Origin of the sequence: Pontibacter indicus (genome assembly GCF_900156345.1) — a bacterium.
GTDB lineage: Bacteria > Bacteroidota > Bacteroidia > Cytophagales > Hymenobacteraceae > Pontibacter > Pontibacter indicus.
This window is the reverse complement of the sequence record NZ_FTPP01000001.1, coordinates 691,924-807,266: the sequence shown is the minus strand read 5'-3', so window position 1 is coordinate 807,266 and position 115,343 is coordinate 691,924. Positions and strand designations below refer to the sequence as shown.

At 51.5% G+C, this 115,343-nt stretch carries 106 protein-coding genes and 1 tRNA gene (2 of these 107 only partly in view); 67 read left to right on the top strand and 40 right to left on the bottom strand.

Going from position 1 to position 115,343, the window contains the following annotated elements; genetic code table 11:
• On the top strand, positions 1-238 hold the 3' end of the coding sequence (locus tag B0B12_RS03460) for a S8 family serine peptidase (RefSeq protein ID WP_076666082.1). The gene continues 1,289 nt to the left of window position 1, outside the view; only the last 238 of its 1,527 coding nucleotides appear in the window; its start codon lies off the left edge, out of view; the stop codon is at positions 236-238.
• A gap of 82 nt (positions 239-320) precedes the next feature.
• Here the strand turns inward: B0B12_RS03460 and recQ are convergent, their stop codons facing one another.
• Complete coding sequence (recQ, locus tag B0B12_RS03455) at positions 321-2,456, bottom strand: DNA helicase RecQ (RefSeq protein ID WP_076666081.1); 2,136 nt, start codon at positions 2,454-2,456, stop codon at positions 321-323.
• A gap of 168 nt (positions 2,457-2,624) precedes the next feature.
• Between recQ and B0B12_RS03450 the strand changes: the two genes are divergently transcribed.
• The gene (locus B0B12_RS03450; protein WP_076666080.1) at positions 2,625-2,957 is read left to right on the top strand and encodes a four-helix bundle copper-binding protein; all 333 of its coding nucleotides are present in this window, start codon (positions 2,625-2,627) and stop codon (positions 2,955-2,957) included.
• Positions 2,958-3,028: 71 nt separating this feature from the next.
• Here the strand turns inward: B0B12_RS03450 and B0B12_RS03445 are convergent, their stop codons facing one another.
• The 11 genes from B0B12_RS03445 to B0B12_RS03395 all read right to left on the bottom strand — a co-directional run bounded on the left by B0B12_RS03445 (position 3,029) and on the right by B0B12_RS03395 (position 16,564).
• Entirely contained in the window at positions 3,029-3,361 is a 333-nt protein-coding gene (locus B0B12_RS03445) for a phage holin family protein (protein ID WP_076666079.1), read from the bottom strand.
• Between the two features lie 71 nt (positions 3,362-3,432).
• A complete protein-coding gene (locus B0B12_RS03440; RefSeq protein WP_076666078.1) occupies positions 3,433-4,524 on the bottom strand; it encodes an agmatinase family protein in 1,092 nt (363 codons plus the stop codon).
• Positions 4,493-5,824, bottom strand: coding sequence for a polyamine aminopropyltransferase (gene speE, locus B0B12_RS03435; protein ID WP_076666077.1), 1,332 nt, complete (start codon positions 5,822-5,824; stop codon positions 4,493-4,495). The genes B0B12_RS03440 and speE overlap by 32 nt, the downstream gene beginning before the upstream one ends.
• A 229-nt stretch (positions 5,825-6,053) precedes the next feature.
• A complete protein-coding gene (locus tag B0B12_RS03430) occupies positions 6,054-6,671 on the bottom strand; it encodes a chemotaxis protein CheC (RefSeq protein WP_076666076.1) in 618 nt (205 codons plus the stop codon).
• 42 nt (positions 6,672-6,713) lie between these two features.
• Positions 6,714-8,348, bottom strand: a complete 1,635-nt coding sequence (locus B0B12_RS03425) for a chemotaxis protein CheA (RefSeq protein WP_076666075.1) — start codon at positions 8,346-8,348, stop codon at positions 6,714-6,716.
• The gene (locus tag B0B12_RS03420; RefSeq protein ID WP_076666074.1) at positions 8,345-9,466 is read right to left on the bottom strand and encodes a chemotaxis protein CheB; all 1,122 of its coding nucleotides are present in this window, start codon (positions 9,464-9,466) and stop codon (positions 8,345-8,347) included. The genes B0B12_RS03425 and B0B12_RS03420 overlap by 4 nt, the downstream gene beginning before the upstream one ends.
• Before the next feature lie 54 nt (positions 9,467-9,520).
• On the bottom strand, positions 9,521-9,883 hold the full coding sequence (locus B0B12_RS03415; protein ID WP_076666073.1) for a response regulator: 363 nt from the start codon (positions 9,881-9,883) through the stop codon (positions 9,521-9,523).
• A gap of 35 nt (positions 9,884-9,918) precedes the next feature.
• Positions 9,919-10,518, bottom strand: a complete 600-nt coding sequence (locus B0B12_RS03410; protein WP_076666072.1) for a chemotaxis protein CheW — start codon at positions 10,516-10,518, stop codon at positions 9,919-9,921.
• Between the two features lie 14 nt (positions 10,519-10,532).
• Entirely contained in the window at positions 10,533-15,098 is a 4,566-nt protein-coding gene (locus B0B12_RS03405; protein ID WP_076666071.1) for a HAMP domain-containing protein, read from the bottom strand.
• Positions 15,099-15,230: 132 nt separating this feature from the next.
• Positions 15,231-15,977 carry a ParA family protein gene (locus B0B12_RS03400; protein ID WP_076666070.1) on the bottom strand — a complete coding sequence of 249 codons (747 nt, stop codon included), beginning with the start codon at positions 15,975-15,977 and terminating at the stop codon, positions 15,231-15,233.
• A 98-nt stretch (positions 15,978-16,075) separates the two neighbouring features.
• The gene (locus tag B0B12_RS03395) at positions 16,076-16,564 is read right to left on the bottom strand and encodes a SixA phosphatase family protein (RefSeq protein WP_076666069.1); all 489 of its coding nucleotides are present in this window, start codon (positions 16,562-16,564) and stop codon (positions 16,076-16,078) included.
• A gap of 166 nt (positions 16,565-16,730) precedes the next feature.
• Here B0B12_RS03395 and topA point away from each other — a divergent pair, with 166 nt between their 5' ends.
• From topA to B0B12_RS03380, 3 genes are all read left to right on the top strand, one after another.
• Positions 16,731-19,160 (top strand): type I DNA topoisomerase, encoded by a 2,430-nt coding sequence (gene topA, locus B0B12_RS03390; RefSeq protein ID WP_076666068.1) that lies wholly within the window; start codon positions 16,731-16,733, stop codon positions 19,158-19,160.
• Positions 19,161-19,285: 125 nt separating this feature from the next.
• Positions 19,286-19,984 (top strand): SIR2 family NAD-dependent protein deacylase, encoded by a 699-nt coding sequence (locus B0B12_RS03385; RefSeq protein WP_076666067.1) that lies wholly within the window; start codon positions 19,286-19,288, stop codon positions 19,982-19,984.
• A 342-nt stretch (positions 19,985-20,326) separates the two neighbouring features.
• Positions 20,327-23,113: an outer membrane beta-barrel protein gene (locus B0B12_RS03380; protein ID WP_244554578.1), complete on the top strand. Its 2,787-nt coding sequence runs from the start codon at positions 20,327-20,329 to the stop codon at positions 23,111-23,113.
• A 90-nt stretch (positions 23,114-23,203) separates the two neighbouring features.
• Here B0B12_RS03380 and B0B12_RS03375 read toward each other — a convergent pair whose 3' ends face one another.
• The gene (locus B0B12_RS03375; RefSeq protein WP_076666066.1) at positions 23,204-24,277 is read right to left on the bottom strand and encodes an o-succinylbenzoate synthase; all 1,074 of its coding nucleotides are present in this window, start codon (positions 24,275-24,277) and stop codon (positions 23,204-23,206) included.
• A gap of 137 nt (positions 24,278-24,414) precedes the next feature.
• Between B0B12_RS03375 and egtB the strand changes: the two genes are divergently transcribed.
• From egtB to B0B12_RS03355, 4 genes are all read left to right on the top strand, one after another.
• The gene (egtB, locus tag B0B12_RS03370; RefSeq protein ID WP_076666065.1) at positions 24,415-25,680 is read left to right on the top strand and encodes an ergothioneine biosynthesis protein EgtB; all 1,266 of its coding nucleotides are present in this window, start codon (positions 24,415-24,417) and stop codon (positions 25,678-25,680) included.
• A gap of 1 nt (position 25,681) precedes the next feature.
• Positions 25,682-26,689, top strand: coding sequence for an L-histidine N(alpha)-methyltransferase (gene egtD / locus B0B12_RS03365; RefSeq protein WP_076666064.1), 1,008 nt, complete (start codon positions 25,682-25,684; stop codon positions 26,687-26,689).
• A gap of 219 nt (positions 26,690-26,908) precedes the next feature.
• Positions 26,909-28,249 (top strand): MATE family efflux transporter, encoded by a 1,341-nt coding sequence (locus B0B12_RS03360; RefSeq protein WP_076666063.1) that lies wholly within the window; start codon positions 26,909-26,911, stop codon positions 28,247-28,249.
• Between the two features lie 72 nt (positions 28,250-28,321).
• Complete coding sequence (locus B0B12_RS03355) at positions 28,322-28,909, top strand: DUF922 domain-containing protein (protein ID WP_076666062.1); 588 nt, start codon at positions 28,322-28,324, stop codon at positions 28,907-28,909.
• Between the two features lie 67 nt (positions 28,910-28,976).
• Here B0B12_RS03355 and B0B12_RS03350 read toward each other — a convergent pair whose 3' ends face one another.
• Entirely contained in the window at positions 28,977-30,518 is a 1,542-nt protein-coding gene (locus tag B0B12_RS03350) for an FAD-dependent oxidoreductase (RefSeq protein ID WP_076666061.1), read from the bottom strand.
• A 182-nt stretch (positions 30,519-30,700) separates the two neighbouring features.
• Between B0B12_RS03350 and B0B12_RS03345 the strand changes: the two genes are divergently transcribed.
• Positions 30,701-31,057, top strand: a complete 357-nt coding sequence (locus B0B12_RS03345; protein WP_083704068.1) for a tRNA-binding protein — start codon at positions 30,701-30,703, stop codon at positions 31,055-31,057.
• Between the two features lies 1 nt (position 31,058).
• Here B0B12_RS03345 and B0B12_RS03340 read toward each other — a convergent pair whose 3' ends face one another.
• Positions 31,059-31,469 carry a DUF4296 domain-containing protein gene (locus B0B12_RS03340; RefSeq protein WP_244554577.1) on the bottom strand — a complete coding sequence of 137 codons (411 nt, stop codon included), beginning with the start codon at positions 31,467-31,469 and terminating at the stop codon, positions 31,059-31,061.
• 59 nt (positions 31,470-31,528) lie between these two features.
• Here B0B12_RS03340 and B0B12_RS03335 point away from each other — a divergent pair, with 59 nt between their 5' ends.
• From B0B12_RS03335 to B0B12_RS03305, 7 genes are all read left to right on the top strand, one after another.
• On the top strand, positions 31,529-32,410 hold the full coding sequence (locus tag B0B12_RS03335; protein ID WP_076666060.1) for a DUF58 domain-containing protein: 882 nt from the start codon (positions 31,529-31,531) through the stop codon (positions 32,408-32,410).
• Positions 32,403-33,314 (top strand): hypothetical protein, encoded by a 912-nt coding sequence (locus B0B12_RS03330; RefSeq protein ID WP_076666059.1) that lies wholly within the window; start codon positions 32,403-32,405, stop codon positions 33,312-33,314. The genes B0B12_RS03335 and B0B12_RS03330 overlap by 8 nt, the downstream gene beginning before the upstream one ends.
• Positions 33,295-34,347, top strand: a complete 1,053-nt coding sequence (locus tag B0B12_RS03325) for a vWA domain-containing protein (RefSeq protein ID WP_076666058.1) — start codon at positions 33,295-33,297, stop codon at positions 34,345-34,347. The genes B0B12_RS03330 and B0B12_RS03325 overlap by 20 nt, the downstream gene beginning before the upstream one ends.
• 161 nt (positions 34,348-34,508) lie before the next feature.
• The gene (locus B0B12_RS03320) at positions 34,509-35,195 is read left to right on the top strand and encodes a YggS family pyridoxal phosphate-dependent enzyme (protein ID WP_076666057.1); all 687 of its coding nucleotides are present in this window, start codon (positions 34,509-34,511) and stop codon (positions 35,193-35,195) included.
• Between the two features lie 41 nt (positions 35,196-35,236).
• On the top strand, positions 35,237-35,692 hold the full coding sequence (locus tag B0B12_RS03315; protein ID WP_076666056.1) for a DUF2750 domain-containing protein: 456 nt from the start codon (positions 35,237-35,239) through the stop codon (positions 35,690-35,692).
• Between the two features lie 104 nt (positions 35,693-35,796).
• A complete protein-coding gene (locus B0B12_RS03310; protein ID WP_076666055.1) occupies positions 35,797-36,714 on the top strand; it encodes a glycerophosphodiester phosphodiesterase in 918 nt (305 codons plus the stop codon).
• Between the two features lie 109 nt (positions 36,715-36,823).
• Positions 36,824-37,147: a DUF423 domain-containing protein gene (locus B0B12_RS03305; RefSeq protein ID WP_076666054.1), complete on the top strand. Its 324-nt coding sequence runs from the start codon at positions 36,824-36,826 to the stop codon at positions 37,145-37,147.
• 75 nt (positions 37,148-37,222) lie between these two features.
• Here the strand turns inward: B0B12_RS03305 and B0B12_RS03300 are convergent, their stop codons facing one another.
• From B0B12_RS03300 to B0B12_RS03290, 3 genes are all read right to left on the bottom strand, one after another.
• On the bottom strand, positions 37,223-37,669 hold the full coding sequence (locus B0B12_RS03300) for a DUF1573 domain-containing protein (protein WP_076666053.1): 447 nt from the start codon (positions 37,667-37,669) through the stop codon (positions 37,223-37,225).
• Positions 37,670-37,748: 79 nt separating this feature from the next.
• Entirely contained in the window at positions 37,749-39,155 is a 1,407-nt protein-coding gene (locus B0B12_RS03295; protein ID WP_076666052.1) for an ATP-dependent DNA helicase, read from the bottom strand.
• Positions 39,156-39,324: 169 nt separating this feature from the next.
• Positions 39,325-39,789 (bottom strand): PaaI family thioesterase, encoded by a 465-nt coding sequence (locus B0B12_RS03290; RefSeq protein ID WP_076666051.1) that lies wholly within the window; start codon positions 39,787-39,789, stop codon positions 39,325-39,327.
• Between the two features lie 39 nt (positions 39,790-39,828).
• Here B0B12_RS03290 and B0B12_RS03285 point away from each other — a divergent pair, with 39 nt between their 5' ends.
• From B0B12_RS03285 to coaD, 3 genes are all read left to right on the top strand, one after another.
• Positions 39,829-40,317 (top strand): NUDIX domain-containing protein, encoded by a 489-nt coding sequence (locus B0B12_RS03285; RefSeq protein WP_076666050.1) that lies wholly within the window; start codon positions 39,829-39,831, stop codon positions 40,315-40,317.
• A 65-nt stretch (positions 40,318-40,382) separates the two neighbouring features.
• Positions 40,383-41,270 carry a DUF3822 family protein gene (locus B0B12_RS03280; RefSeq protein ID WP_076666049.1) on the top strand — a complete coding sequence of 296 codons (888 nt, stop codon included), beginning with the start codon at positions 40,383-40,385 and terminating at the stop codon, positions 41,268-41,270.
• Positions 41,271-41,472: 202 nt separating this feature from the next.
• Entirely contained in the window at positions 41,473-41,952 is a 480-nt protein-coding gene (coaD, locus tag B0B12_RS03275; protein ID WP_076666048.1) for a pantetheine-phosphate adenylyltransferase, read from the top strand.
• Here coaD and B0B12_RS03270 read toward each other — a convergent pair.
• Complete coding sequence (locus tag B0B12_RS03270; protein WP_076666047.1) at positions 41,906-42,586, bottom strand: NUDIX hydrolase; 681 nt, start codon at positions 42,584-42,586, stop codon at positions 41,906-41,908. The genes coaD and B0B12_RS03270 overlap by 47 nt on opposite strands.
• A gap of 109 nt (positions 42,587-42,695) precedes the next feature.
• On the opposite strand from B0B12_RS03270, the gene pyrE reads away from it, so the two are divergent.
• Both pyrE and B0B12_RS03260 read left to right on the top strand, forming a co-directional pair.
• On the top strand, positions 42,696-43,334 hold the full coding sequence (gene pyrE / locus B0B12_RS03265) for an orotate phosphoribosyltransferase (protein ID WP_076667633.1): 639 nt from the start codon (positions 42,696-42,698) through the stop codon (positions 43,332-43,334).
• A 56-nt stretch (positions 43,335-43,390) separates the two neighbouring features.
• Complete coding sequence (locus B0B12_RS03260) at positions 43,391-43,888, top strand: metallophosphoesterase family protein (protein WP_076666046.1); 498 nt, start codon at positions 43,391-43,393, stop codon at positions 43,886-43,888.
• Positions 43,889-43,995: 107 nt separating this feature from the next.
• Here the strand turns inward: B0B12_RS03260 and B0B12_RS03255 are convergent, their stop codons facing one another.
• A complete protein-coding gene (locus B0B12_RS03255) occupies positions 43,996-44,178 on the bottom strand; it encodes a hypothetical protein (RefSeq protein WP_040574265.1) in 183 nt (60 codons plus the stop codon).
• A 79-nt stretch (positions 44,179-44,257) separates the two neighbouring features.
• Here B0B12_RS03255 and B0B12_RS03250 point away from each other — a divergent pair, with 79 nt between their 5' ends.
• Positions 44,258-45,298, top strand: coding sequence for a threonine aldolase family protein (locus B0B12_RS03250; protein WP_076666045.1), 1,041 nt, complete (start codon positions 44,258-44,260; stop codon positions 45,296-45,298).
• A gap of 76 nt (positions 45,299-45,374) precedes the next feature.
• Complete coding sequence (locus B0B12_RS03245; RefSeq protein ID WP_076666044.1) at positions 45,375-45,998, top strand: DNA-3-methyladenine glycosylase family protein; 624 nt, start codon at positions 45,375-45,377, stop codon at positions 45,996-45,998.
• A gap of 9 nt (positions 45,999-46,007) precedes the next feature.
• Here the strand turns inward: B0B12_RS03245 and B0B12_RS03240 are convergent, their stop codons facing one another.
• Positions 46,008-46,919, bottom strand: coding sequence for a DUF58 domain-containing protein (locus tag B0B12_RS03240; protein ID WP_076666043.1), 912 nt, complete (start codon positions 46,917-46,919; stop codon positions 46,008-46,010).
• Between the two features lie 13 nt (positions 46,920-46,932).
• Positions 46,933-47,343, bottom strand: coding sequence for a septal ring lytic transglycosylase RlpA family protein (locus tag B0B12_RS03235; protein ID WP_076666042.1), 411 nt, complete (start codon positions 47,341-47,343; stop codon positions 46,933-46,935).
• A gap of 148 nt (positions 47,344-47,491) precedes the next feature.
• Here B0B12_RS03235 and B0B12_RS03230 point away from each other — a divergent pair, with 148 nt between their 5' ends.
• Together B0B12_RS03230 and ychF are read left to right on the top strand one after the other, a co-directional pair.
• A complete protein-coding gene (locus B0B12_RS03230; protein ID WP_076666041.1) occupies positions 47,492-47,848 on the top strand; it encodes a DUF3276 family protein in 357 nt (118 codons plus the stop codon).
• A gap of 132 nt (positions 47,849-47,980) precedes the next feature.
• Complete coding sequence (gene ychF, locus B0B12_RS03225; RefSeq protein ID WP_076666040.1) at positions 47,981-49,078, top strand: redox-regulated ATPase YchF; 1,098 nt, start codon at positions 47,981-47,983, stop codon at positions 49,076-49,078.
• Positions 49,079-49,309: 231 nt separating this feature from the next.
• On the opposite strand, the gene B0B12_RS03220 is transcribed toward ychF, so the two are convergent.
• The gene (locus tag B0B12_RS03220) at positions 49,310-50,632 is read right to left on the bottom strand and encodes a type IX secretion system plug protein (protein ID WP_076666039.1); all 1,323 of its coding nucleotides are present in this window, start codon (positions 50,630-50,632) and stop codon (positions 49,310-49,312) included.
• Between the two features lie 180 nt (positions 50,633-50,812).
• Between B0B12_RS03220 and B0B12_RS03215 the strand changes: the two genes are divergently transcribed.
• Positions 50,813-51,676, top strand: coding sequence for an SDR family oxidoreductase (locus B0B12_RS03215; protein ID WP_076666038.1), 864 nt, complete (start codon positions 50,813-50,815; stop codon positions 51,674-51,676).
• A 138-nt stretch (positions 51,677-51,814) separates the two neighbouring features.
• A tRNA-Glu gene (locus tag B0B12_RS03210) sits at positions 51,815-51,886 on the top strand.
• Positions 51,887-52,062: 176 nt separating this feature from the next.
• Here the strand turns inward: B0B12_RS03210 and B0B12_RS03205 are convergent.
• On the bottom strand, positions 52,063-54,546 hold the full coding sequence (locus tag B0B12_RS03205) for a BamA/TamA family outer membrane protein (protein ID WP_212564604.1): 2,484 nt from the start codon (positions 54,544-54,546) through the stop codon (positions 52,063-52,065).
• Positions 54,547-54,943: 397 nt separating this feature from the next.
• Here B0B12_RS03205 and B0B12_RS20780 point away from each other — a divergent pair, with 397 nt between their 5' ends.
• A complete protein-coding gene (locus B0B12_RS20780) occupies positions 54,944-55,243 on the top strand; it encodes an SDR family oxidoreductase (RefSeq protein ID WP_083704135.1) in 300 nt (99 codons plus the stop codon).
• A gap of 57 nt (positions 55,244-55,300) precedes the next feature.
• Here the strand turns inward: B0B12_RS20780 and B0B12_RS20205 are convergent, their stop codons facing one another.
• The gene (locus B0B12_RS20205) at positions 55,301-55,462 is read right to left on the bottom strand and encodes a hypothetical protein (RefSeq protein WP_170871813.1); all 162 of its coding nucleotides are present in this window, start codon (positions 55,460-55,462) and stop codon (positions 55,301-55,303) included.
• Between the two features lie 233 nt (positions 55,463-55,695).
• Between B0B12_RS20205 and B0B12_RS03190 the strand changes: the two genes are divergently transcribed.
• The 8 genes from B0B12_RS03190 (at position 55,696) to B0B12_RS03155 (ending at position 65,258) form a co-directional block, all read left to right on the top strand.
• A complete protein-coding gene (locus B0B12_RS03190) occupies positions 55,696-56,136 on the top strand; it encodes an RrF2 family transcriptional regulator (protein WP_076666035.1) in 441 nt (146 codons plus the stop codon).
• A gap of 84 nt (positions 56,137-56,220) precedes the next feature.
• A complete protein-coding gene (locus tag B0B12_RS03185) occupies positions 56,221-56,511 on the top strand; it encodes a DUF2061 domain-containing protein (protein WP_076666034.1) in 291 nt (96 codons plus the stop codon).
• Positions 56,477-57,199 carry a phosphoadenylyl-sulfate reductase gene (locus tag B0B12_RS03180; RefSeq protein ID WP_076666033.1) on the top strand — a complete coding sequence of 241 codons (723 nt, stop codon included), beginning with the start codon at positions 56,477-56,479 and terminating at the stop codon, positions 57,197-57,199. Before B0B12_RS03185 ends, B0B12_RS03180 begins: the two co-directional genes overlap by 35 nt.
• Position 57,200: 1 nt before the next feature.
• Positions 57,201-58,106, top strand: coding sequence for a sulfate adenylyltransferase subunit CysD (gene cysD / locus B0B12_RS03175; protein ID WP_244554576.1), 906 nt, complete (start codon positions 57,201-57,203; stop codon positions 58,104-58,106).
• A 3-nt stretch (positions 58,107-58,109) separates the two neighbouring features.
• Positions 58,110-59,357, top strand: a complete 1,248-nt coding sequence (locus B0B12_RS03170) for a sulfate adenylyltransferase subunit 1 (protein ID WP_076666031.1) — start codon at positions 58,110-58,112, stop codon at positions 59,355-59,357.
• Positions 59,358-59,660: 303 nt separating this feature from the next.
• Entirely contained in the window at positions 59,661-61,547 is a 1,887-nt protein-coding gene (locus B0B12_RS03165; protein ID WP_076666030.1) for a gamma-glutamyltransferase family protein, read from the top strand.
• A 256-nt stretch (positions 61,548-61,803) separates the two neighbouring features.
• Positions 61,804-63,333: a DUF5723 family protein gene (locus B0B12_RS03160; protein WP_139337759.1), complete on the top strand. Its 1,530-nt coding sequence runs from the start codon at positions 61,804-61,806 to the stop codon at positions 63,331-63,333.
• 641 nt (positions 63,334-63,974) lie between these two features.
• Positions 63,975-65,258: a serine hydrolase domain-containing protein gene (locus tag B0B12_RS03155; RefSeq protein ID WP_170871812.1), complete on the top strand. Its 1,284-nt coding sequence runs from the start codon at positions 63,975-63,977 to the stop codon at positions 65,256-65,258.
• On the opposite strand, the gene B0B12_RS03150 is transcribed toward B0B12_RS03155, so the two are convergent.
• A complete protein-coding gene (locus B0B12_RS03150) occupies positions 65,248-65,973 on the bottom strand; it encodes an endonuclease/exonuclease/phosphatase family protein (RefSeq protein ID WP_170871811.1) in 726 nt (241 codons plus the stop codon). The two genes, B0B12_RS03155 and B0B12_RS03150, sit on opposite strands and share 11 nt — an antisense overlap.
• Here B0B12_RS03150 and B0B12_RS20200 point away from each other — a divergent pair.
• Entirely contained in the window at positions 65,972-66,169 is a 198-nt protein-coding gene (locus B0B12_RS20200; protein ID WP_170871792.1) for a hypothetical protein, read from the top strand. The two genes, B0B12_RS03150 and B0B12_RS20200, sit on opposite strands and share 2 nt — an antisense overlap.
• A 245-nt stretch (positions 66,170-66,414) precedes the next feature.
• On the opposite strand, the gene B0B12_RS03145 is transcribed toward B0B12_RS20200, so the two are convergent.
• From B0B12_RS03145 to B0B12_RS03120, 6 genes are all read right to left on the bottom strand, one after another.
• Complete coding sequence (locus B0B12_RS03145; protein WP_076666026.1) at positions 66,415-67,938, bottom strand: calcineurin-like phosphoesterase C-terminal domain-containing protein; 1,524 nt, start codon at positions 67,936-67,938, stop codon at positions 66,415-66,417.
• 90 nt (positions 67,939-68,028) lie between these two features.
• Positions 68,029-69,471, bottom strand: a complete 1,443-nt coding sequence (locus tag B0B12_RS03140) for a SusD/RagB family nutrient-binding outer membrane lipoprotein (protein WP_076666025.1) — start codon at positions 69,469-69,471, stop codon at positions 68,029-68,031.
• A 64-nt stretch (positions 69,472-69,535) separates the two neighbouring features.
• Positions 69,536-72,727: a SusC/RagA family TonB-linked outer membrane protein gene (locus tag B0B12_RS03135; protein WP_139337758.1), complete on the bottom strand. Its 3,192-nt coding sequence runs from the start codon at positions 72,725-72,727 to the stop codon at positions 69,536-69,538.
• Positions 72,728-72,896: 169 nt separating this feature from the next.
• Positions 72,897-73,565: an NAD(P)H-binding protein gene (locus tag B0B12_RS03130; protein WP_076666023.1), complete on the bottom strand. Its 669-nt coding sequence runs from the start codon at positions 73,563-73,565 to the stop codon at positions 72,897-72,899.
• 46 nt (positions 73,566-73,611) lie between these two features.
• Positions 73,612-74,442 carry an SDR family NAD(P)-dependent oxidoreductase gene (locus B0B12_RS03125; RefSeq protein WP_076666022.1) on the bottom strand — a complete coding sequence of 277 codons (831 nt, stop codon included), beginning with the start codon at positions 74,440-74,442 and terminating at the stop codon, positions 73,612-73,614.
• A gap of 219 nt (positions 74,443-74,661) precedes the next feature.
• Positions 74,662-75,339, bottom strand: coding sequence for a hypothetical protein (locus B0B12_RS03120; RefSeq protein WP_076666021.1), 678 nt, complete (start codon positions 75,337-75,339; stop codon positions 74,662-74,664).
• Between the two features lie 193 nt (positions 75,340-75,532).
• Between B0B12_RS03120 and B0B12_RS03115 the strand changes: the two genes are divergently transcribed.
• From B0B12_RS03115 to B0B12_RS03105, 3 genes are all read left to right on the top strand, one after another.
• Positions 75,533-75,838 carry a hypothetical protein gene (locus B0B12_RS03115; RefSeq protein ID WP_076666020.1) on the top strand — a complete coding sequence of 102 codons (306 nt, stop codon included), beginning with the start codon at positions 75,533-75,535 and terminating at the stop codon, positions 75,836-75,838.
• A gap of 98 nt (positions 75,839-75,936) precedes the next feature.
• Positions 75,937-76,740, top strand: a complete 804-nt coding sequence (locus tag B0B12_RS03110; protein ID WP_076666019.1) for a hypothetical protein — start codon at positions 75,937-75,939, stop codon at positions 76,738-76,740.
• 263 nt (positions 76,741-77,003) lie between these two features.
• Positions 77,004-77,750, top strand: coding sequence for a hypothetical protein (locus B0B12_RS03105; protein WP_076666018.1), 747 nt, complete (start codon positions 77,004-77,006; stop codon positions 77,748-77,750).
• A gap of 119 nt (positions 77,751-77,869) precedes the next feature.
• On the opposite strand, the gene B0B12_RS20500 is transcribed toward B0B12_RS03105, so the two are convergent.
• Entirely contained in the window at positions 77,870-78,613 is a 744-nt protein-coding gene (locus B0B12_RS20500) for a transposase (protein ID WP_212564603.1), read from the bottom strand.
• Positions 78,614-78,899: 286 nt separating this feature from the next.
• Here B0B12_RS20500 and B0B12_RS03095 point away from each other — a divergent pair, with 286 nt between their 5' ends.
• The 10 genes from B0B12_RS03095 to B0B12_RS03050 all read left to right on the top strand — a co-directional run bounded on the left by B0B12_RS03095 (position 78,900) and on the right by B0B12_RS03050 (position 91,790).
• Positions 78,900-80,516, top strand: a complete 1,617-nt coding sequence (locus B0B12_RS03095; protein WP_076666017.1) for a type I restriction-modification system subunit M — start codon at positions 78,900-78,902, stop codon at positions 80,514-80,516.
• Positions 80,517-80,556: 40 nt separating this feature from the next.
• Complete coding sequence (locus B0B12_RS03090; RefSeq protein ID WP_076666016.1) at positions 80,557-81,360, top strand: hypothetical protein; 804 nt, start codon at positions 80,557-80,559, stop codon at positions 81,358-81,360.
• A 114-nt stretch (positions 81,361-81,474) separates the two neighbouring features.
• Entirely contained in the window at positions 81,475-83,229 is a 1,755-nt protein-coding gene (locus B0B12_RS03085; RefSeq protein ID WP_076666015.1) for an ATP-dependent nuclease, read from the top strand.
• A 35-nt stretch (positions 83,230-83,264) separates the two neighbouring features.
• Positions 83,265-84,071, top strand: coding sequence for a restriction endonuclease subunit S (locus B0B12_RS03080; RefSeq protein WP_076666014.1), 807 nt, complete (start codon positions 83,265-83,267; stop codon positions 84,069-84,071).
• 3 nt (positions 84,072-84,074) lie between these two features.
• Positions 84,075-84,509, top strand: coding sequence for a restriction endonuclease subunit S domain-containing protein (locus tag B0B12_RS03075; protein ID WP_076666013.1), 435 nt, complete (start codon positions 84,075-84,077; stop codon positions 84,507-84,509).
• Positions 84,490-87,513, top strand: coding sequence for a type I restriction endonuclease subunit R (locus B0B12_RS03070; RefSeq protein ID WP_076666012.1), 3,024 nt, complete (start codon positions 84,490-84,492; stop codon positions 87,511-87,513). Before B0B12_RS03075 ends, B0B12_RS03070 begins: the two co-directional genes overlap by 20 nt.
• A gap of 31 nt (positions 87,514-87,544) precedes the next feature.
• A complete protein-coding gene (locus B0B12_RS03065; protein WP_076666011.1) occupies positions 87,545-88,456 on the top strand; it encodes a phospholipase D family protein in 912 nt (303 codons plus the stop codon).
• 36 nt (positions 88,457-88,492) lie between these two features.
• A complete protein-coding gene (locus tag B0B12_RS03060) occupies positions 88,493-90,277 on the top strand; it encodes a GmrSD restriction endonuclease domain-containing protein (protein ID WP_076666010.1) in 1,785 nt (594 codons plus the stop codon).
• A gap of 102 nt (positions 90,278-90,379) precedes the next feature.
• Positions 90,380-91,039 carry an SOS response-associated peptidase gene (locus B0B12_RS03055; RefSeq protein WP_076666009.1) on the top strand — a complete coding sequence of 220 codons (660 nt, stop codon included), beginning with the start codon at positions 90,380-90,382 and terminating at the stop codon, positions 91,037-91,039.
• Positions 91,040-91,547: 508 nt separating this feature from the next.
• Positions 91,548-91,790, top strand: coding sequence for a hypothetical protein (locus B0B12_RS03050; RefSeq protein WP_076666008.1), 243 nt, complete (start codon positions 91,548-91,550; stop codon positions 91,788-91,790).
• Between the two features lie 96 nt (positions 91,791-91,886).
• On the opposite strand, the gene B0B12_RS03045 is transcribed toward B0B12_RS03050, so the two are convergent.
• On the bottom strand, positions 91,887-94,430 hold the full coding sequence (locus B0B12_RS03045; RefSeq protein WP_170871810.1) for a family 20 glycosylhydrolase: 2,544 nt from the start codon (positions 94,428-94,430) through the stop codon (positions 91,887-91,889).
• 217 nt (positions 94,431-94,647) lie between these two features.
• On the opposite strand from B0B12_RS03045, the gene B0B12_RS03040 reads away from it, so the two are divergent.
• The 4 genes from B0B12_RS03040 to B0B12_RS03025 all read left to right on the top strand — a co-directional run bounded on the left by B0B12_RS03040 (position 94,648) and on the right by B0B12_RS03025 (position 97,726).
• Complete coding sequence (locus B0B12_RS03040) at positions 94,648-95,034, top strand: hypothetical protein (RefSeq protein WP_076666006.1); 387 nt, start codon at positions 94,648-94,650, stop codon at positions 95,032-95,034.
• A gap of 9 nt (positions 95,035-95,043) precedes the next feature.
• A complete protein-coding gene (locus B0B12_RS03035) occupies positions 95,044-95,610 on the top strand; it encodes a YceI family protein (protein WP_076666005.1) in 567 nt (188 codons plus the stop codon).
• Position 95,611: 1 nt separating this feature from the next.
• On the top strand, positions 95,612-96,499 hold the full coding sequence (locus B0B12_RS03030; protein WP_076666004.1) for a DUF5777 family beta-barrel protein: 888 nt from the start codon (positions 95,612-95,614) through the stop codon (positions 96,497-96,499).
• Between the two features lie 81 nt (positions 96,500-96,580).
• Positions 96,581-97,726: a serine hydrolase domain-containing protein gene (locus B0B12_RS03025; protein WP_083704066.1), complete on the top strand. Its 1,146-nt coding sequence runs from the start codon at positions 96,581-96,583 to the stop codon at positions 97,724-97,726.
• Between the two features lie 173 nt (positions 97,727-97,899).
• On the opposite strand, the gene ypfJ is transcribed toward B0B12_RS03025, so the two are convergent.
• A complete protein-coding gene (gene ypfJ, locus B0B12_RS03020; RefSeq protein ID WP_076666003.1) occupies positions 97,900-98,802 on the bottom strand; it encodes a KPN_02809 family neutral zinc metallopeptidase in 903 nt (300 codons plus the stop codon).
• A 397-nt stretch (positions 98,803-99,199) separates the two neighbouring features.
• On the opposite strand from ypfJ, the gene B0B12_RS03015 reads away from it, so the two are divergent.
• The gene (locus B0B12_RS03015; RefSeq protein ID WP_076666002.1) at positions 99,200-100,594 is read left to right on the top strand and encodes an MATE family efflux transporter; all 1,395 of its coding nucleotides are present in this window, start codon (positions 99,200-99,202) and stop codon (positions 100,592-100,594) included.
• Positions 100,595-100,733: 139 nt separating this feature from the next.
• On the opposite strand, the gene B0B12_RS03010 is transcribed toward B0B12_RS03015, so the two are convergent.
• Positions 100,734-101,864, bottom strand: a complete 1,131-nt coding sequence (locus B0B12_RS03010) for a hypothetical protein (RefSeq protein WP_076666001.1) — start codon at positions 101,862-101,864, stop codon at positions 100,734-100,736.
• A gap of 363 nt (positions 101,865-102,227) precedes the next feature.
• Here B0B12_RS03010 and B0B12_RS03005 point away from each other — a divergent pair, with 363 nt between their 5' ends.
• Positions 102,228-103,823 carry a mechanosensitive ion channel family protein gene (locus B0B12_RS03005; RefSeq protein ID WP_170871809.1) on the top strand — a complete coding sequence of 532 codons (1,596 nt, stop codon included), beginning with the start codon at positions 102,228-102,230 and terminating at the stop codon, positions 103,821-103,823.
• On the opposite strand, the gene B0B12_RS20195 is transcribed toward B0B12_RS03005, so the two are convergent.
• A complete protein-coding gene (locus tag B0B12_RS20195) occupies positions 103,818-103,967 on the bottom strand; it encodes a hypothetical protein (RefSeq protein WP_170871808.1) in 150 nt (49 codons plus the stop codon). The genes B0B12_RS03005 and B0B12_RS20195 overlap by 6 nt on opposite strands.
• 193 nt (positions 103,968-104,160) lie before the next feature.
• On the opposite strand from B0B12_RS20195, the gene tatA reads away from it, so the two are divergent.
• The 5 genes from tatA to B0B12_RS02980 all read left to right on the top strand — a co-directional run bounded on the left by tatA (position 104,161) and on the right by B0B12_RS02980 (position 107,619).
• The gene (gene tatA, locus B0B12_RS03000; RefSeq protein WP_076665999.1) at positions 104,161-104,394 is read left to right on the top strand and encodes a twin-arginine translocase TatA/TatE family subunit; all 234 of its coding nucleotides are present in this window, start codon (positions 104,161-104,163) and stop codon (positions 104,392-104,394) included.
• Positions 104,395-104,564: 170 nt separating this feature from the next.
• Entirely contained in the window at positions 104,565-105,275 is a 711-nt protein-coding gene (locus B0B12_RS02995; RefSeq protein ID WP_076665998.1) for a ferritin-like domain-containing protein, read from the top strand.
• An 8-nt stretch (positions 105,276-105,283) separates the two neighbouring features.
• Positions 105,284-106,084: a ferritin-like domain-containing protein gene (locus B0B12_RS02990; protein WP_076665997.1), complete on the top strand. Its 801-nt coding sequence runs from the start codon at positions 105,284-105,286 to the stop codon at positions 106,082-106,084.
• 166 nt (positions 106,085-106,250) lie between these two features.
• A complete protein-coding gene (locus B0B12_RS02985; RefSeq protein WP_076665996.1) occupies positions 106,251-106,808 on the top strand; it encodes an RNA polymerase sigma factor in 558 nt (185 codons plus the stop codon).
• Complete coding sequence (locus B0B12_RS02980) at positions 106,801-107,619, top strand: anti-sigma factor (protein ID WP_076665995.1); 819 nt, start codon at positions 106,801-106,803, stop codon at positions 107,617-107,619. Before B0B12_RS02985 ends, B0B12_RS02980 begins: the two co-directional genes overlap by 8 nt.
• Here the strand turns inward: B0B12_RS02980 and B0B12_RS02975 are convergent.
• Both B0B12_RS02975 and B0B12_RS02970 read right to left on the bottom strand, forming a co-directional pair.
• Positions 107,616-108,323 (bottom strand): hypothetical protein, encoded by a 708-nt coding sequence (locus B0B12_RS02975; RefSeq protein ID WP_076665994.1) that lies wholly within the window; start codon positions 108,321-108,323, stop codon positions 107,616-107,618. The two genes, B0B12_RS02980 and B0B12_RS02975, sit on opposite strands and share 4 nt — an antisense overlap.
• Positions 108,324-108,434: 111 nt before the next feature.
• The gene (locus tag B0B12_RS02970; RefSeq protein WP_076665993.1) at positions 108,435-109,457 is read right to left on the bottom strand and encodes an alcohol dehydrogenase catalytic domain-containing protein; all 1,023 of its coding nucleotides are present in this window, start codon (positions 109,455-109,457) and stop codon (positions 108,435-108,437) included.
• Positions 109,458-109,627: 170 nt separating this feature from the next.
• On the opposite strand from B0B12_RS02970, the gene B0B12_RS02965 reads away from it, so the two are divergent.
• Entirely contained in the window at positions 109,628-110,131 is a 504-nt protein-coding gene (locus B0B12_RS02965; protein WP_076667630.1) for an ExbD/TolR family protein, read from the top strand.
• A 75-nt stretch (positions 110,132-110,206) separates the two neighbouring features.
• On the opposite strand, the gene B0B12_RS02960 is transcribed toward B0B12_RS02965, so the two are convergent.
• Positions 110,207-110,818 carry a hypothetical protein gene (locus B0B12_RS02960; protein WP_076665992.1) on the bottom strand — a complete coding sequence of 204 codons (612 nt, stop codon included), beginning with the start codon at positions 110,816-110,818 and terminating at the stop codon, positions 110,207-110,209.
• A 314-nt stretch (positions 110,819-111,132) separates the two neighbouring features.
• On the opposite strand from B0B12_RS02960, the gene B0B12_RS02955 reads away from it, so the two are divergent.
• From B0B12_RS02955 to B0B12_RS02940, 4 genes are all read left to right on the top strand, one after another.
• Complete coding sequence (locus B0B12_RS02955; protein ID WP_076665991.1) at positions 111,133-111,705, top strand: RNA polymerase sigma factor; 573 nt, start codon at positions 111,133-111,135, stop codon at positions 111,703-111,705.
• Complete coding sequence (locus B0B12_RS02950; RefSeq protein WP_076665990.1) at positions 111,692-112,441, top strand: carboxypeptidase-like regulatory domain-containing protein; 750 nt, start codon at positions 111,692-111,694, stop codon at positions 112,439-112,441. Before B0B12_RS02955 ends, B0B12_RS02950 begins: the two co-directional genes overlap by 14 nt.
• Before the next feature lie 234 nt (positions 112,442-112,675).
• The gene (locus B0B12_RS02945; RefSeq protein ID WP_076665989.1) at positions 112,676-114,238 is read left to right on the top strand and encodes a GAF domain-containing protein; all 1,563 of its coding nucleotides are present in this window, start codon (positions 112,676-112,678) and stop codon (positions 114,236-114,238) included.
• Positions 114,239-114,271: 33 nt separating this feature from the next.
• A protein-coding gene (locus B0B12_RS02940) for a chemotaxis protein CheB (protein WP_076665988.1) crosses the window boundary here: on the top strand, positions 114,272-115,343 show its 5' end (the start). 3,074 nt of this gene lie beyond the right edge of the window; only the first 1,072 of its 4,146 coding nucleotides appear in the window; its start codon is at positions 114,272-114,274; its stop codon lies off the right edge, out of view.

Genomic DNA, 115,343 nt, shown 5'->3' with positions numbered 1-115,343 from the left:
CCGTTACCAAAACTTTTGGTCAAGCTCCAACTACGGCGCACCGGTTGATTTCACGGCTCCTGGTGTGAGCGTAACTTCCACACGCATTGGCGGTGGCATCGGCAGCGCCGGAAGCGGTACTTCGCTTGCAGCCCCTCACGTAGCTGGCATCCTGTTGCTTCGTGGTGAAGTTTTCTCGCAGGGCATCGTGAACGGCGACAAAGACAGCTGGCCGGATCCGATTGCTTCAGTTGAGTAATTGCTATACCTCAATAATACTAAAGAAGGCCGCCCTTAAAAGAGCGGCCTTCTTTATTTTATAAGAGCTTACAGGTATAAGACTACCAGGCGTACTGCATCTTGTACATGGCCACCGACAGTCGGATCTTGAAGTACTCGTAGCGTTCTTCCAGGTGTTCAAACAAATCCTTCAGCTTTGCATCCGTACCGAGCCGCTCTATTGCCTCTACTATTGACTCGTATTCTCGTTTCGACACAAAATCGTGTACAGGCACCTCGTAACCCTGCTCTAGCAAAGTGGCAAGGTGCGAATAAATGGTAACGGGATTCAGATTGCGGCGTCTGGCTATTTCTTCGGGACTAAGGCCTTGTTGGTAGGCCTCCCAGGTTACCAGGTGCGTCGCCCCTTTAATGGCGCTCCCTTTTGCCTGCTCTTCCGTCATAAAAGCGATGATCTCGTTTATGAAATCATGCCCATAGCGCTCAAACTTCTGAGCTCCCACCCCACTGATGGCCAGCATCGCGATACGGTTAGACGGTTTCTCCGCCGCCATTTCCTGCAGCGTGCTGTCTGTGAACACGACATAGGGCGGCACGTTCTGCTCATCGGCCAGACGCTTACGCAAAGCACGGAGACGCTCAAACAAAGCATCCTTGATCAACTCACGTTTCGGCTTTTCTCTTTGTAGCGCTTCGGATTGCTGTTTAGACTCCTCAAACTTCACCAATTCAATCTTGCGACCTTCAAAAAGGACCTGCTTGCTTTGCTCGGTCAATTTTAAAGTATAATTCTGATCGTAGGCCAGTTCCACCAGCCCTGCGTTGAGCATCTGATGCAGATAACGGTGCCAGTCCAGGGTGCCGATATCGCGCCCTGCTCCGTAGGTTTTGATGCGGTCGTACCCACCAGCCATTACCTGACTATTGCGGGAGCCGCGCAGCACATCTACCAGCAGGCTCATGTTCAGTTTTTCCTGCGAGCGCGCTATGGCCGACAAGGCTTTCTGGGCGATCAGGGTCCCGTCGAAGCGGCTGGGTGGATTCCTGCAGATATCACAGTTTCCGCAGTCTTTGCTCATGCGCTCACCGAAGTACTGCAGCAGAATACGCCTCCTGCAGAAAGTAGCCTCGGCAAACTGCTGCATCCGCTCCAGTTTAACGAGTTGTAGTTCGTTCTGCGCCTTGTCATTTTCCGACAGCATTGAGCGCAGGTTCATTACATCGGCGAAACTGTAAAACAGCAGTGCATCAGATTTGGCTCCGTCGCGCCCGGCACGGCCGATTTCCTGGTAGTAGCCTTCCACATTCTTGGGCAGGTTGTAATGGATCACCCAGCGCACGTTCGATTTATCAATGCCCATACCAAAAGCGATGGTAGCGCAAACAATCTGCACATCGTCGCGCAGGAAATCCTCCTGTGCTTTTGATCGCTGCTGGGCAGACATACCGGCATGGTAGAAAGTGGCATTGAATCCATTCTCACGCAGCTTACCCGCGAGGCTTTCGGTAGCCTTGCGGCTCAGGCAGTAGATAATACCGGGCTGGCCGGGTCTACGTGACAGAAAATCTGTTATCTTATTGAAACGGTTTTGCCCAGGCAGTACCGTCAGGTTGATATTGGGCCGGTCGAAGGAGGCAACGAACACCTCGGGCTGGCGAAGTTGAAGCTGCTCCTGTATATCTTTTTGCGTTAGCTTGTCGGCCGTGGCAGTAAGCGCTACCACAGGTATAGCCGGGAACTGCTGCTTGAGGGCGCGCAACTGGGTATACTCAGGTCGGAAGTCATGCCCCCAGGACGAAATACAGTGCGCTTCATCTACAGCGAAAAGCGACACCTGCAATCTTTTCAGGAAAGAGAAAAAGCCCGCGGAAAGTAGCTTTTCAGGCGAAACATACAATAGTTTGATGTTCCCAGCCAGGCATCTTTCCTCAATCTTGTACTGTTCATCGGCCGTTTGTGAGCTGTTCAGAAAGGCGGCAGGTATACCGTTTGCCAGGAGTGCCTCTACCTGGTCTTTCATCAGGGCAATCAGCGGTGACACCACCACGCACAGACCCGGCATAACTACGGCTGGCACCTGGTAGCAGACAGATTTTCCGCCCCCAGTCGGCATGAGCACGAGCACGTCTTTCTTGTTTAGAATATTCGTGATGATCTGTTCCTGCATGGGCCTGAACTGCTCATAGCCAAAATACAGTTTTAATGCCTCACGTGCTTCTCTTATACCTAAACTCATGCCTTGTAGAAAGTGTAACGATGCGAAATGGAATTGCTGTCCTAAACCCAAAGTTAACCATTATCAGCGTGAATTTGGTTCCTGTTTCAGGTATAGGTTTCATATTAACCAACAATGCCCCTACACACCCGTACTTTAAAGGAGTAGCAACCATTAAACCTGAAAACTATGAAATCTGAAAGAACAAACGATTTAGAACATGTGCTGATCAAATGCATCACCGCCTGCGAAACATGCGCCACTGCCTGTCTGCAGGAAGACGACGTAAAAATGATGGTCCGTTGCATCATGCTCGACCGTGACTGCGCCGATATCTGCGCCCTGACCGCCCGTTTTGTAGCCCGGGATTCGGCCCATGCAAAGCACGTGATGAAAGAGTGTATCGAGATCTGCCGCCTGTGCGCAGATGAGTGCGGAAAACACGATCATGACCACTGCCAGAAATGCGCTGAAGCCTGCCGTGAATGCGCGGATGCCTGTGAAGCCTGGATGGCCCGCTAAAAGAGCAGGTATAGAAAACAGAAAAGCCTCTGAAATTATCAGAGGCTTTTCTGTTTTGCTTTGATCGATGTTTAAAAAATCGCATCCAGCACTGCTTCGATGAGCGATAGCACCAGGCTGAAGATGAGCGCCCATAAAAAGCCATCCACCTGGAAACCTGGTATCAGGTATTCGGCCATCAGGATGATCAGGGCGTTGATCACGAGCAAAAACAAACCGAGCGTCAGTACCGTGACCGGTATGGTCAGGATGACCAGTATGGGGCGGACGATGAGGTTGAGCAAAGCCAGCACAATGGCCAGAATCAAGGCTGAAACAAACCCATCGATCTGTACCCCAGGCAATATGTAGGCTGCCAGCAGTGCAGCCACACCGGACAGCAGAATCTTAATTATAATTCCCATTTCTTTTCAATATATAGTGATCGTATTTTATACTTACCACGCTATACGGCAAAGCGGGAATAAAGGTAAGCCTATTGTGCTTCCAGTCTATTTTGCGAAACAGCCATCCAGTTGCATAGCTTGTAGAGTAGGCGAGCACCCACATTGCCATTCCACTCGCTGTCTCCCGGCGCTACTTCGCACAGGTCAAAACCGATGATCTCACGGCCAGAGCGCACAAGTGCTTTGATCAGGTATACGGCTTCCTCAAACTCAAGTCCCCCGGGCACTGGTGTACCCGTTGCTGGGCATAACTTCGGGTCCAGGCCGTCGATGTCGAAGCTGATGTATACCTTCTGGGGCAGCTGGGCGATGATCTTCTTACACTCTTTCTTCCAGCTGTCGCCTTCGTACATATTCTCCTTCAGCACGCTGTCGTAGAAAATCGCCACACGTCCATTCGATTGGTTGGCCAGTTCGTCTTCTGCCTGACAGATGTCGCGTATACCTACCTGCACCAGTTTTTTGACCTGTGGCAGTTGCAGCGCGTTGAACATGATGGAAGCATGAGAGTACTTAAAGCCTTCATAGGCATCGCGCAGATCCGCATGCGCATCGACCTGCAGAATGCCGTACTCCTCGTGGCGCTCTGCCAGGGCGTGCATCAGTCCGAGTGGGGTGCTGTGGTCGCCGCCCACTACGCCAACCAGTTTGCCCTGGTCCAGGTAGTGGTTTGCCTTTGCCTTCAGCCAGTGCAGTAACTCCTCACCTTTTTCAGTTACTTCTTCCGGCAGGTTCTCAAACTCCGCCCTATCGGTTTCCGGACTACCATCCTCCAGCCAGTTGATGTAGTTCTCGGCCCGTTGGCGAAGGTTTTCGCTTACGGCTGCCCACTCTTCAGAAATCTCCTCCATTGCTATACCTAGTTTCCAGGCATCTTTAATGGCGGGATCAAACAGGTCGAGCTGCGGGGAAGCCTCTTTGATGGCTTGCGGACCAGCCGCCGTGCCAGCGCTGTACGAAACCGTTACCTCCCAGGGCACAGGTATCAGCACGACCTCTGATTCTTCTATCGTAAAAGGCAAACCGAAAAGGCCGCCGTTCACGTCGCCCACCCCGTTCGGGTCGAATGTTGCGATTTTCTGCTGTTTACTATTGGTTGATTGGTTCTGCTGAGTACTCATCAGTTACATGTTCAGGTTTTGTGTTTAATAGCTCCCGCACAAAGTTAGGAAGCGCAAAGGCAGCCGAATGCACTGCTTCATTATAATACTTGAGACTTTCTTTTTTAGAGAAAGCTGCCGCTGCTTCCGCATCGAATTGCAAAGGACTGGCATTTCCTTTAGCTGAATACGAGAAACTCCATGTACCGGTCGGGTACGTAGGTATAGCTGCCAGGTAGCAGTATACCTTATCCTGCCCAAATATCTTTTTGTAAGTGTCGTAAATCTCCACGAACACGGCCGAGTTGAAGCGTGGTGATTCGCTCTGCGTGATCATCACACCGTCTTTGGTCAGGCAACGGTACACTTCTTTGTAAAAGGCTGCCGTAAACAAGCCTTCACCTGGGCCAACCGGATCAGCAGAGTCAACAATGATCAGGTCGTAATGCTCGTCGGCACACTCTTTAATGTATTTGATGCCATCCTCAATCAGCAGGTTCAGACGCGGGTTTTCGAACGACACAGCCGTTTCAGGCAGATGGAGCTTGCAAGCCTCGATCACTAGTTCGTCAATCTCCACCAGCGTAACTTCCTCCAGTTGCTCGTGGCGCAACAATTCGCGCACCGTGCCGCCGTCACCTCCTCCAATCACCAATGCACGTTTTGCCGCGCGGTTGCTGAACATGGGCACATGGGTAATCATTTCATGGTACACGTACTCATCTTTCTGGGTGCACATTACCATGCCGTCCAATGTCAGCATGTTGCCGTAGGCAAGCGTTTCGTATACCTCTACTCTCTGGTATTCAGAATCCTTCTTGTAAAGCTGATTGCCTGTGTGCTTCAATGACAAGGCAATATTCTCGTCGCGCTCGGTGAACCATACATCTCGCGTGATAGCGCCATTCGTTTCAATTGTTTTGGCAGTAGCATCACGCAGCGTCTCCAGGTTAAAGTCGTTGCGTTTCAGGAGACTCAACTGCCCACGGCGAAGCTCCATCGAAGAGCCGTGTCCTGACTGAAAGGCCTCTTTGAGATAGAGGTAAGAAACCCACGGGTCAACGGAGTCGCCACAGGTAAACAAATCTACGGCTGCATAGCCATACTCAGGCCAGGTATGGATGGCCAGATGGCTTTCCTGGATCACCACCACTCCGGACACGCCGTAAGGCGAAAAGTGATGGAACGTACTGTTGATGACAGTAGCCCCGGCCGTCTCGGCGGCGGCTACCATGCTGTTTTCGATGTGGATCACATCGTTCATCAGTTCAGGAGAGCAATCGTAAAACTCAACTAAAATGTGTCTTCCTAAAGCGTTCATTAATTGACTTAACGGTTTCTTGAAAATAAAAACGCAAAAAAACGAAAACTGATGCTATAATCAAAAGCACCTGTTCATTGACTTCATCGGACCTGGCTCTGTATGGACACGATTCAAGTTCAAATCGCTTAAAAAGCAGACGAGCTATACCTGCTGGTACTGACCAGGCAGGTATAGCTCGTCGATTTATTTAATTGAAATATTTGGATACAGGTATAAGAAAGTCAGTTTATACCTTGAAGGTTCTGATGATGTCGAGCATTTTAATCAAGGTGCTCGTGTCGAAGAACAGCAGCAGCGGCAGCTCGACGTCTTTTGAATTGTGCTGAAACTTGGTGATAACGGTGAACACGAGGGGTTGGAAAAGCGGGTGCTGAACCAGTATGTCCTTCAGTGAGTTGGCGATGTGGCTTTTCGGCGCTTTTGGTGGCGAACCGTAGATGTTGCTTTTCAGGATATTGGCCAATTGCGTAACCAGCGCGCCGGTGATGATGTTGCTGATCTCGAGCAGCAGAGACTCCTGCATCACATTCAGTTCGCCCTTCTGCACGTTAAGCATACTCAGGCAAACGTTGGAGAGCAGGTTGATGTGCTCATCGGAGAAAAGCATTAGCGTGGCGCCGTTGAAGTCACCTTTTATATCGGACTGAATGATATAGTGTGAGTCTTCATACTTGGAGATGATCGAAATAAGCTCTTTCACCTCTATCAGCTGCACATCGGGCACCTTGAGCATCACCTTATCTTTGGCAATGGTGGCAAAAGAATCGGCGGCACGAGCCAGTCCTATGTTCAGGATTTCTTTGATAATATCCTTTTCCAACTCGGTTACATGTGTATCCATCATGTCAATCGTGTTATAATTTCCGTAATCCATCGCCTCTGTTCCTCATCTTTTGTTCACAAAGTACTTCGTGATGGCAGGCACGTCCAGCACCAGGCATACCTTGCCGGTGCCTAGCAGCGTAACCCCGCCATACAAATCAATGCTATCCAGCGGTTTGCTCAGGGGTTTTACCACAATGTCCTGCTGCCGGTAAAGCTTGTCTACAATCAGCCCGAGCTTGCGGTTGTTGTACGAAACAATAATGATGTTCTGTACCTGCCCCTTCAATCTTGTTTTGTCTCCCAGGCGCATCTGGCTTTCTTCCATGTTCAGGAGCTCGTCCAGGTATACGACCGTCACTGTTTCTCCTTTGATGTCAGCGACCAGCACCTCTCCCACTTCGTGGAGTTCGTCTTTGTCGAGCGCCACCACAGAGTCGGTGTGGATCAACGGGATGGCATAAAAAATACTGTCTATTTCGAATAACAGGGCTCCTTTTACCGCAATCGAAGTCGGCAATTGCAGGATAAAAGAGGTGCCTTTTCCTTTTTCTGACTCTATACGTATGCGGCCCCCAATGGAGTCAATCGCATTTTTTACGACATCCAGCCCGACTCCGCGACCAGAAAATTCAGTTACCTCCTTGGCCAGCGAAAAGCCGGGCTCAAACAGGAAAGAGTATACTTCTGAGTCCGGAAGACTGTCCGCTACATCTGCCGCTACCAGATGGCGTTCAACAGCAGCCTTTTTCACTTTGGCGACATCTATCCCTTTGCCGTCGTCTGTCAGGGTGATGATCACGCTTTCGCGGTCGCTGCGGGCCGACAGCTGCAACGAGCCGGCTTTCGGTTTACCAGCCTTTGCGCGCAACTCCGGCTTCTCGATGCCGTGCGTGATCGCATTACGCACCAGGTGCAACAACGAGTCCGTCATGATCTGCAGAATATTGCGGTCAATCTGAATATCTTGACCACTCAGCTCCAGGTTGACTTCCTTTTTCTCCGCACTAGAGATATCACGCACTACCCGCGGGAATTTGTTGAACAGCGTTCCGATGCTTACCAGGCGCGCGTCCATCACACTGTACTGCAGATCCTCTGTAATGCGGTACAGATGCGAACTCACCATCTTTAGCTCATCGTTGTCGAGTTCGCGGCTAAGCGAAAGAATACGGTCCCGGTCAATGATGAGCTCGCCCACCAGGTTCATGAGGTGGTCCAGCTTCTTCACCTGGATGTAGATCAGGTCGGAAAGCGTGAGGTTGCGGGAGGTGCTGAATTTCTGCACCTTGGCCAGTTCCACGGTACTGTCCGAAAGGCTGTCCACGATGATATCGAGGTTGCGGATCAGGACCGGATCGATCTCAACCTGCTGCTCGCTGTCGATGCTCTTGATCAGCTCACCGAGCAGGTCGATGCCATCAAAGAGCACGCCCACCACTTCGTCACTGAAGCTCAGCTCTTTGTTGCGGATCAGGCCAAACGCGGTTTCGAGTTTGTGCGATACATCGGAGATCTGGAGATAGCCGATTGCTTTCGCATTCGCCTTCAGGTTATGCAGCATACGGAATATCTCCGCCAGCACCTGATCGTCCTGCGGCTTTTTTTCCAGTTCGCTGATGAGCCTGTTTAGGGCATCAAAATACTCCAGCGCTTCTGCTATAAATATCTCTTTATACTCCTGCTCTCTCGATTTCATGAATTCACGTCAGTCGTACTGACTTGCTGCTGTTCTGCTGCCACATACCAGTTCAGGTATGGGGCTATTTCTGCCAAAGGCAGCACGATGTCGGTATTGCCACTCTCTATGGCTGATTTGGCCATCCCGAAAATGGCCGACGAAGCCTCGTCCTGTGCGATGACGTGCCCTCTTTTGCGCTGCGATATGGCGCGGACGCCTGCTGTGCCGTCTTTACCCATACCAGTCAGTATCACACCGATCACACGCTTTACGCCACTTTCTGCCACTGTCATCATCAGCTGATCAACTGACGGCAGATCGTGCCCGGTGTCGTCATCACTAAAGCCGATCTTGAGGTTAGCGGCATTTCCCATCACTTTGTGTACCACCATATTTCTACCTCCAGGGGCTATGATCACATGGCCGGGTTTTGGTATCAAGCCGGTACGGCCTTCAATCACTGTCAGGTCTGTCATCCCCTTGAGTCTGCGCGCGTAACTGTGCGTAAACTTCGGCGGCAAGTGAATGGCTACTAAAACAGAAGCCTTCAGTTTCGGATCCAATTGCCGGATAATCTGCTCCGCCGCCTGTGTTCCGCCTGTTGACGCCCCCATGACGATGATAGTGTCTGCCGTCGCATTCCGGGTCTTCTTATGCTCCGCCTGTGGCAAAATCTGTATTTCTTCACCCAGCAAGCTTAGGCGCTTTACAGGATCCCAGTATTCTGTTTCCCGCACCGCCATCACTTTCCGGCAAATCTCCTCTGCCTTGGTTCTATAGGCGGGCCTTGTTCCAGAACCCGGTTTTAAAATCACCCCGTATACGCCCAGATCGATGGCCTCTTTCAAAAGTTCAAGACTAAGCTGCTCTCTTTCAACCAGCATCACGATCGGTGTCGGGCATTCGATGAAGATTTGCTTGAAGACCAATAAATGCTCGTTCTTCCGAAGATCAGCCGAAGCAAGTATAACGTCCGCTTTTCGGTGGCGCAACGTTTCGAGCACTTGCGTTTGGCCCGATGCCAGGCCTACCACTTCCAGATCAGGTGAGCAGCTGAGGATGCTTTCGAGCACCAGGCGTGCATGACTTGATCCGTCCGCAATAAGCACCTTAAGCTTACTATTCTGTCCTTTCAAAGTACGTCTCCTTTCCTATTGCCAACAATGAGTACTCCTACAGCCAGAATATAGCTATTCTTCCAGGGCTTTCTTCACCACTTCCAGCACCTTCTCTTCAGAGAAAGGCTTCACAATATATGAAAGAGCCCCATTTTCAAGCGCTTCATTCACAATCACTTCCTGGCCTACAGCGCTAACAATCACGATCTTCATATCCGGCTGCTCCGCCTTAATGCCCTTCAGCACATCAAGCCCCGTGTTGTCTGGTAAGATCACATCAAGGGTGATCAGGTCCGGATTGGTTTCTTTTGCCAGTTCCAGCGCTGTCTGTCCGTTCGGCGCCTCTCCAACTATCTCGTAACCTGCATCTGTTAGCATGTTTTTGAGCATGGTGCGCATGTAGAAGGAGTCATCTACAATCAGTATTCTTTTCATACTTTAAAGTATAGCTTCAATTTGAATGAATTGCTTTAGTTACTTTTCAACTCCCTTATCTCGTCCTGGGTCAGGATTTTGTACATATCCAGTACAATAATCAGACGGTTGTTTACCTTGGCAATACCCTCGATGTAGTTTTCGTGGATATTGATGTCCTGCAGGAACGAGGGCGTCTTGTCGATCTTGGTCATGGAAAGATTCAGGGACTGGGGCACTTCGCGCACAATCACACCGATACTGTATTCCTTGGCTTCTATCACCAGGGTGTAAGTAATGTGCGGGTTCACGTCATTAGCCAATGGAACGGATCGTATACCAAAACGCTCCTCCAGGTTCATGATGGCGATAATGTCGCCCCGGATGTTGGCTACACCTTTGATAAAGTCGGGTGTTCGAGGCATTCGGGTCACACTTGGTGTAACCGTCACCTCTTTCACCTGGTCTATCTTGATGCCGTATTCCTCCGCGCCCAGCTTAAAAACGATCAGATGGATCATCTCCTCCTTAGCGGCCTCCGGTGAGGCCTGACCCTCTTTAGCGGAAGCTAGGGCAGTCTCAGCTGCCTTATCTGGTCCGGATACGGTTGCCTCAGCTGCATCGGTCCCCTCTTTCTTATTTGTCTTCTCTTTCATCGGTCCGCAACGGTTTAGTTATTGTCCTCGCCGTTTCTGTTTCTGGAGCCAACCGAGCTTAGACGCGCATTGCCAGTCAATTGTTTCTGCTTGGGTTTGGCTGGCATGGAAGCCAGGCGACGGTTGTTCGGGCTGTGGTTGAACACCAGGTTACCGTCCACCAGTTTGAAGGCGGATATACTGATCTGCAGATCAGCCGCGATGTCGTTCAGGTTCTGAGAAGATGAAGTAAGTTCCTGCATCGAAGTAGACAGCTGTTTGGCTGTACTCGCTACCTGCTGTGTACCGGATGCCGTTTGCTCGGCAATGGCCACCACTTCCTCCACATACTTCACTACGTCACCGATCGATGATTTCTGCACTTCCGTGGCTGTCAGGATATCCTGGGCTGAACGGAGCGTCTCACCACTGGATGCTGCAATGTTTTTGAAGGCACCGGATGCCTCGAAGGTGGCATTCTTTCCTTTTAACACGCGGCCTTCCATGGTCGAGATCGCCATCGCGGCAGAGGCCGTGTCTTTTTTCACGTCTTCTACCAATGTGTTGATCTCGTTTGCAGACTTGCGTGATCCTTCGGCCAGTTTGCGGATCTCTTCGGCTACTACCGCGAAACCACGTCCTGCTTCGCCGGCACGGGCCGCCTCAATGGCTGCGTTCAGGGCAAGGAGGTTGGTCTGCGCGGCAATGTCGGTGATCACACCAAGAGACTTGGAGATCTCCTGCGAACGGGCGCTGAGTACCTCAATCGTTTTAGAGGTCAGGGAGGCTGAACTGGAGATTTCTTCCATGTTCTTCACCACTTCCGCCACTGTTTTAAGACCCAATTGCGAAGTTTCCTCACCCAGGGTAGCGGATTTGTTCACTACTTCCGCACGGGCTGCCGTGTCCTTCGTCGTTTTCATGATCTCTTCGATCAGCTTGAAGGCCTGGTCTGTCTTGAGGGCCTGATTCTGGGCACCTTCCGCCATTTGCTGCATGGCAAGTGCCACATCGAGCGTTACGCGGTTCATTTCGAGACCTTTGTCAGCCATTTCTTCGGAGGAGCTTCCCACTACCAGCGATGAGTCGTTGATCTCACCCAACAGAGCGTTCAGGTTGTCAACTGCCAGGTTCAGGGCATTGGCCATGTCCAGGATGTCTCCTGCGGTATGGGCTTCTACTTTCTGGGTCAGGTCACCTTCTGAGATGGCACGCACCACGCGTGATACTTCCAGTACCGGCGTCACGATGGACTCGAGCAAGTCGTTCAGGGTATCCACCAGTTCTTTCCAGCTGCCGCCTACACCTTGCAGAGTGGCACGCTCAGTCAGTTTTCCTTCCACACCCGCTACTCTTGCCACACGGCTAACCTCACCCGCCAGGCGGTTCAGGTCCACCACCATGGTGTTGATCGTGTCGGCCAGCTCGGCCACCTCTCCTCTTGCTTCGAGGGTCAGTTTCTGCGTCAGGTCACCTTTTGATACGGCTGTTACTACGCGTACTATACCTCGCACCTGGGTTGTCAGGTTAGAGGCCATGGTGTTTACATTGTCAGTCAGGTCTTTCCAGGTGCCGCCTACGTTCGGCACGTTGGCTTGGCCACCCAGTTTACCCTCGGTACCCACTTCAAGCGCCACACGTGTTACCTCACCGGCAAATACGTTGAGTGAGTCCACCATGCGGTTCATGTTTTCCTTCAACTCGTTCAGCTCACCTTTCACATCCACAGACACTTTCTGTGTCAGGTCGCCTTTCGCTACGGCAGTGGCTACTTTGGCGATGTCGCGTACCTGCAGCGTCAGGTTGGAGGCCATGGTGTTCACGTTGTCAGTGAGTTCCTTCCAGGTACCGCGTACTTTCGGCACGTTGGCCTGGCCGCCGAGGCGTCCTTCCGTACCCACTTCGCGGGCCACTCTCGTTACTTCGTCAGCGAAGATGTTGAGGGAGTCCACCATCTGGTTCAGGTTCTCCTTCAGGTCTAAGATCTCGCCGCGAGCTTCCACCGTAATTTTTTGGCTCAGGTCGCCTTTCGCCACCGCAGTCGCTACCTTGGCGATATCACGTACCTGAGAGGTCAGGTTAGAAGCCATGTAGTTTACGTTGTCCGTTAGATCCTTCCAGGTACCGGCTACGTTCGGCACGTTGGCCTGTCCGCCCAGTTTCCCTTCGGTACCCACTTCGCGGGCAACGCGGGTTACTTCGTCACCGAATATGTTTAGAGAATCCACCATTTGGTTCAGGTTCTCTTTCAAGTCAAGGAGTTCTCCACGGGCCTCTACCGTGATCTTCTGGCTCAGGTCACCCTTCGCCACAGCAGTGGCTACTTTGGCTATACCTCGTACCTGCGTAGTCAGGTTAGAGGCCATGGTGTTTACATTGTCAGTCAGGTCTTTCCAAACACCGCCAACATTCGGTACAGTCGCCTGCCCGCCCAGTTTACCCTCGGTACCCACTTCAAGCGCCACACGGGTTACCTCACCGGCAAAGATGTTCAGGGAGTCCACCATGCGGTTGATGTTTTCCTTCAACTCACCCAGCTCACCTTTCACATCTACAGACACTTTCTGCGCCAGATCACCTTTCGCCACCGCGGTTGCTACATTGGCAATGTCGCGTACCTGCAGGGTCAGGTTAGAGGCCATGGTGTTCACGTTGTCGGTCAGGTCCTTCCAAACACCGCCTACATTTGGCACCGATGCCTGGCCGCCAAGACGACCTTCCGTACCCACTTCGCGGGCCACCCTTGTTACTTCGTCAGCGAAGATGTTGAGGGAGTCCACCATCTGGTTCAGGTTCTCCTTCAGGTCAGCGAGCTCGCCTTTTACATTCACCGTGATCTTCTGGCTCAAATCACCTTTCGCCACCGCTGTCGCAACATTCGCAATGTCACGCACTTGCAGGGTCAGGTTGGAGGCCATGTAGTTCACATTGTCGGTGAGCTCCTTCCAGATGCCGGCTACGTTTGGCACGTTGGCCTGACCACCCAGTATACCTTCTGTTCCTACCTCACGTGCCACACGGGTTACTTCCGCGCCAAACACATTCAGTCGGTCCACCATTTCGTTCAGGATGTCTTTCAAGTCACCCAGCTCCCCTTTCACGTCCACTGACACTTTCTGAGTCAGGTCGCCTTTCGCCACTGCGGTGGCTACTTCAGCAATGTCACGTACCTGTAGGGTCAGGTTACCGGCCATCAGGTTCACGTTGTCGGTCAGTTCTTTCCAGGTTCCTTCTACATTTGGCACCGCAGCCTGTCCGCCTAGTTTACCTTCTGTTCCCACCTCACGGGCAACCCTTGTTACCTCACCTGCGAAGATGTTGAGCGAGTCCACCATCTGGTTGATGATATCTTTCAGCTCGGCCATTTCACCGCGCACGTTTACCGTGATTTTCTGCGTCAGGTCGCCTTTCGCCACCGCTGTCGATACGTTCGCAATGTCGCGCATCTGAGAGGTCAGGTTGCTGGCCATCGTGTTCACGTTATCGGTTAGGTCCTTCCAAACACCGCCTACGTTCGGCACTTTGGCCTGGCCACCGAGGCGACCTTCGGTACCTACCTCACGGGCCACACGGGTTACTTCGTCAGCGAAGATATTGAGCGAGTCCACCATCTGGTTCATGTTGTCCTTCAGCTGGGCAAACTCACCGCGCACATCCACGGATATTTTCTGGGCCAGGTTACCTTTCGCCACCGCCGTCGCCACATTCGAGATGTCGCGCATTTGTGAGGTCAGGTTGCTGGCCATCGTATTCACATTATCAGTCAGGTCTTTCCAAACACCGGCCACGTTTGGTACTGATGCCTGGCCACCCAGCTTACCCTCTGTACCCACCTCGAGTGCCACACGCGTTACCTCACCAGCAAACAGGTTCAGGTTATCGATTGTGCGGTTGATGGTTTCGGCCATGACCTTGAAGTCACCGGACACTGGAATCTGGAATGTCTCATCCAGGTTACCGCGGGAGATGTTCTTTAGTACCTTGCCTACTTCCAGTACCGGAACCGCGATCGAATCTACCAGACCGTTGATGTTATTGATCATGTCCTTCCAGAAACCGGAAGCGTTCTCGGCCGAGGCACGGGCTTTCAGGTTACCCTCCACACCGGCCACTTTCGAGATACGGGACACCTCCCCACCTACACCACCGATCATTTCCACCATCGAGTTGTAGGCTTCGGCGATCTCCGCGAAGATGTCATCGTTTTGTTTTGTCAGACGAACTGAGATGTCGCCTTTTTTAAAGGCATCGAGGGCATACAACACCTTGTTTAGCTGCTCGCTGATGTACTCCGGGCTGGAAGGCAGCACCTGCTTGCGGCTTTGCTTTCCGTTGGGCGCACTTTTCACAGCAAGTGTTCCATTGCCTGCCTCCTTCTTGGCGGCAGCATCAGGAGCTTCAGCCCGGGAGACCGGAGGAGTAGCAATGGCGCTTTCCTGTTTCAAGGGAGACGCTTCCGCTTTCTCTGCCACGGAAGTAGTGGCAGCAGGCGCCTGCTGTTTCGCTTTTGCGCGCGGCGGAGTTGTCTTTTCTGGTTGGCTGGTTTCTACGTCACTAATGAGCTTGTCTTTGCTCAGCTTCAAATTTTTACCTAAGGCCATATGTTTAGGGTTGTATAGGGTTTGTTATCTGTTCGGCCCTTCGTCAGCATCAGTTAAAGCTGACCGGCTGAACAGTACAAAGGGAATGTTATTGCAATTTACTTAAAAATAGCGACTTTTTAAAAACACCGGCTATACCTGACTGAATTCGGCGGCGAGTGCTGCGTAATCCTTCGCTCCGTTCGAGGTGCTGTCATAATCAAGCACGCTTTGTCCGAACGAGGGCGCTTCGGCCAGCTTCACATTCAGTCTGATCTGACTCTTGAAAATCCTCTCTTTGACGTTCTCATGCAGGTATGCGAGTACTTCCTGGCTCAGCTTGCGACGCATATCAAACATGACCACTACGATGCCTTTAATTTTAAGTTTCGGGTTAAACGCTTTTTTTACTTTTTGGATCGTTTGCATGATCTGGTCCAGGCCCTGCAGGGTGAGCACTTCCATTTGCAAAGGTATAAGTACTTCGTGGGCCGCAGTCAGCGCATTAAGGGTTAGTACTGAAAGTGAAGGAGGACAGTCAATCAGCACATAATCAAAGCCTTTGGCCTGCTGCAGCATGGTTTTCAGGAACTGCTCCCGGTCTGGCTGCGCCACCAATGAGATCTCCACGTCCACTAGTTCATTGGAGCCTGGCGCGACCCACAGACCGTCTTTTTCGACAAGAATATCTTTAAAGGCATATGTCCCTAAAAAAGCTTCGGCCAGCGTATGATCCGGCGAGGAGACGGCGAGGCTATAGGATAAATTACTCTGCGGATCGAGGTCTACCAGCAGGACCTTATGCCCCAGTTTGCTCAGGGCGCTGCCCAGGTTGATGGTGGTGGTGGTTTTGCCTGTGCCGCCTTTTTGGTTAATAACGGCTACTATTTTGGTTTTCATCCAGCTTTCTGATGATCAGGTAAAGGTGCGAAAAGATAAGAGTTTCTAAAGCTATCAAAAAAAAATGACAAATATTTTCTGCAGGGCGTTTTACGGCATTAAGGTTGTGTAAACTCTTTTTCCAACTTTCCGCTTTTAAGGTGTAAATCCTGCCAAGTGTCCAGGTCTAGCTTGATGGCATAGGCCCCTGCGGGCTCCAGGTAGCCCAGGTGCACACCCGTAAGCGAACGTGCCAGACTGGTTATACCAGGGTTGTGGCCCACCAGCAGCACCCGCGTCACGTGGTCGGGCAGATTAGCCAGCACATTGAGAAGCACATTTTCCCGCGCATTGTAGAAATCGGGTTCGTAGACGATCTGCTCTTCATCAAAATAAAGTTTTTCGGCCAGCAGCCTAGCCGTGAGGCCGGCTCTGGGGGCAGGGCTGCTTAGAATAGCATCTACCTTCTGAAATGTATCGCGGAGCCATTTCCCGGTAATACGCGCCTGATGATGCCCGTTTTTCGTGAGTTCGCGTTCAAAGTCAGGCTGGAGTGGGAAAGGATCATTTGGCTCGGCGTGGCGGCAAATGACTAACAGTCGTTGCATAGAATTACAAAAGTGGTCCGTATAGTGTGTTAAGCTAATAAAACAGGCTGTTCACCAAAACAATGTTGGCATGTTAAACCTATGTTATCAATTTCAGGTTGTATATGTTTGAAAAAAAATTTGAACTTTGGGCAAATTTCTGAGGAATTGCCCCTAATTATAAAGGATGATAAAAAATTTAGTCATAGTCGAGTCACCGGCCAAGGCCAAAACGATTGAAGGATATCTGGGAAAAGATTTTGTGGTGAAATCGAGTTTCGGCCATGTGCGGGACCTGCCTAAGGACAACAACGCCATCGATATCAAAAATAAGTTTAAACCGACTTACGTAATATCGAGCGATAAAAAAGATGTCGTTTCGCAATTAAAAAAACTGGCAAAGGAAGCTGAAACCGTTTGGCTCGCATCGGACGACGACCGCGAGGGAGAAGCCATTTCGTGGCACCTGACCGAGGCCCTGAACCTGAACGAAGCCAAAACACGCCGCATCGTTTTCCGGGAGATCACCAAAAACGCCATTCTCAACGCCATCAGCTCACCGCGCGGCATCGACATGGACCTGGTGAATGCACAGCAGGCCCGCCGTGTGCTGGACCGCCTGGTAGGTTTCGAGTTGTCGCCTGTGCTCTGGAAGAAGATCAAAACCGGTCTTTCGGCCGGTCGTGTGCAGTCGGTGGCGGTGCGCCTGGTGGTGGAGCGCGAGCGCGAGATTGAGAAATTCAATGCCGAGCCTACTTTCCGGATCACTGCCCAGTTTGATGTGCAGGGTAAGACCTTAGATGCCGAATTGCCCACTAAATTCAAGACCGAAGAAGAGGCGCAGGCTTTCCTGCAGCGCTGCATCGGAGCAAGCTATACCATTGGCAACCTCGAGACCAAGCCGCTTAAGCGCAGCCCGGCCCCTCCTTTCACGACCTCTACCCTTCAGCAGGAAGCCAGCCGCAAGCTGTATTTCTCTGTAGCCCAGACCATGACGGTGGCCCAGCGCCTGTACGAGGCCGGTAAGATCTCCTACATGCGTACAGACTCCCTGAACCTGTCTGACGAAGCGATACAGGGTGCCTCCAATGCGATTCGCAACTCTTTCGGAGAGAAATTTGTGAAGACGCGTCGTTTCAAAACCAAGTCATCGGGTGCGCAGGAAGCACACGAAGCCATCCGTCCGACGGATTTCTCGCAACTGAACGCCAGCAGCGACCGCAACGAGCAGCGCCTGTACGAGCTGATCTGGAAGCGTGCCATCGCCTCACAAATGGCAGACGCCGAAATCGAGAAGACAACCGCAACCATCGACATTTCCACGCTGCCGGACAAGCTGGTAGCCACCGGCGAGGTGATTAAGTTCGAAGGTTTCCTGAAGGTATACATCGAGTCAAAAGACGACGAGGAAGGCGGAGACGAGGATGTGAAAGGTATGCTGCCTCCGCTGAGCATTGGCCAGGCACTCGGGTTGCGCCAGATGCAGGCAACTCAGCGCTACTCCCGTCCGGCTCCAAGGTATACTGAGGCGAGCCTGGTGAAGAAACTGGAGGAAATGGGTATCGGCCGACCGTCTACCTACGCCCCTACCATCTCCACGGTTCAGAAACGCGGCTATGTGGAGAAGGACAGCCGCGAGGGCAAAGAGCGTAAGTTCAACGTGCTGACCTTGAAAAATGACCAGATCAGCGCTCAGACCAAAACCGAAATTACAGGCGCGGAGAAAAACAAACTCTTCCCGACGGACATGGCCATGGTGGTGAACGACTTCCTGGTAGAGCACTTCCCGAACGTGATCGATTACTCGTTCACGGCCCGCGTAGAAGCTGAGTTTGACGAGATTGCGCAAGGTCAGCAGGAATGGGAACAGATGCTGGAGAAGTTTTATGAGAAATTCCACGCCCGTATCGAAAACAGCGAGAACATCAACCGCGCCGATGTGTCTGGTGCACGTGAGGTAGGTATTGATCCTGTGTCCGGTCAGAAGATTCTGGCCAAATTAGGGCGTTTCGGTCCTTACGTGCAGTTGGGTGAGGAGAATCCGGACACCGGTGAGAAACCGGTATACGCCAGCCTGCGCAAAGGCCAGTTCATCGAGAGCCTGACGCTGGACGATGCATTGGATTTGTTTAAACTGCCGCGCATTGTGGGAGTGTTTGAAGAAAAGGAAATGAAGGCTGCCATAGGCCGCTTTGGTCCTTACATCAGTCACGCCAGCAAATTTTACTCGCTGCCTAAAACGATGGACCCGATGACGGTAACAGCCGAAGAGTCAATTGCCCTGATCGAAGCCAAACGCAAGGCAGATGCGGAGAAACTGATCAAATCGTTCCCGGAGAACCCAGAGGTACAGGTGCTTAATGGCAGGTATGGTCCTTACATTGTAGTGGGCAAAAAGAACGTGAAGATCCCGAAAGGAAAAGAACCTGCTGACCTGACCTTGCAGGAATGCCTGGACCTGGCCGAGCAGACCCCGGAAAAGAAAGGCCGCGGCGGATTCAAGAAAAAAGCCGAGCCCGCCACAGCCGAGAAAAAACCAGCGGCTAAAAAGCCTGCAGCGAAGAAAGCCGCTACCAAAAAACCGGCGGCTAAGAAGGCTACTCCTAAAAAACCTTAACAGCAATTGATCAGAAAAGCCGCTTATACCTGAAGCGGCTTTTCTGTTTCTGCAGGTATAGGTATAGCTTTAACCCTGCACCTATGGCTTCAGTAAAAAGACAGTAGTAATTCAAAAAATAAGGTATGGCAAAGAAAAAACTCGTGGTGCTCTCCGGGGCAGGTATAAGCGCAGAAAGTGGCATCGCTACCTTCCGTGACGCGAATGGTCTTTGGGAAGGGCACGATGTGATGGAGGTGGCCTCGCCGCAGGGGTGGCGCAAAAACCCGGAACTGGTGCTGGACTTCTACAACCAACGCCGCAAAAACGCGCACAGCGTGCAGCCAAATGCTGGTCATAAAATTCTGGCTGAGTTGGAACAGGACTTTGACGTCCGGATCGTTACCCAGAATGTGGACGACCTGCACGAGCGGGCGGGCTCAACCAATGTCATTCACCTGCACGGAAAATTGTTCGAAAGCCGCAGTACCCTTGACCCGAAATTGATTTACCCGATAGCGGGATGGCAGCTGAATCTGGGCGACAAATGCGAGCGAGGTTCTCAACTCCGGCCCAACATTGTGTGGTTCGGCGAGCCCGTGCCCATGATGGAACAGGCAATGGAGGAAACCACACAGGCCGATATCTTTCTGGTGGTGGGGACTTCTCTGGTCGTATACCCGGCTGCCGGTTTGGTGGACCTGGTTCCTGACGAAGCACCCATCCTGGTCGTGGACCCTAGCCTTCCCTATGTGCGGCCGCGCCCTCATCTACACCTCTTCGAAGAAAAGGCCAGCACAGGTATGGAAAAGGTGAAGGCGCTGTTACGAGAGAAATATCTGTAGGGCTCCCAACCGCTATACCTATACCTATACCTATACCTATACCTATACCTATACCTGCTGCTCAGACTTTAGGCACAAAGCAGGTATAGGCTCCCTGTCGTTTTACACTTCCTACTAAAGGCAAACTATCGAAGCATAGTCTCCACGCAAGAACTCCCACGAATTCAACCTCCAGCGCTCTAATCGGAATATTCCCTGAAAATATTTTTAAAGGGTGGTTAAACCTTCACGGCTACCCTCGCTCTAAGCTTTTCAGATAATGGGACTCCCTCAGTCTCCATGTAAGAGTAATACCCTAGTTAAGCTATACTTTAAAGTCCACTACTACTACACACATTTAGAATGAGAAAGTTATTCTCTCTGCTGATCATGCTGATCGGCTTTTCACAAGTTTACGCACAAACAGTATCCGGAACGGTTCAGAGCGCTTCAGACAAAAGTGGCTTGCCGGGGGCCAGCGTGGTGATGAAACGCGCCGCCAGCGAGTCGATCCTGACGACTACGACCGACGTGCAGGGCGCTTTCCGTTTTGAGCGGGTACCTTCCGGAAATTATACCCTGGAAGTTCGCTACCTAGGCCATGATCTGCTGACCAGACCTGTGCAGGTGGCGCAAGCGCCTGTTAACTTGGGCGTGCTGACCATGCAGGAACAAAACACCCGTTTGAGCGAAGTGCAGATCATTGGACGTGCACCGCTTGGTGAACAAAAAGGCGACACGACACAACTGAATGCCAAGGCCTTTAAAACTGCTCCTGATGCCAGTGCAGAGGACCTGGTAACCAAAATGCCGGGCGTGCAGGTACAGGATGGCCGCATCCAGGCGCAAGGCGAAGAAGTGCGCCAGGTTATGATTGACGGCAAGCGCTATACCGGCGAAGACGTAACCTCTGCCATGCGCAACATTTCGTCTGACATGATAGAAAGCGTGCAGGTGTTTGACGCGCAGAGCGACCAGGCTGCCTTCAGTGGCTTTGAAGACGGCAACCGCCTGAAAACGATCAACTTCATTACCCGCAAAGACCGTCGCCAGGGCTATACCGGCAAGATCTCGGCAGGTTATGGCACGGACGAGCGCTACATGGCGGGCGCGGCTATCAACTACTTCAACAACGACCGCCGCATTACGGTGACGGGCCTGACCAACAACATCAACATGTTCGATTTCTCGATCGGTGAAACACCGGGCGGTGGCATGCGTGGCCGTAGAGGCGGCTGGGGCGGTGGCTCCCCTACCGGCATCATCAACACAAACAACTTCGGCATCAACTACCAGGACAAATGGGGTAAGAAGATGGACGTGAGCGCCAACTACAACTACACCAACCGCGACATCGTGAACGACCAATACCGCTTCCGCGACTTCGTATCAGACGAGGCCGGCCTGCAGTACACCGAGAATTCAACCAACAGAGACCGCGAGGATGGGCACCGCCTGAACATGCGTTTGCAGTATAACATCAACGCCAACAACCGCCTGCTCGTAACACCGAGCCTGCGTTTGCAGAATGATGAAAGCTTCACGTCAAGAGACGCCCGTACCTTTGACCTGAACGGCACGCTGTCAGAGTCCCTGAACCGCGCCACTTCTGACAACACTACTTTTAACTTCAACAACAACATCCTCTACTCGAAGCGCTTCGGTGACTCAGGTCGTATCCTGACCACTAACTTTAACACCAGCATCAACAACGTGGAGGGTGATGGCTTCCAGTACGAGCAGACGCAGAATTTTGAGAACCCGGACAACAATGTATTGCGTGATCAGTTCATCCGCCTGGATCGCAAGAACTTCAGCTGGTCAGGAAGCACCAACTACTCCCAGCGCCTGGGTGAGAAATCACGCCTGCAGTTGGAATACAGCATCGGGAACCAGATGCGCGACTCAGACCGCAGAACCTACGACTATGTAGAAACTGCCGGTGAGTACGCTAACTTCAACATGCCGCTGAGCAGCTCGTTCAAAAGCGATTACCTCTCGCAGAGCGTAGGCCCAAGCTACCAGTACCGTGACGACAAAACCAGATTGCAGTTTAACGCTCGCTACCAGTTTGCCGCCCTCGATACCGACAGCCAGTTTCCGGTTGACCTGGATCCGATGAAGCGGCGCTTCAACAATTTCCTGCCATCAGCAGAATATGAGTACAAGTTCTCCCAGTCGCAGAACCTGACCTTGAACCTCAGAACCAGCACCAACCCGCCGTCCGTGGAGCAGTTGCAGGAAGTACTGGATATCTCTAACCCATTGCAGGCGCGCATCGGTAACGCCGACCTGGACCAGGACTACCAGACCCGTTTCAACATGCGCTACCGCAACTTCAACGCCGAGACCAACCGCGTGTTCTTCATCGGTTTGTTCGGTTCCATGATCAACGACTACGTGGCCAACAGCGTGTACACGACCGGTGCTCCGGAAGGTGTGGCAGAAGGATACGAGTTCCGTCCGGGAGCCCGCCTGAGCCGCCCGGAGAACATGGACGGTTACTACAATGTGCGCACGTTCTTCAACTACGGACAGCCGCTTAACTTCATCAGTTCCAACTTCAACTTGAACGGCTCGGTGGGTTACTCCAGAATACCTGGTAAGATCGATGGGCTGACAAACTACTCGAACAACACCAACCTGGGCGCTGGCTTCAACATTAGCAGCAACATCAGCGAGAAGATTGACTTTACAGTATCTTCTTTCTCAAGCTATAACATCGTATCCAACACACTGCGCACGACTCAAAACAACAACTTCTTCAACCAGAACACCAATGTTCGTTACAACTGGATCCTCTGGAAAGACCTGGTATACCGTACAGAACTGAACCACCAGTACAACTCAGGTCTGTCGGCCGGCGTGGACAACAGCTTCCTGCTTTGGAACATGAGCCTGGGCAAGAAGATCTTCAAAGACAAGCAGGGTGAGATCAGCTTGAGCGTAAACGACCTGATGAACCAGAATGTGAGCGTTCGTCGCAACATCACGGAATCTTATGTGGAAGACGTGCAGTCGACAGTGTTGAAGCGCTTCTTCATGCTGACATTCTCGTACAACATCCGCAGCTATAAAGGCGCCCCTGCACCTGAGGAAAACATGCAGCGTGGCCCAGGTATGTACCGCGGCGGTCGCCCTGGTATGTAATTCGGCTAATTCATAAAATAAGAGAGGCCTGCAACTTTTGCAGGCCTCTCTTATTTTGGTGAGTAATGTAATTTAAGGTATAGGTATAACCTATGCTGGCAGTTCGCCCCAATCCGCCCCATTGTACCAAAGCAAGCCCTTGTCAATCTGCAACGGAGAAGCGATGTTGTTATGGTACAACTGTCCGGTACCGAGGCCCTGCGGCATGCGGATGGGATAATTTGCCGTGAACTGGCTGATGGCGTTCAGGCCGATATTGGACTCTAGTGCTGAAGTCATCCACCAGCCAATGCTGCGCTCTTCTGCCATCCTGATCCAGTCGGTACTCGCTTGTAGCCCCCCAACCAGCGTGGGTTTCAGGATGATGTACTTCGGCTTCACAAAATCAAGCAACTCCACTTGCCGCGCATTTGCCTGCACACCGATCAGTTCCTCGTCGAGGGCAATGGGAATCGGGGTATAGGCACAAAGCTGCTGCATCTGCTCGGGCTGCCCCTGCCGGATGGGTTGCTCAATGGAGTGCAGGCTATACCTGGCCAGGCGCTCTAATTTTCTGAAAGCTTCCTCAGGCGCAAAAGCACCGTTGGCATCCACCCGGATGGTCAGGTCTTCCGGTCCGGCCACTTCCCGTATCTGGTGCAGGATGTCGAGCTCGGTGGCAAAGTCCAGACTGCCGATTTTCAGCTTTAGACAGGTATAGCCTTCGGCCAGTTTTTTTCGGATCTGCTCCTGCATAAAGTCCTTCTCTCCCATCCAGATCAAACCATTGATTGGTATACCTGCCCTGCCCTGACTGAATTCATTCGCGTAGAGCACCTTGTTTCCACCCTGCTGTAGATCCAGCAAGGCTGTTTCGAGGGCAAAGCGGATGGCTGGCCATTCCCGTAACTCATCAGCCTGAAGCAGCAGCTGCAAATCGGTGATCTCCAATTGCTGCCCTGCTACATCGTCTGCCAACTCCCTGAGCTTCGCTTCCAGATCGGGACGCGCGTCGATGCTCAACCCCGGTAGAGGTGCGCATTCCCCCACGCCAATTATTTGCGGATTGTCTGTATGGCTAAGATGCAGGTAGTATACCTGGTGCGTACGTATGGCTCCGCGTGAGGTGCGGGCATCGAATTTAAACTGAAGCTGATGGGGCGTAAGGGTCAATCTCAAGGACATAGCGGCGTAAAATTAGGCTTTCCAAAATCGGCTTATCGAAAACAAAGTACGTAGAAAAAGAGTTAACACGACAGTTGCAGCATTTTTAATGCTCCGATTAAGCCCTTTTATACCGCTTCGCAAACCACCGTATCTCCATGACGACGATTACAGCCCCCATCAGCCAGACACTTCGTGAGCGATTTGCCCAGATCCGTGCCCAGACCGAAAAGATCTGCTCGCCGCTGGAGCCCGAAGACACCGTGGTGCAGCCGATGGTGGATGTGAGTCCGCCCAAATGGCACATGGCACACACCACCTGGTTTTTTGAGCAGTTTGTGCTGGGGCCATACCTGAAAAATTACAAGGTGTTTCATCCAAGCTATGCCTTTCTGTTCAACTCCTACTACAACTCTGTGGGCAACCGGGTGCAGCGGGCAGAGCGAAGCACCCTCACCCGTCCTCCCCTGCGGGACGTGTATGCCTACCGGCGCCATGTGAATGAACGCATGGAAGAACTGCTAGAAACTATAAAAGAAGAGCAGTTGGAAGAGCTTTTGCCTGTACTGGAGCTGGGTCTGCAGCACGAACAGCAACACCAGGAACTGCTCCTGACCGACATCAAGTACATTCTCAGCACCAACCCGCTTTTACCAGCCTATAACAAAACAGCTCCTGGCGTGACGTTAAGAACTCCTGTTAAAGCCGATTTTTTGGAGGTGCCGGGCGGCGTTTATCGCATTGGTTTTCAAGGGGAGGGCTTTTGCTTTGACAACGAGCTGGGGGTGCACGAGGTGCTGCTTTCCGACTTCAGCATCATGAACCGGCTGGTGACGAATGCCGAGTACCTGCAGTTTATGCAGGATGGCGGATATAGTGATTTTCGCTTCTGGCTGGACGAGGGACTGGCCATGGTGCGCGCTGCCAACCTGAAAGCCCCTCTCTATTGGCTGGAGCAGGACGGCGAATGGTACCAGTTTACCCTGAACGGCCTGGAAAAGCTGGACCCGTACAAACCGGTCAGCCACATCAGTTTTTACGAAGCGCATGCCTATGCCGCATGGTCTGGCAAGCGCCTCCTGACAGAATTTGAGTGGGAAGCCGCCTCTCAGGTATACCCGCCCGTGGCAGGCAATTTTCAGGAGTCTGGTTTGTACGAGCCCAGCCGGGCGGCTCAGACGGAAGGTATGCAGCAACTCTATGGCGATGCCTGGGAATGGACCTATAGCGCGTATCACCCTTACCCGGGCTTCAAGACTGCGGCTGGGGCGCTGGGCGAGTACAACGGAAAGTTCATGATCAACCAGATGGTACTGCGCGGTGGTTCCTGCGCCACGCCTGAAAACCACATCCGAACCACCTACCGAAATTTCTTCCACCCTGACAAACGCTGGCAATTCACCGGAATTCGACTGGCACAATAATATGCTTCTACAGACAACGACCAATACTTTGATCGACCTTTCGCAAAAGACCGATGGCAGCCAGGACCGGGCTGCTTTTGCCAAAGATGTGGCGGAAGGCCTTAGCCAGCGCCCCAAAAAGTTATCTTCCCGCTACTTCTACGATGCAAACGGGAGCCGGCTTTTCCAGCAAATCATGTCCTTGCCCGAGTATTACCTCACGCGGGCCGAGTACAGCCTGCTGCAGCAGCACCGGGCAGCCATGGTCGAAGCGTTCGCCGCCGGAGGTTTCTTTCACCTGGTGGATCTGGGAGCCGGCGATGCCATGAAAACAAAACTACTGTTGGGAGAACTGACAAAAAAGGGCAAGGACTTTGATTATGTGCCGCTGGATATTTCGGGCGCTGCCATGCGGGAACTGAGCCGGGACCTGCAGCAGACTTACCCGGAAATATATGTACAGGCAGTTGTAGCAGAGTACATTACCGGCCTGCAGTGGCTCGGGCAGCACCTGCCTAAGCGAAAAGTCGTGCTGTTTCTGGGTTCCAACATCGGAAACTTTGAGCGCCAGGAAGGCCAGAAATTTATTCGCCAGATCAGGCAGCACCTGCAGCCAGGCGATCTGTTTTTACTCGGAGTGGACCTGACCAAAGACCCTGCTACCATATTGGCTGCCTACAACGATGCAAGTGGCGTCACGGCGGCCTTTAACCTCAACCTGCTGGAGCGCATCAACCGGGAACTAGGCGGCAATTTTGACCTGGATGCTTTTAGCCACTTTCCGCTTTACGATCCGCAAGAGGGCGTTATGCATAGCTTTCTGGTGAGTGAGCGTGAACAAGAGGTATACCTGGAGGCTACGCAGGCGCGTTATACCTTTGCCGCCTGGGAGGCGATCCATACGGAGAGCTCGCACAAGTATACTTTGCAGCAAGCCACGGACATGGGCCGCACGGCTGGCTTTGAGTTTGTCACGTCCTACCTCGACGAAAAAGGCGGCTTTGCTGATATGCTTTTTAAGGCAGTATAAGTTACCCGATTTACATCGACCTTCTCACATATGGATACCAAAAAGATAATACTGACCGCTGCATTGCTATTGCTTCCCTTCCCGGCAAAAGCAATTTTAAATAAGCTCCGCGGTGTGAAAAAAGCCACCTGATTCGATCAAAGACGCTTACGAATGTAACTTCACAGGTGTCAGGCTAAAGAAAAAGTACTAATTTTGCAGTCCTTTTTCCGACGCCCTATGCTACCATTAGAATATAAAGACCACTTCCGTAAAAATTTCCTGCTGGCATACCCTGTAGTACTCAGCCAGTTAGGGCACATCTTGGTGAGTGTGGTCGACAGTGTAATGGTGGGCCAAACCGGGACTGTGCCGCTGGCGGCCGCGTCGCTGGGCAATAGCATCTTCACGATCACGATGGTGTTCGGGATGGGGGTCTCGTTCAGCATCACGCCCCTGATTGCTGCTGCGGACGGCAGGCGCAACTATACCCGCATTTCGTTGCTGCTGCTCAATGGTTTGTTTTCGAACCTGCTGTTGGGCATCCTCCTGTTCATCGCCGGTTACTTTCTTTCTCCCTACATCACCTGGCTTAACCAACCCGAAGAGGTAGTTAAACAGGCCATTCCGTACATCAATATCCTGTTTCTGTCGATGGTGCCGCTGATGCTATTTCAGGGTTTCCGGCAGTTTGCAGAAGGGCTTTCGCTCACCAAGCAGGCCATGTACATTTCCATTGTGGCCAACGCGCTCAACGTGGTGCTCAACTACATCCTCATTTATGGTAAACTGGGCTTTGAGCCCATGGGCTTAGTCGGGGCAGGCTGGGCTACCTTGATTTCGCGCGTTGTGATGGCGTTGATGATGGGGGGCTATGTGCTGTACGGCAGGCGCTTTGCGGCTTTTCACCGTTTCCTCACCTTTCGGCACCTTTCTTTTGTGCACATGTACCACATTTTCCGGCTCGGCCTGCCCATATCTGGGCAGATGGTGTTTGAAATGGGTGCCTTCAGCTTCTCGGCCATTATGATCGGGTGGCTGGGCGCGCGTGAACTAGCCGCTCACCAAATTGCCATTAACGTGGCGTCAGTCACATACATGATGGCCAGTGGCATTGCAGCGGCAGCCACAATCCGGGTGGGCAACCAAAAAGGGATGCGCAACTTCAGGTCGATGCAAGTGGCTGGTAACAGCAGTTTTATCATGGGGGTATTGTTCATGATGCTGAGCGGATTGCTTATGATTGCCGGAAAAAATTTCATACCTTCCCTGTACCTGGACGACCCGCTGGTGATCGAGCTGGCCTCCACCCTGCTTATTATTGCCGCTCTGTTCCAGATTTCGGATGGGGTGCAGGTAGTAGGATTGGGTGTGCTGCGGGGACTGGAGGATGTGCGCATACCGGGGCTTATCTCCCTGATTGCCTATTGGGTCATCGGTCTGCCGGTCGGTTACATCCTCTGTTTCAAACTCGGTTTCGGTGTGCACGGCGTCTGGACCGGTTTGTTGGTAGGTTTGTCTGTTGCCGCCATATTACTATTCTCACGTTTTAAAATGCTAAGCAGCAGGCTTAGTAAATAAAAAAATGCAATAGTGGCACCTATTTTCAGGTAACGCTGTTGCCCCGATAGAGACTTTTTAAACTTTTAGCCAATGTTTATCTTTACTCTACTCCTTAGCCTACTGGTGGGCTTGCTATTGCCGCATGCCACCCCAGCCGGTTCGCCGGCCTCTGTCATTTACGTTCCGAACGCAGCCAACCGCAGCGTTTCCAATACGGAACAGCTGGCCTGGTCTGCCACCCGGAAACTGAACTGGGAAGACTTCAGGGGAATACCCGAGTCCAGCAACCCCCACCACGCCCTTACGGCCGCCAACCTGGCCGTAGATGCCCGCTGCAAAGACAATAAATTTTACTACGAAGTAAAGTGTGTGTTCCTTCCCGGTGAATCATGGTCGAAGAACAAAAAGTCGGAGAAGCTGCTGGCACATGAGCAACTGCATTTTGACCTCACAGAAGTACATGCCCGCCTGCTGCGTCGCCAGTTGCAGGAATTGGGCGCCTCGTGCGGCAACCTGAAAACCAACCTGAACTCCACGGTCGGTAACGCCTTTAAAGCCTGGAAAGCAGAACAGGACCAGTTCGACAAAGCCTCCCGCCACGGACTGGATGCCGAGGTTCAGCAGGATTGGGATGAAAGAATATCCCGGCGCCTGAAGGAACTGGACGCCTGGAAATAAGACCAAAATCAAAAAAGCCCTGCTTTGTAACATCACAAAACAGGGCTTTTCTTTTGTAATCGGCTAATTACTCAGCCGGACCCAGGTCTTTGGTCGCCGGACCCGTGATCACCCTGCCAAAGGGATCAAAGCGGGAACCGTGACAAGGACAATCCCAGGAACGCTCTACTTCGTTCCAGTTTACAAGGCAGCCCAGGTGCGTGCACACGGCCGAGCATTGGTGCCGCACGCCATCCTGATCGCAGTAGACAGCCACTTTGCTCATACCTTTGCGCATGATCTTGCCTGTTCCCGGCAGGACCTCCATCGGGTCATTCACCTCACCGGGTGTCACAAAATCTTTGAACTGCGCGGCTACATTGAGGTTTTCCTTCAAAAACTCGCCTACCGATTTGGTGTTCTTTCGTGCCGGGTCGTAGAGTTTCTCCCAGGGGTTCGGCCTCCCCTGAATCAGATCAGTTATGAGCATGCCGGCAATGGTGCTGTGTGTCATGCCATGGCCAGAATCGCCTGTGGCGATGTACACGTTCTCGGAGTCGCCCGGATTGCGGCCGATAAAGCCAAGCCCGTCCACCGGTTCGAGTACCTGCCCAGACCAGCGGTATACCACTTCTTTCGCCATCGGGAAGTGCTTGCGGGTCCAACGTTCCAGTGCGTCGAAGCGCTGACTTAAGTTCTCTGCCTGCCCCGTTTTGTGGTCCTCCCCTCCTACTATGAGCAGGTCTAGGTCTTCCGCGTTCTCGCCACCGGTTTTGCCTTTCAGCAGACGAACATAATGATAAGGATCTTCCATGTCCCAGTACAATGCATCCGGCACCTCGCCCTGTCGCACAGCCAGCCCAATGGCATAGGTGCGGTAAGGCGCCTGTTTTGTGTGCATCGTCACCATGTCGTTGATGGGCGTGTTAGTTGTCACCACCAAATGGTTGGCAGCCACGGCATGCCCCTCTTTCGATATTGCCGACACGACTGGACCTGTTTCGAAGCGTTCTATTTTGGTTTTGGTAAAGATGCGGCCGCCTGCCTCCAAAAATGCCTTGGCTAGGCCAGACAGATATTTCAGAACATGGAAATGCGCCTGGTTAGGGTACTGCAAACAAGGGTACTCTGTCAAAGTGCTCAGCGGACTGTGTTTCCGCAAAACCACATCCAGCCAGCCAATTTTCTGGAGCGCCTCCAATTCCTTCATCAAGTCATCCTGCTGCTTATTGTCTGTGGCGAACAGATAGCCGTCCACACGGGTGAAATCGCAGTCAATTTTTTCATCCTTAATGATCTCCTCGATCTTATCGATCGCCTTGCCGTGGCTCTGGGCAGCCAGCCGGGCACCATCCTCGCCAAAGAGCCGGATCAGTTCATCAAAGCGCTCGTCCAGGGCGTTGGAAAGGTGGGCCGTCGTGCGACTGGTCTCGCCACCGCCTATCTCTTTGGCCTCCAGCAACACTACGTCGCGCCCTTCCTTGGCCAGCAGGTAGGCTGTGGTGACGCCTGCTATACCTGCACCGACAATGCACACATCACATCTGATATTGTCTTGAAGGGGACTTGTAACAGGCATTGCTATATTTTCTACCCATACGGGTAAACTAGCTCCGGATTCTCTTTTCATAGTTTATGGGTTTATGCAACAGCTTATACTGACTTATACTTTTTGCTTTTTTAAAGGGAAGAAAGCCAGTTGCATAGGATACGCGGGTATAGGGTGAATGTTACCGACGAAGCCAGCGACCAGGTATAGCGTGTCTTATATTAAAGCAGAATCCTTAACTTGGGGAGAAAAACAGAAGAACCATGCATACCTCCGAACAGGCCATGCCCACGATTTCATGGCAGCATTTTGAACAAACAGATATCCGGGTGGGCACCATCGTGGAAGCCACTGAATTTCCGGAAGCACGCAAGCCAGCCTATAAACTGCTAATAGATCTGGGTCCAATGGGCATGAAACGCTCGAGCGCTCAAATAACCAAGCACTATACCTTAAACGACCTGCCCGGGAAACAGGTGCTGTGTGTGACTAATCTGGGAAACAAGCAGATCGGGAAATATATGTCGGAGGTGCTGGTGACAGGCTTTGCAGACGAAAACGGTGATATTGTGCTGGCTCAGCCGGCTGGTCCTGTGCCAAACGGCAGCAAACTGATCTAGCCTAATACGCCTGTTTCATACCTTCAAGTATGGGCACCGGCGGTTGTGGCGGAGCAGCACCCGTCGTGTCGGAAGCGCGCAGTCGGGCTTCGCGCACGCTCAGCGTGTCCAGGATGACCTCATAGAGCTTGTCCATCTGCTCGACGTGGGTCAGGTAATAGCGGTAGGTCTTTCGGAAATCCTCTTCCTCTACGCCGTGCGCTTCCAGAATCTGCTTCTGTTCTTTGTTGAAGATCATCAGGGCCGTGTCCGGGTACAGCACGTTGGTTTCGATGCGGGCTTCGGCAATGTGCACGTCGGCCAGTATCTGCACCATTTTCTGTTCGGGCAGCAAATCGGCAGGTCGCTTTTCGATTTTTTGGCCGCAGCCAGCCAGCGCGACGAAGGAAAGTAGGTATAAAATTCGTTTCACGAATGTAATATTACGGGAATATGTCCTAATTTTAAAATCTGAGGCAAAGCCCCTACCCCATGAAGGAACTTGTTCAAAAGCTGCGCAAGTACGAAATACGCATACGCAAAGCCATCAACACCCAGATGCAGGGCGACTTCCACTCCGTTTTTAAAGGCACGGGGCTGGAGTTTGATGACGTGCGCGCCTACCAGTATGGCGACGATGTGCGCTCCATCGACTGGCACGTGTCGGCCAAGGGACAGGGTACTTTCGTGAAAACCTACCGGGAAGAGAAAGAGCAGTCTGTTTTCCTGATGCTGGATGTGAGCGCATCGCAGACCGTGGGAACGGGTCGCCAGCACAAATTAGATGTCGGCAAAGAGATCTGTGGGGTGCTGGCCCTGGCCGCTGCCCGGCAGCAGAGTCAGATCGGCATCATCTGCTTCAGCGATCAGAAAGAAAAATACATCAAGCCTGCCAAGGGAATTGAGCAAGCCTATACCTTGATCAAGGCGCTCAGCGAGCTGAAACCAAAATCGGTGAAGACCAACCTTGCCGCAGGTATCAAACTAACCCTCGACATTGTCAAGCGCCGCAGCATCATCCTGCTCATCTCTGACTTTATTGACGTGAACTACGAGCGGGAGCTGGCCATGCTGGCAAAGCGCCACGACCTGATCGTGATTCAGCTGCTGGACCTGCGCGAGCGTAACATGCCAAGCCTGGGCATTGTGCCGGTAATGGACAAGGAGACGGGCAAGACCATCTGGCTCAACACCTCCGGAGCGGAATTCAAGGAGCATTATTTTGCCCAGTACAAGCAGAACCAGGACCGTGTGATCCGGATCTGCCAGAAATACCAGGCCAACTACCTGGCTATTCAGGCCAACGAAGACTATGTGATGCAGCTGGTGAACCTTTTCCGCCTGCGTAACCGAACATCCAAGAAAAGTGCGTAACGTTCTGCTTCTATTTTTTTGCCTGATCTCCGTTGGCACGCAGGGGCAGCAATTGCTGGCACCCGCCGGAAGCTTCAGCAAAGACTCCGTGCACATCGGAGAGCTCTTGCGCTATACCTTAGTACACCGGCACCCGGCTGCTCAGGAGGTGATTTTACCAGACTCGAGCTACAATTTCGCTCCCTTCGAGCTGGTGCGGCAGGAGTATTACCCGACCAGCACGCGCGCGGGCATCAGCACAGACAGCACCGTCTATACCTTGCGCACCTTCGACACCACGCCAGTGCAGTCGCTGGAGCTGCCGGCCATTGTGCTGCGGGGCAAGGATACACTGCAAGTTGTGTCGCCGAAGCGGTCGGTCGTGTTGCGCCAACTGGTGCAGGACGTGTCCCCTACCCTTCAATTGCGCACCCAAACCAACCTGCTGCAAGTGGAAGAGCGCTTCGACTGGCCGATCCTGGTACTCTGGATTGTGACCATTGCGGCTTTTGTCGCGCTGGTGTGGCTGGTGTTCGGACAGACGATCAAGATCAAGTACCAGCTTTACCGATTGCGCAAAGACCACCTCTATTTCAACTCCAGGTATAACTCTCACGTGGACCGCTTCGTGAAAACGGGCGTTCCGACGAGTATGGAAAAAGCCGTGGCACTCTGGAAAAACTACCTGACCAAACTGGAGAGAAGCGCCATCAACTCCTTTACAACGAAAGAGATTGTGGAGTACTACAACGACGATGAACAAGTGAACGTGGCGCTCCGTCTGTGCGATAAGGCCATTTACGGCAACGTGACAGCAGAGTCTGACCAGGAAACAAACCAGGCCCTGAGCATGCTGCGCCGCTTTGCCCGAAGCCGCTACAAAACTCACCGAGAAATTACAGGAAATGCTCGAAATAAGCAATGACATGCTGGACTGGCTGAGCCTGGAGTGGTTTAGCCTGAGCACGATACGCTCCTTTGACTGGGTTTACCCGATGGTGCTCTACGCCCTGCCGGTAGTGCCGTTGCTGTTCATGCTGAAGGGTCTGGTCCGCCTTAAGTCGCGCAGTAAGCTGGACATGGCCATGTTCGAGGGAACCGTGCGCTGGCAGTGGTCGAGCCTGCTCCGCTTTGTGCCGGATGTGGTGTACATGCTGTTTGTGATGCTCGTGTTGCTGGCCCTGGCCCGCCCGCAGCGTATAAACGAACAGGTAGAGCAAACCTCCGAAGGGATAGACATTGTGCTGGTGATGGACGTGTCGGGCTCTATGGAATTGCAGGACATCAAGCCAAGCCGGCTTGAAGCAGCCAAAGACGTTGCCATTGATTTCATCAACGGACGTGTGGCTGATCGCATCGGGCTGGTGGTTTTTGCCGGCGACGCCTACTCCCTGGCTCCGCTCACCACCGATTACGAACTGCTTCGCGAAAGCATCCGCTCCATCGAGAACGGCATGATTCCCAATGACGGCACCGCCATTGGCAGCGCTTTGGCCGTGGCTATCAACCGTATGCGCGATTCCAGTGCCAAAACCAAGGTGGCCATTCTGATCAGCGACGGAGAGAACACAGCCGGCAGTCTGGACCCGAACATGGCAGCCCGCCTGGCCTATGCGCACCAGATCAAGGTATACACGATCGGGATCGGAAAGGACGGACTCGTGCCACACGACGTGGATGCCAACGGCAAAACCTTGTTAGTAGAAACGCAGTTAGACGAGAAAAGCCTGCGTGAGATATCGGAGACCGGGGAAGGGCAGTTTTTCAGAGCCGACTCACGCGATGCTTTGCAGGAGATTTTCCGGAACATCAACCAGTACGAGAAAACAGAGATAAACGAAAAACGCTTCCGCGACACCTACGACTATTACCAGGTATACCTGAAGTGGGCCTTGTTCCTGCTCGTGGTCTGGATGCTGCTGAAAAACACCTTCATGACCAACGTGCTGGAAGACTAGGAAGTTTGGGAGTTAGAGAAGTCGGAAGTTAGAAAGTTAGAAAATTGTTGAGATTCTCTATACCTCAAAACTGGCTCTACTTTACAGGTATAGCAATTGGCTTATAGCTATACCTGCTTTACAAATTGCGCGAACTAGAATTGAACACCATACATAAAACTATGTCTGATATTGCTGATAACATCCGTTTTTTTGACGAGAGGCTGCGTGGGACGCCCTGCCGCCTGGTAGCCGTTTCCAAAACCCACTCGCCTGAAAAGATCATGGAAGCCTACGACGCAGGCCATCGCCTATTCGGGGAGAACAAAGTGCAGGAACTGCTCGAGAAACGTGACCAACTACCGCACGACATTGCCTGGCACCTGATCGGGCATCTGCAGACAAACAAAGTGAAACAGATCGCCCAGTTCATCGACACCATCCAGTCGGTCGACAGCCTGAAGCTGCTGGTGGAGATTAACAAACGAGCCGAGCAGTTTAACCGCACCCTGCCCATCAACTGCCTGCTCCAATTCGACATAGCCGATGAGGAAACCAAGTTCGGCATCAACTACGACGAGGCGGTTGCACTGTTGCAGAGCGAGGAGTACCGCAACATGCACTTTATTCGTATCACGGGGGTAATGGGCATTGCCACCAACACCGATGATGAAGAGAAACTCCGGGGCGAGTTCCGAACGCTGCGAGCTTACTTCGAAAGGCTGAAAGAGACCTTCTTTGCTGCTAACGACGACTTTAAAGAAATTTCGATGGGCATGACTTCCGACTGGGAACTTGCTCTGGCAGAAGGCAGTACCTTCATAAGAGTAGGCAGCGGCATTTTCGGCGCGCGCCATTACAACAAATAATTATACCTTACACCATCATTCACGCTAAACCAACCAACACCATGCAAGAGCATACCAACGAGAACATGGAAGCCAATTACAGAAAATTCATCCAGCGCATTGTCGACACCGAGCGCGTTTGGGGCCTGACACACGACGATACCTGGGCTACTTCCAGCTCAGCCGAGTTCGAGGACGCGGAAGTGATTCTGTTCTGGTCCGACGCAGCCGGAGCAGAGGCTTGCGCAGAAGATGACTGGAAAGAATACAAATCGGAGTCCATTAGCTTGGTTGAGTTTCTGGAAAACTGGTGCGTAGGTATGTACGGCGACCAGCTGCTGCTAGGTCCGGACTGGGACGCCAGCCTGATTGGCCGTGAAATGGAGCCGCTGGTAGTGGCACTGGACGTTGTGCAGGAACTGAAGCACAAGAATAAAACCCTGGAGTTCACCCAATACGATAGCCAGGATGAGTTTGAAGAGCAGGTGATCGAAGCACTCGAAGGCGAGGACGAGTAAGTCGCAGCGAGGCAAAAGGCAGGTTATAAAGCTTAACCATTTCTTAACAGGTATAAGGTATAGTTATACCTGCTTATTGGCCTACTTTGCTGTAAAAATTTCGCATGCACAAATACCTGCTTTTTGCCTTGCTCTTATACCTGACATACTCCTGCACCATGCCCGCACAACAAGGCGCCATACCTGACAACACTGCCCAGCACCTTCCTGCCTTCGATCTGGAGGGCCACCGGGGCGCCCGCGGGCTGATGCCGGAGAACACCATCCCGGCCATGCTGCGGGCGCTGGACCTGGGCGTGACTACCCTGGAAATGGACACGCACATCACACGGGACAAACAGGTGGTGCTCTCCCATGACCCTTACATCAATCCTGAGCACGACCTCCTGCCAGACGGCTTTGAAATTCCGTCCAGTGACAAAAGCAGGTATGTGCTCTACCAGATGGACTATGCCACCATCCGTACATTCGATGCGGGTTCTAAATTCTACACTAAGTTTCCGCAGCAGGAGAAGCTCGCCACCTACAAGCCCCTCCTCTCCGACCTGATCGACTCGGTGCAGACCTACCTGCAGGAGAAACAGCTACCACAGGTATACTATAACATTGAAACCAAGTCTAAGCCCAGCGGCGACAACAAACTGCACCCCGCTCCGGAGGAGTTTGTAGACATGCTATTGGGTGTGATCGAGGAGAAAGGTATAGCGGAATGGGTGATCATCCAGTCGTTTGACGTGCGCACATTGCAGGTGCTTCACCGGAAGTACCCGCACATCAAAACATCGCTTTTGGTGGAGAATGTAAAAGGATTGAACAAGAACCTGGAGGCGATGGGCTTTATACCTGACATCTACAGCCCCTATTACCGGCTCGTCACGCCAAAACTGATACGGGATTGCCACGCGAAAGGGATGAAGGTAGTGCCTTGGACGATAAACGACCTGCCGGAAATGAAGCGGCAGAAAGAGATGGGTGTAGACGGATTGATTTCAGATTACCCAAACCTATACCCCGAATTATGAAATGGTGGATTTATGTCGGAAATTAGCGCCTGCATAACCAAAACATAACCTTCTCGTGACTCAAAAAGCCATACTCTTAATAGCCAGTGCCTTCGGAGCACTTAGTGTAATGATTGGAGCCTTCGGGGCGCACGCCCTGGCCCCCATGCTGCGTGCCACCAACCGCGTCGAGACCTTTGAAACGGCCGTGAAATACCAGATGTACCATACCCTGGCGCTGCTGGCGGTGGGGCTGCTGCTGTTCAAAATAGAACATCCGGCCCTGCAGGTGGCTGCCTGGGCTTTCCTGATCGGCATCATCATTTTTTCCGGCTCGCTCTATACCCTGATCCTGACCGGCGTGACCTGGATGGGTGTTATTACCCCGATCGGCGGAACGGCCATGATCGTAGGATGGGCAGCCTTGTTCTACGCCATTCTGAAAGCGCTTTAAGGTATAGGAACGCTCTAAAGCAAAAAGGCTCCAGGCAGATAACCGGGAGCCTTTCGTTTATAGGTATAGCAAACGTTACTGTGCTTTCGCAGATGAAGCTGACTTCTCTTTGATGTTGGTGACGATGTAAACATAGGTTGGCTCACCTGTGTTCGAGTGTACCGTGATGGCTTTTTTCTGCTGCCCCATACGGCCGGCGCTGTTATACTTGGCTTTTACAAAGCCAGTCTTGCCTGGCATTACCGCTTCTTTCGTCCAGTCAGGGGAAGTACAACCACATGTTACGTCCACGCGGTCGATGATGAGCGGCTGCGTACCTGTGTTAGTGAAGGTGAAGGTATGCTCCACCACATCGCCCTGCGCAATGTCACCAAAATTGTGCTCCGTTGCATTGAATGTAATGGCAGGACCTGATTTGGCCTGTGCCTGCGGTGCGGCTGTTTGCTTGGCAGGACCTTGCTGTGCTACGGCACCACCGGCTACCAGCGCCGCCATTGCAAAAGACAGGATTAATTTTTTCATACGTATAAAGGGTTTAGCTATTGCTGTTACGGTTTGTCTGTTGTTAAGTTCCAAGGTTTTGGTAAGACATCCAAATATATCAGTCAACCAATAGTTGCTTGCTAAAGTTCAGCAGGTATAGCTCATCAGACGAGCGGGTGAGTGCCGTATAGAGCCAGCGCGCAAATTCCTCGTTCACCATGTCATCCTTCAGAAATCCCTGGTCCACGAATACCGCCTTCCACTGACCACCCTGCGCCTTGTGGCAGGTGAGCGCGTAGGCAAACTTCACTTGCAGTGCATTCAGGTATGGGTTCTGCTTCATCTCCTTGGAGCGCTCCCGTTTGTTTTTAATGTCCGCGTAATCCTGCAGCACCGCGTCGTACAGCTTCTTGTTCTGCTCAGCAGGTAGGGCAGGCGCATCGGTATATAGCGTGTCGAGCATGATCTTCACTTCCAGCTCTTCTTCTTCCGGGTAGTCAACGAATCGCACGCGTACATCGGCAAAACGCATGTCGTACATGTCCTCGTACCGGATGATCTTGGTGATCTCCACAAAATCGCCGTTGGCCATGAAACCGATATTCGACTCCTTGGGCAGCCAGAAATAGTTGTTGCGCACGATCATCAGGTAGTCCCCCACGCCTATTTCGTCCTCCGAAAAGAAGATCTGGCGCCGGATGTGCTGGTTGTAGAGGTTGGCAGACTTGTTGGAGCGGCAGATCACGATAGAATTCTCTACCCCAAACTTATCGTAAGCATAACGCAGGCCGTCTTCGAGCTTATCGCCCGTCATGCGGTAGATGTCGCGCCAGCCTTTAGTGTGCAGCTTAATATCGGGCTTGTCGCCCTGCAGTTGGTTGCGCAGTTGGGTGGCGTTCATAAGTATACCCGATGCTTCCGCCTGGCGCATCACCTGACGCAGCTCGAGTTCGTGAACCTGGCAGCGAAAGTTGCTTCTCAGGTAATCGGCATTGAGCGCCGGGCTCAGGGTCTGGTTAACGGGCGGCAGCTGGGCCGTGTCGCCGATGAGCAGGAGTTTGTTGCTCTTGTTCTCGAACACATAGCCCATCAGGTCCTGCAGCAAGCCGTTCTGCCCAAAACCACTGTCATCCGAAATCATGGAGGACTCGTCCACGATGTAAAAGGTCTTGTCCGCCTTGTTGGGCATACGGGTGAAGGAAAGCCCTTCGGAATAGGGATTGGCCGTCTGCCGATAGATTTTTTTGTGAATGGTAAAAGCCTTGCGACCGCTGTAGGAGGCCATCACCTTGGCCGCGCGGCCTGTTGGTGCCAGCAGCACATACTTATACCCGAAGGTGCGCAAAATCTTCACCAGCGAGGTAACGACCGTGGTCTTGCCCGTACCGGCAAAGCCCTTGAGCAGAAAAACCGATTTTTCGGATACGGTATCCGCTATAAATTCGTCAAGCTTGGCAAAAAGCCGCGCCTGGTCCTGGGTAGGCTCAAACGGAAAACTTGTTCTAAGTGCCTCTACTGGACGCATATTTTAAGTTAGAAAGTTAAAAAGTTTAGGAGTTAGAAAGTTAGAGGTGTTTGAAAGTTTTGGGTGTAGAAAATTGAGCGTAATGAGAGAAGATCCGCAACCTGCTAAAATCATAGTTTGTAACATGACATCCGGGTCGGAAACCTCTACATTAACAAATTATACCTTTTTAACTTTCTACCTTTCTACCTTCCAAATCCTCGGGTGTAATGTTGGCCATGGAGGCGCTGGCTTTGGCGATCAGCAGCGGTTCCTGCTCTCCTTTCACCACGTATACCTCGGCCTCGCAGAAATTGAGCTTGCGGCCCTGCTTCAGCACGAACCCTTTGGCCAGCAGTTTGTCGCCCACGCCCGGGTGGAAGTAGGACACCTTAAGTTCGGCCGTGACCACATGGTGGCCCTTCGGCACCAGGCTCGCGGCAGCGAAACCCGCCACAATATCGGCCAGCGTGGCGATGACGCCACCGTGGGCAAAGCCCTTATGCTGTTTGTGCTTCTGCTCCAGCAGGAGCTCGCCCTCTACCCTGCCCTCTTCAATTTTAGTTACCTCAAAGCCCATGAGCTTCATAAACTCCTGGCGCTCCAGCTTCTCTTTTATATCAGCCCGAAAATCGGGGTTATAGCTCTGAATCATATTTCGTAAATTTACCACCTATACCTCGCTATCGCAAACATGAACACACTAAACCCCAATGCCGAGGCCTATGCCGGCAAAGTAAGGCTGCGCGTGTGCGGCATTTGTCTGCAGGACGACAAGCTTTTACTCGTTCGCCACCAACCCACGCTCAACAACGACGCTTTCTGGGCACCACCCGGCGGCGGACTGCAGTATGGTGAAACCGTTGAAGCGTGCCTGGTACGGGAAGTACTGGAAGAAACTGGTCTGCAGTCCAAAGTAAAGCGCTTCCTGTTTGTCAACGAGTTTCTGGAAGAGCCGCTACAAGCCGTGGAGTTGTTCTTTGAGCTGGAAGTGACGGGTGGTGAACTGGTGACAGGTATGGACCCGGAAGCAGGCGAGGGACAGCAACTCATCGAAGAAGTCGCTTTTCTGAGCTTGAACCAGATCCGGGAGATTCCGCTGGCAAACAAGCACAGCGTACTCCATTACCTTTTTTCGCTGGACGATCTGTTCGGATTGCCACATCGCTTCGTGCAGGCATGATCCTTTTACTATATTTTTAGTATACTTGCATAGCACAATATAGCATTACACGGAGCTCCTATACCTTGAATACCATCAACACGCACTTTCGGCTGGCATATCAACTGCACGATGAGGCTTTTCAGCTTTCGCAGGCTGGCAACTGCAACCTGTACATGGCCCTCAATTCCAAAGCCATGCGCCTGGCCGTGGTAGATGTGGAGCGTAACAAGTTTGTGGCGCTGGAAGACTACGAGCTGATCACAGTGTTCACGCCGCTGCAGATTGCCGAGCAATTGCGCCTGATCGCTGACCAGAGCCCGATCTTGCAGGAACAGCGCTGGCTGGACATCCGCATCAGCATCAGCAACCAGTTTTTCACGCTCGTGCCGGAAACGCTCTTCGACCCGGCGCACCAGGAGGACTACCTGCGCCTGCACAGCACCCTCGACCCGCAGCAGCACGTCATTCTTCATAACCGCACCTTCGGACTGGATGCTGTGAACATTTTCGCCATCGACGGTGTGCTTTACCGCATGGCTCAAAGCCTTTTCCCGGAGCGGAACGTCCGTTTCATGCACCAGACCAGCGCCCTGATCAGGAGCCTGCTGCTCCAATCGGATAGAAAGGCGGGTCGTACGATGCACGTTTATGTGGAGCGCAATTACGTAACGGTGCTCGTCGTAGACGAAAACGGGCTGCAGTTCTGCAACGTGTTCCATTACCTGAGCCCGGAGGACTTCATCTACTTTGTCATTTTTGTGATGCAGGAGCAGAAGATGAACCCCGAGCAGGAGACCATTACTGCCTGGGGCGACATCACCCCAGACTCCGGCCTCTTCAACATGCTCAAAAAGTACATCCGCCAGGTCAAGTTTGGCAAGCGCCCCGCCGATGTAGGCTACAGCTACAAATACGACGACCTGTTCGAACACCGATACTTCGAACTCTTCAGCTTACACTTTTGCGAATGAGTGAGTGAATGAGTGATTTAGTGATTATTAAAATCATTCATGATTATCTAATAAGGTAGCCCATGACGACATTCGTTAAGCAGGCACTTAATCACTACAACTCAGGTAGCGAAAAAAACATACTCGCTAACAAACAGTAATATACAATCAGCAATTCTCTCAACTCACTCATTCGCTCAATCACTCAATCACTAACTCCAACATGAAAAGAACCGCTATTTTCCCCGGATCGTTTGACCCATTTACCAATGGCCACCTGGACGTGGTGATGCGCGGTTCAAAAATGTTTGATGAGATCATCATCGCCATCGGCAATAACAGCAGCAAGCAGCGCTACATTCCGGTGGACAAAATGGTGGAGGTGATCAATGGGATATTTAAGGACCAGCCGCACATTCGCGCAGAGGCTTATAAGGGGCTGACGGCAGAATTTGCACGCGAAGTGGGGGCCACTTTTTTACTGCGCGGCCTGCGCAACACCACCGATTTTGAATACGAGAACACGATTGCGCAGGCAAACCGCCATATTAATCCCGAACTGGAGACAGTATTCCTGATCACTTCACCAGCTCTGGCGGCCATCAGCTCGACCATCATCCGCGAGATTCACCGCTTCGGTGGCAACGTAGATGATTTTATACCTTTCCGGATTTCAGAGATTGGAGATATTCCCGCACAATAAAGGCAATGGAGGTATAGGCTTTGGGTAACACTTCAAAGGCTTCTTCCGGCGTCATCCAGCGCACTTCTTCAATAAACTCCTCTGCTTGCGGCTTCATCAGGCTGTCGTCGGTACAAGCCATCAGGTACCAGCTGGTTTTCTTGAGAATCTTTTTGCCTTTGAAAGCATAGGAGTGCCAGGTTTTGGGCAGCTTGCTCAGCACTTCTACCTTGATGTTGCACTCCTCCTCTACCTCGCGTACGGCTCCATCCTGTACCTTTTCGCCTTTGTTCAGTTTTCCTTTTGGCAAATCCCAAACGCCAAGGCGGTAGATCATCAGAATTTTGTCGTCTTTCAGCACCAGTCCGCCGCCGGCCTTCACGATCTTGAATTGATCTTTGAGATGCTCTATCAGCTGCTTTTTCTTGTTGGCAACCAGCGTAAGGGAGTTGAGTTTCTTGAGCTTTTTCACCTCCATCAGGCGCACGATGCGGTCGATCAACAGCGGATCGGCCCGTTTGATGAGCACATCGCCTACCAGACTCTTGGACGTGAAGTGGTTTTCGGCATCGAGCACCAGGTCGTAGTGATGACGGTATACCTTCTCGTTTGACTTTTTGATGATAAGCGGAATATCGTTAATGAAAACGTTCATAGGGAAAGGTGCTCGTGTATCAGGCTTGAAATTTACACAAATCAATCAATATTTCGCTGCAAAGAAAATACAGGTCGGTAAAAAGGGGAAATATTTCTTAAATTCGGCCATGGATAATCAGACCACAGCACATCAGGTTGCCTCTTTTCTGTTGGAGACAGAGGCCGTGAAATTGAGACCGGAACAGCCCTTTAAGTGGAGTTCCGGCTGGAATTCGCCCATTTACTGCGACAACCGCGTTACCCTGTCCTTTCCGCACATTCGCAGCTACATCAAGCAGCAATTGGCCGAAATGATCAAACAGAACTTTCCGGAGGCCGAAGCCATCGCCGGCGTTGCCACGGCAGGTATAGCGCAGGGTGCTCTGGTGGCCGATCTGCTCGAAATGCCCTTCCTCTATGTACGTCCCCAGCCGAAAAGTCATGGCATGGCTAACCAGATCGAAGGCAAGCTGATCCCGGGCCAGAAAGTGGTGATGGTAGAGGACCTGATCTCGACAGGCGGCAGCTCGCTGAAAGCGGCAGAGGCCGTGCGCTCCGCAGGCGGTAACGTGGTCGGGATGGCCGCTATTTTCACCTATGGCTTTGCAGTGGCACAGAAGAATTTTGAAGAAGCAGGTATAGCCCTGCACTGCCTGAGCGATTACCAGGCGCTGACCGAAGCCGCCATGCAGAATGGTTACATACCGGAGTCGGCTCTGCCAACCTTGGCAAAATGGCGCCAATCGCCGGAAACCTGGAAGGTATAGATTTTTGAGACAAAGGACTTTTGGACAAAGGACAATATCCTTTTTAAAGGTATAGCATGAAAATTGGCCTCCTCTCTGATACGCACGACTATGTTGATGATCAAATCCTCCGGCACCTGGCTGGACGGGACGAGATCTGGCATGCCGGTGATTTCGGCACAGCCAAAGTAGCAGAGCGGCTCAGCGAGGTGGCCCCCCTCCGGGGCGTGTACGGCAACATCGACGGGCAGGACATCCGGGTTCTATACCCCAAAGTGTTACGCTTTGAAGCCAACGGGCTGGACGTGCTGATGACACACATCGGCGGCTACCCGGGCAAGTATCACCCCGACATCCGGCAGGAAATCAAAACCAACCCACCGGGGCTCTTTATAACAGGGCATTCGCACATTCTGAAAGTAATGCCGGATAAAAGCCTTAACAACCTGCTCCATTTGAACCCGGGTGCGGCTGGCCGGCACGGCTTCCACCAGGTGCGCACCATGATGCGCTTCTCGATTGAGGATGGCCAGGTGCGTGACCTGCAAGTGATTGAGCTAGGCAAAAGGGCATAAAAAAAGCGTGCCTGCTGGTGCAAGCACACTTTGAAGTCTTTTCAAAACCCGCCAACCGAAGCTTTCACAGCGTTGGCAGGCAGATGGTTTTACTTTGCCGTATAAGACTACTCAGCAGAAGCTTCTTCTTCCTTCTTGTTCTTTGGCGCTTCACCGAACTGAGCACGCAGCTCGTCCATGTCCACGTTCTTGATAACTGGTGTCAACAACAATTGCTTAATTCTGGCAACCTTGTTGTTTGCTCTTGCCTTATTCTTACGGTCTTTTCTTTTAAGTCTAGTAACTCCCATCGTTGCAAAATTTAAATTTGAAGGGCAAAAGTAAGTTATTATTTTTACAAAGTAAAGTATTTACCGCATCAAATTCTATATGACGATAACAGACCTCCGATCCGACACCGTGACCAAGCCCACCCCGGCCATGCTGCAGGCTATGTTTGCCGCCCAGGTAGGCGACGACGTGTACGAAGAAGACCCGACCATAAACGCGCTGGAGCAGAAAGCTGCCACCCTCTTCGGGCTGGAAGCCGGCCTTTTCTGCCCATCAGGCACCATGACCAACCAGATCGCCATCAAGGCCCACACCGAACCCATGACGGAGGTGATCTGCGACATCACGGCGCACATTTACCAGTATGAAGGCGGTGGTATCATGTTCAACTCCGGGGCGTCGGTGGCACTGGTGCAAGGCGAGCGAGGCAAAATGACGCCTGCGCAGGTAGAGGCACACATCCGTCCGGACAATATCCACTACCCTCCTACCCGATTGGTTGCCCTGGAGAACACCTGCAACAAAGGAGGTGGCTCCTACTATACCTTGCCCGAGATCGCGGCCATTTCGGAGGTATGCAAGCGCCACGACATCGCCCTGCACCTGGACGGAGCCCGCGTGTTCAATGCGCTGGTTGCTTCAGGTGAGAACCCACAGGAGTACGGAAAATACTTCGACAGCATTTCCATCTGCCTCTCCAAAGGACTCGGCGCGCCCGTAGGCTCGCTGCTGCTTGGCAAGAAAGACTTCATTAAAAAATCACGCCGTATCCGGAAGGTTTTGGGTGGCGGCATCCGGCAAGGTGGTTATCTGGCCGCAGCCGGCATCTATGCGCTCGATCATCATGTGGAGCGCCTGGCCGAAGATCACGCAAAAGCCAAGCAGCTGGAGGCCGTTTTGAACGAGGCGGATTATGTAGACTTTGTGCTTCCCGTACAAACCAACATCGTCATCTTCAAGCTCAACGACAGGTATAAGGATGCTGATTTTGTGGCCGCTTTGGGTGAGCAAGGTATACGGGCCTCCAGCTTCGGTCCGCAAATGGTGCGCTTTGTGACGCACCTGGATGTGAGCGAGGAGATGCTGCAGCATGTGCTCCAGGTACTGCACTCACTCAACAAGCGACAAGTAGAAGCCTAATTACCAAACCCTGCGCTGTGGCGTAATCCCCACAGCGCAGGGCATTCTCCTATACCTACACCAACTCCCTAAAACTATGGCGCTTCAATCCCCCGATTCCGACATCATAGCCACGCTGGCAAAAGACCCGATTATGGCTGTTATCATAGACAGGGGCCAGCCATTGACCTCTTCCTGGTCAGAGGATTTGTACTTTGAATTGCTGAGCTCCATCGTGTCGCAGCAGCTTTCTGTAAAGGCTGCAGCCACTATTTTCAAACGCTTCACGGAGCTATACCCGGATACTTACCCTCACCCGCACCTGGTGTTGGAATCAGCTGATGAAAAGCTGCGCAGTGCTGGGCTTTCCTTTCAGAAGATTGGGTATGTGCGCAACGTAGCGGCTTTTGCGCAAGGCGGTAATCTGGAACATGCCGTTATAGATGCGATGGAAGACGAAGCCCTGATTCAGCACCTGTCGCAGATCAAAGGAGTCGGCCGTTGGACGGTGGAAATGCTGCTGATGTTTGCTTTGGAAAGACCGGATGTGATGCCAGTGGATGACTTAGGTATACAGAATGCCATGAAGCGCCACTACGGTCTGGAGGAAAGCGGCAAAGCGTTGAAGGCACGTATGCTCGAAATTGCGGAAAACTGGCGCCCCTACCGTACCATCGCCAGCAAATACCTGTGGCAGTCGCTGAACAACACGCCCAAATAAACGCTATACCTATCGCACCTTCGCGCGCTTCACCAGGTAACTGTACAGCACCTTGTCAAATGGCTCGCTGATGTCCACGGGCACGAAGTCGATTTTGTACTGGCCGCACTTAAGCTCGAGTTCGCGCTTGTAGTTGGCCACGGCGCTGCGATAATGTTCTTTCACCTGCGAGGGTTGCAGTTTCAGCTCCTGCCCTGTCTCCACATCCACGAACACATAAGGCCGCTCGGTAAAATCAAAATCCTCTTCGGTGCGACGGTCCATCACGTGAAAAATCAGCACCTCGTGTTTCTGGTGTTTGAGATGTTGGAGGGCGGCAAAAATGGCGTCGCTGTTTTCGTGCTGCCCCAGCATGTCACTTAAAATAACCACGAGCGAGCGCTTCGGAATCTGCTGGGCAATCTGGTGAATGACGGAAGCCACATCGGTTTGTGCACGGGTTGGCGCTTCTTCCAGCTGCTTCTGCAAGAGCAATAGCAAGGTATGAAGGTGAGAGGCCGTGGATCTGACAGGCGTTTGCTGGCGTATGGAGTCGGCAAAGGTCACCAGGCCCACGGCGTCGCGTTGCTTGCGGAGCAAGGTAGCCAGCGCAGCCGCGCATAGCACGCTAAAGGTGAGCTTCCCCCGGTTCTCCACCGGATAGTACATGGAAGGGGAAACGTCGAGCAGGATGTGGCAGCGCAGGTTCGTCTCTTCCTCAAAGCGCTTGATGAACAGCTTGTCGGTGCGGGCGTATACCTTCCAGTCGATGTGGCGGGTACTCTCACCGCTGTTATAGAGGCGGTGCTCCGAAAACTCCACTGAAAAGCCATGATAAGGGGATTGGTGCAGCCCCGTAATAAAACCCTCTACCAGCTGCTTGGCCAGAAATTCCATGTTTTCAAATTTCTGAACATCGGCTAGGGTGAGTGGCTTTTTCATACAGGTATAGGGCTTATTTCTTTCCGGTCGGCTTTATCTCAGAAACGAGGGTGGCCATTTCGGGTTGCCCATCATCCGGAACTTCGTGCAGCTGCACGGATGCCACTCCTTCCCGGATCAGCTCAATCTGCGCTGCTGCAGCCCTTGACAAGTCGATGATGCGGTGACGGCTGGGCGCCATACGGTCGTTGATGCGCACTACCACGGTTTTACCGTTCCGCACATTGGTTACCTCCACAAAAGTATTGAACGGCAGTGTGGCATGGGCGGCTGTCAGCAGCGTTTTGTCGTAGCGCTCGCCATTGGCTGTGCGGTGTCCCTGCATGCGGTCAGCGTAGTAAGATGCCTTACCGTCAGCTTTATACAGCGCCGTGCTGGTGTTGAAAGAAAAGAGAAATACTAGTATAAGTGAAAGCAAATTCATACTATACTATATTTGGTCCGGTGGCAAATATAGAATTAATTCTCTATAGCGCTGTTAAAGAGCTAAATTTTAAATTCAAAAATTTTTATATATCAGAACAATATGTTAGCTTTAGGTTCAGAAAGTTGAATTTAACGTCTATAACACGGTGGAAGAGAACAACGACAAAGCAGAAATTTATTCCCAAAGAGTAAGAGCAGGGAAGAGAACGTATTTCTTTGATGTGAAATCAACTCGCTCAAATGACTTCTATGTGACCATCACAGAGAGCAAACGCAAGTTCAAGGATGATGAATTCTCTTACGAGAAGCACAAGATCTTCCTTTACAAAGAGGACTTCGTGAAGTTCATGGAAGCCTTGCAGGGCACAATCGATCACGTTAAATCCGAACTTTTGACAGAAGAGGCTCTTGCCGCCCTCGAAAACCCAACCGAAACGGAGGCAGCTCCGGTGGCTGTGGCTGCTACCGAGGTGTCTTTTGATGAAGAACTGAAGTGGGAGTAGTTTCCCCGTTTTTAGTTTAGCGACCGAGAGCCCGTGTTTACCACACGGGCTTTTTTTATACCCGTGCCCCCTACTCTATACTTGCCGAAAATTCGTACCTTTGCACCCTGATATAAAACAAGATAAAGATAAATGGGACTAAGATGCGGAATCGTAGGACTGCCAAACGTGGGCAAGTCCACTTTGTTCAACGCTATTTCGAATGCCAAGGCAGAGTCTGCCAACTACCCTTTCTGTACCATCGAACCTAACGTAGGCGTGATCACGGTGCCTGACGAGCGCCTGCAGATCCTGGAGGAACTGGTAAATCCGCAGCGCGTATTGCCTACCGTGATCGAGTTTGTGGACATTGCCGGTCTGGTGAAAGGAGCCAGCAAAGGCGAAGGGCTGGGCAACAAGTTCCTGGCCAACATCCGCGAAGTGGACGCCATCATCCACGTGGTGCGTTGCTTCGAAGACCCGAACATCGTGCACGTAGCCGGCAAAGTAGACCCGATCTCTGACAAAGAAATCATCGACACCGAGCTGCAACTCAAGGACCTGGAGTCAATTGAAAAGATGCTGCAGAAAGTGCAGCGTTCTGCCAAAGCCGGTGATGCCAAAGCCAAGAAAGAGCTGGCGATTCTGGAAAAATACAAGAACCACCTGGAGCAGGGCCTGAACGCACGCAGCCTTGAGGCGTCTGAAGAAGATAAGGAAACAGTTAGCGAACTCAACCTGCTCACTGACAAGCCAGTGATCTATGCGGCCAACGTAGACGAGAACTCAATGCTGGAAGGCAACGAATTCTCCAAGGCGCTAGAAGAGCATGTGAAGAACGAGAACGCACAAGTGGTACTCATCTCTGCTTCCATCGAAGCACAGATCGCTGAACTGACGGATCCAGAAGAAAAGGAAATGTTCCTGGCAGAGTACGGCCTAAAAGAATCTGGCCTGAACAAACTGATCCGCGCCTCTTACGACCTGCTCAACCTGATCACCTACTTCACGGCTGGTGTAAAAGAAGTACGCGCCTGGACGATCGGCAAAGGCTGGAAAGCCCCTCAGGCAGCGGGCGTTATCCACTCTGACTTCGAGAAAGGCTTTATCCGTGCCGAGGTGATCAAACTGAAGGATTACCAGGAATACAAGACCGAGGCCAAGATTAAAGAAGCCGGTAAAATGGCCGTAGAAGGCAAGGACTATGTGGTACAGGACGGCGACATTATGCACTTCCGTTTCAACGTATAGTGCTTATACCTGATTAGCATAAAAAGACAAAAGGCGGGAATGATCCCGCCTTTTTTGTTCACGATGGAGCTAAACCTAAACTCTTGAAAATCTGATAGTCACTGAAGCCAGCCGTGTAAGTCGGGCTTATAGTAAGCCGGCCTCAGTTCGTATCAGTCTATTGTCATAATCAAAGGTATAGCGTCTTTTCAGTTTCCGAAATACCTAAAACTGGGTATTTATGATGGCGCCTTACTTGTTGTTGAACAGGATTTCTTCATACCCGATCAGCAGGTCAGCGCGGGAGCCGGGCGGTCTGTAATATATGAGAATATCGTAGGTGTTGCCGGTGGCAAAATGGCTGCCCTCAAAATAGCTGGCATCGGGTGCCTGCCCTTTGGCAGGCCTTAGCGCATAGTAGTAGTTATAATAGCCCTGCTTCAGAAGTAGCCTGCCTTTGTAGGCCTGCTGCTCGTGGTCATAGCGCATGCGGGTTTCATCGTTCAGTTGCCACTCGGTCATGCCACCCTGTAGGTATACCTCTCCCTGCTCCTCTCCTGTTTTCAATTCAAAATCAACCCAGGTATAGTCGGCGTTCACAACCGAGTTTCCATACTCCCTGTTGCCATACAGCATCTTGCCGTCCGCATCCGGGTCCTGGCTGTAGGCTAATCCGGCTCGGCTACGCTCGGGCTGCAGCTTAATGTGCACGGGCGATGCTTCCAGGTTGATCTGTTCTATACCTAATCCCTTGAAACGGATGCTGCGCGAATCAAAAGAACGGAACTCACTCAAGCCCAGGAAATGATCTTTCGCCTCAAAGAACACATATTCCAGGCGGCGCTGGTCGTCACGCACAAAGGCTGGCCGCGGGTATACCTTGGCATTGTCCCAGCGGTGGTTCTGGCGCATCACCGCTTTCACATCCTGTGACGGATTTACCAGTGCGTAGTCTTTGTAAAACACATTGAATTCAACAGGCTGGCGGGCGGCTCTGCCCTCAGGACCAGTTGGCGCGCCCAGTTTGGCTGTCACAGCCACCAAGTTTTGGTACACGAGTATGCGTCTGGTCAGCAGCAAATTGCCGCCTTCTTCGCTTACCTGCAGCACATAGTTTCCGCTCAGTTTCACGCGCGGCACCCGAAAACGATAGTGCACATAGGGTACCCGGGTGTTGATGGAATTCTGCACATCCGTAATAAAGAACTCATTGAAGTCGTTGAGGAACTGTGCATCATTGAGGCCGGAGGGGGTCCAGTCGGCATTGCAATGCACTAGCTTGGCCACCAGGCGTTGCGGTCCGGCATTCAAACGGTCAAATTCAAGCAGAATCGGCTGCTCCTGGCCTAAGGAAACAACAGCTGGTTCCAGTACAGCCTCCGGCCCACCGGTGCCCCGGTAACACTGCACCGAGCGTATGCTGGCGTCGTACACAAAATCCTCGTAGCGGATGGGCTGCTGTGCGGTGCTGCCCGTAGTGGCATAGCCTTGCTGCTCAAGCGGAACACAGGCCGCCAGTCCCAGGCAAATGGAAGCGAGCGCCAGGACATTACTTAGCTTACTTAAGCGCATCATTCAGTTTTATCAGTTGAAAGTGGGGCCAAATATAGCCCACTCAATGCATAGCCGAAGATAGGAATTTTTGAACAAAGCTACAGGAACAACGTAATGCACCATTGTATTTTTCCTGCAATACACTGCAGATCAGATGCTTAGCACGTATACAAATTATCGCGAAACGAATAGCCCTTCTATATGAAAAAAGTTCTACTGGCCGGCGCTACAGGGCACCTGGGGAGACATATTTTCCGGGAGCTAAAACTACAGAGGTATGAGGTGCGTGTATTGGCACGCCATCTGAAAAAGGCACAAGCCCTATTTCCGGATCCGGAGGAACTCATACTTGCCGACGCGACCAGGCCACATGAACTAGAGGGGTGCTGCACGGACATAGATGTGGTGATATCGGCCATGGGCAAAAATCTAAGCCTGCGCCACCAGAATGCAGGTTCTTTTCATGAAATAGATTACGAGGCAAATCTTCATCTGCTGAAAGAGGCCGAGCAAGCTGGCGTGAAGCAGTTCATTTACGTGTCGGCCTTTGGTGCCGGTCGGTTTCCGCAGCTGGCTTACTTCCAGGCACATGCCGACTTTGAAAATGCACTGCGACACAGTTCGCTCACTTATACTATTCTAAAACCGGTTGCCTTGTTTTCGATGTTAGAGGGAATGGCAATCATGGCACGCAGAGGCCACATCGGGCAGCTAGGCCAGGGCGACAGCCTGATCAACCCAATCTATGATGGTGATGTGGCCAGCATTGCCGTATCCAGCATCGGCAACGCTAGTCAGACAATTGAGTTGGGCGGTCCCGCCACCTATACCCGTCGGGAACTGGCGCAGCTAGTTTGTGAGGCGGCAAGCTATAACGGGCGCGTCACTGAGATCCCCTTCGATTATGTCGAAACGCTGCTGCCATTTGTGCGGTTGCTCAGCAGAACCCTGTACGATAAGCTTGCCGTGATGGCAGCTGTTAGTAAGGTAGACTGTATTGCACCGGCAGTTGGCCAGTTCAGTTTAGAGGCCTATTTTGAATTGGAACCCCAGTTGAGCGCCTAGTGTGGTGAAAGGACAAAAATTTTCTGGTTAAAAATGAACCAGTTAGCCCAAAACAGGGCTTTTAGCCAACAAAAAGTATGAACGACAGTTTGCAATATAAAAGCTAGCCCCTATATTTGCATCACAATACGACAGAATGGTCCGTTCGTCTAGGGGTTAGGACTCCAGATTTTCATTCTGGCAACAGGGGTTCGATTCCCCTACGGACTACTAAAAAACCTCTCAGCTAAAACTGAGAGGTTTTTTATTCCATTTGATCATTCCTCAGGTGTTACAGAAGTGTCAGCTACAGGGATTCCACCCCGGTCAAAATTCAAGCACACTTTTTGCATCTCTTCAAAAAGATAAGAAGTTGCTATTCCCGGCAACTGCATGACCAATTTACTTTAGAACCTGAAGCCCAGCGAAACATAAGGCAGCACATCCTCCTCCGAGAAGCCGACCACTGCCTGCAACAGCACGAGTTTAGCAGGTATGAGGTATAGCCCGCCTCCGTAGCCAGTGTGCCATGTGTTCGATTTTTCATTATCTGCCCACACCCGGCCCACGTCATTGAAACCTACGACTCCTACAGAACCGGGAAACAGGTAGGAAGTAAAGTCGAATAGCTTTAGGCGCAGCTCCAGGTTGTTGTAGAGCAGGTGTTCGCCGGCAAAACGAAAATTACGGAATCCCCGCAGGTTATGATGCCCGCCCAGGTATAGCAGCTGGTAGAAATAAGGGTCTCCCACCGTTACGCCGCCTCCTATGCGGTTTGCCAGCGCCACATTGCTGTTGCCCTTCGGGTTGAGATAGAAACTGAACTCTGAACGCAGCTGTCCGAACCTGTTGCCCTTATCCAGTTGCTCTACCCCCAGGAGTGATGTATGCCAGTATACGCCCTTGGTTGGCATGAAAGCATCGTTGCGTGTATCCAGTTCAAGACCGGCGACAAGCCCTGCTGACATCCTTCTTGTGAAGACATCCTCTTGTAGGCTTTGCTCTTCGTAGGCAATCAGAAAGCGACCCGCATTATCACGGGCACTGCTGTTATAGTACTGCGCCATAAGTCCGATGCTTCCCTTCAGTTGCTTGCTCAGGTTGCGGTGCAGCCTAACCTGGGAGGTGATGAAGTCATAGCGGCTACGATAGAAGCGGATGGGCTTATCCCCCATTTCGATAAACTCCGTTTCATTGCCAATGCCAAAAAAGTTGCTGGTGTTATTAGGCGCTCTACCGTCTACCTCTACACTCAGGTCGTTTTTGCCTAGTGCCTCGGTAAAGTAACCAGAGTAGGTGAAAAAAGTCGCATTTGTCGTTAAGGCATGCCCCAGCATGAACTTGTGCGTCGCGGCAAAGGGCTTTTTCCGGAAGCCATGTTTAGTATACTGGAAGCCAGCTCCAAGCAGTACGCCATCATCCAGGTTATAGCCAACGGAGAGCAACGGCCGGATCACGTTATACTCAAATGCCTTGGGATCATACGCATTTATAGTGGTGTCTTCAGCAAGATGGAACTTCGCTGTCGATGCCTTCGGGAATTGATTATCTTTATCAGAACGGTCGTAGATGTGAAGCCTGCTTCGGTTCTGAAAACCATCCGCTACCACAAACCGGTCAGCCTCGTTCCCTCCTATCATCCTTACCTTGATCGGAGATTTCACTGCGCCTGATACCGAAAACACATCTTCCCCGCCTCTGCCGTATAGCCGCACCTCATTCGTGATTCCTGGGTCGAAGGTGCGTTCGTAGAGTTGCCTGCCCCTGCTGTCATCTTTCTTCATCTTGAAAACGGTGACCGTAATGCTTCCGTTCTCCTGGTAGCTGACTTCAAACAACTCCCGCTTGTCAGAGCCCGGCACGTCTACCTCCTTGGAGAGGAAACGGTAGTAATGCAGGCTTTCTTCTTGCAGCTTGTTTCGGCGGGCGATCATTTTCCGCGCCAGTTCTTCGCCAGAGAGGGACTGTATATTGGCAGGCATCCGGCGTACGGCCTCCCGTATCAGCTCATCCGTTAGCGTTTGCTGCACGTTGGCGATTTCGGCACGCCAGTCGCCTTCACTCAGCCCGGCGAGAAACATGCGGTCGAAGTAGCGGGCGTTAAAGTTAAAGCCGTTGATGTCTCGGATCTTCTCGTCGAAACCCTGAAACTTGGGCATGATCCATTTGCGTGACCCTATCTTGGGAATCACCCCTTCATTCGTGAAAAAGACCTGATCCCGGTCGCGGGGAAAAGGCAGGTAATAATCTCCTATCGAGTCCTCCAGCTCTACCCACCGCCACTGGTCCTCATGCCGGTCCCAGTCGCCAATGACGATGTCCAACAGACGAGCGCGCAACAACAGCTGCTGGTCCACACGGTCATCGTGGTCCTCCTTCAGTTTCTCCAGCACCTTCTCCGTGTTATCAGTGTCCTCAGCTTCTATTGGTTCCCGCTCCTCAAACAGGTATACCTGGTTCGCAAAATCGTTCCTGTACTCGCCTAACTCCGGGCTATCCGGCATGTATACAATTTCCGGTTTGGCATGCGGAATTCCCAGTGCCTCGGCCAGGGGCGGCACTACCAAAGCGCCAAAGGGATGCGAAGCCGATATCTGATCCTGCACTATGGCCCTGGCCACTGTCTCTCGCAGGTTTTCAGGCAGCGCCAGGCCCGGGTCTTTTTGTACAGTCCGAAGCACCCACTGCTGTCCCGTGGAATCCTCTAAGCGAAGTGACTTGGTCTGCATCCCTCCTCCTTTTTTCAGGATCTTCATACCTCCTTTTTCCTGATCCAGGTGAAACACCCGCAGTTTCACTGGTGTTGCCCATAGGTTCCGGTAATTGTTCCCGAGCCAGAAGGTATGCGACTTGCTCACCTGGTTATATTCCGGCGCTATGGCAACAGTCACGCTATCAGATCCTGCTAGTTCCTGTGCATGGCTTATACCATTTGCAAATAAAGAGAGCGAGAGAATTATAGTGATTACTTTAAAGACGCATATTTGCATAATTGCTTGTGTTTTTGCGTGCTGATTTTTGTCAGGTTTGGACTATTATGTCTAGTTAAGCTTAATTTCTTTGTACCGGATTGAACTGCAGAGTGCAGCCATTACCGATCAAGAAGCCAAGCAGACCATCCTATTTCCCGTTCAACAACTCATGTGGCCTATAGTTTTTGAGGAAGCCTCAGGTCGCTAACAGCATACGATAATTTCTGTGCTAAGTGCGCCTGTATGCATAATTTTAGAGAGGTGTATACCTAGGGGATTGCATGATTTGGTGCACTCTTGATCAGCCTGACCAGTAATAAGGTTTACTACAGGCTCTGCCGTTGTCATCGTCAACCTGTCGTTATTAGCAGGCAGGTTCGGGTATGAGAACCGCAGCCCAAATGCCACAGCCAGATGGGGTATCATCGGCTTTACAAAAACATGTTCGATAGAGCTCGGCAAATACAGCATCCGGGCGAATGCTGTACTTCCTGGGGCAGTCGCAGAGACACGGATAGAAAGGGGGATTAGAGGGAAGAGCGGATGTGAATGGCACCACTTAGGAACAGGAAAAGGAAAGCGCCAAGATGATTCCCGGGCAGATGCTGCCAATTGAGGAAAATGCGCGGGCTGCAGGCTAAGCTATTAATTTTGATCCGGCACCACAAGAAGCTTAAACCTCGTCTTTGGACTTCTCACCACTTTCCTCAGCATTCTCTGAAGCACCGCGTTTGGCATTCTTGGCAGCAGCTTTTAGCATTTCCTGATGTTCTTTTCTTTCCTTGAACTCCTTCTGGCGCTGCTTCTTTTGTTGGTCTCTCGATCTGGTACTCATGGCTTGATATAGTTTGGCAATAGCTGTTTTGTGGACCTTGCTCTTTCCTGATTTTCGGGAAGTCTTACCGACGCGTTTCAGCAAAGTTAAATTATTCTGCATTGGAGGTATTCGAATGAAAGGAGGTTAATAATCTCCCCCTAAAAATGCACTTATTGAAATACTTCTTAGTTTTGTAGTTCAACCTGATCCATACCTGCGGATCTCTCCTGTTATTATTAATAATACGATACATGCTATCGAAAAAGACAAAATATGCGTTTCATGCCCTCTCCTACCTGGCCGAAAACCAGGAGAAGGGCGCTGTGCTTATCCAGGAAATCGCATTCAGTAAGAACATCTCGCACAAATTTCTCGAAAACATTCTGCTCGAATTGAAAAAAGCAGGTATACTGGGCAGTAAAAAAGGCAAAGGCGGCGGCTATTACCTTATCAAAAAACCAGAAGAGATCACTCTGGCTAAAATCATCCGCCTGCTCAACGGTCCCATCGCCTGGCTACCCTGCGTGAGCCTGAATTATTATGAGAAGTGCTCCGACTGTCCTGACGAAGCCACTTGCAACATGCACCTCATCATGTGCCAGGTAAGGGACCAAACGCTAGCTGTTGTCGAGAACAAAACCCTTGCTGATCTGACTGCTAAAAACACTGACAAACAGACCTTTAAATATTAGACATAGATAATTTTAAATTTTTTTTGGTCTATTACCCTATTTAGTTTGTAGGTTTTATGTAGTTTTGGATTTCAAAGCAGCCCTATGCTACTAGATCAATACCTACGAAAAGCCTTCAACAGAAAGCAAGGCCCTAACAAGGACAGCAAATTCAAGAGCATCGCCAAGGCATTTTCCTGGCGCTTTCTGGGTACGCTGGACACCATCGTCATCTCCTACTTCATCACCGGCAAGCTCAAGATGGCTTTCTCGATCGGTACCATTGAAGTCTTCAGCAAAATCCTGCTCTACTACGTGCACGAACGAATCTGGGAAAGATTCACCGTTAAAAAACACGCCCATGAACTTGAAAAATCAAATCCCGTCGCTGCTTGAGGAACTGGCAGACCTGTCGCTCTCCGAAGCGCTTGCTCTTGTGGCCAGCAGATTCCCTGACAGCGTAGCCTTCTCGACCGCCCTTGGACAGGAAGACCAGGTCATCACCCACGCTATTTTCTCAGCTAAGCTTCCCGTCCGGATTTTCTCCCTCGACACCGGCCGACTATTCCAGGAAACCTACACCCTTTGGAGCGAAACGGAGCGACTCTACCAAAGCAAAATAGAGCCCTTCTTTCCACAGGCCAGCGACGTAGAGGCTTACGTCTCACGCGATGGCATCAACGGTTTCTATGATTCTGTGGAAAGCCGCAAGGCCTGCTGCCATGTGCGGAAGGTGCTGCCACTGACCAGAGCGCTGCAGGGATTAAGCGTATGGGTGACCGGGCTGCGTTCCGGGCAAAGCGCCAACCGAAGCAGCTTCAACCTGCTGGAATGGGACGAGAATTTCCAGATCATCAAATTCAACCCGATCATCAACTGGTCCTTCGACGAAATGCTCGCTTACCTGCAGGAGCATCAGGTACCTTATAACAAGCTGCACGACCAGGGTTTTGTCAGCATTGGCTGCGCCCCCTGCACCCGGGCTATTGAGCCAGGCGAGGAACCGCGTGCCGGCAGGTGGTGGTGGGAACAAACCCAGAAAGAGTGCGGGCTTCATGCAAATTACTTCAACCAAAAAAATTAATATGGCTACTCACAACACGGCATTCCCCAGAGAACTGGAAGACGAGGCTATCTACATCCTGCGGGAAGTGGCCGCCCAGTTTGAGAAACCGGTCCTCCTGTTCTCAGGCGGCAAAGACTCCATCACGCTGGTCAGGCTGGCCCAAAAGGCCTTCTACCCGGCACGAATTCCTTTCCCCCTGCTCCACGTCGACACAGGGCACAATTTTGAAGAAACCATCCGCTTCCGGGACGAACTGGTAGAAGAGCTCGGCCTGGAGCTGATCGTGCGCTATGTGCAGGACAGCATCGACCAGCAGAAGGTAACAGAAGAGACCGGAAAATACGCCAGCCGCAACGTGCTGCAAACCGTCACGCTGCTGGACGCCATCGAAGAGTTCGGCTTTGACGCCTGCATTGGCGGAGCCCGGCGCGACGAAGAGAAAGCCCGTGCCAAGGAGCGCATCTTCTCGGTGAGAAACGACTTTGGCCAGTGGGACGCCAAGAAGCAGCGACCGGAGCTCTTTGATATGCTGAACGGCAAAATCAACATGGGCGAGAACGTGCGCGTCTTCCCAATCAGCAACTGGACGGAGCTGGACGTGTGGAACTACATCCGGGAAGAGGAGCTGGCTATACCTTCCATCTACTACTCGCACGAGCGCGAGACCTTTGAGCGAGATGGTCAGATTCTTCCCTACTCCAGCTTCATGACGGTTTCGGAGGACGAACCGGTAAGCACCCGCATGGTCCGCTTCCGGACCGTGGGCGATATGACATGCACGGCTGCCGTAGAGTCAACGGCCGTTGCCATTGAGGACATCATTGCCGAAATACTGAGCGCCACGGTATCAGAAAGAGGTGCCCGCATCGACGACAAACGATCTGAGGCAGCCATGGAAAAAAGAAAGCAAGCAGGATATTTTTAAGGTATGGACGTTCTGAAAATAGCAACCGCAGGCAGCGTGGACGATGGGAAAAGCACCCTGATCGGCCGGCTCCTGTTCGAAACCAATTCAATCACCACTGATAAGCTGGAAGCCATTATGGCGAGCAGCAAAAAGAAGGGCCTCGACTATGTGGACCTCTCGCTGCTGACCGACGGCCTGATCGCGGAGCGCGAGCAGGGCATCACGATCGACGTGGCGCACATCTACTGCTCCACTCCCACCCGTAAGTTCATCATCGCCGATACGCCGGGTCACTTTGAGTATACCCGCAACATGGTAACGGGCGCCTCCAACGCCAATGTTTCCATGATTCTGGTAGACGCCCGCAACGGCGTGGTGGAGCAAACTTTCCGCCATTTTTACATCTCCTGCCTGCTGCGTATACCGAATGTAGTGGTCTGCGTGAACAAGATGGACTTGGTGGATTACGATCAAACAAGATTTGAGGAGATAAAGGCCGCTTTTATGGCCTTTGCCGAAAAGGTGCGCTTCGCGGGTCAGGAGATTAGCTTTATACCTATCTCTTCGCTATACGGCGAAAACCTGGTGCGTCACTCGGAGCACATGCCGTGGTATCAGGAGACTCCTTTGCTTAGTTTGCTGGAGGCTATACCTTTGGAACAACACTTGTCAGAGGAACCGAGTCGTTTCCCGGTGCAGTTTGTGGTGCGACCTAAATCGGAGGAATTCCACGATTACAGAGCCTATGCTGGCAAAGTAGCCAGCGGGCTGCTACGCAAAGGCGAGCGGGTGGTCGTGCTGCCAAGCGGTCAGGAAACCACCATCGCCCGCATCGAAAAATTCGGTCGTGAGATAGAAGCAGCGCAGGCCAAAGAATCCGTGAGCGTACTGTTGCAAGACGACGTGGACATCAGCCGGGGCGACATGATCGTGCCCCTGAGTCAGTTGCCGCAGCAAAGCCGGGAGCTGGAGGCCACCATCTGCTGGATGGACAAGAAGCCGCTCCGTGTCGGAAGCACCTACCTGCTGCAACATGGCGTGAACGTAGCCAAAGCGAAAGTAAGCGCCCTGTCCAACCTGATCGATGTAGTGTCGCTGGAAAACAACCAACAAGTGAGTGAGCTGAAGCTGAACGAGATTGCCGATGTGCAACTGAAGACAGCAAAGGAGTTTTTCTACGATGCCTTCGCCGATAACAGAGCCAACGGTTCCTTCATCCTCATCGACGAGCAGACCAATTCAACGGTTGGCGTCGGGATGATCAAGTAGGTCCCTCTTATACTTGTGGGAGGTATAGCCCGGCCAGTTATGCCGTGGAATATGCTGGTTGTCGCGCTGTCTAAGGCTCCACGCCACACAAAGCCTCTTTGGTTATGACCGAAGGGGCTTTTTATTTCCGGCAAACGATGAGGTATACCCGAAAGTCATTTAAGCGAAGCCTACAAGACCATTCGGGTATGTCCCTCTGCAGAAGGCCGTCTCGCAGAAGTGCTATACCTTCCTTCATAAATTAAGGATCGGCATTGGCCTGCTAATCGATTTTCGCTAAATTGATCGCATAAACCTGAACAAATGAAACGACTCATTTCCCTTTGTCTGCTGGCCTTGCCCTTGTTACCGGCGGCGGCGCAGCAGACCCAGAAGCCGGTGCTGCACGGCAAGAACTGGGTAGCCATTACCGGCAAGCCGCTCGCTGCCACCGCCGGCGCCATGACTTTTCAAAAAGGCGGCAACGCCGTGGATGCGGCTTGTACCATGCTCGCAGCCACCTGCACCATGTGGGACGTGCTGAGCTGGGGGGGCGAAACACAGGCGCTCATCTACAACCCAAAAACCAAAAAGGTGATTGCCCTCAACGCAATGGGCGTGGCTCCTACCGGTGCGACAGCCAATTTCTTCAAAGACAAGGGCTACAACTTTCCGCCCGAGAATGGACCACTGGCCGCCACCACCCCCGGCACTCCCGGAGGGCTGATGCACATGCTGGCTAACTACGGCACCCTGAGTTTGGAAGAGGTACTGGCTCCAGCCATGGAGCTGGCAGCCGGCTACCCGATCGAAGCGCAGACCGCTAACAGCATTGAAAGAAACAAGGAGCTGCTCAAGCAGTGGCCTTACAGCAAAAAGGTGTTCCTGACGCACCTGGGGGAGGAACGTGAAGCGCCCAACGCCGGTGAAATCTTTGTACAAAAGGATTTGTTGCAGACGCTCACCAAGCTGGTAGAAACCGAAAGGGCCGCCCTCAAGCAGGGCAAGAGTCGCAAAGAGGCGATCATGGCCGCCTACGACCGTTTCTACAAAGGCGATATTGCCGAGGAGTTTGTTCGCGGCTCCAAAGAGCAGGGTGGCTTGATCACGATGCAGGACCTGGCCAAGTGGAAGCCGATCGAAGAAGAGCCGATGATGGTGAACTACAAAGGCGTGGAGGTATACAAACTGCAGCAGTGGACGCAGGGCCCCGCCTTGCTGCAGGCGCTCAACATCCTCGAGAACTTCGATCTGAAAAGTATGGGCTACAACAGCACCCGCTACATTCATACCGTCTACCAGGCCATGAGTCTCTCATTTGCCGATCGCGACTTCTACTATGGTGATCCCTACTTCAAACCGGAAGAGCCGATGAAGGGTCTGCTGAGCAAGGCCTACGCCAAACAGCGGGCCAGCCTGATCCAGCAGGATAAAAATGACGCCACCATCGGTCCCGGTGACCCCTACCCTTTTGAAGGCCGGAAGAACCCCTACCTGAAAATGCTGAAGAAGAGAGGCTTTGAACCGGACACCGTGCGCCGCAACTTTGCCCCGACCCACGACCAACGCACCGGCTCTATTCAGGAAGAGGCCGAATACCAGGATCGGCTTTGGCGAGGCACCACGACCATCGAGGCGGCAGACAAGGAAGGTTGGATCGTTTCCATCACCCCAAGCGGTGGCTGGCTTCCGGCTGTTATCGCAGGCAACACCGGCATCGGCATGAGCCAACGCATGCAGAGCTTTGTGCTCGACCCGACGCTTAACCCTTTCAACGTGGTGGAGCCGGGCAAACGTCCGCGTGTCACGCTCACACCTTCCATGGCGCTGAAAGATGGCCGCCCTTTCCTATCCTTTGCGGTGCAGGGCGGTGACACGCAGGAACAGAACCTGCTGCAGTTTTTCCTCAATGTGGTGGAGTTTGACATGAACGTGCAAAAAGCAGCTGAGGCAGCCAACTTTAATACCAACCAACTCTGGCTCTCGCTCGGCGGCACCAAGACCGATGATCGCAAACCCAAGCCGGGCCACATCCTGCTCAACGAAAGCACCCCCGACTCGGTGCGCAACGAACTCAAAAAAATGGGCTATACCCTGAGCTTCGGCGACCGCACCAGCGGGCCGATCAACGCCGTCTTCTTCGACTGGAAACACGGCAGCTTCTGGGGAGGATCCAGCAACCACGGCGAAGACTACGGCATCGCCTGGTAATTTTTCATATCTGTCTACAGACCAAAATCCCCTTCAGACTGAAGGGGATTTTTTTTTCACCAAATACCCAAACTTAGGTATTGGCACTTCGAATCTGCCATACTACCTTTGCCGCCACTCCAATAAAAATATTGTTTTTTCTATGTATAATTAAGCAACTACCTGTTGCGCTTACGAATACCTATACCTACGTACGCCTTTCCGGGCTATGATTTACAGCATAATCACTCCTTTCACCCACCCTTATTCGCTTTGCATGAAACGAAACATCTACGCAGTTAAAATTGCCCTTGGTCTTGGTCTGTTTGCCCAGACCTTACTGCCTGAAACAGCACAGGCACAACAGCTAGGTATAGCCAGCAGCAATTTTGCCGGTACCAACAGTCTCTACACCAACCCTTCCGCCATTGCCGACTCGCGCCATAAGTTCTACCTGAGCTTATTTTCAGCTGAGTTTGGAGCTACAAACAACTACCTGCGCTACGATGCGCCAATGTCGCTATTAAAGCTGGCACGTAAGGGAGAGGAATTTAAGAGCGAGTATATCCAGGAGAACCTCAATGGCAAACAAAAGCTCGTGATGGCCGGTGCTGACTTCAGAGGTCCGGCGTTTACGTGGCAGCTAAGCCCCCTGCACAGCATAGCGGTAACAACGCGCGTACGCGCCGCCGCACAGGCGAATAACCTGTCAGAAGAAGTGGCCCGTCTTTATAAAGTAGCGGACGGAGAAGACGACAGCTTCCTATACAAACCTTATACCGGCAACAACATGAACCTGAATGCCAATGTGTTTTCGGAGCTTGGTTTGAGCTATGCCCGTGTCGTGTTAGACCAGGGACCACATTTCGTAAAAGCAGGTATAACCCTGAAGCGCCTCAACGGTGGCTCAGCCGCTTTCCTGAACCTCGAAGATACAGACCTGCAGGCTGAGGAGAGGATGGTAGAGGGCAGTGACGAAGCAGCGTATGTGGTAAAGCTGGATAAAGTACACGCTCGCTATGGTTATGCCGCCATGCCGGATTTCGATGCAGCCGAAAGCGGCGATCTGCTCGGCTTACTGCTGGGCGGAAAGAGTGCCGGCAGCGGATGGGGCACCGATCTGGGCTTTACCTACGAGTACCGTACCAACAACCCGGATTATCAAATTACACGCAACGGACAGCAGTTCACAGACCGCGAGCAAAACAAGTACAAATACCGGTTAGCTGTGTCGCTGATGGACATTGGTAGCATCCACTACAATAACCCGGAGCTGGTATGGGCCTATGACGTGACGCGTACCAACAAAGAGGTGAACCTTTCTGAAATAGGGGATGCTGAAACGACAGAGGAAATGCTCGACTACCTGAACGGACAAATGGATGTAAGTGAAAACGAGAAGCAGACTTCTTTTCGAGCCGCTTTGCCTACTGCCCTCAACATCAATGTAGATTATCGACTGTCTAACCGTCTATACGCTAACGCCACGCTGATCCAGGGCGTACGTGGCCGCAATGCAATCGGGATGCGCCAAAATTCGCTTTTTGCCATCACACCACGTGCCGAGTTCAAAAAGTTTGAGGTGGCCATGCCCGTGGCGCTTCAAAACAACTACTCTGTACTGACAGTGGGTGCGATGGTGCGTTTCCTGAACTTTTACGTTGGCTCCGACAACATTGGTGGGGCGCTCAACCTGGGCAAGCCTTACGGCGCCAACGCCTATGTAGGTATGTCGTTATTGCCTCTCCTGCAGCGCAACCCAAAAGAGCAGAAAACATCTCCGGCAACTACCCAACAGCCGAATTAAGTTTAATCGTAGGAGCCTCATCAAGCCCCGTCGCCTCTTTAGGCGCGGGGTTTATTTTTTGGTGGTGGATTGATCTCTTAGTAAAATTTCTCCTTTGCTTTTTGATCAGAGACTATTCCTTATCATATTTTTTACCAACCCTCAGTTGTCGAATCACCTAAATAATATCCAATAGTTTAATATCAAAAACCCTATATAACGCACCATCAATTCCCCGCAAGTTGCAGAGCTAATACTTATTGAATGATTAGCTAATTTCAGTTTAGTTGGGCTAACAAAGCCAATTTTATTTTAAAAATGGATTCCAATTTATAAGGCGTATTCAGAAAAAGAATCTCTTAAAGCTTCCCTTTCCTAATCGGGCCATCACGAAACTGATCTTAAAAACAAGTAAATACTATAAAAATAGTGCAATCACGTATTTAATTTTATTTTGTTTCAAAACTAAACATAATTTAAATTAGCAAAAGAATTACGGCCCGCTGGCCATCCAATCGACCGCTCCCATACCTGCACTATGAAAAAGGCTCAGTCCTGGTTATGCAATTTCCAAGGCCTGCGCTACTCCATACGATTTTAGTACCCATTACCAATTACAAAGTATGTGCAGAAGGTTGTGTGTCGCCCTGCTTCTGCTTTGCATGTTTGCATGCCAGGCCGGAATCATAAGACCTACTCATCCACAGACCAGATTACTGGAGACAGGTTTATTCTCTTTCTCGTTCGCTCCAAAAAGTGCCACGCAACAGTCGGCTGCCGTCGCGTCTACAACGGGCGGGATGGTATACCTCTCCCCTACAGCATCACAGTTTAGCAGTAACCTCGAAAGTACTGTAACACAGCGCAGCATCTATTACAATGTCATTACCCCAGACGGAAGCGTTGTACAACAGCAGGCGATTCCGGGCTCTGCCTACATGGATTTTGACGAAACACTGGACGGCATCATGCAGCGCTACGACGTGCCGGGACTGGCGGTCTCCATCACCCGAAACGGGGAGCCAGTTTTTGTCAGAAGCTACGGCTATGCCGATAAAGAAAAAGGGCAACTGGTGAGCGACCAAAGCCTGTTCCGGATCGCCAGCCTGTCCAAACCCATCACGAGCGCCGGCATTCTCAAACTGATCCAGGACGGCAAACTGACGTTGGCAGACAAAGTATTCGGCCCCGAAGGAATTCTGGCTGATGAATTCCCCGAACCAGTTGCTGACCCCAACATCGCTCAGATCACCGTTTACCAATTACTCATACATACCTCCGGGCTAACGAACAGCGGAGGTGATCCGATGCTGGTCGATCGTGCCGCGACGGCTAGGGAAATCATCACAGAGGAGGTGCTCCACCGGGTGCTGGAGCACGAACCTGGCTCTACCGTTGCTTATTCCAACCTGGGTTACAGCATCCTGGGGCGGGTGATCGAAAAAGTGACAAGTAAACCTTACCAGGATTTCATACAAGAAGAAGTACTGCTTCCGGCCAAGATTATTGGGATGCGGATCGCCGGGGATTCCATGGCTCAGCAGGTACCAGGAGAGGTGACATACTACCAGGAAGAATACGACCCCTATACCTATAACATGGCCCGTATGGATGCGCATGGCGGCTGGCTGTCGAGCACGGGCGACCTGATGCGCTTCATGGCCCTGATTGACCGCAATCCGGCTATACCTGATCTGATCGAAGACAACCTGTTGCAGGCTACTTATTTTGGTGGCGAGACCTGGACCCACTACGGTTCTCTGCCCGGCACCACGGCTGTGCTCTCGCGGGTGAACGACGAGTACAGCTTTGTCGTGCTGGCCAACACCCGTTACAACCGCTCCCCTAACCGCATTGCCGATGAAGTGAGCAATGCCCTGAAAGAGAAAATCCTTTCCATGGAAAGCTGGCCGACCGGAGCGGAGCAACTGGCCATTAACGATTAGGTGAACCAGGGTTAGCGGAGAGCTCGAACACCGCCACAACAGGCCGGTGGTCGGAGGCGTAGCTTTCCGGCACCACGTTGTGCGATAGAACTTTTAGGTTGGAGGCTCGCGAAAAGACGATGTAATCGATGATGCGGTCGGGCTTGTCCTGCGGGAAAGTGGGCTCACAACCGGATACGCAGCTACGCTGAAAGGCCTGGTCGAGGGCGGCCATGGCGGGACTGTCGGGATGGTCGTTGAGGTCGCCTGCCAGGATGAAGGGCAGTTTCTCCGCTGCGGCGATGGCATTGATGGTCTGTACCTGCTGCAGGCGGTTGGCACCGCTCAGCACATCGAGGTGGGTGCTGCCAAAACGAACGCGCTGCCCTCCCGGCAATTGCACGGTGGCAAGCGCCAGCACGCGGTCCTCCGCTTCCGGTTCGGCTTCCTCGGGCAGCGTCACTTTCCGGGTATCCGTCAGTGGGTAGCGCGACAAGATGGCCACGCCATACTCCCCGCCTCCAAAATCGATGGCCTTCGCAAAGTAGTAGTGCATGCCGAGCAGCTGTGCCAGTGCTTCCGCCTGATCAACGTTTCCTGAACGTGCAATGTGTACGTCCACCTCCTGCAAAGCCACCAAATCAACTGCTTCCTTCCGGATCACCTCCGCAATTGTTTCCAGCTCTATCACCCCTTTTTTGCTGGGAGGATTTGCATGGCGAATGTTATAACTCATGACACGAAGTTGCGAAATGGCGGACTCCGATTCAGTGATGGGTTTCGCTTGTCGGGAAGTGGGCGCACAGGCTGTCAGCAGAAAGAGGCCGCTGCAGAAGAGCAGGTATGGAGAGAGCAGACGCATAGGTATAGGTATAGGTATAGGTATAGGTATAGGTATAGGTATAGGTATAGGTATAGGTATAGCTCCGTAAATATAGCAATCTCCTGATGGCACTGCTGCCTTAGCTCATTCTTTTCAGGTATAGCTTGATGCTGAATGAAGACTTGGGGTCTATGCCTGTACTGAAAAACCCGGTCAGCTACCAGGTTTAACAAATATGCCAGAACCCCGAAGAGCTCTGGCATATACTTGCTGTAAAATGATAGGTATAAGGCCATCACGTGCTATACCTAAAAAGCTTTGAATTAAGCATCAGGTGTAGTGGCAAAATAGTCCTCAACGCACTACACTTTCCAACTTGGCAAGTTGCAGCTCATCCCGAAACACGTTACCAAAGCGGTCGGTTACCTGCACCGTGATTTTGGAGGCTCCGGGAGATGGTTTGGCAAAGAAAAGGTGATCGGTAGGCTGTGGCTCTATCCACTTATGCCTGTTGGGTTTGGCAGCTCCTTCGTGCAGCTGCACCGACAGCGGGTCCAGACCGGTTTCGCGCGCCATCTCACCCTTGCGCTTGCCGTCTTCCAGCCACTCCACTTTCCAGTTGGGGTCCCAGTTCCAAACGTTCACCGCTACATGTTCCGGCTTAGCAGCCACAGCGCCCACCGGGTATACCCGCAGCTGCTGCTCTTTCGGCAGGCCAGTTGATTTGTAGTACCATTGCAGTTCGCTTCCGTTTACTTCATACACGCCGTAGCCGCTCGGCGTACCGTCGTAGCAGATCGGGCCCGTCCACCAGGCGCCGCATACCGTGCCGTGCACGTGTTCGATGATGTTGTCGCCCTCAAACACCTTCTCGTTGAAGTGCGTATGCCCCGACATAATGTGCGCTTTGTAAGGCTGCAGCAAACGATAAAGCTCCTTCCGATTCGATACCACCCCTCCCAAAGAAGGCTCCTTTTCTTTGTTGCGCTCGTGCTGGCGGGTATAGGCCGGTATGTGCAGGCTCACCACCACCGTGGATCCCGGCTTCACGGTAGCCAAATCCTGCTCCAGCCAGGCCAGCTGTCGCTCGGTCAGGTAACCGATGTATTTCTTAGCTGTGCCAATAAAGAACACATCATCCAGCACCACGTAGTGCACCTCTCCCCTGTTGAAAGAATAATAGGTCGGCCCGAAGAGCTCTTTGAATTTTTCGGTAGAGCCCTCGTCGGTGCGGGCGTCCAGGTTCATGTCGTGGTTGCCGATCACCTGGAAAAAAGGGATACCGGCAATGGCCAGGGCTTCCTGGTAATCGTCAAACAGATCGAACTTGTCCCACACCAGGTCGCCGCATCCGATGCCATGAAAGAGCGTTTCCTGTGGGTAGCTGCCCACCAACTGCTTCAGGTCCTGTGCCGACTCGCGCTTCAGTTGCTCGGCGTCTTCTTTCGAGATGATCTGCGGGTCGGCCCACACCACAAAGTTGTGCTTGGTGTCGTCCTGCGCCAGCTTTTTCAGTTCAAAGTCAGCTTTAAAACGGCCACGCTGCGGCACGATCTTTTTATAAAAACGCGTAATGCTTTTTTCATTTTCGAACTCGTAGCCGCGCGGGATAGAGATATAAACGAAGTCAACCGTGGCGTTGCTGAGCAGTTCGTAGCGGCCCGCCGAGTCTGTCGTCACCACATTGATGCCATCGGTGACGGACACGCCCGCTATACCTTTGCCGTTGGCGTATACCTTGCCGCTCAGCGTAACGGTGCTCAGGTCCTGGCCGCGGCCAGGTATAGCCGGTCTGGCTTGCAGGAGGTTCGGTGCCAGCGTCAGGCCCATACCTGCCAGACCAATAGATTTAAGAAAGCTTCTTCTTTTTTGAGACATTGTTAGATCAATCTGAAATTGGTGTTTCAATTTAAAAGGAGTCGCGCCTAGTACAAGCAGCGACTCCTTGTTTTCATAACTTGCGGGGTTTTACTTTTCCCACCATACCTTGATGTTGATGTCATCACCCCCCATGCGCTCCACGGCTTTTGTGTAATTCTCGCCGTTCATCTGCTGCACGTTGGCTGGGTAGCGGAAGCGCACCGGAACTTGCTGGTTGTTCATCATACCTTCCGTTTTAGGCAACACAGGCAGCCCCGTGCGGCGGTACTCAAACCACTGCTGATAATCGGTGAAGTACAGTGCCAGGTACTTCTGCAGCATAATGCGATCAAGCGAGCCATCGTAAGCAGCCGCGGGATTTTCGAAGTAATCAGCCGGAACTTCGGCCCCCCACTGCGCAATGGCAGCCTTTACGCCCTTCTCGTAATGCGACTTCGCATCAGCAGCAATCAGGTTTTTCTGCGCCAGCTCCGCCTTGATGAATTCTACCTCGGCATAGCTCATCAGCACCGCAATCATGGGGGCGGTCACCAGGGCGATGTTCGGGCTGGATGGGGAAAAATCGAATTGTGCGCTGTTGCTGTCAAAGCCACTCGGGATGCCCTTGTAACCTACTTTGGTTTTGCCGTCTGTCAGTGTTGCCTCTCCAAAGAATTTCGGTCGGCGCGGATCGTTCAGCGCGTTCAGGTGGTCGATGAAGAATGCCGAGGCGGCACGGCCCGTTCTAAAGTCAACGGCGCGGCCCCACGGCGAAATCAGCGGTGGGATACCGGTAATCTTAAGGATAGCCGCTTGCTCGTTGCTGGTGAACACCGGGTTTGCCTCCGGGTTGTTGACGATCTCAGCCATGCGGGTCTCGGCGTTCATCTCAGCCTTATTCGACACCCGGAGCAACAGGCGGAGACGCAGTGAATTGGTGAAGCGTTGCCAGTTGCTCACGTTGTTGTTATAGAGAATATCCGTACCGTATACCATGCCGCCGGCAGTATTGTAGAGCGCGTTCGCCCGGTCCAGATCAGCCAGTATTTTGGTATAAACCTCCTGCTGTGTATTGAAGGCGGGGTAGAAGATCTTCTCGTCTCCACGTGAGGCCTCATCCATGGGCACATCCCCGAAAGCGTCGGTCAGCAGCGAGTAGACCCAGGCATTCAGGGTCAGAGCAATCGCTTCGTAGTTGGGGTCTTCCGCTGCCACGGCTGCAGCCTGCATTTCCTTGATGTTGGCGAGCCAGCGGTAGTACGTGTTCCAGGTCGAGTTGCCGGCGCTCTCTCCAATGTCGTAACGGTGCACACCACCCGAAGCACTCGGAAAAGGCAGCGCTACCTGCATCAGATCAAACGTGAAGGAATTGCTCCGTGTGGCGTTGAAACTCGATACCTCATAGATGATCGGGTTGAGCAATGTGCCGGGACTGATTTTCTCGATGAGGTTCGGGTTGATGTTAATCTCCTCAAAGTCATCGGTACAGGAAGAGTTAAGGCAAGTCAGTACCACCAGCACCGCCAGGAATTTATTTATACGTGTTGTCATTAGATGTATGCTTTAGAAAGCCGGCCTGAGAAACCACAGGCCAGGCTATTTTTTCAGAATCAAATTAAAGCTGCAGGGTTACGTTCATACCAAAGGTTCTGGTAGAAGGCATCTGCCCCATTTCCACACCCGGCATAATGGTGCCGCCATTCAGCGCGGCCGTCTCCGGATCGAAGATCGGGAACTTGGTAAGCATGGCCAGATCGCGACCATAAAGGGCCACACTGGCGCCGTTGATGAACCTGGTCCTGGCGAGCAGCGATTTGGGCAGGTTATACTCTAAGCGCACTTCGCGCAGCTTCAGGAAGGAAGCATCGAAAGAGTTGGACTCCACGTTGGCGCGGCGGTAATAGCGCGTGTAGTAGGCCTGTGGCGTTACTTTTACCGTATTTGGCGAGAACGTTCCGTCGCCGTTGTCCACCACACCATCACCGATGATGAAACCATCCTCACGGCCCATCAAGGTGCTCTTCAGCTTGCCCTGCTCGGCCATTTTGTGGTGTGTCTGGGAGTAAATGATGCCGCCGTACTGGCCATCGAGCAACACGTTAAACCGGAAGTTCTTGTAAGAGAATTCGTTGTTGAAACCAGCCTTCCAGTCGGCATAGGCGTTGCCAATGTACTGTGTCTCGGCCGGGTAAGCCGGCAGGCCCGCCTTGTCGTACACGATCTGCCCGTCAGGGCTCCTTACAAAACCGAAGCCGTAGATGTCGCCGGTAGAGCCTCCCACTTTGGCAATGATGTTGGCCTGTCCGCCCATGTGAATCACCTGCTGATCGGCACCGAGGTCCTCCGCCAGTTCCATCACTTTGTTGTCGTTCTTCGACCATACCACCGAGCTGTTCCAGCGGAAACCACTTGTCTCGACCGGAGTGGCATTCAGCATCAATTCTATACCCTGGTTACGCACTTTGCCGGCGTTCATCACCGCCCTGCTGTAGCCAGTGGTTGGGTCGAGCGGAATTTCGAGGATCTGGTTTTCGGTGAAGCTCTGGTAGAGGGTAATGTCCATGCCCAGGCGTCCCTGAAACAACCGGTACTCCAGGCCAGCCTCGTAGCTGGTTGTGAGCTCTGGTTTAAATTCCGTGTTATGCAGCGTGGTAGGCACCGACCCGGATGCCGCGAAGTCGCTCTGTCCGTAGTACTTTCTCGTTCGGTATGGGCTTGTGTCGTTACCCACTTTCGCTGCAGAGAGCCTTAGCTTGGCATAAGACACCTGGCGCGGCAGCATAAAGATATCGCTCAGGATGAAGCTGGAGTTGATGGAAGGGTAGAAAAAGGAGTTGTTCTGCACCGGCAGCGTGGAGGACCAGTCGTTACGGCCCGTCACGTCTACAAACACTTTGTCCTGGTAAGAGAAGGTGGCCAGACCGTACAGGCTGTTCACGTGCTTGTTGGCGTGGCTGGTGGTCATCATCGGGTTGCTGAGGCCGTTGGAGAGCTTGTATACCCCCGGGATGACCAGGCCATCGAGCACCCCGTTTGTCAGCCTGTATTTTTCGCGACGGATGTTGCCGCCAAACGACGTTCTGATATCGATGTCACTCCCGAGCTTCTCCTTGTAAGTCACCAGAAAGTCGTTGTTGATCTCGTAGTCGAAGATGCTTTGCTCTTTGTAGTAACCGAAGGGGAAGTTCGCAGAATTAAACGGACGACGCTGCGCACGATCCTCCTGTCTTGTCGTGAGGGCAGAGCGCACCAGCAGGTCCAGCTTCGGGGAGAACTCGTATGTGGCCGAGAGGTTACCAACCGTCGCATAGTTATTCATCGCGTTGGTCATCTCGTAGGCGATCACATAGGGGTTGTCGATGTAGGAGCTGAACGGGTGGATCTGCTCCAACTGCTCTTTGCCCTTTTTCCATCTCGGCTCGTACCAGGCCAGGTCCACATTCGGGTTCTGGAAAATCATAAAGTAGGCGATGGACTGGTTGCTGTAGCCGGTACCCGGCAGGTTGTCGCTTTTCTTGTGCGTGAAGTTGATCTTGGAGTTAAGCTTTAGCTTATCCGACACGTTATAGTTCAGACTCAGGGCCGCCGTCATGCGCTCAAAGCCGGTGTTGGGCATGATCCACTCGTTCTTGGAGTGCGTCAGGGAGGCGCGAGCCGAGGCCCGCTCATTGCCGCCATCCACGGCTACGCTGTTGGTGATGGTGGAGCCTGTTCTGAAAAAGCCCTTGATATTGTCTTTGTAGGGTCTCCACAGCTGGCGCTCCGCCGACTGCCCCTCCAAGGTAGGATCGTACTGATAGAAGTACTGCCCGTCGAACTTAGGTCCGTAGGCACTGCTCGTGCCGCCAGTATTCTTACCGTCTTCTGATACATGGTAGGAGTAATAAGGCTGCCCCTCCTTGTTCAGGTCGTGGGTTCCCTGGCCATACTCATACTGGTAGTCCGGCCACTGCAGCACATCGTTGATACTAAAGTTAGAGTTCACCGTCACACCCAGGCCTTTCCGGCGGTTGCTACCGGACTTGGTGGTGATGATGAGCACGCCATTGGCGGCGCGGCTGCCATAGAGTGCTGCCGCGCTAGGCCCTTTGAGTACGGTGATGCTTTCGATGTCGTCGGGGTTTATGTCGGCAATGCCATTGCCAAAGTCTACAGGTATGTCATTACCTGAACCTGCGCCATACGCGTTGTCAACGCCGGAGCTGGTCAGACCGCTGTTCATAGGCACCCCGTCCAGTATGATCAGCGCATTGTTTCCGTTCGGACTCAGGGAGTTGTCACCACGAAGCGATATCCGGGTAGAGTTAACAGGTCCTGAGCCGGGAGACACCAGGGTCAGGCCCGCCACCTTACCGGAAAGGGCGCTTGCGAAGTTGTTTGACCTTGCATTTGAGAGGCTTTCACCGGTTACGGTCTGGGTGGCATAGCCAAGTGCTTTCTCTTCGCGTTCTATACCCAAGGCAGTTACCACCACCTCATTCAGCTGGTTTTGGTTGGGCTGCAGCTGGATGTTGATGAAATCCCTGCTTCCGACCGGCAGTTCCTGTGCCAGATACCCGATAAAGGACACCACCAGCACATCATCACTGCTGCGGACTTCGAGTTTGTAATTGCCATTTCCATCGGTGATGGTGCCGTTGGTGGTGCCTTTCACGGCCACACTGGCTCCCGGCAGACCCGAGCCCTGTTCGTCGGTTACCTTGCCCTGCACGGACAGGGACTGCGCCACGGCCACCTGACAACAAAGCAGCAGAAGCAGCAAAGCGGGCAGTTGCCGTGTAAAAAGTGTAAAAGTTCTCACTAGCATAGCGATCATTGTTTGTTTAGTTGATCGCAAAGCTATTTTGAGCAGGTTACCTCAATATTAAGGCAAGGCTATATAAAGGTTAAGGAATCGGTAGTGCAGGCTATAAAATTTGAAGTTCTGGTAACGTGAAGTTTGTTATGCAACCTGGTTTTGTGAGTACAGGCACCTGCTACCGGCTCAGATGCTCTCTTTCTGCCAGCTTGAAAATGTCGCCCAAGGTATAGGTATGCACGCCGGGCTGGGCGGCTATACCTGCGTTGATCATGGCCTGCGCCACTACCTTGTCTTCGTAGGGTTTGTACTTGCCAGCTATACCTACTTTGTCTAAAAAGTGCATCACCTTGTAGGCCAGTTCTTCGCCGAAGCGTTCCTCCTTGCGGTCGCCGTGCAGCAGACCGGGCTGGATGATGTTGATGCTTTGGAAAGGGAGCTGTTTCACGGCTTCTTCCAGCGTGCCTTTCATGCGGGAGTAAAAGATCATGGAATCCTTGTTGGCGCCTGAGGAGGAAACCAGCACATAGGCCGGAATGCCATTCTGCGCAGCGACTTCGGCAAATTTGTACTGGTAATAGTAGTCGACTTTGTACTGCTGGTTCTGTCCACCTGCCTGCTTCAGGGTGGTGCCGAGCGTGGAGAAAAACACATCGCCCTTCACCAGGTGCTGCCAATCCTCGGGTTTATCGAAGTCGATCAAGTGCTCTTCCAGTTCAGAGTTGGCTATACCTAAGGCGCGTCTGCCGAACACGATCACCTTGCCGAAGCGGTCATCGGCCAGTAGCTGCTGAACGAGTTGCTTTCCTACCAGGCCGGTTGCGCCAATTACGAGTGCTGTTTTCATTTGCGGTTTATCTGTCTTTTTTCTATTGCTATACCTGCATTTCGGGCTATTGTTTTCCGGCACCCGTCAGCTGCACCGAAACCTCCCAAAGCTTTGCGGCGATTTCGGGATTTGCCTGCGGATTCCGTCTGCCAGGTCTGCGTTCATAATAATACTCCCCGTCCTGCCAGTCCTTGCCGGGTTGGGTATTGATCAGCCAGAGCAGGGTGTCGGCGCCTTTTTCCGGGGAAATCATCAGGTAGCGGCCCAGCAAACCTTCATACGCCCAACGGATCAGACCGCCTCCCTCCCGCGCAAAGCCTGTCCCGACCACGCCCGGATGAAACGATGCAGCCCACACACCCTTAAAGCGCTGGCTGATTTCCATCGCATGCAGAATATTCATAAGCTTAGCCGCTCCATAGGCCGACATGCTTTTGTAGTTCTTTTCATTTTCGAGGTCGTCGAACTTAATGCGTCCCATCAGGTTGGCGGCGCTGGAGGTGTTGATCACGATCGCCTTGGAAGCCTCCAATCGTTCCTGTAGCAGCAGCGTGAGCAGAAAGCCCGACAAATGATTGACCTGCAGCGTGGTTTCGTGGCCGTCTTCGGTCAGGCGCCTGTCTGCTATGATGCCGCCCACGTTGTTAACCAGCACATCAATGCGGGGGTATTTGGCCAGCAGGTTCTGAGCAAAAGCGCGCACATCGGCAAAGCGGGTGAAGTCCACCAGGTAATAGTCGCAGCTGATCTCCTCTGCCAGTTTACGGGTTTCATCGGAGCGCCCGGTAATCACGATCTTCGCCCCTTGCCGGCGCAGGCTTCGCGCTGCTGCTGCCCCAATGCCGGAACTACCGCCCGTGATGATGATCGTTCTGCCACTGAGGTCTGCCTCCATGCTGGTTTGGTTTAAAGCTTAAATGCAGGCAGATGTCCTGCCAGGTATAGTTAATTTGATTCGGAGTTATACGGTTGATCCGGCTTTTGGGCCGAGTAATGTTGTAATGGTCGAGGGCCCCTACCCCCGGTCGAATTGACAAGAAAGGCCAAAAACAAAAATCCCCTGCGCTTTCACGAAGAGGATTTTTTGTTGTCAATTTTATTTTCAGACGGACGACTACAACTTACTCAGATCGCCCTCTAACTTAAGCATGATGTTGTGGAGTGACTGCTCGCCCATGCGCCCGGCTTCCAGTTCGAACTGGTCCAGGTATAGCCAGGTAAATTTCTTCGATGACTTCCAGAGGTTGCGCAAAGGCTCCTGCGTATTCTTCACCATTTCCTCGCCGCTGGCTACCACGGCACCGTTCTCGAGCAATTGGTAATGCAACACCAGATCGGTGGGGCGCGGCGTAATGGATTCCTGACCCGATGTCAGATTCACAAAGATCAGATAAATGACGCTGCCCTTGTTCTCGTACATGAACTGGCCGGGCGTCTGCCGGATATCGACCACCAGCTGCCTGCCGCCCAGTCTGTTCTGCAAGTCGAGCTTGTCGGCGGCCTGATACATACCCCGGCTGACGGCGGCGGTGGCCAAACCCGGATCGAGCTCGCAGGAAATGGTCGAGTTCCAGCCCCAGTAGACCAGCGCAGGTATAAACGAGCGCTCCAGCTGTTTGTATTGATGGCCCGCCTGTTCGGTGGCCGGTGCTTTCACCACCAGCGCCTCTTGCAGCGTTGGTGTGGCCTGCTCGGTCTGCACACGCTGCTCCACAAACGAAGCGTATTTCTTGGTGCCCACACAGCTCGACAGGCCCAGTGCTGCCACCAGCAGCCAGGTAAAGTTTTTCATCAGGAAATGTTTTAAGGTATAGCCGCCACCTGCCAGACTGGTCTTTTTGATACCAAATCCAGGTATAGCCGGTGAGCAGCTGACAAATATAATACTTAAACCATATTGCCAAAACCAGCCTGTATACCTGATGTTATTTTTTCTTAATTTACATTTCAAATAGCATCAACTTATACCTTAAATCCTTCCACTCATGGCACAAGTATCGATCAAAAACTTCGACTGGAACCGCGACTATTACGCCTATGTATGCATCGGTGGCTACGAGTGTTACAGCGGACGCTTCCGCGCCTGGAAACTGTACAGCCTCACCAGCGACGCCGTCAAAACGCTCAGTCAGCGACCGGAGGAAGTAGAAGCGCTGTTTGAAACGCAGGAAGAACTCGAGGCCTACATCAAAGCGCTGCATGCCCAACAGGTGCAGGAAATGGACGATATCCAGCTGAACAAGATCGGCAAGGCTGGCGGCGACCAGTTGATCATCAGCTCGATTTTGTAAGCACCAGCGCGGGCAATTCCGAACATTTCCGGTGGAGGCTGGTTAAGTATTTTTCTTTTGCGTAAAGAGAACATTTGTGAAATAACGCTCTCCGGACTATGAAAAATATCAAGGCACTTGCCATCCTGAACACCGTATTTTTTCTGCTGCACCTGGTGCCTTCGCAACTCACGCAGCTGGAGCTTTTCAATGGCCAAACCATCGGCGAGGTATCTTCCAAATACCCGGCGCTCTTCACGCCGGCTGGCATTACCTTTTCCATTTGGGGTATCATTTACCTGGGGCTCACCGCATTTTGCATCTACCACTTTGTCAAGGCCTATAAAGAACCCGCCCGGCACGAAGCCAACGAGGACCTGCAGCGGCTTGGCTTTCTATTCATGCTCAACAACCTGGCCACCGGCGCCTGGACCATCGCCTGGGTGAGCGAGCAGCTGGTGCTATCAGTGGTGCTGATGCTGATCCAACTCATCACGCTGCTGCTCATCCACCTGCGACTGGATATTTTTGACAGGAGCCGCTCAACTGCCTCCATCTGGTTCACGCAGGTGCCGCTGAGCCTTTACTTTGGCTGGGTTATCATCGCGACGGTCGCCAACATCAGCGCTGCCTTGGTAGGTTTGGGCTGGGATGGATTTGGGCTGAGCGAAGGACTCTGGACGATGATCATGATCGTAGCGGCCACCCTGATCGTGGTATTCGTAGTCTTTAGCCGAAGCAACCCGGTCGTGGGACTGGTCGGCATCTGGGCGCTCTACGGCATCATCCTCAAGCACCGCGAGCTAAGTATAGCGGAAAGCCCGCAGATCATCACAACGGCCTGGATCTGCCTGGCAGTCGTGGCCCTAGTGGCGGGGCTAGTGTTGTTCAGGTATAGGCAAACGGTGCCGGAGCAGGTATAGCCGGGCTATCTTCAAGGCCGCCCCTACTCTGTCATTTCGACGATAGGAGAAATCTGACATCCTATACCTGCCCGTTAGTGACAGGCTATACCTTGCGAAAAGCGATTTCCCCTTCCCGGCTACGTATTCTTTCCCTATCTTGAGCCGCTGATTAAGGGCGCCTTGTTTAACAACAGCCCTGCCCGGAGACCAAGATAAAAATGAAACGATCACTCTGCTTTTCCTTCCTACTGCTCTGTTTCGCCTGCACCGTCCAAAAGCCCATGAAGTTTCCGAAACGCCCTGTCACAGCTTTGTCGGGTTCGGCGTTTTACCAACAAGCCGCCGGCTATACCTGGCAGCAGCGCGATTCGCTGGCCGTGCGAGAAATCCTGAGCGGCAACATGCCGGCCTTCTTTCAGAAGTTCGTGCCTATACCTGTGTCCGCTCAGACCGCCGACGGTAAAACGATACAGGCGACTTTCTACGCCAGTCCGGACTATGTGAGCATCGGACACGAAACCGACTGGGCGCGCATCCCCCTCACTCCCATGGCCGCGCAGCAACTGGCCGACAGCCTGGGTTGCTTTCTGCCTACCCGCAAAATCGTGGACGCCATTTACCGCCAGGCCAGCGTGAAGCTGGAACCGCTCCCCCTCTACGCCCTCCGCGACAGTACCCCAACTTTCTACCACCATCACCTCATGATCGAAGGGCAGCGCCAGGGACGAAAAGGACTGATCGCCGGCATCAAGAAGGATATCGTGCTCAGCAGCAAAGTGAGCCAGGACCCACGCCCCAACCGGGTCGCCATCTACGGCTGGCACCGCCTCAACGGCAAGCCCATACAGCCCCTCTATACCGGGCACATCAACTGGTACGTGGATTACAGCCATGGCATCCGGCTCATGCACCGCAAAATCAAAGTCAACGGCAAGTGGTTGGATTATACCCAGGTGCTGCAGGATCCGGAGCTCAAGCAGCTGCTTTGTGATGAGGAGGTTTGTGATTTTGTGAGGTATAGGTATTAGGTAGGTGGTAGTTGGAGCATGATTCAGAATTAATAGCCACAATACGCGCGGAAAAATCTAGCACCTATACGTTCATAAATTGCCGATCACCATGCGTGCGGACAGGTCACGACCTGTCCCTACGAGGTTGGTGGGTGTGTTTCCTGGTAAAAAACATCGTTGTCCCAAAGGGCGGGATTGTGGTGGATGTATTGTTCTATCTGCCGGTAAGCTTTTTCGTGGCGGATGATGTGATCATGAAAAGAGCGCTGCCAGGCAAAGTCCACCAGACCAGCCTGCCGTATCAGTTTGGAAGTCGTCGTCTTATAAGCGCCCATCAACCCGGATAAAGATTTCACCCTCGTAGGGACAGGTCGCGACCTGTCCGAATCGTGCACTGTACTGTCCGAATCGTGCACTGTACTATCTGAATCGTTCCCCAACATATCCGAATCGTACCTTAACTTTTCCGGATCATCACCTTTCTTGTACAAACTTTCATCCGAATCGCCGATGGACAATCGTTCAGGTGCAGACAGGTTCGTGGTAAGTGCGGACAAGTCGGGGAAATATGCGGATTGGTTCGTGGAATGTGCGGACAGGTCGCGACCTGTCCCTACAAGGGATGGATCAATTTGGATAATGGCATGCACATGGTTTGGCATCACCACGAAGGCATGTATAAACACATACGGATATTGTTCTAACAGCCATTGCCATTGATTTTCAGCAATACGGCCAAACTCGTTTAGTTGCATTTCCCCATTCGCCACAACACCAAAGACACAGGCTTTCTCCAGTACGCAAGCGGTCACAAAATACAGCCCTTCTGTGCTGTAATCATACCCCAACAACCTATTTCGTTTCCGATCCGGTAAAGCCATAAGACAGGTATACGGCCAATCCCCCTCGTAGGGACAGGTCGCGACCTGTCCGCACGCATTGTGACCGGTTTCTGAGATTTTCAAGGGTCGATAGGTGCAACTTACCTCCAAGTTGAAACAGCCCTGAATGCTATTCAGGATGGTTGGGGAACGATTCGGGTAGTTTAACCGGTGCACGATTCGGACAGGTCGCGACCTGTCCCTACGAAATATTTCATTTGATCTATATATTTCTCTATAATTTCCCTATCTTGAGCCTTTGTTTCAACACCGAGTACACCCTTACATGGCCAAGAATAATACCCCTGCCGCTAAAGCAAAAGCGGATATAGATTTTGAAAACGAACTCTGGAATGCCGCCAACGAACTACGCGGCGCTGTAGCTGAAAACCAGTACAAAGACTATGTGCTCTCGCTGCTGTTTCTAAAGCACCTCTCCGAACGCTTTGAGATACGCAAGCAGGAACTGCAGCTTTCCTTCTTTGACCCGCAAAGCGACTACTATAACATAGAACAGCACGAGCAGACCGAAGTGCTGGAAGACGAGCTGGAGTACCAGGTAAAGAACGTATACCGTTTGCCGAAAGAAGCCACCTGGACCTACCTGCGCGAGAACGCCGAGCAGGACGACATAAAGGTGAAGGTGGACCAGGCTTTTGTGCTGATCGACGAGATACTGAGCAAACGCAACCCCGACTACAAAGGCGTGCTGGAGCCGATCTTCGTGAAGAGCCAGCTCTCCCCTACGCAGGTGGCCGGGCTAATCAACCTGTTCTCCAAAGAGAAGTTCTCCGAGATCAACAACCCCGAATCTGACATCTACGGCCGCGTGTATGAGTACTACATCGGCAAGTTTGCCATGGCCGAAGGCTCCGGTGCGGGGCAGTTCTTTACGCCGGGCTCGGTAGTGCGTTTGCTCGTGGAAATGCTAGAGCCGCTCAAAGGCCGCATCATGGACCTGGCCTGCGGTTCGGGTGGTATGTTTGTGCAAAGCCTTAAGTTTCTGCAGGCGCACGGTGGCGACAAAAACGACATTTCCATTTACGGGCAGGAGCGCTACGAAGGCACGCTGCGCCTCTGCAAAATGAACCTGCTGCTGCGCAACCTCTCCTTCGACGTGAAGCTGGGCGACTCGCTGCTACAGGACCGCTTCCCCGACCTGAAGGCCGACTACGCCCTCATGAACCCGCCGTTCAATATCAGCAACTGGCACCCCGAGCTGCTGCCCGATAACGACCCGCGCCTCTTCGGGGCCAAAGACACTTTCACCACCCCCGGCAACGCCAACTACATGTGGTTCCAGACGCTCTGGCACCACCTCTCGGAGCGCGGCACGGCTGGCGTGGTGATGGCCAACGGCGCCATGACCACCGGAAGCGCCGGCGAAAAGAACGTGCGCGAGCACATGATACAGCAAGGCATGGTAGACTGCATTGTACAGATGCCCGATAAGCTGTTCCTGACCACCGGCATACCGGCCTGCATCTTTATACTAAGCAAGAACCGCGACGGCCGCGACGGCGAGCACCGCGAGCGTAAAAATGAGATTCTGTTTATTGATGCCCGCAAGCTGGGTACCATGGCCAGTCGCCGCCTGCGCGTGTTCGAAGATGCCGACGTGGCCCGCATTGCCGACACCTACCATACCTGGCGCAACATCGGCGGCAGCTACGCCGACACTGAAGGCTTCTGCAAGGCCGCAACTATAGCCGAAGTGGCCGCCAACAATTACGTGCTCTCGCCGGGCCGCTACGTGGGCTCCGAAGCCGAAGAAGACGACGGTGTTCCGTTTGAAGAGAAGATGAAGCTGCTGACCACCGAACTGGCCGCTCAGTTTGAAGAAAGCGCCCTGCTGGAGAAGCGGATTCGGGAGAATCTGGAGGGGATTGGGTTTTCTCTCTAGTATAGTTTTACAAAGAGGTTACAACAATGAACAATTTATAATGAAAGTATACCTGAAGAGCATAGTCAAGCAGCTAAGGAATTTTAGCGCTACACTTGATAAGACAGCAATCTTGATTGATAAACCGTGGGCTATGATTGATGAAGATCAGCAAATGCAAAAACTGATTTTCAAGAAAAATCATGAGCTTATACTTTCAAGAAATGGTAAGGTACAAACTGGAAGATGGGAATATTTACGTGAGGCAAGATCACTAATTATTGATAGGGGTGATGATAAAATTCTTTGTAATGAAGCCTTCATAGATAAAGGTGTAATGATCCTTAGATTAGATGGTACAGACAACCAATTCTTTGTTTTAACTAATGAAAACGTTGTTCCTGATTTGGATGCATACAGATACCTCAAAGAGTTGCGATACCAAAAGCTCAAGCTTATTGAAAGCAGACTTGCCGATGGTAAAGTGCTAGAGATTAAAAGAAAAGATGAGCATTTCAATATTCCTCGAATTGGTGATTCTGTTACGATTGAAGCTGACGATGTTCAAGATGGTAAGTACAAGCTCACTAATAATCAGCTATTCGAAATTCAGTCTAACAGGATTTATAAAATACTAACTGAAACTAGATATACTAGTCCTGAGGGTGTTGAGATTATAATTGAACAACAACTACCCGACTATATTACTGCTGGGGATTACGTGTACCAGTATGGTAAACAAGTGAATAGCGGCACTTTAAATTTCTCGAAAAGAAAAAATCTAATTGTTCAGGATGGGAAAGTTGTGAAATTAGAAAACAAGCTAAGTCTTCTAGAGTCATTATCAAATTTTTTCGGAGGATAATGGTTTTTTAATGAGGCGAAATTGAAAGATTCTGATTAGCATCATCACGTCAGAAAATCTTTACAATAGCCACCTATAATAATAAGAAAGTTATAGTTTTAAAATTTAGATAAGTTGATTAAGGAACTTCAATTAAAGAACTTCAAAAAGTTTAAGGATAAAACTATCACACTTTTACCATCAGGTGTGTCAGTATTAGCTGGTGGTAATAACTCTGGAAAGTCATCAATTTTACATGCTTTAGCAATATGGGAATTTTGTAAAAATTATCTTATTAATCAGAAAGGAAATGGCTCTATATATTACGGTTTTAAAGGAGCTGGTATTGGTATCAGTATAGATGATTTTACCCCAATTAATATACCGGCATTAAATTATTTATGGACCAATCTAAAACCTAAGGCCAGCTACTCGTTATCAATAAAGTGCGTTTGGGATAATCCCTCCAAGGCTGACTGCTTTTTAGAAATTGGTCTAGCTTTAACTCAAGATAGGCTTTTTATCAAACAACTGAGTAGTAATTTAGTGGCAAATGATTATGTACCAGTAATCGCTTACATTCCCCCTTTTGCTGGTATAACAGATAAAGAACAATGGTATTCTCCTGCTGATAGACGAAAGTTAATAGGAAGAGGTCTAGCTGGATCTGTGTTACGGAATACTATAATTGAAATGAATAATGATCTTCTGAAGCTTAAGGAAGAAAAAAAAGGTAATAAAAAGAAGTTAGGAAAAAGAGATTACGAATACATACGAGCTACCTCACCACTTGAAATCCTAAATAAAGTATTAGCAGAGACTTTTCAGAGTCAAATAATTCCCCAAAATTTTGATCCTGCTTTTCATAATTATGTAAGAGTAGATTCAGTAAAAGGGAATTATGTTAATGAAAAATTTACGCCCCATAAAAGTTATAATAAAAGGGATATTATGGTTGAAGGGAGTGGTTTCCTTCAATGGTTAAGCGTCTATACTTTTGCTTTAAATGATAGCGTAGATATTCTTCTTCTTGATGAGCCTGATGCACATCTTCATTGTACATTGCAAACATTATTATTAGATAAGCTTGTTGAAATTTCTCAATCAAATAATAAACAGGTGTTAATGGCAAGTCACTCTACAGAAATAATAAAATTTATATCTGTAAAGAAGCTGCTAGAAGTAAATCAGAAGACTGTCAGATACTTAACTAATGAAAATCAAAAAATAGCTTTAATAGCTGGACTTGGCTCAAGTTATTCGCCAAAGATTAACCAACTCCAAACCCATAAGAATTTGTTATTCGTTGAAAATGAGTCCGACATTGATTTTCTAAAGTCTTGGGCTTCAATACTTGGCTTATCATGGCCAAAAAATCTTGTTGCGTGGGCAGTTGCCAATAAACACTCTCAAAGGAAACACCTTTTTACTCATTTGGCTCAAGAAATATCAGGAATAGAAAGTATAAGTTTGTCCGACCGAGATAATGATTTATATAGTACCACAAGTACAAATTTGATTGACAATAATTTGCCAAATCTATCCCTAAATGGATCAACATTAAGATATAGAAAGTGGAGACGATGGGAAATAGAAAATTATTTAATATGTGTACCTGCAATAGTCAGGACTGCTAATTGTTCTGAACAGGATGTTAATACTTTACTTCAAACTAAATTCAGCATTACTTTTCCTAGCACTACATACCTACAAAGTGATCAAGTCACAAGTAATAAAGTTTTATTTGAACTAGAGGGAAAAGAAATTATTGAATGTATTGAAAATGAATTTAAAATAAATAAGCATGAAATAGCCAAATCAATGGCCTCAACTGAGATTCCAGAAGATATAAAAACTTTGATTAATGAAGTAATCTCAATGTGCAGCTAAATACATTAAACCACAAGTAAAAAAAGTAATCACTAATGACTACTTGGACCACATATAAATTAGCCGAAGTGTGCTCTAAAATAGGTAGCGGTGCCACACCCAAAGGTGGTAAGTCTGCTTATATCTCTGAGGGTATTTCATTAATCAGGAGTCAGAATGTGCTTGACTACACTTTCACAGAAGATGGCTTAGCTTTTATCAATGAAGCACAGGCAAAGGCTTTGGCCAATATGAAAGTACAAGAGCGGGATGTGCTGGTAAATATTACGGGTGATTCGGTTGCCAGAGTATGCCAAGTGCCAAGTGAGTATCTGCCAGCAAGGGTAAACCAACACGTAGCTATACTTCGTGCTGATACTTCTAAGCTTTCTCCTGAATTCCTTAAGTATAGCTTGCTAACAAAGTATAACAAAGACAGGCTTTTATCACTTGCTTCTACTGGTGCGACACGTAATGCCTTGACTAAAGGTATGCTGGAAGAATTTGAGATTTTAGCACCAGAAGATGTGGCAGTTCAGAACCGCATAGCCGAAATCTTATCTGCGCTGGATGACAAAATAGAGCTGAACCACCGCATGAACCAAACGTTGGAGCAAATGGCGCAAACGCTCTTCCGGCAGTATTTCGTGGATGGTATTGATGAAGAGAATCTGCCGGAGGGTTGGCGAGTTGGGAAAGTAGGTGATGTTATATATCAATCAAAGAACCCAGTTAACCCATCGAAAGATCCTGATAAAGTATACTTACACTATAGTATACCTGCATTTGACAGTACTCAAAGACCTAATGAAGAACTTGGTCATACCATACTTAGCAGTAAATTTATAGTTAAGTCAAACTAAATTTTGTTCTCAAAACTCAATCCTCGGTTTCCAAGAGTATGGAATATCGACGAGGTTGATGAAACAAGAGCAATATGTTCAACTGAACTTTTAGTATTCATACCTAAGGCTTCAGAGTGGTACAGCTTTGCATACCTTTTACTGAGCAGCGAAGAAGTAAAGAATGATTTAGTTGGTAAAGCAACTGGTACAAGTGGAAGTCATCAAAGGGTAAAACCAAGCGAAATTTTAGAATTGGGAAGTGTAATACCACCTAAAGAAATAGTAACTGAGTTTGAGACTAAACTACGTCCACTTCTACAGAAGAAGCAACAAAATCTAATGGAGATTGCCACTTTATCTAAGACAAGAGATACTCTCCTACCCAAACTCATGTCAGGAGAAATCGACGTAATGCAAAGCAAACTGACCGAACAGCATGAGCCAGTACTTAGCTGAAGAAGCCATTGAGCAAGCTGCCATTGCCTGGCTGCGTGAACTGGAGCCCTATACCTACCAACACGGCTCCGATATAAAGCGCGACCTGAGCAAAGCCGTGCTCGAAGATGTGTTTGAGCAATTTCTGCAGCGCCGCTACCCGCAGGTGCCGCAAAAGGTGTTGGCCGAGCTGAAGCAGGAGTTCCTCTACAACAGCGGCGCAGACCTGCACCAGCGCAACCACGCCTTTCACCTCAAGCTTAGCAAAGGCATCAGCAAAACCTGGAAAGACGACCTAGGCAAACAACACTTCGGCCACTTCTACCCCATCGCCTACGACGATATTTCGCAGAACGAATTCCTGGTAGTCAACCAGTTTACCATCATCGGCAAAAGCAAACGAATCCCCGACCTGATCATTTTCGTGAACGGCCTGCCGCTGGTGCTCTTCGAATTCAAAAACCTGTTCAACCAGGACGCCACCGTTGAAGCCGCCTACAACCAGGTGCAACACTATACCTACCAGATTCCGCAGCTCTTCGAGTACAATGCCTTGACGGTAGTAAGCGATGGCCAGACCACCCTGCACGGCATGTACAGCAGCGGCCTGGAGTGGTTCGCCGCCTGGAAAAGTATTGACGGCCGCGAGGTAGTCGGCAATGGCTTCGCGCTGGAAACCCTTATCAAAGGCCTGCTCGTGCCCGAGCGTCTGTTGCAATACGTGCGCCACTACATCTTCCACGAGCTCGACAAGGGCCAGCTGATCAAGAAAGGCGCCAAGTACCACCAGTTCTTCGGCATACAATACGCCCTGCAACAAACCTTGCAGTCGGTAAAGCCCTACGGCGACGGCCGCATTGGCGTGGTATGGCACACCACCCGCTCTGGCAAAAGCATTACCATGGCCATTTACACGGGCATCCTGCGTCAGCTGAAGGAGCTAAAGAACCCAACCATTGTGGTGCAGGTAGACCGCTTCGACCTCAACCGCCAGCTTTTCGACGACTTTGTGGCCGCCAAAGACTTGGTAGGCGATGTAAGTATTGCCAACACCACCGACGAGCTGCGCGCCCTTTTGAGCGGCGATAGCGGCGGTGTGGTGTTCAGCACCGTGCAGAAGTTTAACCTCAAAGACACCGCCACTGGCCGAGAGCTGGAACACCCTGTGCTGAGCAACCGCGACAACATCATCGTGATTGCCGACGAGTGCCACCGTACGCAGTACGGCCTGGTGCAGGGCTTTGCCAATAACCTGCGCCGCGCCCTGCCGCAGGCGAGTTTCATCGGCTTCACGGGTACGCCCGTCGACAGCAAAGACGCCGACACCGTGGCCGTGTTCGGCGACATCATCCATACTTACGACATCCGCCAGGCTACCGAAGACAAAGCCGTGGTGCCGATCTACTACGAGCCGCGCCTGGCCAAACTGCACCTGGGCAACGAGCAGCTCGAAGAAGAAGCCGAAGAGATCACCGGCGGTCTGGAAGAGAACGAGAAGAACAAAATACTGTGGGCTGCCATGGAAGACGCCGCCGGATCTGCCGCCCGCGTCGAAGCCATCGCCAAAGACATCCTGCAGCACTATACCACCCGGACTAAAAACCTGGAAGGCAAAGCCATGATCGTGTGCATGAGCCGCCGCAACTGCGTGAAGCTCTACAATGCTCTGACGGCATTGGAAGGCTGCCCGGAAGTAGCCGTGATCATGACCACCAACATCGCCAAAGACCCGCCGGCCTGGCACCCACACGTGCACTCCAAAGAAGAGATGGAAGGTATAAAAGCCCGCTTCAAAGATCCGGACGATCCGCTCAAACTTGTGATTGTGCGCGATATGTGGCTCACCGGTTTCGACAACCCGGCCATGCATACCTTGTATGTCGACAAAATAATGAGCGGCCATAACCTCATACAAGCCGTCAACCGTGTCGCCACCGTTTTCCGCGACAAACCCAGCGGCCTGATCGTGGACTACATCGGCATCGGCGACAGGTTAAGGGACGCTACCAAAAAATTTACTACCCCAGACAGAAAGAAAACATTAGCTTCAACTATTGAGGAAGCCTTCTCACTTTCTTCAGATATGATAATGCTTCTGCGTGAGCAAATGCCAAAAGGCTTTTCTTACAACAGCTGGCCTGCTATCGCAGAAAAAGAGAGATTTAAGCTCATCAGCCAGGCGCTAAATCATATCGTGAAGGATGACGACGAGTGTAAGACTTTTATGCTGAACGAAAAGAAGCTGACCAGCCTAGCCCCTATTGTTAAGAGCCACAGTGCCATTAATGATATAGCGGTAGACATTATATTCTTTCAGCATCTTGGTGCTGCCGTTCGCAAAGTAAAGTATCCCAACACAAATATTAAAAAGAAGGAAAATCAAATAAAGGAACTTTTACACCGAAGCATTGAAAGCGAGGAAGTAATTGATGTTTTCAAGATGGCCGGTATTGAGAGCTTCGATATATCCATCATCAATGACGCTTTTCTGGCAACAGCCAGGGAAGAGAAGAGCGGAACTGACTTAAAACTGGAGCTTATCAGGCAGATTTTGAACGATGAGATAAAGTTACGATCAAGCAAAAATCTTGTAAAGTACCGCAAGTTCAAAGAAGAGGTCGATCGTATCATCGATCAGTATCATAAGAACTTTTTCGATAATCTTTTGGCTCTGCAACAACTGATCAACAATGTTGCAAAGCCGCTTCAGGAAGAAGACCAGCGCCTCCAGAAGTTAGGCTTAACCCAAGAGGAAGAAGCCTTTTACGAAATCCTGGCCAACCATCCGGATGCTGTGCAGGATTTTGTTTTGATCAAAGAGCTAGTTAAAAAGATACTTGCTGAAGTAAAGAAAAGTGCCTCTCAACCGGACTGGTACAAAAAAGAAGACACCAAAGCCCAGCTACAGCTGGCTGTGAAAAAGGTGCTGAAATTTAAAGTTAAAGCCGAGTTGCAGGAGATACTGGAAGAGATTATGGAGCAAGCCGAGGCCAGGTATAAGGAATATGATATGAGTGTGGCTTAGACTAAATTGAAAATCAACTTAACATTATAGTATGTCAAAATTTATTACCGGAGGAGAGCTTTCAACAGCTGTAGATGAAATTATATGGAAAGCCAAGGAAAACCTTATGATTGTCTCCCCATTTATTAAACTTGATAATCATTTCAGAGAGCTTTTTGATAAACAACGTCACAACCATAAGTTGCATATTCTTCTTATGTTCGGGAAGAATGAAGGCCGAGTTGATAAAAGCTTTAACAAAGATGATCTTGAGTACTTTAAACAATTTCCAAACATTAGCATAGTATATGTTCCAAAACTTCATGCAAAATATTATGCAAATGAAAAGGTAGGAATAGTAACATCTATTAATCTCTATGACTATTCTTTTGAGAACAACATAGAGTTTGGTGTCTTATATGAAAGTAAATCAAATGGTTTCTTCTCTTCTAAAAGTACAGATGCTGAAGTTTGGAACACTTGTATAGATATAGCTAATGATAATGCTGTTATTTACATCAATCGGCCAATGTATCTTGATTATGACTACAGAGGCTCGAAAGTTCTATGTGATCTTACAGCAGAGTTGTATAATGGCAAATCTGTTACAACCTCGCATAAACTTGATGATTTTGATGATGAGCTAGATTTTGAGGAAGTGTTTAATAAAATGCCAAGCCGTACTCCTGCTAACAAACCTGGGAAGGTGGTTTACAACGATTCAAAGACTAATTATTCAAAGTCATTCGAACCCGGTTATTGCATTCGCACAGGTGAGAAAATACCTTTCAATCCCAAAAGTCCTTATAGTTATGATGCATACAAAAGCTGGGCATATTGGGGAAACGAGGATTTCTCCGAAAAATATTGCCATTATTCAGGTGAAGCATCTAACGGAGAAACTAGTATGAGAAAACCTATACTTCATAAAAACTGGAAAAAAGCTAGTGAAATAAAGAAGTAAAAAATTGCGTCCTAACTTCAGTCAATCAATAACAACATGCAAAAGTATTCCGTCAATCAGTATCTAATCGAGACTGTCTTAGCCTGGGTTAAGTCAGGCGAAATTGCCATACCTGAGATCCAGCGGCCTTTTGTGTGGGACGGCTCGAAAGTGCGCGACCTTATGGATAGCTTGTACCAGGGCTATCCTGTCGGATACGTCATAGCCTGGAAGAACCCTAACGTCAAGTTAAAAGATGGAACACTTAGCGAAGGGAAAAAGATACTGATAGATGGGCAGCAGCGCATCACTGCTTTAACAGCGGCTATACTTGGTCAGTATGTAGTTAATAAAAACTATAAAAGGGTCAAGATAAAAATTGCTTTCAATCCATTGGAAGAGAGATTCGAGGTATTGAACCCTGCTATTTCGAAAGACAAAACATGGATACCAGACATTGCTGATGCTATCAATGGAGATCTTTTTGAGCTGGCCTCTAATTACTTCGATCTAAACCCGGATGTAGACAGAAAACTGGCACAAAGCGCTTTTACTAAACTTGTTAACATTCCAAAAAAGCAGATTGGCCTTATTGAATTAGCGCCAGATCTCGACATTGAAACCGTAACGGAGATATTCATTCGAATCAATTCTAAAGGAGTTGTTCTAAGCCAGGCAGATTTTGCCATGAGTAAGATCGCTTCTAACACAGAATACAACGGAAATCAACTGCGCAAAGCGATTGACTACTTCTGCCACTTAGCCATTGCACCGGACTACTACAGACACATAGTAGATAATGATCCAGCATTTGCCAGTACCGAGCTCTTCCAAAAGATGCAGTGGCTAAAGTCTGAAACAGAAGACTTGTATGACCCGGATTATACAGATTTAATTCGAGTTGCCTTTACCTCAAAATTCAATCGTGGGCGTCTTTCTGACCTGGTTAGTTTGTTGTCAGGCCGTAATTTCGAAACTCGAACATTTGAAGAGAGCATCGCTGAAAGTTCTTTTGCCAAACTAAGGGAAGGCGTTATAAACTTCATCAACGAATCGAATTACAAACGCTTTATCATGATAGTGAAGTCAGCCGGCTTCATATCACCTAAATTGATCCGATCACAAAACGTACTCAACTTTGCATACATCTTATACCTGAAGCTGCGGGAATTAGGTGAAAACTCCGTGGCAATTGAAAGCCATGTGAGGCGCTGGATGGTATATTCTATTTTGACCGGCCGTTATTCTGGCTCTCCAGAAAGTGTGTTTGACTATGATATCAAGCAAATCTCTAACAGACATTTTGCAGAATACCTTAGTGAAAAAGAAGAAGGCGAATTATCAGAAGCTTTTTGGAGTGCTTCTCTTCCACAAAGTTTAGACACCTCAGTTGCCAGTAGTCCTTACTTTTTAGTTTTCCTTGCCGCACAGGTAAAAGCAAATGACAAGGGCTTTCTTTCGAAGGATATTTCTGTTGCTGACCTGATCATACACAAAGGCGACATTCACCATCTATTCCCGAAAGAATACTTGAGGAAAAATGGCTTGGCACAAGGTAAATACAATCAGATTGCAAATTATGCTTACATGCAATCCGAAATCAACATTAAAGTGGGCAGTAAATCTCCCGAAGAATACTTTGAATTGATCCACACGCAGATAGAAGAGGAAAATCTGCAATTGACGGGCATCTCTACGCGGGAGGAGTTGAAGAAAAACCTGGACATGAATTGTGTGCCTTACTCAATCGATAATATGAGTATTCAGCACTACCAAGACTTTTTGTACGCACGTCGCAGAATGATGGCGAATAAAATTAGAGAGTATTATTTTTCACTGTAGTGATAATCCAATGATTATCTCCCGATTGATTCTTAGAACTCTTAACAGCTATTCAACCGCCAACATCGTAAATTACAGTACATACCAACGACTCCATTTACCATGTGCGGCAAATATTCGGTACTAGCTAAACCAAAGGGAAAATCGAAAGCTGCGAAGCTGTTGACGAAAAGCCTGAAGGAACCCCATTACAATGCGGCGCCTTCGCAGAACCTGCCGGTCGTAACCAACGATCACCCTGATGCCGTTCAGTTCTTTTCCTGGGGACTGCAGCCTTTTTGGGCGAAGGATGCAAAAGCAGTGAAGCGGGCGATCAATGCCCGGGCTGAAACGCTTGCCGAGAAACCCTCTTTCCGCAAACTGCTGAGCTCGAAGCGCTGCCTGGTGCCGGCCGACGGCTTTTTTGAATGGCAGGTAACGGCACATGGCAAGGTGCCCTACCGCATCCTCCTGAAAGATGAAGACACTTTCAGCTTTGCCGGTCTGTGGGATGAATGGCTGGATAAAAGCACGGGCGAGCTGCTGCATACCTACACCATCATCACGACCGAGGCCAATAACCTGGTGAAGCCGATCCACGACCGAATGCCGGTCATCCTTTCGCCGGAGGCAGAAGAACTCTGGCTCGATGCGCACGAATCACAGGAAGAACTGCTGTCGCTGTTAAAGCCCTATGATGCAACCCAAATGAAAGCCTACCCCGTGTCTCCTCTGGTCAACTCAGCCCAAAACAACGTACCGGAAATACTGAACTCCCTGTAATCTGACTGATACAAAAAGGCAATCTCAAAAGCCAGGTATAAGGAGCATGGAATGAGTGTGGCATGACAGTATCTTCATTTCTAGCTGTCATGTCGAACAAAGGGAGAGATCTGGATCAATCCAGAGTAATGGCAATATTCCAGATTTCTCAGAGCTCCGCTCGCCCCCTTCGACTCGCGTCTCGGGCGTGTTCGAAATGACAAAAAACATTAAGTTGACAGCTTCGAGTTGCGCCCTGCCTGCACAATGGCTTGTCGATGCAACTGGAAATTTAATTGCTCCAAGAGCTAATCCTGCAAATCCTTTAATCCTGTAAATCCTTGGGGTAGGGGCCCTATAGAAAGATTCAGACAAATTAACCGATGCACGATTCGGATAGGTCGCGACCTGTCCCTACGAATTTATGGTGTTGATGGGCCTCTATGGCAAATATACCATGCGTATGTCCTAAACTATTGTCTCGTTAAATAGTTAAAGAGTCAAAACCAACAAACTTAGAACGCACCATATGTCTATACTTCAATTAAAACCATCCATACTGGTCGAGACGCCTTTGGGGACGGGCCAGGCCATTTTCATCATCGACTACGGCATGCACCAGAACACCTGCTGGGTGGTCGCCTTGCAAAAAGACGGCGTGATCAAGCATTTTGATTGCAACGACGTGATCCTGTCCACGAACTATACCTATGGCATGAATCTCCGGAAAAATCACTTTCCGGTGAAAGAATCTAGTCCGCCTTCCGAATAACTAATTGAAACAAGCAGTGACAATAATAAAAGGTCTGTCAGGTATACCTGGCAGACCTTTTTTACTTCTAGTCAATTGGGTGAATTCGTTGTCGGATCAACTCGCCTTATTCGAGATCGTTACTACGCGGCCGGATCGTCCGGATGGGCTGAATACTTTCAGCTTCACCTCCCCTTTCGCGCTGATCGGGCCCGTGTACACCTTGCTCTTTTCGGTAGGCTCCGAACCGTCTGTGGTGTAGCGGATGACGAATCCAGGCAATTGTACATTGGCCAGTACTTTTCCGTTCTCCAGCACGGCACCGGCTGTCGGGATGCGGTACTGGAAGCCGCCGGCATAGTGGCTCAGGCGCGGCAGTTCGCGCTTGCCCAATACATTTACAAAGGCAGACCAGGCCTGGTTGTAGGCCGCTTCGGCTTTGGCAGCATCTGGCTCGGTTGCCCAAGCCGGGTCCGGTGCCCAGGCGCGCTCTGCCAGACCCAAAAGCTTCGGCAGCAGCATGTACTCCAGGCGTTCCGGGGTTTTGATCATCTCAGACCAGAGCGGCGCCTGCAATCCTACAATATTCGTGCGCCCAAAGGCAGTCAGTCGCTCTTTTCCTTTAAAGACTACCGCAGGATTGATCGGATCGTTGTTGGTATCTACTTTCTGGTTCTTCATGTAGTCAAAGGGGATGAAGTAGAAGGGCTTGTCCAGGTCCAGGTAGCCTGCCCAGTACAGGCCCGGCTCGTCGTAGGCTTTCTGGTAAGTCAGGTCCAGGTATAGGTTGGAGGCGTTGGTGAGCACCACCTTGTAGCCGGCATTCGCCATACGGTAGGCCAGGTCCTCGGCGCCCCACAGGTTGTTCCAGACATCCACATGAAAGTTCTTGTCTTTGAAATCCAGGTTGGGCACATACTTTTTCTTCCCGTTCTCCTCTACCCTTGTCAGGCCTATTTCCTCCCATCCTGACATATAGAGCTTGCGCGCGTTGAGCATAGAGTTCACCTTGCCAAAGAAGTAGTCCCAAAGATCGTATTTACCTTTTATACCTGGGTTAGCCGCCATCAAAGCGTCTACCGCAGGCGACTTCTCCCATACGCCATTGGGTACCTCGTCGCCGCCCATGTGGATGGTCTGGATCGGGGCACCGGCCTCCTGATACATGGCCAGGATCTCGTCCACCACCTTTTCGAGGAAGGTATAGGTAGAAGGCAGCGCCACGTTGATCACGTTATCATTCCAGTTCTGTACAGAACGGTACACCGATTTATCCTCCAGGTCGCGAAGCAGGTAGCGTTTTGCTTCTTCGGGTTTCCCCTCCTTCATCAGGCGGGCATAGCGGGCATCCATCGACTTGATTGCGGCACGGGCATGACCCGGCGTTTCGATCTCCGGAATCACCTTGATGTGGCGCTCCGTCGCGTACTTCAGGATCTGGATAAAGTCTGCTTTGGTATAGTGCCCGCTGCCGCTTGTCTTATCGGCGTCCGGACCAGAGCCCAGCGAAGGCTGCAGTTGGTTCAGCTCATCGACGGTATGGCCGCGTCTGCCGCCAACCTCCGTCAGTTCCGGCAGACCCGGAATTTCCAGGCGCCAGCCTTCGTCATCGTTCAGGTGAAAGTGCAGTACATTCAGCTTGTAGAGCGCCATCAGATCCAGCACCTTCAGCACCTGCTCCTTCGACTGGAAATTGCGCGACACATCCATCATAAAAGCTCTGTGCCCAAAACGCGGCGCATCCGAAACACGCACACCCGGCAGCTGCACAGAAGCCTGTTTTTTAGCCAATGCTGTTGCCGGAATCAGCGTCTTCAGCGATTGTGTGCCATAAAAAGCGCCTGTCGGTGTAGAGGCATTAATCACCACTTCCTGCGGACTCACCTGCAGTTCGTAGGCTTCCGGCCCCAACCCTTTCTTGAGTTGCAAACGAATTGCCTTGCCGGTACCCAGCATGCTGATGACCGGTTTTTTGCCGAAAACAGTACCCAGGTGATCCGCCAGCAAGGTAGCCTCGCGCATAAAAGCAGCATCCGTTACAATAGGTATAGCGGCGGTCATGGTAAACGGCTGGCCGGATTCGTGGTATACAGCCGGTGTCGGGAAAACTTTGGTCAGCTTCTCTTCTGCGATGTCGGTAATCACCTTGTTCTGCGCATACACCTCTTTCGCCTGCAGCCAGTTAACCCAGGGCTGGTCCGGCTTTTTCACGCTAATGGGCGCAGTGGTGTAGCCTTTTGACTTGTCATGGTCCCAAACCAGGTAAAAGCCATGCGGCGTTCTGGACTCGTTCACCACCTGTCCACCCGAAACGAGCTCTATCCGCTGCGAAGCGCCAGGTGCCAGTCCTTTGAAAGCAGCAGTCGGCGCCAGATAGCGCAGGTCGCCGTTCACATGCTCCACTTTGAAGGGAGCATTCTCCTCTTTGGGCTTAAGAGCAGGAAAGGAATGGAAATACAGGGTCCAGCCACTGGCCGGCAAAGGTGAATCGCCTGTGTTGGTGAGGGTGAGCACCGCCAGCGTTTGTGGCTTGTTCTCGTACTTTCCGTCCGCAACCTCATAGCTCAGCTTGAGCTTCTTGGGGTCGAAATTTTTACTGCTTTCCTGTGCAAAGGCATTTGCATAGAGCATAACATAGAGGGCGCATAAAACGGCTGCCAAGGGCTTTCTCATGGTATCAAAATCATCAGATGTGTCGAAGGATGCTGAAATATAGCATAAAATAGGTAGAACCGAAACCTAAAACCTGCACAAAACCGCAAGATGGATGTGACAACTCAATTCTGGTGGTCAGGTGCGCGATATTATTTCAACCAGAGGCAACCATCCGGAAATAATGTCCGTGATGGGGGCACCTCGACAAAAAGAAGAAAAACACATGGCACAAACCTATACCTCTCTGAACAAACTGATGCTGGGCATTATGCTTATGGCTGCTGTGGCCTGTGCCGATGACAACGAAGAAGACCTGACGCCGCAGCAGCCCGCCCAGCAATGCGATACCAATGCGGTGACCTTTTCGGGCAGCGTGGTGCCCATACTGGCTGCCAACTGCTACGCCTGCCATGCCGCCAACATTGCAGAGGGTGGCGTGGTACTGAGCAGCTATGCCGGTGTAAAGGCGAAGGTAGACGACCGCCGCCTGATCGGTGCGATTACCCATGCGCCCGGCTTCGCTCCCATGCCGCAAGGCGCTGCGAAACTCTCGGCCTGTGATATTGAGAAGATCAAGAAATGGGTCGACAATGGCGCTCCGAACAATTAAATCCTGGCCATGAAACAGCTTCTTCTGCTTATAGCGCTCTTCCTTTTTCCCCTTGCCAATGGGGTGGCGCAGGCACGTTTCTTCACCAAAACAGGCCACATCTGGTTCTATTCGGATGCTCCCCTGGAGGACATCGAAGCGCATAACCGGAAAGTGGTTTCCGTGCTGGATCTGAGTACCGGCGAAATGGTCTTTTCTGTCCCGATGAAGGAGTTTCAGTTCAGGAAATCCCTGATGCAAACGCACTTCAATGAAAACTACGTAGAGTCGGACAAGTACCCGAAGGCTACCTTTAAGGGAAAAATAATGAATCCCGACGCCGTGGACGTCACCCGGCAAGCGGCATACCTCGTGCGGGTACAAGGCGTGCTGAACATACATGGCAAAGACAAAGCCATCGACACTGTGGGTACCCTGGAAGTGAAAGATGGGCGCATCTATGGCAAGTCCACCTTCTCGGTCACACCACAGGAGTTTGACATCCATATTCCGCGGCTCGTTCGCAACAACATCGCCAGGCGGATTGACATTACCGTGGACATCATCTATTCCCCGCTAACAGGTAACAGCCTCTGACATGCGAAAGAAATGGATGCTTTTGGTGCTGCTCTGCCTGCCCACAGCCTTTGCGCAGGCACAGGACGACCTGCTAAAAATAGCTGAGGCCAGCGACAGCGCAACCACTGGCCCTGTAACCGGTACCTTTAAGACCACGCGCCTGGTGAACGGGCACACAGTGGAAACGAACAGCGCCGGCGTACTGCTCTTTCTGATCTCTCACCGCTTTGGTACTCTGAACAGCGGTGCCTACGAGCTGTTCGGACTCGACCAGGCGACCATCCGCCTCGGGCTGGAGTACGGCTTAACAAACCGGCTTGACATAGGTATAGGCAGGAGCTCCCTGGAAAAGACCTTTGACGGTTTCTTGAAGTATAAGCTGCTGCAGCAACAAATGGGAACAGGTAGCCCGGTCACCGTCACGCTCTTTTCCAGTGCAGCTGTCCGCTCGCTGAAATGGCCACAGGAGGAAAACAACTTTGATTTCAGGCACCGATTGGCTTACACGCAGCAGGTACTTATTGCTCGGAAATTTACAGATCGCTTCTCGCTCCAGCTATCCCCCACCCTGGTGCACCACAACCTGGTTCCAACCCGTCGGGATGAAAACAAGGTATACGCACTGGGCGGAGGCGGGCGATTCAAGATCACCAAGCGAACCTCCTTCAACGCGGAGTATTTTTACTTGCTCTCCGGTGAGGCACGACAGGACTACCGGAACGGCCTTTCCCTTGGGTTTGACATCGAAACAGGCGGACATGTTTTTCAGTTGATCTTTACGAACGCAGAGGGTATGGTGGAGAAATTTTTCGTTAGCCGGAACACCGGCTATTGGTCTGACGGAGACATCTATTTTGGCTTTAACATTTCGCGGGTCTTCGATCTGAAAGGAGAAAAGAAGTGGTGAGATAATCAGGATAATAGAATAGTGGTATTTCAGTATAGATGCTTAACTTAGGCTCCTCATACGCTATACCTCATTGGAACTATGCTGAAAAAATTTTGGAAGAATGCCACGCTCACCACGCTCGTGCTGGCCACCTTCACCCTATCCGGCCACGGACAGGATGCCAAAACCGAAACAGACTTGCAGTCTATCATGCAGCAGCACGACATGGTGGGGCTGGCCGTGGTTGTGGTGAAGAAAGGCGAAATTGTTTATAATAAATCCTTCGGATTGAAGGATGTCGAAAGCCAGACACCGCTCTCCCCAAATGATATTTTCAGGATTGCCTCCATCTCCAAATCCTTTACCGCTACGGCCCTGATGCAGTTGATCGAGGCAGGAAAGCTTTCACTGGAGGATGATGTGAGCAAGCTGGTGGGTTTTCAGGTGCGCAACCCGAAGTACCCGGATAAAGTCATCACGCTGCGCATGATGCTTTCGCATACTTCCAGCATCAACGACAGCCAGGGCTACTTCACCCTCGACACCATCGACCCGGCCAAAAACCCGAACTGGGCTGCCTGCTACAACAACTACGAGCCCGGCACGCAATACGAGTACTGCAACCTGGGTTTCAACATGGGCGGCACCATCCTGGAGAAACTGACCGGCGAGCGCTTCGACCAATCCATCAAGCACCGCATCCTGGACCCGCTGGGGCTATACGGCGGCTACAACGTAGACTCCCTGGACGCCAGTCGTTTCGTGACCCTGTATGAGTACCATGCGGACTCGAGCCGTTTCTCTCCTTCGCCCTCGGCATATGCCCCGCGCCGGCAAGAGATCAGAAATTACAAAATGGGCCATAGCACCCCTATCTTCTCGCCCACCGGCGGCATGAAGATGTCGGCCCCTGACCTGGCCAGGTATATGACCATGCATATGAACAAAGGCGAGTACAAGGGTACACGCATCATTTCGAAGAAAAGCGCGAAGCAAATGCAGTCGAAGATTGCCGACAATGGCTACGGACTGGCCCTAAAAACAGAAAAAAAACTGATCCCGGGTAAGGCGCTGGTTGGCCACACCGGCAATGCCTACGGCCTCTACAGCGCCATGTTCTTCCAGCCAAAAGAACAGTTCGGCTTTGTGGTGATAACGAACGGAACCAGTGCCCCGGAAGTAAATGAATACAACCTGGCGCTGGCTGAAGTGATCAACAGTCTGTATAAGAATTTGATCAAATAAGCAGCGCATTTAGGCTTGCTGCAGGTTTAGCGCTATACCTGACAAGCACCGGTTTTTAGAAGATACAATCCAGATAGAATAGAGCTAACAGCTCACGTATAAGCAAAAAGCCTCTCCGGAAATGGAGAGGCTTTTTGCTTTTAGATCAGGCCTATACCTGTTGTCTGTTGCTTTTATAACTCGCTGGCATTGAAGGTATCGCCCTGGTTCACGTCGCCTGTCTCGAAGCCTTTTCTGAACCAGCGAACCCGTTGGGCTGAGGTGCCATGGGTGAACGAGTCGGGTACCACCCGGCCAGTGGCTTGCTTTTGCAGGCGGTCGTCGCCGATGGCGCTGGCGGCGTTCAGGGCTTCTTCCAGGTCGCCGGGCTCCATAAAGCCGGTGGAGCGCTGGGTATGGTGTGCCCAGACGCCGGCATAGAAATCAGCCTGCAGTTCCACACGCACCATGAGCTGATTAAACTCAGTCTGGGACAATCTGCCCCGCATGGCGTTCACCTGGTCCATGGTGCCGGTGAGCTTCTGAATATGATGCCCTACCTCGTGGCCCACAACATAAGCTTGCGCAAAGTCGCCTTCGGCACCCAGCTTGCGCTCCATCTCTTCAAAAAAACTCAGGTCGATGTACAGCTTTTCATCGCCGGGGCAGTAGAACGGTCCGGTGGCGGAAGAAGAAAGCCCGCAGGCCGATTGTACCTGACCTGAATACAACACCAGGGTGGGTTCCCGATAGCCTTGAATCATTGTGTTCCAGACATCCTCAGTATCGGCCAGTACCACGGCTGTCTGATCTGCCAGCTCCTGCTCTTCCGGACTCGGCTGGTATCCGGTTGTCTGCGCATACTGCGGCTCGCCACCCACAAACTGTTGCAGGAGCGCCAGTGGGTTGGTTCCCGTCAAAAACATGATGAGTAACAGTACCCCGACTATGATGAGCCCCACTTTGGAGAACAGGAGCCGGAACAATGGGATGAGCAGCATGGGACTGATGCCTCTGCCACCACCTCCAAAACCGCCTGCCGATTGCCCCCTGCGGTCTTCTATATTGCTGCTTTTTCTTCTACCTTGCCATTTCATAATTTTCTTATTTGTTCTGCCTTACTGATGTAAGTCTGTCCCTACTTTTTGAACTGTATAACGTGGAGCGGCAACTCTTGGATGTGAGAAGTTTGCATACCTTGGCGCTCAGCAAAATGATAGGCACTTTGGGTGGTTCGGAGATGTACTATCGCTGTGGCCATGCCCAGACCTTGCGGTGTCTTTATACCCGCGGGTGTCTAACCGATCTGCCTTCGCTAAAGATATTTCAGGTAAAACCACGGTGAAAGGGTGAGACACACGTAGGAGCTGCGCATACTGCGAGGTCGGGTCGTTTGTACTGCTGCACGCAAATGATCAGGTGCTAGCCTTGGAAGGTAAAGCCCAACCCTGTACCTTTCTTCTCCCGTACCCCTGCTATACCTTAGCCCCTCACATGGACAACCTCAAAGAATTTATGCACCTCGTCTGGTCGGCCGTGAAAGGCAAGGAGCAGGATTTCACAACTCTGGGCATCCGGCCGGGTATCGTGCTGCTGGCCGTCCCCATGATCCTGGAGATGATGATGGAGTCGCTCTTTGCGGTGGTGGACATTTTTTTTGTTGGCCGCCTGGGACCACACGCGCTGGCCACCGTCGGGCTTACAGAGACGGTCCTGATGGTGATCTACTCGGTGGGAATGGGTGTGAGCATTGCGGCCACAGCCCTGGTCGCGCGCCGCATTGGCGAGAAAAACTATCACGAGGCGGGCAACGTCACCTTCCAGCTCCTGGTCACGGGTGCCGTGCTGGCCCTGCTGATGGGTATACTGGCCACTTGGTTTGCGGCCGACATCCTGACGCTGATGGGCGCCGAAGCCGACCTGCTCGAAACCGGGCTCCGCTATGCGCAGATCATCTTCGCCGGCAACCTGGTCATCATTCTGCTTTTCCTGATCAACGGAATTTTTCGGGGAGCCGGTCAGCCGCACCTGGCCATGCGTGCGCTCTGGCTCGCCAATGGCGCCAACATTGTATTGGACCCGCTCCTCATCTTCGGCATCGGCTCCTTCGAAGGCCTGGGACTGGAAGGCGCGGCCTGGGCCACCACCATCGGGCGCAGCATAGGCGTGGTCTACCAATTCTACCACCTCCTCAATGGCAGGCATCTGCTCAAGGTCGGGCGCGACAACCTGGTGGTTAGTTTTGCCATGATCAGGCGCATCCTGGCCCTTTCGTCGGGCGGCATGGGCCAGTACCTGATTGACTCGGCCAGTTGGATTTTCCTGACACGCATCATCGCCGAGTTTGGCAGCAGCGCCCTGGCCGGCTATACCATCGCCTTCCGCCTGATCATGTTCGCCATGCTGCCGGCCTGGGGATTATCCTCTGCGGCAGCTACGCTGGTCGGCCAAAACCTGGGCGCACAGAAAGCGAGACGGGCAGAGCTGGCCGTGTGGCTGACGGCCAGGTATAACATGATCTTTATGGCGGGCGTCACTTTCCTGTTCATCTTCTTCGGAGAACACCTGGCTGCATTTTTTGCAAGCGATCAGACCGTGATCGCGGTTACCTCGGAGGCGCTACAGATCATAACGCTGGGCTACGTCTTTTTCGGGTTGGGCATGGTGATGGTGCAGGCCTTTAACGGAGCCGGCGATACCCGCACACCGTCCGTCATCAACATTGTGGTGCTCTGGCTGATCGAAATCCCGCTGGCTTATCTGCTGGCAAAATACCTAGGATTCGGGATCACTGGCATTTTCCTGGCCATCGCCTTCTGCCACTCATTCCACGCACTGGTCGGCTGGTGGCTCTTCCGGCGCGGCACCTGGAAAGCGGTGAAGGTATAGCTTCGGCTTCAGGAATAGCGTTTGTTGACTGGTCAGAAGTTGCCTGCTATATAATTAAGGAATCGGTAGACTTATCGCATAAAAAAAGCAGGTATAGCCGCTCGGGCTATACCTGCTTAAAAGGGAAAGAGTCTGTTGACTAGTTTTGTACTAACAAGCCGTTGAAGTTTGCCACGAAATAGGCATGCGCCTGCTCCATACTCAGGATATGGCCTTGCTTCTGGGCATCTGCAGCCAGACGGAAGCCAAGTTCAGCCGCCGCCATGCGCTGATCCGGTGTACCGTGGTGTCCATTGCTTGCGAAACCACAGTCGCCGATCTGGAAGAACAGCTCATAGAACTGGGCCACACGCTTGCTGTTATACGTGGCGCCCCGCTTGTGCGTCATGTAGTAAGCAGCCAGAAAATCGGCTTCCAGTTCTTTGTAGCGCGTATCTTCAGATATACTGGCAAAAGTACCTGCCGGATACCAGGCGTTCATGTTTTTGAACTGGATCTGGTGCGCCCATTCGTGTGCCAGTATACCGGTCCACACAATGTCTTGCTCTATACCTGTTCCTGAAATCATCTCCACAAGCCCGTCGCCTATCACGATCAGGTTATTGTAAGTCGTGGCAAAACCATCGGCAGCGAAGAAAGGAGACTCCGGCAATTGATTGGAGAACGTATTGAAATACAGGATCTGATCAGCCACAGCATAGGCTTGCTCTCTTGAGGTGATGCCAACGCCAATTAGCTCATATACATCGGCAAGCCGCTCCCTGTCATTCAATGTAGCCGTGTGCTGTCCGTTCAATCGGATCTGGTTTGGCATGTTCCAGAATTTTTCCAGTTCACGCTTGCGCTTGTTCATCAGGTCGGTATACTCACCGTTTGCACCGAAGTACTGAGCAGATTCGTCAATCATGGCAGCATACTGACCTAATGTCAGATAAGTATTATAGATCGGCTGTGCCTGCGGTCCAAATAAGCCAACCAAATCTGTAGCCAGTGGTGCGAAATAGCTGTTTTGCACAGTTGCAAAAGAGGTAGGGCCACAAGTAGTAGGCTCTACGACATTGCCCATCAACATATTGCGCAAATTCTCATGCACAGGTATCTGGTCCTCTATGGATTTTAATGGCGTAAGCTCCGAAGTGCTGAGGTTTGAGGTTGAAGAAGATTGCAGGGTGCTGCTCGAGGCCAAGCCTACATCGTCCATTTCCTTCTCACAGGAAAAAGAAATGAAAGCCAGTCCCAGGCAGAATAAAGTAGTCTTTGTTCTGTTCATACTACGTGTGATTAAATGAGATTAAGTTTGGGTATAGGTAAAAATAATCAGGATGTAAGGCGCCACTTTGCAAGCCAAAATAGCTGTATTAAAGGTAGCTGTTCTTGTACCAGAACCAAATTTTATTGCCATAAATAATATTTAATCCGATTTAGTTCCAAGGCGCGGTCTTCATTCGGGGAGATGCTTTGTAAAACCCATCACAAGCACAGCCGTTATTGCATGATGTTACAGAAACAGACCTTTTTAACGAACGCTTTGTCGAGCTTCACTTCGTTGCATCACATGTTATTTACAAGCGATCATTATATACCCCCTGCCACCGGCCAGAAATTCACACGTATTATTTGGCTGCTTGCACTCATGCTTTTCACCCTGCCGGCCGAGTCCTATGCACAGGAAGAGACCCCGGACACCGCAGCGGTTGTTGCCGCACCGGAGTGGCCAGAGGACTCGCTAGGCAGGCGTAGCCCGAGGGGCACCGTGACAGGTTTTATCAAAGCAGTAGCCGATGGCGATTATACCCGGGCAGCTTTCTACCTGAACCTGCAAACGGCCACCGACACCATAAAGGACGGGGCTATGATGGCGCAGGCATTGCAACGCATGCTGGATCAGCGCAGCAAAACCTTGCCTCGCTCCTGGATCAGCAATTTGCCGGAAGGCGACCTTAAAGACGATCTGTCCCCTAATCTGGAACGCGTCGGAACGGCCACCGTCAATGAACAGAATGTCGACATCCTGCTGGAGAAAACCGAGGGACCGGCTGGTGGCCCGATCTGGCTGGTAGCATATGAGACGCTCCGCCAGGTACCTGTAGAGGAAGCCGCCCCTTCCGAAACCGTGATTGAGAAAACCTTGCCTGGCTTTCTGGAAGAAAACCGCTGGGGAGGTGCACCGGCGGGCCATTGGTTGGGGATGTTGGTGATTGGGGTGGTCGCCTATTTACTTGCCTGGAGCATCACTTCGGGCCTGATATTCCTGATCAGCTACATCTGGCGGAAGACCCGTAACGAGCCAACGTACGGTTTCATCAGGGCCTTTTCTCTGCCCGTGCGGCTATACCTGGCGGCCGTTCTGCTGGTATACCTGAGCCAACGGCTGGGCATCTCGTTCGTGCTGAGGCAGCGCTTCAGTGAGCTCACCATCATTATCGGCCTTATAGCGGTGCTGCTGCTGCTCTGGCGACTGGTGGACGTCATTACAAGTTTCAGCAGGCGCCGCCTGGTGGACCGCCGCAACATGGCAGGCATCTCTATTGTGCTTTTCCTGCAACGCGGCGCCAAGATAGCCCTGGTTGTGTTTGGTGTTATTTTCATACTCAGCACCCTCGGATTCGATGTCACCACGGGTCTGGCCGCACTAGGTATAGGCGGTATTGCGTTGGCGCTGGGTGCCCAGAAAACGGTCGAGAACTTTGTCGGGAGCGTGACGCTCATTGCCGACCAGCCCATCCGGGTGGGCGACTTTTGCAAAGTGGGCGACACGAGCGGCACCGTGGAGCAGATCGGCATGCGTTCTACCCGCCTGCGCACAACGGAGCGTACCATCGTTACCATTCCGAACGGAGATTTCTCGTCGCAGAAGATTGAGAACTTTGCCCACCGCGACCGCTTTTTGTTTAACCCGGTGCTAAGGCTCCGCTACGACACCACGCCGCCTCAGATACAGGCTGTGTTACGCTCTCTGAGAGAAACCCTCACGGCGCATCCCAAAATAGACAAAACGAGTGCACGCGTGCGCCTCACCGAGATCACGACAGATGCCCTGAAAATCGAAGTGTTCTCCTACATCCTGACCAGCGATTTCAACGAACACCTGGAAGTAAAGGAAGGTCTGCTCTTAACCATGATGGATGCCGTCAATACCAAAGGCAAAGGGTTCGCGCTGCCAGTCCAGCAACTGCTGGTCAGTAATGATGGGGCCGGTACGGAAGAGAAAAAAGAAAAGTCTTTATAAAGGCAGGTTAATGCCTTTATAAAGACTTTTCTTGTTCGCAAAGGCCACCAGCGAGAACATACCTGACACTTCATACTGCATACCCACCACGCATACCAGCACGGCCGGACTGTCAAGTCCGAACAGCACGATAGATACCGCCACAACCAGCTCAAAAAAGCACCTCTAATTGTTCCGCGGCCACATACCTGATCAGGGTGCCGGCCACAATTTGGCGGCAGGTATAAGATTCCGCAACAGGCACAGGTAATCCAAAAAAAATTGAAGGCTGGCGAAATCCGGATAGCCCTGGGATTCGTTTGTATGCTCCATTCACCAATTAAAACTAAAAGAGACTATGGAGTTAGCAAGCATATTATTGTTTATCGGGGGCCTGGGTGGTCCTGAGGTAATATTGATCATCCTTGTTTTTGTCTTGTTTTTCGGGGCAAAACGCATTCCTGAAATGGCCAAAGGTCTGGGTCGGGGTATCCGGGAATTCAAGGAATCTTCGAGGGAAATAAAAGATAGTTTCGAAAAATCCGCCGCAGTGCAGCCCGAGACAGAACAAGTTAACCTAAACCGGGAGTAGCCCCCCTGTTGATAAGAGAAGTCCGCTTTTGAAATCAGACTTCTTTTTTTTGTCTTTTTTTCACTCCCCTAAATCCAGACAAGACGGCTGGTTCGTAAGTCTGGCATTGCTGACGGTCAAGCAGTTTGTCTGTAGCAATTTCCAATAACTTTCACCTAATAACTAGACTTATGAAAAAACTACAGAACGAGCTGGCGGAGAATGACCTGAGCCTGAAGAGCAGCCTGGTGGCTCCTATCCAGCGCCGTGCTTTCCTGCGTTATGCCAGCGCCACGGCAGCGGCTTCTACCCTCCTCTTTATGACCTCCTGCGACGATGACGATGACAAGGGCCCCATGGACCCGATGGCGGTTGACCTGGGCTCGGGTGACACCGGCATTCTGAACTATGCTTACGCCCTTGAGCAGTTGGAGGCAGCCTTCTATACCGAAGTGGTGGCCCGCTCGATGGGGGTTTTCAACCAAACTGAGCAGCAGATCATGCAGGACCTGAAAGGCCACGAATCCATTCACCGGGATTTCCTCAAAGCAGCACTGGGCTCCGCCGCTATACCTGACCTGGAAGTGAACTTCAGCTCCATTAACTTCAACGACAAGAACAGCATACTCACGACTGCCCGTACCTTCGAAGATCTGGGTGTGGCGGCTTATAATGGCGCTGGAAGATTCCTGGAAAACGCCGGATTCCTGACATTGGCTGGCAAGATCGTATCCGTAGAGGCCCGACACGCCGCTGTTATCCGCGACATCATCTCCAACGGCACCTTCTCCGACACCGCCGACGCCAAAGGCCTGGACCCTGCCATGATGCCTGCCGAAGTGCTCAAGGCTGCTTCCGCATTCATCAGTACCCCCATCAATGCCAATAATCTTCCTAAATAAGACACACCATGAACATATTCAGAATAATAGCAGATATCGAAAAAGTTGATCCTGAAGTGTATAATAAGCTCGACTCGAGACGCAGCGTTTTCAAAAGCCTCGGGAATATGGGTAAAACTGCTGCCCTGACCGCTATACCTGTCGCGCTTGGGTCGGTATTCAACAAAGCGTATGGACAGAGCTCCGGCACCGTGCTGGAAGTGCTCAACTTCGCATTGAAACTAGAGTACCTGGAGCGCAACTTTTACGCCGGCGGACTGGCTGCCAATGGCCTGATCACAGACGGAGCCGCCAGAGCAGCCATCCAGAAGATACAGATGCACGAGGCGCAGCACGTAGATATCCTGATTGCGACCATCCGCAGTCTGAACGGAACCCCGATCAGTGAGCCTACATTTAACTTCGGTAAAAACTTTGCGGACTGGAACACCAACTACCAGACTTTCCTGACACTGGCGCAAGCATTTGAGGACACCGGCGTGCGGGCTTACAAGGGACAGGCCGCCAATCTGATCAGCAATGACGCCGTTCTTACCGCCGCCTTGCAGATACACTCGGTAGAAGCACGCCATGCAGCCCATATCAGGCGCATGCGTAATAATGCCGGTTGGATAGTGGGCGCTGCCGGTAACAGCAATGTGCCTGCAGGTGCTGCGGCTGTTTACGCCGGTGAGGACAATGTGTCCCATGGCGGTATCAACGATGTGAAAACAGTCGGAAGCGGTTACTCTGCCGAGATCGCAACTGGTGCTTTTGACGAACCACTGACCAAAGACCAGGTCGCTCAGATAGTTTCACTGTTTGAGTAAATCATAGCGGAACATTTCCGATCACCGGTAAATTTCCCATAGGTGCTTCATAGTGAGAGGGCTGTCTCAGACAGCTCTTTTACTGTGAGGCATTTTGCATGATGCCGCGATAATTTCCTAAACAAATATACACATTTGATTGTAGTGTAGTCTAAAGCTTTGATAATTGGCTGATCAACGATCCAAAGAAACCCTCGCAGAAGAAGATCTGGTAGCACGGCTCCGAGCCCGTGATAGTTCAGCCATGTCACAGCTCTATGACAGGTATAGCCCTACCCTCTACGGCATCGTATTCCGAATTGTAAAAGATGAAAATGTAGCCGAAGACGTGTTGCAGGAGGCAATTTTAAGAATCTGGGTATCCTTTGATAAATATGATGCCTCCAAAGGCAGACTTTTCACCTGGATGTTGAATATTTGCAGGAATCTGGCAATTGATACAATCCGCTCAAAGCAGTATCGCGTAAGTATTCTGTCACAAAAAATAGAAGCCGACTCCCGCATATTCCACTACACAGATACCTTCAAACCGGAGCACATTGGTATGCGGGAAATTGTAGATAAATTGAATCCTGAACAAAAGCAGATCATTGACCTGATGTATTTTGATGGCCTGACTCAGAGTGAAATTGCGGAATCCTATGACATACCGCTGGGTACTGTAAAGACCCGGGCCCGCAATGCAGTCAAATTTTTATCAAGATTATTCAAAGGACGTGCATAACGAAGACTACATAGCATCGGGTATTCTTGAACTCTACGCAGCGGGCGGTTTAACCGAAGCAGAGCGGGAGGAAGTGGAGCGTCAGGCCGCGCAATCACCGGAGATCCGGTCGGCGCTGGACGAGGCCTGCGCTGCCATGGAAGCCTATGCCGGACTTTATGCCCATACCCCAAAAAGTGAACTCAAAACCAGAATCATGAATCAGCTGGCGAATGAAGAAGCAAATGTTCGCCAGCTTCCTATCGATAATCTCCGCGAACCAGGCGCCTCTAAGCAGGGGGCTTATCAGTGGATGCTTGCCGCCAGTGTCGCACTGATGCTGTTTTCCGGCATTTTAAGTGTATTTTTCTATAGCAAATGGCAACAGGCCGAGGAAAGGCTGGCCGGCGTAATGGCTTCAGAGCGATTGCTAGCCCAGCAGATGAAGCAGACATCATTACGCTTGCAGCAGCAGCAAGAAACCCTGGCCATCGTTCGCGACCCTGATTTTGAACTGGTGAAGTTAAAAGGAGTTCAGACAAATCTGGAGGCCGCTTTGCTCGTGTACTGGAATCCGGACCAGGCAGCAGTGTATATTGACCCCGTTTCACTTCCGACTCTCCCAACTGGAAAGCAATACCAGTTATGGGCGCTGTTGGACGGACAGCCTATCGACGCAGGAATGATTGAACTGACAGAAGAGAAGATCAAGCTGCAGCAAATGAAGCATATCAATGCGGCACAGGCTTTTGCCGTTACAGTGGAGCCAGTTGGAGGCAGCGCAACTCCAACACTGGAAACGATCACGGTGATGGGAAAGGTTGGTTCTTAAATAAGCTCTACGTCTCCTGCTAGGCTTTTAGAGGTAAACTTCACATTGTTCCAGAAGAGCTGACTGAAGATAGCCTGGAAAAGTGGGGTGGGAACGTGTTCTTCGTCAAGCTGAAGGGTGGCCAGCAAACGCATGACTTCCTGCAGTTTCCGGAGCTGTGAGGTCTCGTTCATGTGGTTGAGTTCTTCCTTGCCGAACAGGAAAGCATCAGCCAGCCGCTCATCGGTACGCTCCACGTAGTCCATTACCTCATATACCCGGGCAGAGAGCTCGGACAACATGGTATCGTTCGTTACACGATCAAACTTCCAAAGGTATGGCACGATGGGCGCGCCTAACTGCTGGCTCCGCTCGATGTCGGAGAGTCGCTTGTACAGCAACAGGGCCAACACCAGGTTGTTGCAACAATCCTTACTTAGGGTGATCTCCCGGAACAGCCCAATGGCCTGCCCCACCGTACTAAAAATGTGCTCGACCACCCTTTGCTCTTCTTTTCGCCAATGGCACATGTGCACCAGGTCGTCGGTTACGTTAAAGGAGCCCGGGTTTTGGTAAACAGCCTCCTCCACCGCCTGCACCATGGCATCGAAACCAGGTGCTGCACGATGCAAACGATTGAAACAAATAAAATAGGCGATCTGGTGGATGGTCATGGGCACCTGCCGAAAGCGAAGTGTCGTCTTGATGGCTTCTGGAACATTCATAGAGCAGGCCCAATAAAGGTTAAGGAATTAACCTGTGCTGACAGGTATAAATCAAATATAACGCATTAAGTTTCAGGCATTCAATACCCAGAAGTGGGTATTTTTCAGGCTTTATACCACCACAACGACTTTCCCCACTGACTTGCCCTGCTGAAACAAGCGGATTGCCTCGTGCATTTCGGTGAATGCGTACGTATGCCCCACATGCTGCGGCGCCAACTGCAAGGCCTGCAGGCCCTGTAGCAAGTCATGCATCAGGTCAGTCTGCTCGTAGAGGTAAATCAAATTGAAGCCCATCAGCGATTTGTTTTCACCGGGAAGTTTGAGCGGGTCAATTTTGGGGCGTCGCAGGTACTTCCAGAATAGGCGCGGGTAATTGGGCTTGCTGCCGTGACTGCTGAAAGAGGCATTGCCATATACCACCATACGCCCCATTGGCGCCAAGGCCTTCCAGCCCTGCTCTAGTATGTGTCCGCCGATGCACTCCATGATCAGGTGAAGGGGACGTCCCTGCAGGCGCTGCATGAGCTTCTCGTAAAAGTCTCCGTTGCGCAAAATCACGTCGTCGTAGCGCTCGTGCTCCCGCAGAAAATCTACCTTATCTGGCCGGCCAACGGTACCTATAGTATGGGCGCCCAGTCTCTGGCAGATACGGTTAGCCAGGATGCCTACCCCTCCTGCCGCGCTGTGGATGAGCACCTGCATGCCCGGCTTCAGGTTACCCAGTTCTGTGAGCGCATAGTAGGCCGTCAGCCCCTGCACCAAAAAGCCGGCGCCTTCCTCAAAGCTCCATTCATCAGGCAGTGGCAGCACATAGCGGTGGTGGCTGTTGATGTGCGTGACGTAGCCGCCGAACTTAGTGGCACCCATCACGCGGTCCCCGACCTGCCACTTGCCTGCCTCCGCTCCCACCGCCACAATCTCGCCTGAAAACTCCAGCCCAGGTATAAAGGAGCCAGCCGGCGTGGCACTGTAAAGGCCCTGCATGGCAAAAATATCGGCAAAGTTGAGGCCGATCGCCCGCACCCGCACGCACACCTCCTCCGGCCCAGGCGATTCCAGGGTTTCCGGGCGAAGTGCCAGGTTGCGGATGGAACCTGCCTTCGGCATGCGGTATACCTGTCGGTCAATCATATCGTGTCTATGGTTTATGGAATTTAGATCTGCTTACGACAAACAACAGTCGCTGTTCATTAAAAAAACTTTATGGAGCAGTGTGGAATTCGGTCGATTCTTTCATCTACTAAACAAAAGCAGCAGAAGGCCTGCCTGCATTGTCAACCCTAACGGAAAGGAACCCCATCATGGCACAGGTACCAGAGAAACAAAACACGGCAAAAGGCAACAAAAAACGCGCACGCAGCAAAGGCTTTCACCTGGATATGACGCCTATGGTGGACCTGGCCTCACTGCTGATGACTTTCTTCATGCTCACCACCACCTTCGCCAGGTTTCAGACCATGGAGATCAACATGCCCACAGCCCAAGGCCCAGATACGCCTGTACCGGGAAAAAACGCACTGAACATTGTGCTCGACGAAGAAGACAAGGTATACTACTATTTCGGCTACCCCGGAGATGGTCCCGAGTTGAGAGAAACGGATCTGTCAGCCACCGGCATCCGGCAGGTACTGCTGAACGAAGAGGTGAAAGGCAACCCCGACATGGTGGTGCTGGTGAAAGCGACGGCAAGCTCCCGGTTCAAAAACCTGGTAGACGCCCTCGACGAGCTCAAGATCACCGATACCCGCAAATACGCCCTGGTGGAGTTGCGCGAAGAAGACAAAGCACTGCTGGCCGCCCGTTAAGCCAAAGGCCTGCTCCCTCGGCGGGAGCAGGCCTTTAAGAGTTGATTGACAGGTTGTGCTTAGCGGCAACTTCACCTACTCCGTTGGTTCTGTCGCAAACTCACAGCTGACGGTTGGGTTAAAGGGGAAATGCATACCAGAAGGGTTATGCTTCCATACCCAGGCGTGTAGCTGGTAATTGTCGAAAGGCAGCGGATTATTATCTGAGTCGATGTACACGTCAAATTCCTGCGTGCCCAGCACTGGTGTTCCGCTTCCTTCCCACTCATCAGCCCGGATAATGAACTCCACGCCGACCAGCCTCATGCGACCGTTTTTTTCAGGCTCGTACAACAGCGCCTCCGGTCGACGGGGATCGAGCTCACCGTCGACCAGGTTGGATTTTACATAGTGGTAGCCCATGCCGCCGAGTGTCGGATGGCTGACACAAGGGCTGAAGGGTACATAGCCATCGGCCATAGCTGCCCCGATTCTGTGGTAACGGGCAGTGGCACTTCGAATATCAGCCAACACTCTGTTGTGCAGCGCAGTATTCGGTCGATTAGGGCTAGCATTAGCTTCAAGCTGCGCAGCCAGCGGTTCTGGTGCCTCCTGGCTTTCTGAATCGCAGCCCAGAAACAGGAAGGCGATGACAACAAGCGGAATGGAAAGTAAGGTTTTGATTCGGTGTTTAGAGGATGTAAGCATAGTTTGAAAAGAATTGATTCCGGGAAAAGAGAAGAGCAATAAAACCCTACCAAGCAAAGCCGGGCTGTTGCCTGTAGTAAAGCGGAATAAAGGAGGGCGAGGGGTATGCCTGGCAAGGTGAAAAGCCAGTAAGGATAGAAGAGCGATGGACGGCCGCGAATAATTACTGCATACGGAATACAAATAGTAACATAATTTCTTTTAAAGATTTAATAAAATCTGAATTGAACCTGAAAAGTAAACTTCCTTCAAATTAATCATGGCACCTTCAACAATATTTGCTTTATTGAATATACAATAACCTTCACCCGGCTATGTTTTTAAAGCTCTTTTCGAAATCCCGTTCCACTGACGACCTGGAACTGGTGCGGCAATACCGCCGGACCGGTGACCTGGACGTGATCGGGAGACTCTTTGAGCGGCATACAGAGATGGTATACCTGATCTGCCTGCGCTACCTCGGGGAGGAAGAAGAAAGCAAAGATGCCACCATGCAGGTGTTCGAACAGCTGATTGTAGCCCTGAAACGGCATGAAGTGAGCAACTTCAAGTCGTGGCTGCACACGCTTACCAAAAATCACTGTCTGCAACTGCTCCGCTCTAACCGACTGAAAGACAAAGTGAGTCAGGCTCTTCCGCAAGAGCAACACACCCTTCCGCAAAGCGAAACACCGCAGTCTGAACTCGATTGGCAGGCACTCGAGCATGGTCTTGTACACCTACCCGCTGAACAACGTACCTGCATTGAGTTGTTTTACCTGCAGCAGAAAAGCTACCGCGAAATAGAGGAAATCACCGGCTGTGACCAGAAGCAGGTGAAGAGCTACATCCAGAACGGGCGCCGGAACCTTAAAATTTACATTGAAAAAAACCATGCGCAACGATAAAATACAAATTAGCGAATGGGGTTTGGAGGAACACCCCTCCACAGAACTGCTGCGGCAATATGAGGAAGGCTCGCTGCCACCGGCAACCAATTACGAGCTGGAGAAGCACCTGCTCGACTGTGAAATGTGCGAAGACATTTTGACGGGCATGTCGCTCGCTGACCGGAAACGAACGAGCCAGGCCCGTTACCGCATCTGGCAGCGCATCCGAACGCGCCTGCGCCGGAAGCACCGCCCCAGCACCATCCTGAGCCTGGCCGACTGGCGCGTGGCCGTTGGCGTGTTGATGATGTTCAGCTCACTGGGTCTGATTTTGTTTTACGCTTATACCCGCACAGCCACGCAGGAGCAGGCAGCCATGCATGCGGCTGAAATACTCCCCCCTAGTCCGGAAGAACTGCTGGCCCGCACGATTGATGCGGCACTGGTGCTTGACATACCAGCCCCACCGGTCGCTGCCAGCCATCCTGACAGCAGCGGTCCGAAAGCAAGTTCTGGCTTTAGCCTGGAGGGGCAGCTAGTGGATGAAAATGGACAAGGTATAGCCCAGGCGACCATTCAAGTTCAAGGCGGCCCCTGGGAAACGACCAGCGATGAACGAGGTCACTTCAGGTTGTCGCTCGTGGCGGGCAGCCATACCTTGCTGGTGAGCAAAACAGGCTATGCACCTCAGACTTTCCATGTCGAAAGCCCCGGCAAAACGCTGCGCCTGCGCATGGGAAACAGACGGCAGTGAGAAAAACCTATACGTAAAAATACGCAACTCTTTTTTGGACAGACGTATACTCCAAATTGCAATTTAATGGATCATAAGGCCGCATATTGTTTCCAGATAAAAAGAAGATTATTCATGCTTTTAGGGGAAAAATACTTAATTTACGGCCTGACGCCCCTTGCCAGAGGAATCTAAACACCAGTATTATCTAGGTTTCGGTTCCGCTTACACCCCTGGCAGTTGCAATGGAATACTATGGAGAACAAAACAACTGCGCTGCAATACAGTGGCGAAAAAAACTATGATTCTGATTTCTGCGGAAGCATCCCCTTACACCAGATCAACCTGATTCAACCGCACGGCCTCCTGCTGGTGCTTGACAAGTCGCTACACATCCGACAGGTAAGTGAAAACATTTCAGATCTGCTGGATCTTGCGCCGGAAGCGATACTGGAGCAACCCCTTGCCTCTTTTCTGCCAGAAACAGAGCTAAAGGATCTGCAACTTAAACTTTCCCGCGAACAGCGATTAGAGCTAGAGCAGGTGGACATCCCCTTCTCGCTCACGTTTGGAACAGAAGATAACAGCCAGGTCTTTACGGCTACCGTGCATCCGGAGGCAGATCAGATCCTGATCGAAATGGAGCCTGCGCAGCGCGAAAATGACAAGTCTTTCCTGAGCTTCTTCCAACAGATAAAATACATTACCTCCCACATTAAGCAGGCTGAAGGCACCGAGGCGATTGCCCAGGTGGTGGCCGATGAGTTCAAGCAGTTTACGGGTTTTGACCGGGTGCTCGTCTACCGCTTCGACCCCTTGTGGAATGGCACCGTGATCGGCCAGGCTAAAACGGAGGACATGAGTGACCTGCTGGGACTTCGGTTCCCGGCCTCTGATGTACCCAAACAGGCGCGTGACCTTTATTTCAAAAACCCTTACCGCCTTATACCTGCCCGCGACTACGAGCCGGTGCGCCTCTACCCTATCCTCAACCCCATTACAAGACGGTTCACAGACCTGACCAGTTGTAACCTGCGCAGTGTGGCCAGCGTGCATTTGGAGTACATGGGCAATATGGGTATCTCGGCTTCTATGTCGGTACCGCTTATTTTGGAGGGCAAACTGTGGGGGCTGATCTCATGCCACCACAAAACCCCGAAATACCCAAGCTACCAGGAGCGTACGGCTATGGAACTGCTGTCCACCATAGCGGCAGTTCGTTTGGGCTCCTACGAAAAAGAGCAGCTTGCCACCATGCAGGCACATAAGCGTGGGCAGTATGCCACCATGATGGAACAGCTCTTCACCCAGGACTTCTTCTCCGAAGCGCTCCTGCACGGCAAACCAAACCTGGTGGAGCTGCTGTCACTAGACGGGGCGGCTGTGGTATATGAAGGCAATGTGCAAACAGTGGGTAAAACCCCGCCTGTTCAGAAAATAAAAGAGCTTGCTTCGTGGCTGCGGCGCAACAGCTCCGACAAGACATACGTAACTAATTCGCTCCCACAAGCTTATCCGAACAGCAAAGACTACAAAGACGAGGCAAGCGGTTTGCTGGCAATACCCATCAATCCGGACCAGGGAGAATACATCATGTGCTTCCGGGGCGAGGTGCTGCAAACTGTCAATTGGAGCGGCAACCCTGATCAGGCCATCCGGAAGGAACCGGACGGCAAAAGCTATCATCCCCGCAACTCGTTCGCGCTATACCAGCAAACGGTGCAGCTAACGTCCCTCCCCTGGAGACAGGAAGAGGTGGAAGCGGCGGAGGCACTGCGCAGCGCCGTGCTTAGCAAGATAATCCGCGAGAAGTACTGAGAATACAAATTACCTTTATTCGGCTAACACAGCATGTTGCAGCAAGCAAATAAAAAGCAGGACCAGAAAGTAAGCCCCAGGCCCGCCGACCATTACCTGGTAGGCATAGGCGCTTCTGCGGGAGGTTTGGAGGCTATCCACAAGCTCTTCGACCACTTTCCCGGGAACTCCAGCTTCTCCTTCGTGATCATTCAGCACCTGTCGCCTGACCACAAAAGCCTGATGGCTGAGTTGCTGTCGAAGCACACCAGCATGCAGGTTCGTGAGGCGGAGGACAATACCTTTACCCGGCCCAACTGTGTGTACGTGCTGCCCAGCGGCAAGCAACTAAGCCTGCAGAACGGGCGGCTCCGCCTGACCGAAAAACCCCGCAACCGCGAGCCCAACTTTGCAGTCGACACTTTTTTTGAGTCGCTGGCAGTGGACCGCGGCCCTTACGCCATCGGCATCGTGCTGTCAGGCACTGGAACAGACGGCAGCAAAGGTGTGCGCGCCATCAAGCAGGCTGGCGGGCTGGTAGTGGTGCAGGATCCGGAAAGTGCGAAATTTGACGGTATGCCCCGCAGCGCCATCGATACGGGCAGTGTAGACTTTGTGCTCCCGCCGGATCAGATTCCGCATGAGGTGATCGAGTATACGCGGCGTACCCCTTTGGTCAAGAGCATCATTCAAAATGGAAAGCAGCAGTCGGAACCGGTGGAGGATGAAGCAGTGCTCAAGCAAATTCTTGACCTGGTATGCACCAAAACACAGGTTGACTTTACTCATTACAAAAAGCCCACGCTCAACCGCCGCATTCACAAGCGCATACAGGCGCTCAAGCTCAACAGTCTGCAGGAATACCTGGATTACCTCCACGCCAACCCGGCCGAGGTAAAAATACTCTGTCAGGAGTTTTTCATCAACGTGACCAGCTTTTTCCGTGATCCGGAGGCCTTTAAGTTGCTGGAAGACAAAGTGATTCCCAGTATACTGGAGACGAAAACTGATGGAGAACCCATCAAGGTGTGGGTGACGGCCTGCAGCACGGGTGAGGAAGCATACTCAATGGCCATTCTTTTTCAGGAGGCCGCACATAGGCTGGGCCGTCACCTGGATGTCAAGC

Bases quoted from the DNA above. Each gene is read 5' to 3' on its own strand.
- B0B12_RS03165 (WP_076666030.1), top strand. From the start codon at position 59,661: ATGAAACGACTCATTTCCCTTTGTCTGCTGGCCTTGCCCTTGTTACCG.
- B0B12_RS03335 (WP_076666060.1), top strand. From the start codon at position 31,529: ATGAAGGAACTTGTTCAAAAGCTGCGCAAGTACGAAATACGCATACGC.
- B0B12_RS03385 (WP_076666067.1), top strand. From the start codon at position 19,286: ATGGCAAAGAAAAAACTCGTGGTGCTCTCCGGGGCAGGTATAAGCGCA.
- B0B12_RS02975 (WP_076665994.1), bottom strand. From the start codon at position 108,323: ATGAATGTTCCAGAAGCCATCAAGACGACACTTCGCTTTCGGCAGGTG.
- B0B12_RS03250 (WP_076666045.1), top strand. From the start codon at position 44,258: ATGACGATAACAGACCTCCGATCCGACACCGTGACCAAGCCCACCCCG.
- B0B12_RS03245 (WP_076666044.1), top strand. From the start codon at position 45,375: ATGGCGCTTCAATCCCCCGATTCCGACATCATAGCCACGCTGGCAAAA.
- B0B12_RS03105 (WP_076666018.1), top strand. From the start codon at position 77,004: ATGAAGTTTCCGAAACGCCCTGTCACAGCTTTGTCGGGTTCGGCGTTT.
- B0B12_RS02965 (WP_076667630.1), top strand. From the start codon at position 109,628: ATGGCACAGGTACCAGAGAAACAAAACACGGCAAAAGGCAACAAAAAA.
- B0B12_RS03140 (WP_076666025.1), bottom strand. From the start codon at position 69,471: ATGACAACACGTATAAATAAATTCCTGGCGGTGCTGGTGGTACTGACT.
- pyrE (WP_076667633.1), top strand. From the start codon at position 42,696: ATGGATAATCAGACCACAGCACATCAGGTTGCCTCTTTTCTGTTGGAG.
- B0B12_RS03305 (WP_076666054.1), top strand. From the start codon at position 36,824: ATGATTGGAGCCTTCGGGGCGCACGCCCTGGCCCCCATGCTGCGTGCC.
- B0B12_RS03080 (WP_076666014.1), top strand. From the start codon at position 83,265: ATGACTACTTGGACCACATATAAATTAGCCGAAGTGTGCTCTAAAATA.
- B0B12_RS03180 (WP_076666033.1), top strand. From the start codon at position 56,477: ATGAACTTGAAAAATCAAATCCCGTCGCTGCTTGAGGAACTGGCAGAC.
- B0B12_RS03445 (WP_076666079.1), bottom strand. From the start codon at position 3,361: ATGGGAATTATAATTAAGATTCTGCTGTCCGGTGTGGCTGCACTGCTG.
- B0B12_RS02955 (WP_076665991.1), top strand. From the start codon at position 111,133: ATGTTTTTAAAGCTCTTTTCGAAATCCCGTTCCACTGACGACCTGGAA.
- egtD (WP_076666064.1), top strand. From the start codon at position 25,682: ATGCTTCTACAGACAACGACCAATACTTTGATCGACCTTTCGCAAAAG.
- B0B12_RS03430 (WP_076666076.1), bottom strand. From the start codon at position 6,671: ATGATGGATACACATGTAACCGAGTTGGAAAAGGATATTATCAAAGAA.
- B0B12_RS03005 (WP_170871809.1), top strand. From the start codon at position 102,228: ATGCTTTTCACCCTGCCGGCCGAGTCCTATGCACAGGAAGAGACCCCG.
- B0B12_RS02970 (WP_076665993.1), bottom strand. From the start codon at position 109,457: ATGATTGACCGACAGGTATACCGCATGCCGAAGGCAGGTTCCATCCGC.
- B0B12_RS03450 (WP_076666080.1), top strand. From the start codon at position 2,625: ATGAAATCTGAAAGAACAAACGATTTAGAACATGTGCTGATCAAATGC.
- B0B12_RS03310 (WP_076666055.1), top strand. From the start codon at position 35,797: ATGCACAAATACCTGCTTTTTGCCTTGCTCTTATACCTGACATACTCC.
- B0B12_RS03155 (WP_170871812.1), top strand. From the start codon at position 63,975: ATGTTTGCATGCCAGGCCGGAATCATAAGACCTACTCATCCACAGACC.
- B0B12_RS03285 (WP_076666050.1), top strand. From the start codon at position 39,829: ATGAACACACTAAACCCCAATGCCGAGGCCTATGCCGGCAAAGTAAGG.
- B0B12_RS03070 (WP_076666012.1), top strand. From the start codon at position 84,490: ATGAGCCAGTACTTAGCTGAAGAAGCCATTGAGCAAGCTGCCATTGCC.
- B0B12_RS03320 (WP_076666057.1), top strand. From the start codon at position 34,509: ATGTCTGATATTGCTGATAACATCCGTTTTTTTGACGAGAGGCTGCGT.
- B0B12_RS03030 (WP_076666004.1), top strand. From the start codon at position 95,612: ATGCGAAAGAAATGGATGCTTTTGGTGCTGCTCTGCCTGCCCACAGCC.
- B0B12_RS03215 (WP_076666038.1), top strand. From the start codon at position 50,813: ATGAAAAAAGTTCTACTGGCCGGCGCTACAGGGCACCTGGGGAGACAT.
- B0B12_RS03185 (WP_076666034.1), top strand. From the start codon at position 56,221: ATGCTACTAGATCAATACCTACGAAAAGCCTTCAACAGAAAGCAAGGC.
- B0B12_RS03135 (WP_139337758.1), bottom strand. From the start codon at position 72,727: ATGCTAGTGAGAACTTTTACACTTTTTACACGGCAACTGCCCGCTTTG.
- B0B12_RS03120 (WP_076666021.1), bottom strand. From the start codon at position 75,339: ATGAAAAACTTTACCTGGCTGCTGGTGGCAGCACTGGGCCTGTCGAGC.
- B0B12_RS03415 (WP_076666073.1), bottom strand. From the start codon at position 9,883: ATGAAAAGAATACTGATTGTAGATGACTCCTTCTACATGCGCACCATG.
- coaD (WP_076666048.1), top strand. From the start codon at position 41,473: ATGAAAAGAACCGCTATTTTCCCCGGATCGTTTGACCCATTTACCAAT.
- B0B12_RS03315 (WP_076666056.1), top strand. From the start codon at position 35,237: ATGCAAGAGCATACCAACGAGAACATGGAAGCCAATTACAGAAAATTC.
- B0B12_RS03350 (WP_076666061.1), bottom strand. From the start codon at position 30,518: ATGAAAAGAGAATCCGGAGCTAGTTTACCCGTATGGGTAGAAAATATA.
- ypfJ (WP_076666003.1), bottom strand. From the start codon at position 98,802: ATGAAATGGCAAGGTAGAAGAAAAAGCAGCAATATAGAAGACCGCAGG.
- B0B12_RS03145 (WP_076666026.1), bottom strand. From the start codon at position 67,938: ATGTCTCAAAAAAGAAGAAGCTTTCTTAAATCTATTGGTCTGGCAGGT.
- B0B12_RS03040 (WP_076666006.1), top strand. From the start codon at position 94,648: ATGGCACAAACCTATACCTCTCTGAACAAACTGATGCTGGGCATTATG.
- B0B12_RS03220 (WP_076666039.1), bottom strand. From the start codon at position 50,632: ATGATGCGCTTAAGTAAGCTAAGTAATGTCCTGGCGCTCGCTTCCATT.
- B0B12_RS03325 (WP_076666058.1), top strand. From the start codon at position 33,295: ATGCTCGAAATAAGCAATGACATGCTGGACTGGCTGAGCCTGGAGTGG.
- B0B12_RS02960 (WP_076665992.1), bottom strand. From the start codon at position 110,818: ATGCTTACATCCTCTAAACACCGAATCAAAACCTTACTTTCCATTCCG.
- B0B12_RS03380 (WP_244554578.1), top strand. From the start codon at position 20,327: ATGAGAAAGTTATTCTCTCTGCTGATCATGCTGATCGGCTTTTCACAA.
- B0B12_RS02995 (WP_076665998.1), top strand. From the start codon at position 104,565: ATGAAAAAACTACAGAACGAGCTGGCGGAGAATGACCTGAGCCTGAAG.
- cysD (WP_244554576.1), top strand. From the start codon at position 57,201: ATGGCTACTCACAACACGGCATTCCCCAGAGAACTGGAAGACGAGGCT.
- B0B12_RS03300 (WP_076666053.1), bottom strand. From the start codon at position 37,669: ATGAAAAAATTAATCCTGTCTTTTGCAATGGCGGCGCTGGTAGCCGGT.
- B0B12_RS20500 (WP_212564603.1), bottom strand. From the start codon at position 78,613: ATGGCTTTACCGGATCGGAAACGAAATAGGTTGTTGGGGTATGATTAC.
- B0B12_RS03255 (WP_040574265.1), bottom strand. From the start codon at position 44,178: ATGGGAGTTACTAGACTTAAAAGAAAAGACCGTAAGAATAAGGCAAGA.
- B0B12_RS03010 (WP_076666001.1), bottom strand. From the start codon at position 101,864: ATGAACAGAACAAAGACTACTTTATTCTGCCTGGGACTGGCTTTCATT.
- B0B12_RS03395 (WP_076666069.1), bottom strand. From the start codon at position 16,564: ATGCAACGACTGTTAGTCATTTGCCGCCACGCCGAGCCAAATGATCCT.
- ychF (WP_076666040.1), top strand. From the start codon at position 47,981: ATGGGACTAAGATGCGGAATCGTAGGACTGCCAAACGTGGGCAAGTCC.
- B0B12_RS02945 (WP_076665989.1), top strand. From the start codon at position 112,676: ATGGAGAACAAAACAACTGCGCTGCAATACAGTGGCGAAAAAAACTAT.
- B0B12_RS02950 (WP_076665990.1), top strand. From the start codon at position 111,692: ATGCGCAACGATAAAATACAAATTAGCGAATGGGGTTTGGAGGAACAC.
- B0B12_RS02990 (WP_076665997.1), top strand. From the start codon at position 105,284: ATGAACATATTCAGAATAATAGCAGATATCGAAAAAGTTGATCCTGAA.
- speE (WP_076666077.1), bottom strand. From the start codon at position 5,824: ATGAACGCTTTAGGAAGACACATTTTAGTTGAGTTTTACGATTGCTCT.
- B0B12_RS03065 (WP_076666011.1), top strand. From the start codon at position 87,545: ATGTCAAAATTTATTACCGGAGGAGAGCTTTCAACAGCTGTAGATGAA.
- B0B12_RS03440 (WP_076666078.1), bottom strand. From the start codon at position 4,524: ATGAGTACTCAGCAGAACCAATCAACCAATAGTAAACAGCAGAAAATC.
- topA (WP_076666068.1), top strand. From the start codon at position 16,731: ATGATAAAAAATTTAGTCATAGTCGAGTCACCGGCCAAGGCCAAAACG.
- B0B12_RS03090 (WP_076666016.1), top strand. From the start codon at position 80,557: ATGAAAGTATACCTGAAGAGCATAGTCAAGCAGCTAAGGAATTTTAGC.
- B0B12_RS03375 (WP_076666066.1), bottom strand. From the start codon at position 24,277: ATGTCCTTGAGATTGACCCTTACGCCCCATCAGCTTCAGTTTAAATTC.
- B0B12_RS03125 (WP_076666022.1), bottom strand. From the start codon at position 74,442: ATGGAGGCAGACCTCAGTGGCAGAACGATCATCATCACGGGCGGTAGT.
- B0B12_RS03360 (WP_076666063.1), top strand. From the start codon at position 26,909: ATGCTACCATTAGAATATAAAGACCACTTCCGTAAAAATTTCCTGCTG.
- B0B12_RS03260 (WP_076666046.1), top strand. From the start codon at position 43,391: ATGAAAATTGGCCTCCTCTCTGATACGCACGACTATGTTGATGATCAA.
- B0B12_RS03055 (WP_076666009.1), top strand. From the start codon at position 90,380: ATGTGCGGCAAATATTCGGTACTAGCTAAACCAAAGGGAAAATCGAAA.
- B0B12_RS03160 (WP_139337759.1), top strand. From the start codon at position 61,804: ATGAAACGAAACATCTACGCAGTTAAAATTGCCCTTGGTCTTGGTCTG.
- B0B12_RS03015 (WP_076666002.1), top strand. From the start codon at position 99,200: ATGGACAACCTCAAAGAATTTATGCACCTCGTCTGGTCGGCCGTGAAA.
- B0B12_RS03170 (WP_076666031.1), top strand. From the start codon at position 58,110: ATGGACGTTCTGAAAATAGCAACCGCAGGCAGCGTGGACGATGGGAAA.
- B0B12_RS03035 (WP_076666005.1), top strand. From the start codon at position 95,044: ATGAAACAGCTTCTTCTGCTTATAGCGCTCTTCCTTTTTCCCCTTGCC.
- B0B12_RS03235 (WP_076666042.1), bottom strand. From the start codon at position 47,343: ATGAATTTGCTTTCACTTATACTAGTATTTCTCTTTTCTTTCAACACC.
- B0B12_RS03060 (WP_076666010.1), top strand. From the start codon at position 88,493: ATGCAAAAGTATTCCGTCAATCAGTATCTAATCGAGACTGTCTTAGCC.
- B0B12_RS03240 (WP_076666043.1), bottom strand. From the start codon at position 46,919: ATGAAAAAGCCACTCACCCTAGCCGATGTTCAGAAATTTGAAAACATG.
- B0B12_RS20200 (WP_170871792.1), top strand. From the start codon at position 65,972: ATGACACGAAGTTGCGAAATGGCGGACTCCGATTCAGTGATGGGTTTC.
- B0B12_RS03095 (WP_076666017.1), top strand. From the start codon at position 78,900: ATGGCCAAGAATAATACCCCTGCCGCTAAAGCAAAAGCGGATATAGAT.
- B0B12_RS20205 (WP_170871813.1), bottom strand. From the start codon at position 55,462: ATGAGTACCAGATCGAGAGACCAACAAAAGAAGCAGCGCCAGAAGGAG.
- egtB (WP_076666065.1), top strand. From the start codon at position 24,415: ATGACGACGATTACAGCCCCCATCAGCCAGACACTTCGTGAGCGATTT.
- tatA (WP_076665999.1), top strand. From the start codon at position 104,161: ATGGAGTTAGCAAGCATATTATTGTTTATCGGGGGCCTGGGTGGTCCT.
- B0B12_RS03110 (WP_076666019.1), top strand. From the start codon at position 75,937: ATGAAAAATATCAAGGCACTTGCCATCCTGAACACCGTATTTTTTCTG.
- B0B12_RS03130 (WP_076666023.1), bottom strand. From the start codon at position 73,565: ATGAAAACAGCACTCGTAATTGGCGCAACCGGCCTGGTAGGAAAGCAA.
- B0B12_RS03270 (WP_076666047.1), bottom strand. From the start codon at position 42,586: ATGAACGTTTTCATTAACGATATTCCGCTTATCATCAAAAAGTCAAAC.
- B0B12_RS03400 (WP_076666070.1), bottom strand. From the start codon at position 15,977: ATGAAAACCAAAATAGTAGCCGTTATTAACCAAAAAGGCGGCACAGGC.
- B0B12_RS03295 (WP_076666052.1), bottom strand. From the start codon at position 39,155: ATGCGTCCAGTAGAGGCACTTAGAACAAGTTTTCCGTTTGAGCCTACC.
- recQ (WP_076666081.1), bottom strand. From the start codon at position 2,456: ATGAGTTTAGGTATAAGAGAAGCACGTGAGGCATTAAAACTGTATTTT.
- B0B12_RS03355 (WP_076666062.1), top strand. From the start codon at position 28,322: ATGTTTATCTTTACTCTACTCCTTAGCCTACTGGTGGGCTTGCTATTG.
- B0B12_RS03025 (WP_083704066.1), top strand. From the start codon at position 96,581: ATGCTGAAAAAATTTTGGAAGAATGCCACGCTCACCACGCTCGTGCTG.
- B0B12_RS03345 (WP_083704068.1), top strand. From the start codon at position 30,701: ATGCATACCTCCGAACAGGCCATGCCCACGATTTCATGGCAGCATTTT.
- B0B12_RS03410 (WP_076666072.1), bottom strand. From the start codon at position 10,518: ATGAAAGAGAAGACAAATAAGAAAGAGGGGACCGATGCAGCTGAGGCA.
- B0B12_RS03290 (WP_076666051.1), bottom strand. From the start codon at position 39,789: ATGATTCAGAGCTATAACCCCGATTTTCGGGCTGATATAAAAGAGAAG.
- B0B12_RS03405 (WP_076666071.1), bottom strand. From the start codon at position 15,098: ATGGCCTTAGGTAAAAATTTGAAGCTGAGCAAAGACAAGCTCATTAGT.
- B0B12_RS03150 (WP_170871811.1), bottom strand. From the start codon at position 65,973: ATGAGTTATAACATTCGCCATGCAAATCCTCCCAGCAAAAAAGGGGTG.
- B0B12_RS03190 (WP_076666035.1), top strand. From the start codon at position 55,696: ATGCTATCGAAAAAGACAAAATATGCGTTTCATGCCCTCTCCTACCTG.
- B0B12_RS03425 (WP_076666075.1), bottom strand. From the start codon at position 8,348: ATGAAATCGAGAGAGCAGGAGTATAAAGAGATATTTATAGCAGAAGCG.
- B0B12_RS03115 (WP_076666020.1), top strand. From the start codon at position 75,533: ATGGCACAAGTATCGATCAAAAACTTCGACTGGAACCGCGACTATTAC.
- B0B12_RS03050 (WP_076666008.1), top strand. From the start codon at position 91,548: ATGTCTATACTTCAATTAAAACCATCCATACTGGTCGAGACGCCTTTG.